This is a genomic window from Mucilaginibacter agri, assembly GCF_009928685.1.
In the GTDB taxonomy this organism is placed as follows: domain Bacteria; phylum Bacteroidota; class Bacteroidia; order Sphingobacteriales; family Sphingobacteriaceae; genus Mucilaginibacter; species Mucilaginibacter agri.
In genome coordinates this window covers 749,730-865,072 of the sequence record NZ_WWEO01000044.1, presented here as the reverse complement: position 1 = coordinate 865,072, position 115,343 = coordinate 749,730, and the positions used below count along the sequence as shown (strand labels likewise).

108 protein-coding genes (1 of these 108 only partly in view) are annotated in these 115,343 nt (G+C 42.2%); 58 read left to right on the top strand and 50 right to left on the bottom strand.

Translation table 11 applies throughout. From position 1 onward, the window contains the following. Positions 1 to 97: 97 nt before the first annotated feature. A complete protein-coding gene (locus GSY63_RS19940) occupies positions 98 to 1,303 on the top strand; it encodes a bifunctional 3,4-dihydroxy-2-butanone-4-phosphate synthase/GTP cyclohydrolase II (protein WP_166587578.1) in 1,206 nt (401 codons plus the stop codon). A gap of 5 nt (positions 1,304 to 1,308) precedes the next feature. Here GSY63_RS19940 and GSY63_RS19935 read toward each other — a convergent pair whose 3' ends face one another. Next, positions 1,309 to 5,763 (bottom strand): translocation/assembly module TamB domain-containing protein, encoded by a 4,455-nt coding sequence (locus GSY63_RS19935; protein ID WP_208094605.1) that lies wholly within the window; start codon positions 5,761 to 5,763, stop codon positions 1,309 to 1,311. A gap of 58 nt (positions 5,764 to 5,821) precedes the next feature. On the opposite strand from GSY63_RS19935, the gene tsaD reads away from it, so the two are divergent. From tsaD to GSY63_RS19920, 3 genes are all read left to right on the top strand, one after another. Next, positions 5,822 to 6,823: a tRNA (adenosine(37)-N6)-threonylcarbamoyltransferase complex transferase subunit TsaD gene (gene tsaD, locus GSY63_RS19930; protein ID WP_166587576.1), complete on the top strand. Its 1,002-nt coding sequence runs from the start codon at positions 5,822 to 5,824 to the stop codon at positions 6,821 to 6,823. Positions 6,824 to 6,949: 126 nt separating this feature from the next. Further along, positions 6,950 to 7,120, top strand: coding sequence for a hypothetical protein (locus GSY63_RS19925; protein WP_166587575.1), 171 nt, complete (start codon positions 6,950 to 6,952; stop codon positions 7,118 to 7,120). Positions 7,121 to 7,131: 11 nt separating this feature from the next. Then, positions 7,132 to 8,112 (top strand): alpha/beta hydrolase, encoded by a 981-nt coding sequence (locus GSY63_RS19920; protein ID WP_166587574.1) that lies wholly within the window; start codon positions 7,132 to 7,134, stop codon positions 8,110 to 8,112. A 39-nt stretch (positions 8,113 to 8,151) separates the two neighbouring features. Here GSY63_RS19920 and GSY63_RS19915 read toward each other — a convergent pair whose 3' ends face one another. Beyond that, positions 8,152 to 8,994 carry an oxidoreductase gene (locus GSY63_RS19915; RefSeq protein ID WP_166587573.1) on the bottom strand — a complete coding sequence of 281 codons (843 nt, stop codon included), beginning with the start codon at positions 8,992 to 8,994 and terminating at the stop codon, positions 8,152 to 8,154. Between the two features lie 227 nt (positions 8,995 to 9,221). Here GSY63_RS19915 and GSY63_RS19910 point away from each other — a divergent pair, with 227 nt between their 5' ends. Continuing rightward, on the top strand, positions 9,222 to 9,374 hold the full coding sequence (locus GSY63_RS19910) for a hypothetical protein (RefSeq protein ID WP_166587572.1): 153 nt from the start codon (positions 9,222 to 9,224) through the stop codon (positions 9,372 to 9,374). Between the two features lie 93 nt (positions 9,375 to 9,467). On the opposite strand, the gene recA is transcribed toward GSY63_RS19910, so the two are convergent. Beyond that, positions 9,468 to 10,475 carry a recombinase RecA gene (gene recA / locus GSY63_RS19905; RefSeq protein ID WP_166587571.1) on the bottom strand — a complete coding sequence of 336 codons (1,008 nt, stop codon included), beginning with the start codon at positions 10,473 to 10,475 and terminating at the stop codon, positions 9,468 to 9,470. A 352-nt stretch (positions 10,476 to 10,827) separates the two neighbouring features. Here recA and GSY63_RS19900 point away from each other — a divergent pair, with 352 nt between their 5' ends. After that, a complete protein-coding gene (locus GSY63_RS19900; RefSeq protein ID WP_166587570.1) occupies positions 10,828 to 11,904 on the top strand; it encodes a hypothetical protein in 1,077 nt (358 codons plus the stop codon). Here GSY63_RS19900 and nth read toward each other — a convergent pair. The 3 genes from nth to GSY63_RS19885 all read right to left on the bottom strand — a co-directional run bounded on the left by nth (position 11,901) and on the right by GSY63_RS19885 (position 13,573). After that, positions 11,901 to 12,662: an endonuclease III gene (gene nth / locus GSY63_RS19895; RefSeq protein WP_166587569.1), complete on the bottom strand. Its 762-nt coding sequence runs from the start codon at positions 12,660 to 12,662 to the stop codon at positions 11,901 to 11,903. The genes GSY63_RS19900 and nth overlap by 4 nt on opposite strands. A 54-nt stretch (positions 12,663 to 12,716) precedes the next feature. Then, the gene (locus GSY63_RS19890; protein WP_166587568.1) at positions 12,717 to 12,917 is read right to left on the bottom strand and encodes a hypothetical protein; all 201 of its coding nucleotides are present in this window, start codon (positions 12,915 to 12,917) and stop codon (positions 12,717 to 12,719) included. Between the two features lie 71 nt (positions 12,918 to 12,988). Further along, positions 12,989 to 13,573, bottom strand: coding sequence for an RNA polymerase sigma factor (locus tag GSY63_RS19885; RefSeq protein ID WP_166587567.1), 585 nt, complete (start codon positions 13,571 to 13,573; stop codon positions 12,989 to 12,991). 249 nt (positions 13,574 to 13,822) lie between these two features. Here GSY63_RS19885 and uvrA point away from each other — a divergent pair, with 249 nt between their 5' ends. After that, a complete protein-coding gene (gene uvrA, locus GSY63_RS19880) occupies positions 13,823 to 16,642 on the top strand; it encodes an excinuclease ABC subunit UvrA (RefSeq protein WP_166587566.1) in 2,820 nt (939 codons plus the stop codon). An 11-nt stretch (positions 16,643 to 16,653) separates the two neighbouring features. Here uvrA and GSY63_RS19875 read toward each other — a convergent pair whose 3' ends face one another. The 6 genes from GSY63_RS19875 to GSY63_RS19850 all read right to left on the bottom strand — a co-directional run bounded on the left by GSY63_RS19875 (position 16,654) and on the right by GSY63_RS19850 (position 23,167). After that, on the bottom strand, positions 16,654 to 17,232 hold the full coding sequence (locus tag GSY63_RS19875; RefSeq protein WP_166587565.1) for a hypothetical protein: 579 nt from the start codon (positions 17,230 to 17,232) through the stop codon (positions 16,654 to 16,656). A 1,155-nt stretch (positions 17,233 to 18,387) separates the two neighbouring features. Further along, positions 18,388 to 20,652 (bottom strand): aconitate hydratase, encoded by a 2,265-nt coding sequence (locus GSY63_RS19870; RefSeq protein WP_166587564.1) that lies wholly within the window; start codon positions 20,650 to 20,652, stop codon positions 18,388 to 18,390. 268 nt (positions 20,653 to 20,920) lie between these two features. Beyond that, on the bottom strand, positions 20,921 to 21,682 hold the full coding sequence (map, locus tag GSY63_RS19865) for a type I methionyl aminopeptidase (RefSeq protein ID WP_166587563.1): 762 nt from the start codon (positions 21,680 to 21,682) through the stop codon (positions 20,921 to 20,923). A gap of 117 nt (positions 21,683 to 21,799) precedes the next feature. After that, positions 21,800 to 22,033 carry a hypothetical protein gene (locus GSY63_RS19860; protein WP_166587562.1) on the bottom strand — a complete coding sequence of 78 codons (234 nt, stop codon included), beginning with the start codon at positions 22,031 to 22,033 and terminating at the stop codon, positions 21,800 to 21,802. A 148-nt stretch (positions 22,034 to 22,181) separates the two neighbouring features. After that, positions 22,182 to 22,547: a hypothetical protein gene (locus GSY63_RS19855; protein WP_166587561.1), complete on the bottom strand. Its 366-nt coding sequence runs from the start codon at positions 22,545 to 22,547 to the stop codon at positions 22,182 to 22,184. Further along, on the bottom strand, positions 22,547 to 23,167 hold the full coding sequence (locus tag GSY63_RS19850) for a polysaccharide deacetylase family protein (protein ID WP_166587560.1): 621 nt from the start codon (positions 23,165 to 23,167) through the stop codon (positions 22,547 to 22,549). The genes GSY63_RS19855 and GSY63_RS19850 overlap by 1 nt, the downstream gene beginning before the upstream one ends. A 90-nt stretch (positions 23,168 to 23,257) precedes the next feature. On the opposite strand from GSY63_RS19850, the gene GSY63_RS19845 reads away from it, so the two are divergent. The 9 genes from GSY63_RS19845 (at position 23,258) to GSY63_RS19805 (ending at position 29,589) form a co-directional block, all read left to right on the top strand. Beyond that, positions 23,258 to 24,697, top strand: coding sequence for a TolC family protein (locus GSY63_RS19845; RefSeq protein WP_166587559.1), 1,440 nt, complete (start codon positions 23,258 to 23,260; stop codon positions 24,695 to 24,697). A gap of 23 nt (positions 24,698 to 24,720) precedes the next feature. Continuing rightward, positions 24,721 to 26,076, top strand: a complete 1,356-nt coding sequence (locus tag GSY63_RS19840; RefSeq protein WP_166587558.1) for an efflux RND transporter periplasmic adaptor subunit — start codon at positions 24,721 to 24,723, stop codon at positions 26,074 to 26,076. Between the two features lie 175 nt (positions 26,077 to 26,251). Further along, a complete protein-coding gene (locus GSY63_RS19835; RefSeq protein WP_166587557.1) occupies positions 26,252 to 26,788 on the top strand; it encodes a hypothetical protein in 537 nt (178 codons plus the stop codon). Then, positions 26,785 to 27,078, top strand: a complete 294-nt coding sequence (locus GSY63_RS19830) for a T6SS effector amidase Tae4 family protein (RefSeq protein WP_166587556.1) — start codon at positions 26,785 to 26,787, stop codon at positions 27,076 to 27,078. The genes GSY63_RS19835 and GSY63_RS19830 overlap by 4 nt, the downstream gene beginning before the upstream one ends. A 40-nt stretch (positions 27,079 to 27,118) precedes the next feature. After that, positions 27,119 to 27,268 carry a hypothetical protein gene (locus GSY63_RS19825; protein WP_166587555.1) on the top strand — a complete coding sequence of 50 codons (150 nt, stop codon included), beginning with the start codon at positions 27,119 to 27,121 and terminating at the stop codon, positions 27,266 to 27,268. 37 nt (positions 27,269 to 27,305) lie between these two features. Continuing rightward, on the top strand, positions 27,306 to 27,782 hold the full coding sequence (locus GSY63_RS19820) for a hypothetical protein (RefSeq protein ID WP_166587554.1): 477 nt from the start codon (positions 27,306 to 27,308) through the stop codon (positions 27,780 to 27,782). A gap of 97 nt (positions 27,783 to 27,879) precedes the next feature. Continuing rightward, positions 27,880 to 28,884, top strand: a complete 1,005-nt coding sequence (locus GSY63_RS19815) for an NAD(P)H-dependent glycerol-3-phosphate dehydrogenase (protein WP_208094604.1) — start codon at positions 27,880 to 27,882, stop codon at positions 28,882 to 28,884. A 26-nt stretch (positions 28,885 to 28,910) separates the two neighbouring features. Continuing rightward, positions 28,911 to 29,225, top strand: a complete 315-nt coding sequence (locus GSY63_RS19810) for a hypothetical protein (RefSeq protein WP_166587553.1) — start codon at positions 28,911 to 28,913, stop codon at positions 29,223 to 29,225. A 43-nt stretch (positions 29,226 to 29,268) separates the two neighbouring features. Next, a complete protein-coding gene (locus GSY63_RS19805) occupies positions 29,269 to 29,589 on the top strand; it encodes a hypothetical protein (protein WP_166587552.1) in 321 nt (106 codons plus the stop codon). 9 nt (positions 29,590 to 29,598) lie between these two features. Here the strand turns inward: GSY63_RS19805 and GSY63_RS19800 are convergent, their stop codons facing one another. Beyond that, positions 29,599 to 30,621 (bottom strand): hypothetical protein, encoded by a 1,023-nt coding sequence (locus GSY63_RS19800; RefSeq protein WP_166587551.1) that lies wholly within the window; start codon positions 30,619 to 30,621, stop codon positions 29,599 to 29,601. Positions 30,622 to 30,764: 143 nt separating this feature from the next. Beyond that, positions 30,765 to 32,609, bottom strand: coding sequence for a DEAD/DEAH box helicase (locus tag GSY63_RS19795; RefSeq protein WP_166587550.1), 1,845 nt, complete (start codon positions 32,607 to 32,609; stop codon positions 30,765 to 30,767). 158 nt (positions 32,610 to 32,767) lie between these two features. Here GSY63_RS19795 and GSY63_RS19790 point away from each other — a divergent pair, with 158 nt between their 5' ends. Next, positions 32,768 to 33,634: an alpha/beta fold hydrolase gene (locus GSY63_RS19790; protein WP_166587549.1), complete on the top strand. Its 867-nt coding sequence runs from the start codon at positions 32,768 to 32,770 to the stop codon at positions 33,632 to 33,634. Positions 33,635 to 33,640: 6 nt separating this feature from the next. Here GSY63_RS19790 and GSY63_RS19785 read toward each other — a convergent pair whose 3' ends face one another. Continuing rightward, the gene (locus GSY63_RS19785; protein ID WP_166587548.1) at positions 33,641 to 34,111 is read right to left on the bottom strand and encodes a DUF4293 domain-containing protein; all 471 of its coding nucleotides are present in this window, start codon (positions 34,109 to 34,111) and stop codon (positions 33,641 to 33,643) included. Between the two features lie 84 nt (positions 34,112 to 34,195). Here GSY63_RS19785 and truA point away from each other — a divergent pair, with 84 nt between their 5' ends. Both truA and GSY63_RS19775 read left to right on the top strand, forming a co-directional pair. Continuing rightward, on the top strand, positions 34,196 to 34,990 hold the full coding sequence (gene truA, locus GSY63_RS19780) for a tRNA pseudouridine(38-40) synthase TruA (protein ID WP_166587547.1): 795 nt from the start codon (positions 34,196 to 34,198) through the stop codon (positions 34,988 to 34,990). Between the two features lie 94 nt (positions 34,991 to 35,084). Then, on the top strand, positions 35,085 to 36,884 hold the full coding sequence (locus GSY63_RS19775) for an ABC transporter ATP-binding protein (RefSeq protein ID WP_166587546.1): 1,800 nt from the start codon (positions 35,085 to 35,087) through the stop codon (positions 36,882 to 36,884). A gap of 102 nt (positions 36,885 to 36,986) precedes the next feature. On the opposite strand, the gene GSY63_RS19770 is transcribed toward GSY63_RS19775, so the two are convergent. Continuing rightward, positions 36,987 to 37,223 (bottom strand): hypothetical protein, encoded by a 237-nt coding sequence (locus GSY63_RS19770; RefSeq protein WP_166587545.1) that lies wholly within the window; start codon positions 37,221 to 37,223, stop codon positions 36,987 to 36,989. Between the two features lie 192 nt (positions 37,224 to 37,415). Here GSY63_RS19770 and GSY63_RS19765 point away from each other — a divergent pair, with 192 nt between their 5' ends. The 6 genes from GSY63_RS19765 to GSY63_RS19740 all read left to right on the top strand — a co-directional run bounded on the left by GSY63_RS19765 (position 37,416) and on the right by GSY63_RS19740 (position 42,435). Then, the gene (locus GSY63_RS19765) at positions 37,416 to 38,294 is read left to right on the top strand and encodes a cell division protein FtsX (RefSeq protein ID WP_166587544.1); all 879 of its coding nucleotides are present in this window, start codon (positions 37,416 to 37,418) and stop codon (positions 38,292 to 38,294) included. Positions 38,295 to 38,297: 3 nt separating this feature from the next. After that, positions 38,298 to 38,567 carry a DUF3098 domain-containing protein gene (locus GSY63_RS19760; protein WP_394367172.1) on the top strand — a complete coding sequence of 90 codons (270 nt, stop codon included), beginning with the start codon at positions 38,298 to 38,300 and terminating at the stop codon, positions 38,565 to 38,567. After that, on the top strand, positions 38,564 to 39,358 hold the full coding sequence (locus GSY63_RS19755) for an undecaprenyl-diphosphate phosphatase (protein ID WP_166587543.1): 795 nt from the start codon (positions 38,564 to 38,566) through the stop codon (positions 39,356 to 39,358). Before GSY63_RS19760 ends, GSY63_RS19755 begins: the two co-directional genes overlap by 4 nt. Positions 39,359 to 39,561: 203 nt before the next feature. After that, the gene (gene truB / locus GSY63_RS19750; RefSeq protein WP_166587542.1) at positions 39,562 to 40,281 is read left to right on the top strand and encodes a tRNA pseudouridine(55) synthase TruB; all 720 of its coding nucleotides are present in this window, start codon (positions 39,562 to 39,564) and stop codon (positions 40,279 to 40,281) included. 17 nt (positions 40,282 to 40,298) lie between these two features. Then, the gene (locus GSY63_RS19745) at positions 40,299 to 41,225 is read left to right on the top strand and encodes a bifunctional riboflavin kinase/FAD synthetase (protein ID WP_166587541.1); all 927 of its coding nucleotides are present in this window, start codon (positions 40,299 to 40,301) and stop codon (positions 41,223 to 41,225) included. Positions 41,226 to 41,379: 154 nt separating this feature from the next. Next, complete coding sequence (locus GSY63_RS19740; protein ID WP_166587540.1) at positions 41,380 to 42,435, top strand: DUF2157 domain-containing protein; 1,056 nt, start codon at positions 41,380 to 41,382, stop codon at positions 42,433 to 42,435. Here the strand turns inward: GSY63_RS19740 and GSY63_RS19735 are convergent. Continuing rightward, the gene (locus GSY63_RS19735) at positions 42,432 to 43,061 is read right to left on the bottom strand and encodes a LysE family transporter (RefSeq protein ID WP_166587539.1); all 630 of its coding nucleotides are present in this window, start codon (positions 43,059 to 43,061) and stop codon (positions 42,432 to 42,434) included. The genes GSY63_RS19740 and GSY63_RS19735 overlap by 4 nt on opposite strands. Before the next feature lie 84 nt (positions 43,062 to 43,145). Between GSY63_RS19735 and GSY63_RS19730 the strand changes: the two genes are divergently transcribed. Beyond that, the gene (locus GSY63_RS19730; RefSeq protein WP_166587538.1) at positions 43,146 to 44,081 is read left to right on the top strand and encodes a cobalamin-binding protein; all 936 of its coding nucleotides are present in this window, start codon (positions 43,146 to 43,148) and stop codon (positions 44,079 to 44,081) included. A 201-nt stretch (positions 44,082 to 44,282) separates the two neighbouring features. On the opposite strand, the gene GSY63_RS19725 is transcribed toward GSY63_RS19730, so the two are convergent. The 3 genes from GSY63_RS19725 to GSY63_RS19715 all read right to left on the bottom strand — a co-directional run bounded on the left by GSY63_RS19725 (position 44,283) and on the right by GSY63_RS19715 (position 48,390). Next, positions 44,283 to 46,367: a TonB-dependent receptor gene (locus GSY63_RS19725; RefSeq protein ID WP_166587537.1), complete on the bottom strand. Its 2,085-nt coding sequence runs from the start codon at positions 46,365 to 46,367 to the stop codon at positions 44,283 to 44,285. A 106-nt stretch (positions 46,368 to 46,473) separates the two neighbouring features. Then, a complete protein-coding gene (locus GSY63_RS19720; RefSeq protein ID WP_166587536.1) occupies positions 46,474 to 47,793 on the bottom strand; it encodes a PQQ-dependent sugar dehydrogenase in 1,320 nt (439 codons plus the stop codon). Positions 47,794 to 47,868: 75 nt separating this feature from the next. Further along, positions 47,869 to 48,390: an NADPH-dependent FMN reductase gene (locus GSY63_RS19715; RefSeq protein ID WP_166587535.1), complete on the bottom strand. Its 522-nt coding sequence runs from the start codon at positions 48,388 to 48,390 to the stop codon at positions 47,869 to 47,871. A 156-nt stretch (positions 48,391 to 48,546) separates the two neighbouring features. Here GSY63_RS19715 and GSY63_RS19710 point away from each other — a divergent pair, with 156 nt between their 5' ends. Genes GSY63_RS19710 through lepB form a run of 5 tightly spaced genes read left to right on the top strand, consistent with a single transcriptional unit; the run spans position 48,547 to position 52,861 of the window. Then, positions 48,547 to 49,350 (top strand): ParA family protein, encoded by an 804-nt coding sequence (locus tag GSY63_RS19710; RefSeq protein WP_166587534.1) that lies wholly within the window; start codon positions 48,547 to 48,549, stop codon positions 49,348 to 49,350. Positions 49,351 to 49,358: 8 nt separating this feature from the next. Beyond that, a complete protein-coding gene (locus GSY63_RS19705) occupies positions 49,359 to 50,288 on the top strand; it encodes a ParB/RepB/Spo0J family partition protein (protein WP_166587533.1) in 930 nt (309 codons plus the stop codon). A 52-nt stretch (positions 50,289 to 50,340) separates the two neighbouring features. Next, positions 50,341 to 50,946: a DUF5683 domain-containing protein gene (locus GSY63_RS19700; protein ID WP_208094603.1), complete on the top strand. Its 606-nt coding sequence runs from the start codon at positions 50,341 to 50,343 to the stop codon at positions 50,944 to 50,946. 23 nt (positions 50,947 to 50,969) lie between these two features. Then, positions 50,970 to 51,725 carry a 4-hydroxy-tetrahydrodipicolinate reductase gene (gene dapB / locus GSY63_RS19695; protein ID WP_166587531.1) on the top strand — a complete coding sequence of 252 codons (756 nt, stop codon included), beginning with the start codon at positions 50,970 to 50,972 and terminating at the stop codon, positions 51,723 to 51,725. Between the two features lie 29 nt (positions 51,726 to 51,754). After that, positions 51,755 to 52,861 carry a signal peptidase I gene (gene lepB, locus GSY63_RS19690; RefSeq protein ID WP_166587530.1) on the top strand — a complete coding sequence of 369 codons (1,107 nt, stop codon included), beginning with the start codon at positions 51,755 to 51,757 and terminating at the stop codon, positions 52,859 to 52,861. A gap of 10 nt (positions 52,862 to 52,871) precedes the next feature. Here the strand turns inward: lepB and GSY63_RS19685 are convergent, their stop codons facing one another. The 11 genes from GSY63_RS19685 to hemW all read right to left on the bottom strand — a co-directional run bounded on the left by GSY63_RS19685 (position 52,872) and on the right by hemW (position 64,127). Beyond that, positions 52,872 to 53,498, bottom strand: a complete 627-nt coding sequence (locus GSY63_RS19685; RefSeq protein WP_166587529.1) for a class I SAM-dependent methyltransferase — start codon at positions 53,496 to 53,498, stop codon at positions 52,872 to 52,874. 3 nt (positions 53,499 to 53,501) lie between these two features. Further along, a complete protein-coding gene (locus GSY63_RS19680) occupies positions 53,502 to 54,389 on the bottom strand; it encodes a UbiA prenyltransferase family protein (RefSeq protein WP_243749274.1) in 888 nt (295 codons plus the stop codon). 29 nt (positions 54,390 to 54,418) lie between these two features. Continuing rightward, the gene (locus tag GSY63_RS19675; protein ID WP_208094602.1) at positions 54,419 to 55,693 is read right to left on the bottom strand and encodes a metallophosphoesterase; all 1,275 of its coding nucleotides are present in this window, start codon (positions 55,691 to 55,693) and stop codon (positions 54,419 to 54,421) included. A gap of 9 nt (positions 55,694 to 55,702) precedes the next feature. After that, on the bottom strand, positions 55,703 to 57,205 hold the full coding sequence (locus GSY63_RS19670) for a sigma 54-interacting transcriptional regulator (RefSeq protein ID WP_166587528.1): 1,503 nt from the start codon (positions 57,203 to 57,205) through the stop codon (positions 55,703 to 55,705). Positions 57,206 to 57,295: 90 nt separating this feature from the next. Then, a complete protein-coding gene (locus GSY63_RS19665) occupies positions 57,296 to 58,393 on the bottom strand; it encodes a vWA domain-containing protein (RefSeq protein ID WP_166587527.1) in 1,098 nt (365 codons plus the stop codon). 147 nt (positions 58,394 to 58,540) lie between these two features. Further along, the gene (locus tag GSY63_RS19660; RefSeq protein ID WP_166587526.1) at positions 58,541 to 59,410 is read right to left on the bottom strand and encodes a carbohydrate kinase family protein; all 870 of its coding nucleotides are present in this window, start codon (positions 59,408 to 59,410) and stop codon (positions 58,541 to 58,543) included. 191 nt (positions 59,411 to 59,601) lie between these two features. After that, a complete protein-coding gene (locus GSY63_RS19655; protein ID WP_166587525.1) occupies positions 59,602 to 59,754 on the bottom strand; it encodes a hypothetical protein in 153 nt (50 codons plus the stop codon). A gap of 344 nt (positions 59,755 to 60,098) precedes the next feature. Further along, positions 60,099 to 60,980: a cupin-like domain-containing protein gene (locus GSY63_RS19650; RefSeq protein WP_166587524.1), complete on the bottom strand. Its 882-nt coding sequence runs from the start codon at positions 60,978 to 60,980 to the stop codon at positions 60,099 to 60,101. 109 nt (positions 60,981 to 61,089) lie between these two features. Beyond that, on the bottom strand, positions 61,090 to 61,971 hold the full coding sequence (locus GSY63_RS19645) for a cupin-like domain-containing protein (RefSeq protein ID WP_166587523.1): 882 nt from the start codon (positions 61,969 to 61,971) through the stop codon (positions 61,090 to 61,092). 144 nt (positions 61,972 to 62,115) lie between these two features. Further along, positions 62,116 to 62,658 (bottom strand): fasciclin domain-containing protein, encoded by a 543-nt coding sequence (locus GSY63_RS19640; protein WP_166587522.1) that lies wholly within the window; start codon positions 62,656 to 62,658, stop codon positions 62,116 to 62,118. Between the two features lie 347 nt (positions 62,659 to 63,005). After that, the gene (gene hemW, locus GSY63_RS19635) at positions 63,006 to 64,127 is read right to left on the bottom strand and encodes a radical SAM family heme chaperone HemW (protein ID WP_166587521.1); all 1,122 of its coding nucleotides are present in this window, start codon (positions 64,125 to 64,127) and stop codon (positions 63,006 to 63,008) included. A gap of 242 nt (positions 64,128 to 64,369) precedes the next feature. Between hemW and GSY63_RS19630 the strand changes: the two genes are divergently transcribed. Continuing rightward, positions 64,370 to 65,038: a hypothetical protein gene (locus tag GSY63_RS19630; protein ID WP_166587520.1), complete on the top strand. Its 669-nt coding sequence runs from the start codon at positions 64,370 to 64,372 to the stop codon at positions 65,036 to 65,038. A gap of 131 nt (positions 65,039 to 65,169) precedes the next feature. On the opposite strand, the gene GSY63_RS19625 is transcribed toward GSY63_RS19630, so the two are convergent. Then, positions 65,170 to 65,649, bottom strand: a complete 480-nt coding sequence (locus GSY63_RS19625; RefSeq protein ID WP_166587519.1) for an SRPBCC family protein — start codon at positions 65,647 to 65,649, stop codon at positions 65,170 to 65,172. A gap of 157 nt (positions 65,650 to 65,806) precedes the next feature. On the opposite strand from GSY63_RS19625, the gene GSY63_RS19620 reads away from it, so the two are divergent. From GSY63_RS19620 to porN, 7 genes are all read left to right on the top strand, one after another. Next, positions 65,807 to 66,790 carry a GlxA family transcriptional regulator gene (locus GSY63_RS19620; RefSeq protein WP_166587518.1) on the top strand — a complete coding sequence of 328 codons (984 nt, stop codon included), beginning with the start codon at positions 65,807 to 65,809 and terminating at the stop codon, positions 66,788 to 66,790. Positions 66,791 to 66,890: 100 nt separating this feature from the next. Next, positions 66,891 to 67,880 (top strand): DUF4271 domain-containing protein, encoded by a 990-nt coding sequence (locus GSY63_RS19615; RefSeq protein ID WP_166587517.1) that lies wholly within the window; start codon positions 66,891 to 66,893, stop codon positions 67,878 to 67,880. Between the two features lie 18 nt (positions 67,881 to 67,898). Then, positions 67,899 to 68,657: a uroporphyrinogen-III synthase gene (locus GSY63_RS19610; protein ID WP_166587516.1), complete on the top strand. Its 759-nt coding sequence runs from the start codon at positions 67,899 to 67,901 to the stop codon at positions 68,655 to 68,657. A 234-nt stretch (positions 68,658 to 68,891) separates the two neighbouring features. After that, positions 68,892 to 70,205, top strand: a complete 1,314-nt coding sequence (gene porK, locus GSY63_RS19605) for a T9SS ring complex lipoprotein PorK/GldK (protein ID WP_208094601.1) — start codon at positions 68,892 to 68,894, stop codon at positions 70,203 to 70,205. A gap of 66 nt (positions 70,206 to 70,271) precedes the next feature. Beyond that, entirely contained in the window at positions 70,272 to 71,069 is a 798-nt protein-coding gene (porL, locus tag GSY63_RS19600; RefSeq protein ID WP_166587515.1) for a type IX secretion system motor protein PorL/GldL, read from the top strand. 44 nt (positions 71,070 to 71,113) lie between these two features. Further along, on the top strand, positions 71,114 to 72,646 hold the full coding sequence (gene porM, locus GSY63_RS19595; protein ID WP_166587514.1) for a type IX secretion system motor protein PorM/GldM: 1,533 nt from the start codon (positions 71,114 to 71,116) through the stop codon (positions 72,644 to 72,646). A gap of 7 nt (positions 72,647 to 72,653) precedes the next feature. After that, positions 72,654 to 73,640, top strand: a complete 987-nt coding sequence (porN, locus tag GSY63_RS19590; RefSeq protein ID WP_166587513.1) for a type IX secretion system ring subunit PorN/GldN — start codon at positions 72,654 to 72,656, stop codon at positions 73,638 to 73,640. Between the two features lie 39 nt (positions 73,641 to 73,679). Here the strand turns inward: porN and uvrC are convergent, their stop codons facing one another. From uvrC to porW, 3 genes are all read right to left on the bottom strand, one after another. Continuing rightward, positions 73,680 to 75,488, bottom strand: coding sequence for an excinuclease ABC subunit UvrC (uvrC, locus tag GSY63_RS19585; RefSeq protein ID WP_166587512.1), 1,809 nt, complete (start codon positions 75,486 to 75,488; stop codon positions 73,680 to 73,682). Between the two features lie 171 nt (positions 75,489 to 75,659). Further along, positions 75,660 to 77,906, bottom strand: a complete 2,247-nt coding sequence (locus tag GSY63_RS19580) for a penicillin-binding protein 1A (RefSeq protein ID WP_166587511.1) — start codon at positions 77,904 to 77,906, stop codon at positions 75,660 to 75,662. Between the two features lie 6 nt (positions 77,907 to 77,912). Further along, a complete protein-coding gene (porW, locus tag GSY63_RS19575) occupies positions 77,913 to 80,666 on the bottom strand; it encodes a type IX secretion system periplasmic lipoprotein PorW/SprE (RefSeq protein WP_166587510.1) in 2,754 nt (917 codons plus the stop codon). A gap of 69 nt (positions 80,667 to 80,735) precedes the next feature. Between porW and GSY63_RS19570 the strand changes: the two genes are divergently transcribed. The 9 genes from GSY63_RS19570 to GSY63_RS19530 all read left to right on the top strand — a co-directional run bounded on the left by GSY63_RS19570 (position 80,736) and on the right by GSY63_RS19530 (position 87,808). Continuing rightward, positions 80,736 to 80,966 (top strand): AtpZ/AtpI family protein, encoded by a 231-nt coding sequence (locus GSY63_RS19570; protein ID WP_166587509.1) that lies wholly within the window; start codon positions 80,736 to 80,738, stop codon positions 80,964 to 80,966. Between the two features lie 409 nt (positions 80,967 to 81,375). Then, the gene (gene atpB / locus GSY63_RS19565) at positions 81,376 to 82,437 is read left to right on the top strand and encodes a F0F1 ATP synthase subunit A (RefSeq protein WP_317168588.1); all 1,062 of its coding nucleotides are present in this window, start codon (positions 81,376 to 81,378) and stop codon (positions 82,435 to 82,437) included. Positions 82,438 to 82,485: 48 nt separating this feature from the next. Continuing rightward, a complete protein-coding gene (gene atpE, locus GSY63_RS19560; protein WP_166587507.1) occupies positions 82,486 to 82,695 on the top strand; it encodes an ATP synthase F0 subunit C in 210 nt (69 codons plus the stop codon). An 84-nt stretch (positions 82,696 to 82,779) separates the two neighbouring features. Then, a complete protein-coding gene (gene atpF / locus GSY63_RS19555; protein WP_166587506.1) occupies positions 82,780 to 83,289 on the top strand; it encodes a F0F1 ATP synthase subunit B in 510 nt (169 codons plus the stop codon). A gap of 130 nt (positions 83,290 to 83,419) precedes the next feature. Next, positions 83,420 to 83,965 (top strand): ATP synthase F1 subunit delta, encoded by a 546-nt coding sequence (atpH, locus tag GSY63_RS19550; protein WP_166587505.1) that lies wholly within the window; start codon positions 83,420 to 83,422, stop codon positions 83,963 to 83,965. A gap of 42 nt (positions 83,966 to 84,007) precedes the next feature. Further along, positions 84,008 to 85,582 carry a F0F1 ATP synthase subunit alpha gene (gene atpA, locus GSY63_RS19545; RefSeq protein ID WP_166587504.1) on the top strand — a complete coding sequence of 525 codons (1,575 nt, stop codon included), beginning with the start codon at positions 84,008 to 84,010 and terminating at the stop codon, positions 85,580 to 85,582. Between the two features lie 89 nt (positions 85,583 to 85,671). Further along, entirely contained in the window at positions 85,672 to 86,556 is an 885-nt protein-coding gene (atpG, locus tag GSY63_RS19540) for an ATP synthase F1 subunit gamma (protein ID WP_166587503.1), read from the top strand. 137 nt (positions 86,557 to 86,693) lie between these two features. Next, positions 86,694 to 87,554: a DUF4349 domain-containing protein gene (locus GSY63_RS19535; RefSeq protein ID WP_166587502.1), complete on the top strand. Its 861-nt coding sequence runs from the start codon at positions 86,694 to 86,696 to the stop codon at positions 87,552 to 87,554. A gap of 65 nt (positions 87,555 to 87,619) precedes the next feature. Further along, positions 87,620 to 87,808: a hypothetical protein gene (locus GSY63_RS19530; RefSeq protein ID WP_166587501.1), complete on the top strand. Its 189-nt coding sequence runs from the start codon at positions 87,620 to 87,622 to the stop codon at positions 87,806 to 87,808. Positions 87,809 to 87,962: 154 nt separating this feature from the next. Here the strand turns inward: GSY63_RS19530 and gldB are convergent, their stop codons facing one another. Next, a complete protein-coding gene (gene gldB / locus GSY63_RS19525; protein WP_166587500.1) occupies positions 87,963 to 89,003 on the bottom strand; it encodes a gliding motility lipoprotein GldB in 1,041 nt (346 codons plus the stop codon). A gap of 70 nt (positions 89,004 to 89,073) precedes the next feature. Between gldB and GSY63_RS19520 the strand changes: the two genes are divergently transcribed. Both GSY63_RS19520 and GSY63_RS19515 read left to right on the top strand, forming a co-directional pair. Next, positions 89,074 to 90,723: an NAD+ synthase gene (locus GSY63_RS19520; protein WP_166587499.1), complete on the top strand. Its 1,650-nt coding sequence runs from the start codon at positions 89,074 to 89,076 to the stop codon at positions 90,721 to 90,723. A 78-nt stretch (positions 90,724 to 90,801) separates the two neighbouring features. Then, positions 90,802 to 91,473: a DUF4136 domain-containing protein gene (locus GSY63_RS19515; RefSeq protein ID WP_166587498.1), complete on the top strand. Its 672-nt coding sequence runs from the start codon at positions 90,802 to 90,804 to the stop codon at positions 91,471 to 91,473. Positions 91,474 to 91,834: 361 nt separating this feature from the next. Here GSY63_RS19515 and GSY63_RS19510 read toward each other — a convergent pair whose 3' ends face one another. The 6 genes from GSY63_RS19510 to GSY63_RS19485 form a co-directional block, all read right to left on the bottom strand. Continuing rightward, complete coding sequence (locus GSY63_RS19510; RefSeq protein ID WP_166587497.1) at positions 91,835 to 92,362, bottom strand: hypothetical protein; 528 nt, start codon at positions 92,360 to 92,362, stop codon at positions 91,835 to 91,837. Between the two features lie 47 nt (positions 92,363 to 92,409). Then, positions 92,410 to 92,925, bottom strand: coding sequence for an energy transducer TonB (locus GSY63_RS19505; protein ID WP_166587496.1), 516 nt, complete (start codon positions 92,923 to 92,925; stop codon positions 92,410 to 92,412). 163 nt (positions 92,926 to 93,088) lie between these two features. Then, positions 93,089 to 93,592, bottom strand: a complete 504-nt coding sequence (locus GSY63_RS19500) for a hypothetical protein (RefSeq protein WP_166587495.1) — start codon at positions 93,590 to 93,592, stop codon at positions 93,089 to 93,091. Between the two features lie 183 nt (positions 93,593 to 93,775). Beyond that, the gene (locus GSY63_RS19495) at positions 93,776 to 94,351 is read right to left on the bottom strand and encodes an REP-associated tyrosine transposase (RefSeq protein ID WP_243749273.1); all 576 of its coding nucleotides are present in this window, start codon (positions 94,349 to 94,351) and stop codon (positions 93,776 to 93,778) included. Between the two features lie 20 nt (positions 94,352 to 94,371). Beyond that, positions 94,372 to 94,695, bottom strand: coding sequence for a hypothetical protein (locus tag GSY63_RS19490; RefSeq protein ID WP_166587494.1), 324 nt, complete (start codon positions 94,693 to 94,695; stop codon positions 94,372 to 94,374). A gap of 389 nt (positions 94,696 to 95,084) precedes the next feature. Continuing rightward, complete coding sequence (locus GSY63_RS19485) at positions 95,085 to 95,546, bottom strand: hypothetical protein (protein ID WP_166587493.1); 462 nt, start codon at positions 95,544 to 95,546, stop codon at positions 95,085 to 95,087. 104 nt (positions 95,547 to 95,650) lie between these two features. On the opposite strand from GSY63_RS19485, the gene GSY63_RS19480 reads away from it, so the two are divergent. Continuing rightward, positions 95,651 to 99,388 (top strand): S8 family serine peptidase, encoded by a 3,738-nt coding sequence (locus GSY63_RS19480; RefSeq protein WP_166587492.1) that lies wholly within the window; start codon positions 95,651 to 95,653, stop codon positions 99,386 to 99,388. Positions 99,389 to 99,391: 3 nt separating this feature from the next. Here the strand turns inward: GSY63_RS19480 and GSY63_RS19475 are convergent, their stop codons facing one another. Next, positions 99,392 to 99,880 carry a hypothetical protein gene (locus GSY63_RS19475; RefSeq protein WP_166587491.1) on the bottom strand — a complete coding sequence of 163 codons (489 nt, stop codon included), beginning with the start codon at positions 99,878 to 99,880 and terminating at the stop codon, positions 99,392 to 99,394. Positions 99,881 to 100,070: 190 nt separating this feature from the next. Here GSY63_RS19475 and ggt point away from each other — a divergent pair, with 190 nt between their 5' ends. The 4 genes from ggt (at position 100,071) to GSY63_RS19455 (ending at position 103,850) form a co-directional block, all read left to right on the top strand. Further along, positions 100,071 to 101,771, top strand: a complete 1,701-nt coding sequence (gene ggt, locus GSY63_RS19470; protein ID WP_166587490.1) for a gamma-glutamyltransferase — start codon at positions 100,071 to 100,073, stop codon at positions 101,769 to 101,771. A 49-nt stretch (positions 101,772 to 101,820) separates the two neighbouring features. Beyond that, positions 101,821 to 102,264: a MarR family winged helix-turn-helix transcriptional regulator gene (locus GSY63_RS19465; RefSeq protein ID WP_166587489.1), complete on the top strand. Its 444-nt coding sequence runs from the start codon at positions 101,821 to 101,823 to the stop codon at positions 102,262 to 102,264. A 134-nt stretch (positions 102,265 to 102,398) separates the two neighbouring features. Then, positions 102,399 to 102,914 (top strand): FKBP-type peptidyl-prolyl cis-trans isomerase, encoded by a 516-nt coding sequence (locus GSY63_RS19460; RefSeq protein ID WP_166587488.1) that lies wholly within the window; start codon positions 102,399 to 102,401, stop codon positions 102,912 to 102,914. A 3-nt stretch (positions 102,915 to 102,917) separates the two neighbouring features. Further along, positions 102,918 to 103,850 (top strand): FKBP-type peptidyl-prolyl cis-trans isomerase, encoded by a 933-nt coding sequence (locus tag GSY63_RS19455; RefSeq protein ID WP_166587487.1) that lies wholly within the window; start codon positions 102,918 to 102,920, stop codon positions 103,848 to 103,850. 2 nt (positions 103,851 to 103,852) lie between these two features. Here GSY63_RS19455 and GSY63_RS19450 read toward each other — a convergent pair whose 3' ends face one another. The 6 genes from GSY63_RS19450 to GSY63_RS19425 all read right to left on the bottom strand — a co-directional run bounded on the left by GSY63_RS19450 (position 103,853) and on the right by GSY63_RS19425 (position 109,948). After that, the gene (locus GSY63_RS19450; protein ID WP_166587486.1) at positions 103,853 to 105,160 is read right to left on the bottom strand and encodes a cryptochrome/photolyase family protein; all 1,308 of its coding nucleotides are present in this window, start codon (positions 105,158 to 105,160) and stop codon (positions 103,853 to 103,855) included. Beyond that, a complete protein-coding gene (locus GSY63_RS19445; RefSeq protein WP_166587485.1) occupies positions 105,153 to 106,061 on the bottom strand; it encodes a TIGR01777 family oxidoreductase in 909 nt (302 codons plus the stop codon). Before GSY63_RS19445 ends, GSY63_RS19450 begins: the two co-directional genes overlap by 8 nt. A gap of 19 nt (positions 106,062 to 106,080) precedes the next feature. Continuing rightward, complete coding sequence (locus tag GSY63_RS19440; RefSeq protein ID WP_166587484.1) at positions 106,081 to 106,959, bottom strand: NAD(P)H-binding protein; 879 nt, start codon at positions 106,957 to 106,959, stop codon at positions 106,081 to 106,083. Between the two features lie 207 nt (positions 106,960 to 107,166). Beyond that, entirely contained in the window at positions 107,167 to 108,489 is a 1,323-nt protein-coding gene (locus GSY63_RS19435) for an ABC1 kinase family protein (protein ID WP_166587483.1), read from the bottom strand. After that, on the bottom strand, positions 108,482 to 109,153 hold the full coding sequence (locus GSY63_RS19430) for an HAD family hydrolase (protein ID WP_166587482.1): 672 nt from the start codon (positions 109,151 to 109,153) through the stop codon (positions 108,482 to 108,484). The genes GSY63_RS19435 and GSY63_RS19430 overlap by 8 nt, the downstream gene beginning before the upstream one ends. A 141-nt stretch (positions 109,154 to 109,294) precedes the next feature. Next, a complete protein-coding gene (locus GSY63_RS19425) occupies positions 109,295 to 109,948 on the bottom strand; it encodes a TetR family transcriptional regulator C-terminal domain-containing protein (protein WP_166587481.1) in 654 nt (217 codons plus the stop codon). 300 nt (positions 109,949 to 110,248) lie between these two features. Between GSY63_RS19425 and GSY63_RS19420 the strand changes: the two genes are divergently transcribed. Beyond that, entirely contained in the window at positions 110,249 to 111,541 is a 1,293-nt protein-coding gene (locus tag GSY63_RS19420; RefSeq protein ID WP_166587480.1) for a DASH family cryptochrome, read from the top strand. 142 nt (positions 111,542 to 111,683) lie between these two features. Here the strand turns inward: GSY63_RS19420 and GSY63_RS19415 are convergent, their stop codons facing one another. Further along, positions 111,684 to 111,884, bottom strand: coding sequence for a hypothetical protein (locus GSY63_RS19415; RefSeq protein ID WP_166587479.1), 201 nt, complete (start codon positions 111,882 to 111,884; stop codon positions 111,684 to 111,686). A gap of 109 nt (positions 111,885 to 111,993) precedes the next feature. Between GSY63_RS19415 and GSY63_RS19410 the strand changes: the two genes are divergently transcribed. Continuing rightward, a complete protein-coding gene (locus GSY63_RS19410; protein ID WP_166587478.1) occupies positions 111,994 to 113,529 on the top strand; it encodes a cryptochrome/photolyase family protein in 1,536 nt (511 codons plus the stop codon). Positions 113,530 to 113,736: 207 nt separating this feature from the next. Continuing rightward, positions 113,737 to 115,343: the 5' portion of a 2-oxoglutarate dehydrogenase E1 component gene (locus GSY63_RS19405; RefSeq protein ID WP_166587477.1), read on the top strand. The gene runs 1,198 nt beyond the window's last position; the window shows 1,607 of its 2,805 coding nt (coding positions 1-1,607); its start codon is at positions 113,737 to 113,739; its stop codon lies beyond the right edge, outside the window.

Below are 115,343 nucleotides of genomic sequence, written 5' to 3'. Positions count from 1 at the left end.
ATTGTTTTTACACAGTGCAGACGCGGTGTATTGCATTTTGAAGTAAGTTTGTATAACAACAGGTATCTTTTAACCTATACCTGTAAATATTTAGAGTATGCTTAATACCATTCAAGAAGCTATTGATGCCATTAAAGCTGGCAAAACCATTATAGTAGTTGATGACGAAGATCGTGAAAATGAAGGCGACTTTTTAACAGCTGCACGCAACGCAACTCCCGAAACCATTAACTTTATGGTTACCCACGGACGTGGTTTAGTTTGCGCCCCTATTACAGTTCAACGTGCTAAAGAGCTGGAACTGGCACCAATGGTCGGCAAAAACACTACTTCGCACGAAACAAATTTTACTGTTTCTGTTGATTTACTGGGTTACGGTTGTACAACTGGTATCTCGGCTACAGACCGTTCTAAAACTACCCTGGCTTTAATTAACCCAGCTATACAGCCTGATGAATTAGGTAGACCCGGACATATTTTTCCGCTGATTGCTAAAGATGGCGGCGTGCTTCGTCGTGCAGGCCACACGGAAGCGGCTGTTGACTTGGCTGTACTTGCCGGTTTTGAACCTGCTGGAGTGATCTGCGAAATTATGGATGAAGCTGGTGAAATGGCTCGTTTGCCAGAGCTTTTAGAGATTGCCAAAAGGTTTGATATGAAGATCGTTTCTATCAAAGATCTGATCGAATATCGTTTAAATACCGATTCGTCTATCCATAGAGAAGTAGCGGTAAAAATGCCTACTCAATGGGGCGATTTTGATATGATTGCCTACACCCAATTAGATACTAACGAAAACCATCTTGCCTTAGTTAAGGGTACTTGGGAACCAGGCGAACCTATATTAGTGCGTGTACATAGCTCGTGCGTTACCGGCGATATTTTCGGATCATGCCGTTGCGACTGTGGCCCACAATTACATAAGGCAATGGAAATTATCCAGAAAGAGGGTAAGGGCGTAATTGTATACATGAATCAGGAAGGCCGTGGTATTGGGTTGGTTAACAAATTAAAGGCTTATCACTTGCAGGAAAATGGTTTCGATACCGTTGATGCCAATTTGCAACTGGGCTTTAAAATGGACCAGCGCGATTACGGCATCGGCGCGCAAATATTACGCGACCTTGGCGTATCTAAAATGAGGTTAATGAGCAATAATCCTAAAAAACGTGCAGGCCTTGTTGGTTACGGTTTAGAGGTTGTTGAAACGGTGCCTATTGAGATTACCCCAAACCCACATAACGAATCGTACCTGCGTACAAAACGCGACAGGATGGATCATACCATTTTACTCAATCATTAAAAAAATTATTCGCGTTCGTCTTCGGGCTTATCCGCGTCGTTACCTGTAGTTGGGGCTGCGGTACTGTTGTTCGGGGTGTTGGTGGTACGTTTTCTTCTGGAAAATATGCTGCGCCAAAACTCGCCAAAAGTATCGAAGTCCCTTTGGTATATTAAACCCAATCCATTTACGTATTGTACGTCGATGTTATTGATACTGTTTAACGTGGTTGCGTTGAGTACCCGGTAAGAGTAGCGTGCACGCAAACGGCCATCAGGACGGATCAGATAATCGGCCTCGAAATCTTTAGTGTAATTATTGATGTTGCCGTTAAATAAACTCTGACTGCCACCGGCAGCAAATAAATTATTATTAGGGTTGGTGTTGTAAAGGCTTCCATTTAAAAGCAAGCGATCATTAAATATGTGTACCGAAGCACTTGCATCTGTAAAAGACCGGAAGTTAATATCGATATTCTTGCTAATATTGGCCTGCGATATCAGGTTATTCAGTTTATTAAATGCAAACTCCGTTGTTGCATCCTGAAGGGTTTGTGCAACTTGGTTGGTTAAATTGTTACCATAGCCAGTGGCGAATTGTCGGCGTACAATTAAGCTCAAAGCCTGCTGACTACGATTGTTATAATCTGTTAAATAGGGGCCGAGATCGTCTTTAATGGCAGGGTCATTAGGGAAATTAAAGTCGAAATCCATGTTGGGATGCAACAGGGTTTTGGTTAATATTAACTGAGCCTGCACCAACTCCTGTTTTTGGGTAGTTGGGGCCTGCATCCCTGCGGCACGGTACAAGTTGGCTACATCTGTGCGCACTTCGTATATGGCCTGCATATCAATATTAGCATTGCTCGGGTCGCCCGTCCATCTGATAGTTCCGCCCTGGTTTACCTGAAATATCTTACTGATAAAGTTTTTCGCAGTAAATTCAAACTTACCTGAGGATATCAGAAAGTCTCCAAACATCTGGAAATCGCCCAGGCTGTTGATGTTTAGTTTAAGGTTGCTGGTAGTACCACGGCCCTGCAACTGGCCATAGTCCGTGCCAATAACCACCAGGGTTTTTTCATCAGCCGTTAAGTCGAAATTAAGAGTAACCCCGTTAAAGGCATTAACTGCGGGAGGTGCAACCTTTGCCGAATCTTTATGGCTAACAAAGCGGATAAAATCGTAATCGCCCGCAACCATTGATGTATTTAAAGGGATATTGAATACCGTACTGTCTTCGGTTTTTGCCTTAATATCGATCTTCATGTTATCAATAGGGCCGCTAAAGTTGAAACTGCCGGTTGCAAAGGCTGTGCCGTAGTACAAGTTGTTGTCTTTAAATTTGGTATTAAGCGCCAGCATTTTACGCGCATCCAGTTTTACCTCAATATCTGGGTTTGATAGATTGGTGAGGTCAACTTTACCATTGGCAGTTCCTTTTCCGCCGTGGCCGTCTGCCAGGCTCATATCGGTTATTTCAATAACGCTGTTTTTAACATCTAGCTTATCATTAACAATGTATGATGTCTTCAGATAGTCTACCGTAACACCTGTGTTAGCCAAAGTAACATCCCCATTTAACAGCGGCTTGCCTGGTGTGCCCGTTAGCTTAAGGTTAGTTGAAATAGTACCTTTTAAGCCCGACACCAACCCTTTAACAAAAGGTTCAAAAATGATGGCCTCGGTTTGATTCATGGTTACATCAAAATCCAGATTGTCGGTTTCGCTCTTTAAACGATATACGCCGGCAATCTTCATGGTCTGTAATCCGCGATTAAGTATATTAAGGTTCACATTGGCTTCATTTCGGCTATTATCCAGCGACGACACAAGTTTTACGTTACCTACCTGAGTGCCATTCATATTTAAGGAATCAATACCCAAATTGGCAGCTATCCCGGGGTTTTTGGTAATAGATGTAAATTGCACATCGCCATTGAGCGAACCTTTTAATAACACCCCACCAGCTTTGGTTAGCTGATTTAAGGTACTCATGCTAAACTGATCAAATTCTAGCTTAAGCACATCGGCCGGATCATCTGATATAAATCCATTGATCTTTACCCGTTGATTGCCATTAGCCAGGGAGAAACCTGATACCTGTGTACGGCTGCCCAGTAAGCGAATACGTACCTCTTCGCTCAATCGCCAGGTCTCGTGCTCCAATATAACGTCGGACGGTAAAAGTTTAAGCTTGGCCGAAGTATCGCGTCCAAACTGCACCAGGCCATAAAGGTCTAACTGGTTGGTAGCATCTTTGTCAGATAACTTAACGTTGAAATTAAGACTGTCTTTTTTAAGGAAGTTGGTTACCGTAATGTTTTTGATAAATAAGCTGTCGGTAAGGTCAACCTTGCTTAAGGATACGTTAAGGCCCAGAAACTGATCGGTAGTGTTTTCATCGATAATAAAATCGTGGAAAACGGTGCTGCCATATTTAAAAGTTTTAATATATCCGTTCAGCGTTGCCGTGTGGGTTTCGGAGTTAAACTTGCCGTTAAAAGTAGCCTGGTCCGGAATTTTTAGGTCGGGTAAAAACATAGCCGTAAGCGGGTCTATATTTTTAATTTGCAAGTTAAACTCAAAATCCTGCGGTCCTGGTTTTACGATGCTCGTTTTTAGCGAAGGTATATATTGCTTAACTATAGTTTTGAAATAAGAGGGAAGCGTAGCTAAATCGGATGATCCTTTAAGTGTTCCTTCAACCAGATCTGATCGCAATGCAATTACCCTCGATTTACCAATTCCCGTCGAGGTTAAATTAAGCGAATCGAGCAGATAATCATGTCTCGGATCTACAACACGGATAGGAGAAAGCACAATTGAGCCCTCGAGGTTTTTAAGATCATTACCCTTAAAGTGCGTTTTTAAGGAGGTGCTTAGCGTAATGGTATCGCTCAATAGTTTTAGCGAGTGTAGCTTTGCATTAGCTATCTGTGCATCAAACTGATAAACCGGTAACGTGGGTTTAAAATCTACACTGCCGTTTAAATTAAGCTTAACGTTGCGATCGTTAATATTAACTTTTCCGTTGATGAGATCATTAATATAAGAGCCATTAACTGTTAAGTTGCTGTAGCGGTATTTGTTAAAATCGATATAGCTAATGCGTGCATCGGTTTTAATTTTGAGGTTCTTCAGCTCATCGCCGCTACCATCAACATTGGCTGCTAAAGATGTTCGGCCAAGCGATGCGTTATCCAGCATACTTCCCAGGTCGAAATCGTACAAGTTTATCTTGCCTACATAGCCCGGTAACTTTTTGAAGGTAAGCCGCAGATCCGGATCAAAACGGCCGAGCTTGGTTTTAAAAGTGCCTTTGGTAACAAAGTTGTCCTGCAAGCCATTTAGTGTACCAGTAAAGTTGATATTGCCGAACTTTGTAAGGAAATCGGGCAGGCTTAGTTTAGGATCGCCCGCAAAGCGACGCAACAGGAAATCAAGATCCTTTTTGTTGGTTGCTAACTGGTCGAACTTTAGATTTAGTTGGGTGGTCTCCCATTCGGGTAAACCCCTCAAGCTAAAATCACCTTTGAGGTAGGTAGCCTGGCCGCCAGTAACCGTTAGATTTTTTGCCGACAAGTAATTTACCTTGCCTTTAATACGTCCGTCTAAGCCTAAATCAAATTGGGTTTTATCAAGTGTGCTTGTGAAATAAGCTACGTCTTTTGATGAGATAAACGAATTCTTAAAGTCGCCATCCATGTAAACCTTATTTTCAAAATTGTCGAAGTCATCAAAAGACTTAAACCTCATTCTGAAATAGTCGCGAAGCCGGGAGTGTGGGGTAACGATGTACAGGTTTTGTATCAGGATTTGATTGGTATCAATGGTGGCATTACCGCTCAGCTCTTTCACATAAAAACCACTTTTTTCTTTTAAGGTTAGTTTTTGGAGCCTTGCCTTAAATAGATGGTTCTTAAGATCCATGTTGCGGATATTAACGCTGAAATTGCTTACATCAACATCTTCAAAGTTAACCTGAGCTTTGGTTTTTGTCGTGTCGAGGTAATTTTTATAACGGAACCGCAGATCATTTAAGGCTATTTGACCGAAATTAAGCGTCCACGGTTTGCTTACTTTTTTGGTTGTGTCCGGCGGACCTGAATTAAAATAATCGATAATAAACTTCAGGTTTGTGGTGCTGTCCTTATACTTTTTCAGATAAAAAGAGCCACGATCTAGCGCTATAGAATCGAAATTAATGGTCCGCGCCGGAATGCTGTTAAATATCGAAAACTTCTCCAGATCTATCGTTAAGCGCGGTGTGCGCAATAAAGTGTCATGTTGTTTGTCTAAAACATACAGGTCTTCGAGTACAATAGAGGAGAAGGGCTTAATGTATAAGCTCTTAATGTCTACCTTAGTGTTCAGCTCCTTAGATAAGTAAGCGGTAGCCTTGCGTGCAGCCCAGGTTTGCACCGGCTTGTATTGAGATATGAGTAACAATATGCTTAACATCAGGAAGATGATCAGCACTATGCATATCGCTATTTTGAGTACTTTTTTAATAACTTTGCCTTTTTAAAACACTGCTGTGCCTGTAATATTAGGAATCGAATCTTCTTGCGATGAAACCTCTGCCGCTATATGCGCAGACGGTGTAATGCTGAGCAATATTATTGCCAATCAAACTATACACGAGGCTTATGGGGGCGTTGTGCCCGAACTAGCTTCGCGTGTTCACCAGCAAAATATAATTCCGGCTGTACAACAAGCTATACTAAAGGCAAAAGTAAGCAAAAATGATATTGATGCAGTAGCTTTTACGCGCGGACCTGGTCTTTTAGGTTCGCTTTTAGTTGGCGTATCTTTTGCAAAGGCATTTGCCCTCGCACAGGATATACCGCTTATTGATATTAACCATATGCAGGCCCATATTTTGGCGCATTTCATCGGTGATAATAAACCTCAATTTCCCTTTTTATGTTTGACCGTTTCTGGTGGACATACGCAAATTGTATTGGTGAAGGATTATTTTGATATGGAAATTGTTGGCCATACCCAGGATGATGCTGCCGGTGAAGCGTTGGATAAAACCAGCAAAGTGCTCGGCTTGCCTTATCCCGGTGGCCCACTGATAGATAAATATGCACGTTTGGGTAATCCGGATGCTTTTAAATTCCCGGAACCGCAGATTCCTGGATTCAATTTTAGCTTTAGCGGGTTGAAGACATCGATCTTATATTTCATCCGTGATAATGAAGCCAAGAACCCCAACTTTGTACAGGAAAATATGCCTGACATTTGCGCTTCGGTTGAAAAACGAATAGTAACTATCTTATTAAACAAGCTCGAAAAAGCTGCTATGGCCTACGGTGTAAAAGATATTGCACTGGCAGGTGGCGTATCCGCCAATACGGGCTTACGCTTAGGAATAAAAGAACTTGCCGATAAGCACGGTTGGAGAAGCTTTATCCCCGCGTTTGAGTACTGTACAGATAATGCCGCCATGATTGCCATTGCTGGGCATTATAAATTTTTGCAGGGCGAGTTTGTCGGCCAACAGGTAGCGCCATTAGCAAGAATGCCATTTTAAAATTGGTTATTTGTTAATTAGGTTTATTAAGTTGATTGAGTTGGAATTAGTAATATTGCAAATCTTTTGATGGGAAAGTAAGAAAATTTATCAACCCAATCGACAGAGCAACATAATAACTAAACAATGAGCGGACCTTCATTAATATTCTGGGTAGTTTTTGCAATACCTCTTTTTGCTTTTTTAATATGGCTGATGCGTCAGGATAAGAAAAAAGGTGTAACCGGCCTTGTGGTGGTAATTATTACCATTGTTGTGGCTGTAGTGTACATGTACGTTAGGACCGGAGGCAAATAATTATTCAATCGATGCGTTGCCCAATCATCATTTTATTGTTGATTCTGCTGGTTGGGCAAACCTATGCCCAACGAATTGAAGGACTTATAAACCAGCCTGATACTTCTTTTACCAACTACAGCGCCTATAAAAGCGCTAAAAAGAAGTATTCGGATATTATATTGGTAAAGGATAGTTTACCGCCCCCGGTTAAGGTGGAGAGAAACTTAAGCTATCCGAATCTAGATAAGCAACCCTTGCCCATCGATGCTTTTTATCCCAAGAAACATTCAAAGAAGAAACTGCCTGCCATTATAATTATCCATGGCGGTGGTTGGCGCTCGGGCAACCGTACGCAGCATTACCCATTAGCCGAACGTTTGGCCGAAAATGGATTTGTTTGTTTTACACCAGCGTATCGTTTATCAACAGAAGCACTATTTCCTGCCGCGGTTCAGGATTTAAAAAGTGCTATTAGCTGGGTACGTACAAATGCAAATCGGTTTAACATCGATACCAATAAAATAGCTGTCCTTGGATTCTCGGCAGGTGGACAACTTGCTGCATTACTGGGGACTACTGCCAATAACAGCATATTTACAAATGGCGATAAAGACTTCAACAAATATGCCGTGCAAGCTATTGTAGATATAGATGGTATATTGGCCTTTATTCATCCGGAGTCGGGCGAGGGTGATGATAGCAAAACAATTTCTGCAGCTACCAATTGGTTTGGCTATAATAAAAAAGATGAGCCTAATTTATATGAGATGGCATCGGCGCTGAGTTATGTTGGGTCTCATACTCCACCAACTTTATTTGTTAACAGTTCGGTCGACCGCATGCATGCGGGCCGTAATGATTTCGTGGCCGAACTAAATAAGTTCGGTATTTATAACGAGGTTCATACTTTTCCGGATACGCCGCATACTTTTTGCCTTTTCGAGCCTTGGTTTACACCCACAGTAAACTATGTAACTGTATTTCTGAACAAAGTATTTGTGTCAAAATAAAAAGGTGTAAGCAAAACTTACTCCTTTTTATTTTACTCATTATTGCTCGTCTTTAGGGAAATCGGCACCTATGCTGGTTTCGGCCCAGGTATCAAAATCTTTCTTCAACAATTCCAGTTTGTTGCGGGCGCCTTTTAAGGCAGCTTCGCCTAATAATAATCTTAGTGGCGGATTTTCTGATTCCACAACGGCTATCATCGCCTTAGCTGCACGCAGCGGGTCGCCGGGTTGTTTGCCACTGTACCCACGGATGTTATTTTTATTTGTGCCCGCAGTTTCCTTGTAGTCGTCAATCACAATTTTGCTGTTGTTTGCAGATCGGCCTGCCCAGTCTGTGCGGAAGCCACTTGGGGCAATTACGGTTACTTTAATGCCCAGTGGTGCAGTTTCTTTTGCCAAAGATTCGGAAAAACCATCAACAGCAAATTTGGTGGCATTGTAGAAACCTACAGCAGGGAACCCGACCAGGCCACCTATCGAAGCGATGTTTAAGATGTGCCCGCTGCGCTGTTTACGCATAATAGGCAACACAGCCTTGGTAACATTAGCCAAGCCGAAAAAGTTAATCTCGAACATACGACGGATTTCTTCTTCTTCGCTCTCTTCAATAGCGCCGAAGTAACCTATGCCCGCATTGTTAACCAGCACGTCAATAGTACCGAACTTTTGTTTGATTTGCTCTACTGCCGCTGCAATTTCGTCGGATTTAGTAACATCTAATTTTACAGGGATAGCTGTTTCCGGGTACGCCTCTACTATATCTTTAACATCGTCTGTATTACGCGAAGCAACTGCTGCGCGGTAGCCGTTTGCCAGCACTTCTTTGGCCAGGTCTCGGCCGAAACCGGTAGAGCAACCTGTTATAAACCATACTTTACTCATTGTTTTTCATTTTGATTATGTACTAACGAAGTAACAATACAGGTATGATTTGTTTGTCAGGGGAGAGTTGAATTATTGATGGGGGTTTATTAAGTTGAGAGGTCGACTTCTTCACCCGTCCTGCCAAACTTGTTTGTCAGGACCGCGGTAACTGCCGCCCCGATGCTCGATACCTAATATTAAACCTTCCAATTTTAAGTAAGTCATAACTAAAAATGAAAACATCTATGAAAACGATAAAATATTTTCTGGTGCTGTTGATTGCCGTAGCAAGTTTAAGTTCGTGTGTTGTGCAAGAGCGTAGAGGTGGGTATGTTGAAGGCCATTATAACTATGGGCCTTATGGTGGCAGGCATTGGGTTCCCGGGCATTATAGATAGAGTGCATATAAAAAAAAGAAGGCCTTCAAATTTTGAAGGCCTTCTTTTTTTACTATCAGGCACGATATTTTGTGTCTCGTGTATGATAAGCTACTATGCTTCTTCCAATTTATCAGCAGTAAGCGAACCTTTGATTTTTTCTTCCAGTTCTTCGGCTAATTCCGGGTTATCCAATATTAATTGTTTAACCGCGTCGCGGCCCTGGCCTAAGCGGGTATCGCCGTAGCTAAACCATGAACCTGCTTTTTTAATGATGTTGTAATCAACACCCAAGTCGATGATCTCACCTGCTTTAGAAATACCTTCGCCAAACATAATGTCGAACTCGGCAATACGGAAAGGGGGGGCGATTTTATTTTTAACGATCTTCACTTTTACGCGGTTACCAGAAACCTCGTCGGTATCCTTAATTTGTGATATACGGCGTACATCCAAACGTACCGAAGCGTAGAACTTAAGGGCATTACCACCGGTAGTGGTTTCCGGGTTACCGAACATTACACCAATCTTATCGCGCAACTGGTTAATGAAAATACAGCAACATCCGGTTTTGCTGATGGTACCGGTTAGCTTACGTAAGGCTTGCGACATTAAACGGGCATGTAAACCCATTTTAGAATCACCCATTTCGCCTTCAATTTCACTTTTAGGAACCAAGGCAGCCACAGAGTCAATTACGATAATGTCGATAGCACCAGAGCGGATCAGGTTGTCAGCAATCTCCAATGCTTGCTCACCGTTATCTGGCTGAGAGATCAAAAGGTTCTCTACGTCTACACCTAATTTCTTAGCGTAAAAACGATCGAAAGCGTGCTCCGCATCAATAAATGCTGCGATGCCACCTTTTTTCTGGCATTCTGCAATAGCATGAATAGCTAGGGTTGTTTTACCAGATGACTCTGGTCCGTATATTTCAATGATACGGCCTTTAGGCAAACCGCCTATGCCGAGTGCAATATCTAAACTAATTGAACCGGTTGAAATGGCCTCCATAGGTTCTATGGTATTTTCGCCCAATTTCATAATGGTTCCTTTGCCATACGACTTTTCCAACTTATCTAACGTAAGTTGCAATGCTTTCAATTTATCCGGGTTGCTCATTTTCGTTGTTTCTTGAACAAATGTAATATTATTTTTATTAAATGCTAAAAAAATTAGTAATTATTTTTTTAGGCGAATTGGTTTGCTTTTTTGTCATTCAGAGCGATAGTGAAGAATCTTCTGCTATTAGAATATATGCGATATTTGTTGTGGGTGTTGCCTCCGGCCGGGCTATCCGTTACAAGTCCTCATTCCGCTGCGCTTCATTCCGGGCTTTTCACTACTATTCCTAACGCGAACTGACTGATAACTCTCTTAAATATTTGGTAAACTTACCTAACCTATAAGGTAGAATCAAATATCTTTATCCACAGTATTTCTTATCACTATATTAGTGTAAGATTTAAACCTTATGCTTAGACGGATATTATTCTTTTGCATGTTCGGATGCAGCTTATTTCTTTCAAACTGTAGAGCGAAACCGGTTAAAAAATCAAATTATATAGATTTTGTAATAAAGGATAGTCTTATTGTGTTGCTTACAGATAGTGGCAAAATAAACATGTTTTATATTAAAAGCGGAAAATCAATTGACTCAGATATTAATAATAGTGCAATTGTAAATGCTATAACATTAACGAAAAGCCACGACATATTTGTTGCTACAACAGGTAGGAAAATAGAAAGATTCGACCCTGAAACGCGACAATTCACTGCGATTAACAAAGCAAGATCTGATATTTGGAATGTTATTTATAATAGTAGTGATAAAGGGTTTGCCTTAACAATCAATGGCATTGAAGATTTGTCGAGCAAAAAGACTTACAAGCCCGATATCAGTTTAAGATTGAATAAGCAAATAGGCGGCTGGGGTAAACCGTCTGCTATATTTATGGATAAGGATGATAAACTTTGGATAGGTTTTGGACATGGTGAATGGGGAGGAAACCTATTTGTTTTTGATACTAAAACAAATAAGTTTATTAAGCCTGTCTTGAATGGGTTTAAGATTGATTTGGAACCTGTAAAGTCAATATTTAGCGATGGAAACTCTATCTATTTATCGTGTGGCTTGGAACACATGCTAACATTTGGCTGTATAGTGAAGATTGCAAACGGAAGGTTTATCAATGTCTTTAATAGTGAGTCGACTTGGAAAACATATAGTGAAAAAGGAAAAATATTACAAAAGAGGCAGCCTGGCGAGTACATTGGTCCAGCTACATATAATAATTTAGATAGTTGTTTTTACTTTTATAGCCAAACGGGTTTATATAGAGGAAAAATTAATGGCGACCTTTCGCAAATAGCAAATTGGACCAAAATCGCTTCACCTGCGTTACACTGGAGAAATGGACAACCTGACGCAGTTGGCTCCCCCATGAATGTATTGAAGATGCAGTTTGACGATGAAGGAAATTTATATCTGCTTACTCAAAATGATGGCATTGGCAGATATGATGGCAAAGATTTTAAGCTGTTGAACTAGCTATTCTTATCCACACTAATCTTCTTCAATGCCTTATGTGTAGCCGCATTTTGCTTTTTCTTTTTGGCGGCTACCAGTTTCTTTTGTTTGGCGGCTTCGGCTTTCAACAAGGCACTTTCTGTATTATTCTTTTCATAATATTTACAAAAGTAGGTAAGCGGGCAGATCTCACATTTTGGTTTGCGGGCTATGCATATATAGCGGCCATGTAATATTAACCAGTGATGAGCTATGCTCAGGGTTGATTTGGGTAAGTGCTCAATCAACTGTTTTTCTACAGCAAGCGGCGTGCGCGCATTAGTAGTTAAACCAATCCGGTTGGATACGCGGAACACGTGGGTGTCTACCGCAATGGCCGGAACATCAAAAATTACAGATACAATAACGTTTGCTGTTTTGCGGCCCACACCGGGAAGCTTCTGCAGGTCGGCCATATTGTCGGGCACTTCGCTGTTAAATTTCTCAACCAGCATTTGGCCCATACCTACAAGGTGTTTGGCTTTGTTGTTAGGATAGCTTACGCTGCGAATGTAGGAGAAAACTTCTTCCACGGTGGATTCCGCCAATGATTGCGGCGTGGGGTAGCGTTCAAAAAGGGCAGGGGTAACTTGGTTAATACGCTTATCTGTGCATTGCGCCGAAAGTATAACCGCTATCAGCAGCTCGAACGGGTTTGAATAATGCAGTTCGGTAACTGCGTTGGGCTGGTTCTTCGAAAAATAATCTACAAAGAGACGGTAACGTTCTTGTTTAAGCATTGCACAAATATAACAAGAGCCCCGATGAAAATCAGGGCTCTTGTTAAAGATCATCTAACGCACTTGCTTTGAGTAATTCAAGATGTTATGTATTGTTTGCAGATTTGGTTTCAATTGAAGTTTATCCAAATCTGTACGTATGGCGTGATAAAACAACATTTCATCACCATCCATGTTCTCTATAACTGTTGACTTATCCATAGCGTCCTGGTTATTGATTACATTTAAAAAAGTAGTTGTAAAAATTTCACCCATAAGCTTGTAAAGTTTGTATAAGATAACAAACGCAAGCTTAAATGGATTATTTTAATTAATTAAAAAATTAATTAGTTTTTTAAACTTAACTCTTTAGTCTGCATCATTTTACGCAGGTTGTTTAGGGCGTAACGCATACGGCCAAGGGCTGTATTTATGCTTACTTCGGTTATATCGGCAATTTCTTTAAAGCTTAAGTCGCCGTAGTGGCGCATAATTAATACCTCTTTTTGCTCAGCAGGCAACAAGTGGATCAGTGTTTTAAGATCTTTATGGGTTTGCTCACGCACCATTTTGTCCTCTGTGCTTTCGTCATAATGGCCTAATACTTCAAAAATATCAAAGTCTTCGCCATTACTAACTAACGGGGTGCGTTTTTCGCGACGGAAATGGTCTATTACCAGGTTATGGCCAATACGGGTAACCCATGGTAAAAACTTACCTTCTTCATTGTACTTGCCTGCTTTGAGGGTATTAATAACTTTTATAAAGGTATCCTGAAAGATATCTTCGGCCAGATATTGGTCTTTTACCAGTAAATATATAGAAGTGTATATTTTAGATTGGTATCGGCGAATCAATTCCACTAAGCCCCCCTCATCGCCAGCAACATAAAGATGGATTAATTCCTGATCACTTTTCAATTGAAAATCCATAGAACTACTACTTTAAACGTAATTAATTATAAAAATACTTGTTTAAGTAAAGTTCTAATCTATAGGGGTTCCTCTTTCTTTTAGATTTGTTATACCAAATAAAACAATTAATTCGTTAAAAAACAAATTAATTTGAAAAACTGTTATACCGGGTTTCTGTGTTATATGTAGTTTTTTATGTGTCTATTTGGAATATGCTAAATCTTTTAGGATTTTTGCAACCTCTTAAAAGACAGGATATCCACACCGATGAGTAAAGCAGCAGAAGCAGATCCACAACAACATATTATTATAAAAGGCGCGAGGGTTCATAACCTCAAAAATATCGACGTTGCCATACCTAAAAATAAGCTGGTGGTTATTACCGGCATGTCGGGGTCTGGCAAATCGTCTTTAGCTTTTGATACCCTATATGCCGAGGGGCAGCGCCGGTATGTAGAAAGTCTTTCCAGCTACGCACGCCAGTTTTTAGGCCGCATGAATAAACCCGATGTAGATTACATTCGTGGTATTGCTCCGGCTATTGCTATAGAACAAAAAGTAATTACTTCTAACCCGCGTTCAACTGTGGGCACGTCTACCGAGATCTATGATTACCTGAAGCTGCTCTTCTCGCGCATTGGGCATACGCTTTCGCCAATCTCGGGCAAGCGTGTAAAGAAAGATAGCACTACAGATGTAATTAACTTTTTAACAAGCTTGCCTGCCGAAACACAGGTTACTATATTATGTCCCCTGCATCCGCACAACAACCGCTCGTTAAAAGAAGAGCTGGCTGTGCTGATGCAAAAGGGTTTTGTACGTATTGAGTATAACGGGCAGCTGAACCGTATAGAAAGTGTTTTGGAGGATGAGTCTGTTGTAAATGATTCACTTGGCGAAAACCAGGTTAAAATTGTAGTCGACCGCCTTTCTGTAAATACCGATGATGAAACCCTGAGCCGGATGGGTGACTCGGTGCAAACAGCTTTTTTTGAAGGCCGTGGAGATTGCTACGTTCGTTATCCGCACCCGGATACAGAGCACGAAACTGAAGCATTCTTTTGCGATCGCTTCGAATTGGACGGCATGCGTTTCGAAGAACCATCACCAAACTTCTTCAGCTTCAATAATCCTTATGGGGCATGCAAGCGCTGCGAAGGCTATGGTAAGATTATCGGCATTGATGAAGACCTGGTAGTGCCGGATAAAAGCAAAACCATTTACGAAGGTGCAATTGCCCCATGGCGTAGCGAAAAAATGCGCGAATGGAACGATGCCTTGGTGAAGCATGCTCTTAAGTTTGATTTTCCGATCCATCGCCCATATAACCAATTAACAGATGAGCAGAAAGCTGTTCTATGGAAGGGTAATCAATACTTCCGTGGTTTAGATCAGTTTTTTAAGGAGCTGGAAGAGCAAACTTATAAAATTCAATACAGGGTTATCTTGTCGCGCTATCGTGGTAAAACTACTTGTCCGGAGTGTAAGGGCAGCCGCCTGCGTCAGGATGCATCATATGTGAAGATAGCAGGAAAGTCGATCACAGATATTGTGTTGATGCCCTTAGATAAGGCCCTCGAGTTTTTTAAGGGACTGGAACTAAATGCGCACGATGAAAAGATAGCCCGTCGTTTGTTAACGGAAATCACTAATCGCATAACGTTTTTAAATGATGTAGGCTTAAGCTATTTAACGCTTAACCGTTTGTCGAATACTTTATCAGGCGGCGAGTCGCAGCGTATAAACCTGGCTACTTCTTTAGGTAGTAGTTTGGTAGGGTCGGTATACGTATTAGACGAGCCTAGCATCGGTTTGCACCCGCGTGATACGCAACGATTAATTTCGGTGTTAAAAATGTTGCGCGATGCCGGAAACACTGTTTTAGTGGTAGAACACGAGGAAGAGATTATGCAGGCCGCCGATTATCTGATTGATATTGGCCCCGAGGCTGGTACCCATGGTGGCGAAATGATCTTTGCCGGAACGTATGACGAGATCATTGCCGACGAAGATAGTTTAACTGGCCGTTATCTAAGCCGTAAAGAAGAAATTGCCATACCGGCGCATCGCCGCAAATGGAGCAACTCGATTGTAATTAAAGGCGCAAGGGAAAATAACCTGCAGAATATTACGGCCAAGTTCCCGTTGGGTGTATTAACGGTGGTAACTGGTGTATCAGGCTCGGGTAAAACCAGTTTGGTTAAACGCATATTAGCTCCTGCTTTACAGAAGGCTTTGGGTAATTATAACGGAGAGCAAACGGGTTCTTACGATACCATCGAGGGCGATTACGCCCAGATAGAACAAGTAGAATTGGTAGATCAAAATCCGATCGGCCGTTCATCGCGCTCGAACCCGGTTACTTATGTTAAGGCATGGGACGAGATCCGAAATCTTTACGCTTCGCAACCTGCCGCTAAAGCCGCTGGACTAAAGCCTTCGGCGTTCTCCTTTAACGTAGAGGGAGGCCGTTGTGATGTTTGCCAGGGCGAGGGCGAGGTAAAGATAGAAATGCAGTTCATGGCTGATATCTATCTACCTTGCGAAAACTGTAACGGCAAGCGCTTTAAGCAAAATGTACTCGATATAACGTACCAGGATAAAAACGTATCCGAAGTATTGGAGATGACCATTGATAATGCTCTGGAGTTCTTTAAAAAAGAAGCCAAGATTATCAGTAAGCTAAAACCGCTTGTAGATGTGGGTTTGGGTTATGTACAGTTAGGTCAATCGTCGAATACATTATCTGGTGGTGAAGCTCAGCGTATCAAGCTGGCATCATTCCTTATTAAAGGAAACAACACAAGTAAAACGCTATTTATATTTGATGAGCCTACTACAGGCCTGCACTTTGCGGATATTAAAAAGCTGTTGAAATCGTTTGATGCACTATTAGATCAGGGTAATACCATTATTGTTATCGAGCACAATATGGACGTGATTAAGAGCGCTGACTGGGTGATAGATATCGGCCCCGAGGGTGGCGATAAGGGCGGTAAACTTGTATTTGAAGGTTTGCCCGAAGATTTAGTGAATCATCCCGATTCTTATACCGGGAAGTTTTTGAAGGAGCGTTTGGCTGAGTAATAGAACAGATACTATAAAAAGAGTTTGTTTTTAGAAATATATAACACGTTCCTTTTCTTTTCAATAGTTGTTAAATATTCTAATATCGAATTTTTATTGTCGAGTTTTTTAGGTGTTGTACATGTATAAAAATTGGTGATCAATTTTTGATTATACTTAATAATTAAAATATGTGTTACTTCACCTACACCACCTGTAAGATAAGTTAACAAATAGTACTTGTCGCTTTTACCGCCATAAATTAATAGCCTTTCCGGTAAGCTTTCGTCAATAACTGCGTCGCAACATTGCCAGTCCTCTCCTGAATTGGCTATAGTAAACTTGCTACCTGATAGTTGTTCTATGAAACTTTTGATAAAGTCTGGAATTTGATTCGCTTTATAAAAAGGTATTAATTTGGTTTGAACTAGATTGTCTTTTAAAGCTCCTAAGTTTTTATTAGCGGCAATAGTTTCCAGATTAACACTCATTTCACCATTTGAATATTTTATACTCGTTGGCTCATTAAGAAATACAGGCTTGATGTTATTTGGGAAAAGAGATATGAGAGAAATGGCAAAAAATAGAAAAGATTTATTCAGAAAATACATATACCATGAATTTGATACAAGGTATTAAATATTTAGCGAACGAAATTTGAAGATTTGCCCGAAGATTTAGTGAATCACCCGGATTCGTATACCGGGAAGTTTTTGAAGGAGCGTTTGGCTGAATAATTAGCCGCGGGGTTGATGTTATTGTTTCAGGATGATCTTTCCTGATTCGGCAGGGAATATATAGTAGAGAATTGATAAGTGATCTGAGTAGAGGAGCTTATCAATTCTCCATTCTCTGCTTTTGTTTCATATTATTTATTGTTGATAGTTACTGCAATGCTCTTTATAACGAAGTATAGTGGAGCTGCTATGCTGGCGATGATGATTGGGTTAGTCACGGTTGTAGGTTTATAGTTGTGAATTATAATCTGATTAGTTGTTAACTCTTGAAGCGATGATTTTAGCTATTAAAACTAAGGGAGCTGCTTGAGCAATGATTCCGGCGATAACGATTGTGGTGTTCATGATTTTAGATTTTATAGGTTGAAAAATTTGTTGATCTGATTAGTTATTAACTCTTGAAGCAATGATTTTAGCAATTAAAACTAAAGGTGCTGCTTGAGCAATGATTCCGGCGATAACGATTGTAGTATTCATGATTTCTGTTGTTTTATGATATATAGAGTGGTTGAAAATTGAAAAGGTTTAATGCTTAGCTATTGAATTTGTTAGCGATAGTTTTTACTACTAAGAATAAAGGAGCTGCCTGAGCGATGATACCTGCGATGATGATTGAGTTGTTCATGATTTTATGTTTTAAAGTTTTAATTAACGATTGATGTATAGGTTAAGGCAAAACGTGTACCGATGTGAGAAAAACTGTGAAAAGCGCCTTGAAGTGAGTTTTAAGGCTTTTTTTAGGAGTATGGAATAATTCCCCAATTAAAAATTGGGGAATTAGCTGTGGAAATGGGGAATTTGTTGCGTTTCCCAAAGATGTTTAAACCTTTGAAACCGGGGGCTGATTCATAACACGTCATCCCGAACTTGTTTCGGGAACCCACGTGTTAAGCCTGCATCATGAAAGTCGCCAACTTGTCCTGTGGGATGCTGAAACAAGTTCAGCATGACGAGGCGGAGAGGGAAGTTATTAAACCAAAAAAGGGACGCTCATTGCGTCCCTTTTTCATATTCACTAACCTAAGTTAATTATTGCATTTGTTTGCGGATGATATTTAATGCACCACCGGCTTTAAACCACTCAATTTGCTGAGCGTTGTAAGTATGGTTAACAGGGAATGATTCTGTTGAGCCATCTTTGTGATGTAATACTACAGTTAACTGTTTGCCCGGAGCAAATTCAGTTAAGCCAACGATATCGATTGTATCGTCCTCAAGGATTTTATCATAATCTGCAGTATCTGCAAAGGTGATACCCAACATACCTTGTTTTTTAAGGTTGGTTTCGTGAATACGGGCAAATGATTTTACCAGGATAGCACGAACCCCTAAGTGACGTGGTTCCATAGCTGCGTGCTCACGTGATGAACCTTCGCCATAGTTTTCGTCGCCTACTACGATTGAACCGATACCGTGTGCTTTGTAATCGCGTTGGGTAGCCGGTACCGGACCGTATTCGCCGGTTAATTCGTTTTTAACCGAATCAGGGCTGTTATTAAAGTAGTTGATCGCACCGATCAACATGTTGTTTGAAATGTTATCTAAGTGACCACGGAATTTCAACCATGGGCCAGCCATAGAGATATGGTCAGTAGTACATTTACCTTTAGCTTTAATCAAAAGTTTTAAGCCGGTAATGTCTGTACCTTCCCATGCTGCAAACGGCTCAAGCAATTGTAAACGAGAAGATTTTGGATCAACCTTAACTTCTACAGCGCTGCCATCTTCTGCCGGTGCCTGGTAACCTGCATCTTCAACCGCATAACCTTTAATCGGCATTTCAATACCAACCGGTTCGTCAAATTTTACTTGCTCACCAGCTTCGTTGGTAACAGAGTCAGTCAACGGGTTAAAGCTTAAGTCGCCCACAATAGCAAACACAGTAACAATCTCCGGAGATGCTACGAAAGCATGCGTGTTAGGGTTACCATCCTGGCGTTTAGCGAAGTTACGGTTAAACGAAGTGATGATGGAGTTTTTGCGGGTTGGATCATCAGTATGACGTGACCACTGACCGATACATGGACCGCAGGCATTGGCTAATACAACACCACCAATTTGCTCGAAAGTATTTAAGTAACCGTCGCGCTCTACAGTGTAACGTACCAATTCAGAACCAGGGGTTACGGTGTACTCTGCTTTAGCTTTTAAGTTTTTATCGATAGCCTGTTGAGCGATAGATGCTGCACGGGTAATATCCTCGTAAGATGAGTTGGTACAAGAACCAATCAAGCCAACTTCTAATTTTACAGGCCAGCCGTTTTCTTTAACAGCGGTAGCAAATTTAGAGATAGGCCAAGCCAAATCCGGAGTGAACGGACCGTTTACGTGTGGCTCTAATTCGCTCAGGTTAATTTCAATTACCTGGTCAAAGTATTGCTCTGGATTAGCGTAAACATCGGCATCACCTGTTAAGTGTTCTTTAATAGCATTAGCTGCATCAGCAATTTCGCCACGTTTAGTACCACGCAGGTAATCTTCTGCTTTTTCGTCGTAACCGAAGATAGAGGTAGTAGCACCAATCTCGGCGCCCATGTTACAGATTGTACCTTTACCAGTTGCAGATAATGAACGGGCACCTTCGCCGAAGTATTCAACAATTGCACCTGTACCACCTTTTACGGTAAGGATACCAGCAACTTTAAGGATTACGTCTTTTGCAGAAGTCCAGCCAGAAAGTTTACCTGTTAAGTGTACACCAATAAGTTTAGGGAATTTTAGCTCCCAAGGTAAGCCGGCCATAACGTCGCAGGCATCAGCACCACCAACACCAATGGCAACCATACCCAAACCACCTGCGTTAGGTGTGTGTGAGTCGGTACCAATCATCATACCACCCGGGAAAGCGTAGTTCTCTAACACTACCTGGTGAATGATACCAGCGCCTGGTTTCCAGAAACCGATACCATATTTATCAGAAACAGACGATAAGAAATCGTAAACTTCTTTGTTTATATCTTTTGCAGTAGAAAGATCCTGATCTGCGCCAATTTTAGCCTGAATCAGGTGATCGCAATGTACGGTAGAAGGTACTGCCACTTGCGGACGGCCAGCTTGCATAAATTGCAACAAGGCCATTTGTGCAGTAGCATCTTGCATAGCCACACGGTCTGGTGCAAAGTCAACGTAGTCAACACCACGTGCAAATGCAGCCTTAGCATCACCTTCTGATAAGTGAGCGTATAAAATTTTCTCTGTAAGGGTCAATGATTTACCGGTCGCTTTACGGGCAGCGTCAATACGCGTGCTGTAACGATCGTAAACCTTTTTGATCATGTCTAAATCAAAAGCCATTTGTATTTGATTTTTTAAGTGAAATGTAAAATCCGATGTGTAAACCCTTTAACAGGCCTAACGCGGCGAATGTACAAAATTTAACACCCAAATAGTAACCTAGCTTTAGGCAAATGTTATTTGGATAAATTCTAAATAATGGAGTCAAGAATCGAGAGTCAGGAATCAAGACAAAATATAATCCTGAGTTCTGACAGAACTGGAAACCAACAAGCAAGAATCAGGACAGAAATTCTCGACTCCTGATTCTCGATTCTTGACTCTTTCTTTAATAAATCCCGTTGCTCTTGGTCAGTATCACAGGCGCGCCATCGGTAACCAATATGGTATGCTCATGCTGTGCCACAAAGCCCCCTTTGTTGCCAGTTAATGTCCATTTGTCTGCGCCTTCGTTGGCGAAGGTAGAGTGAGTGGCAATAAAGGTTTCGATAGCAACAACCGAGTTTTTGCGGAAACGGGTTTTATTGTCCCGATCGCAATAGTTTAATATTTCGTGTGGTTCTTCGTGAAGGCTGCGGCCTACGCCGTGGCCCGCCAGATTCTTGATTACTTTAAAACCGCGTTTAGCCGCTTGCTTTTCTATCAGTAAGCCGATGTCGGATATTTTAACACCACCTTTAATCTGGCTTAGCGCTGCTTGCAATATCTCGCGCGATGCCTCAACCAGTGGCTGATGATTGTTTATGTCTTCACCTAAAACAAACGAGCCACCGTTGTCGGCCCAGAAGCCGTTAAGTTCGGCGGATACATCTATATTAATAAGGTCGCCTTCCTGAAATATTTTATCTGCAGAAGGGATACCATGGGCCACTTCGTTGTTTACGCAAATACAAGTATAGCCAGGGAAATCGTAAGTAAGTTTAGGAGCCGATTTGGCGCCCATTTCTTCCATCATGGCACCTCCAAAATCATCGAGCTCTTTGGCGCTCATACCAGGCTTACAATGCTCGCGCATAGCCTTAAGTACTTTAGCAACAACTTCGCTTATATTTTGCATGCCTAAAAGCTCTGCCTCTGAATTAATTGACATAGTAGTATTTAAATGTTATTTGCAAATATACCTAATAATGTGCGGGGAAGCCAGTTAACAGTAACCCTGTGGCATTGCGATGGCAGTAAAATTACTTTAGAGGGAATTAATTAAGTTTTAGGAAAATGAACTGATCTCTAATGAATCCCATTCGTTGCGCAGGTCGCGCAAACGCTGTTCAATCTCTTCGTGTGATCGGGCGACAAAAGTTTTGCCTTTGGCCGATTTAATCTCAGTAGATGCCTCTTCTTTCGGGTCAACATCGAGCAGGCGGATTACCTTCAAGGCTTCCAGGTCCCTTAATAAGTTAAGGGCTTCTTCTTGCAAGATATCTACTTTAATTGTTTTCATTTAGGAGGCTATCAGTAAAGTTACAAAAACCATATACAATATATAGTACAGAGACTTAATTAATTATATGTTTTTTTGAGGTAGTTCCGGATCAGATTTATCTCCGGCTGTTAAAGGCAACCAAAGTGCAGAAATTGTATGACTATAATCAAAGTCCTTCAAATGGTAGCCCAGCAGCCATTGAAGCCTGTCTTACATCATAAGTATATAGATCCCATTTATTGTCGTAATTTTCGTATTTGTCAAACATAAGATGAATGTTGTTTTGTATAAACCATTTAGCATAAGCTTCGCTAATTACCTTACATCCACAATTTTTGAAAGAATGACTACTACCATCAGTGGTTTCAAAACTGTCATTTAGAAAGTTGCTATATGCTTCGCTATCTAAGGAATTAAGGTATTCCTGATCATAATCATTTGGATTACGTGTCTCAAAATGACTGAACTGCAAAGGAGTCATAACGCAGGTAAAAATCCAATCTCCTTTTTTTACAATGTCTATATTCTTCATTAAAATAGTGATTTAAACGTATACCCCTCCTTGGCCCAATGCTCTAAAGCTTTAGGCAATGTATATTTCAACCTGTCAAAAGCTTTCAAACTATCATGAAATACCACAATAGAGCCACTCTCCGTGTGCTTAATTACGTTCTTCAGGCAATTTTCGGGAGATAGGTTTATGTCAAAATCGCCGCTTAAAACGTCCCACATTATAATATTAAGATTGGGGTAAAGTGATTTAAGCCTTTTTGTCTGCGATTTTTTAATACGCCCGTAAGGTGGTCGAAATAATTGAGATCGGGTTAACTCCTGGCAATCCTGCATATCTTTAACATAGGTTTTATCATCAGTTTTCCATCCTTTAAGGTGGTGAAAAGTGTGATTGCCGATAGCGTGCCCATCTTGTTTTACCTGTTCAAATACATCCGGATGTTTGCGTATATTATCGCCAATACAAAAGAAGGTGGCCTTGGCTTGGTACTGTTTTAAAATTTTTAGTACAAAGGGTGTAACAACAGGTATGGGACCGTCGTCAAACGTCAAATAAATGATTCGCTTATCACGATCAGCATTCCACAGCAAGTCGGAATAAAATTGCTTAAGCAGCCAGGGTGTTTTTACCAGGTACATTTACAAATTAAATTAAATTAGTTCCACCTTTAATAAATTAAATTCGGGGATACAATGTAAGCACTTGTGCAAAATTGTAAATACAACATTATGAGACACCTGTTTACTTTAAAAAATTTAAAACCAGCTGCTTTTGTGCTGCTATTGCTTTCGAGCACGGCTGTAAAGGCACAAGAGAAAATAACGCTCGAGAAAGCAGTTCAATACGCGCTCGACCGCAACCTGCAAATCAAGCAATCGCAATTTACCGAAGCACTTGCTACCGAAGATTATAAACAGGCAAAGAATAATTTATTGCCCAGCTTAAGTGCCAATGGACAGGGCTCATATAACTTTGGTCGTAGTGTTAACCAGGCATCTTATGCATATTCTAATCAAACTTTTTACTATGTAAACGGGCAGGCGCAGGCTTCGCTTACGTTATTCCAGGGTGGACAATTGCATAACCAGATAGTTGCCAATAAACTTACACTGGATGCTGATAAAAACAACACCGCCAAAATAAAGAACGATTTGGTGTTGAATGTGATAACAACTTATTTATCTGTGTTAAACAACCAGGATCTGGTAACCGCAGCCAAGCAACAAATAGCAATTGCTCAATTGACTGCAGATCGTGCAGATAAAAGCCTTAAAGTAGGAAACTCTACCCTTGCTGATGTATCGCAAGCTAAGGCACAGGTATCAACTGCCGAACTAAATATAACAACCGCTCAAAACCAATTAGACCTCGCTGTACTTACTTTGAAGCAGTATATGGAAATGGATCCAACTACAGCTATAGAAATCGATAGGCCTGATATCAGCAAAATAACCGATGTTAAATCTGCATATGACGCTAACTATGTAATCGGTACTGCGCTTAAAATAAATCCGGATATCAAATTGGCCGAAAGCCAGCAAAGTATTTACCTGCAACAGATTAAAGTAGCTAAGGGTAATTATTATCCAACCATTTCATTATTTGGTGGTATCGGATCCAACTATTCAAGTATATCGCAGAACGTAATAGGCGGGCAAAGCATAACTCAGCAAATAGGGGTGGTGCAGGGAACAAATACGCCGGTTTTTACGACCATAACATCGCCGATTATTGCAACTTCATATCCTTTTGCAAGCCAATTTGGCGATCACTACAACGGATCAGTCGGGCTTAATCTGCAAATCCCGATCTTTAACAGGTTTCAGAGCCGTACTACTGTACGTAAGGCTAAGTTAAGTTATCAAAATGCAGAGCTTGCAACGCAACTGGCTAAGAATACACTTACAAAAACCATAAGCCAGGCTGTATTAGATGTACAGGCGGCAGATAAGAAATACCAATCGGCATTACAAACTTACCAGGCAAATAAAGATGCTTATAACGTTACTCAACAGCGTTACAATGTAGGTTTAGTAAACTCTTTGGACTACAATACATCGTTAACTAACCTTAACAAATCGCAGTTTGACATGATTGCGGCGCGTTACGAACTAATATTCAGAAGTAAGGTAATTGATTATTATCTTGGAAATCCGATCACTCTTTAAAAAATAAATAGCCTTAATTAATAATGGGAAAGACTACAAAATACATTTTAATTGCTCTGGGAGTACTTATTGTATTATTTATCATCGGTAAAGCGACGGGTATTGTTGGCAAGCCGCAAAAAACTCAGGTTGCCACCGAAAAGGCCGCCACTCGCGATATTAACGAAGTAGTATCTGCAAGCGGTAAAATTAAACCCGAAGTTGAGGTAAAGATCAGCTCTGAGGTTTCGGGCGAGATTGTGGAATTGCCGATTAAAGAAGGGGATATCGTTAAAAAAGGCCAGTTATTATGTCGCGTTCGCCCGGATATCTTAAAATCGGGATATGAGCGTGCTGTAGCATCTTACAATAGCCAAAAAGCCAGTGTAGGTAATGCTAACCAAATGCTGGCACAGGCTCAAGCTAATTACGCTAACTCTGAAGCGAAGTATAAAAGAACCAAACAGCTTTACGACGATAAAGTAGTTACCGCTGCAGAATATGATGCCGCACGTGCCGAGTATACAGCCGCCAAAGCCAATATCGAAGGCTTAAAACAAAGCGTAGTAGGCTCGCAATATGGTTTGGCACAATCACAGGCTTCGGTAAAAGAAGCGCAGGATAACCTGGCTAAAACAACTATTTACTCACCGGTTGACGGCGTGGTATCGAAGCTATCTGTAGAAAAAGGCGAACGCGTGGTAGGTACAGCCCAAATGACAGGTACCGACATTATGACTATATCTGACCTGAGTAAAATGGACGTTAACGTTGATGTGAACGAGAACGACATTAACCGTGTTGGCTTAGGTGATTCTTCGAAAATTGAGATTGATGCTTTTAACGGCAAATTGTTTACCGGCGTGGTTTATGAGATTGGTAGTTCGGCAAACGTGGTGGGTACCAACGCAGATCAGGTTACTAACTTTACGGTTAAAGTGCGTATAAATCCAGATTCGTACAAAGATCTGATCAACAAAAGCGTGAATGGTCACTCTCCATTCCGCCCGGGGTTAACTGCTACGGTTGATATTCAAACCAACCATACTAATGCACTTTCTGTACCGATTCAGGCAGTTACAACTCGCGATGATAAGAAAGATAAAGATGCCACCAAGAAGAAGGATGACGGTAGTGATGATGATAGCAGTAAGCAAAAAATAGGAACTGTAACCAAAGAGTACGTATTTGTTTACAATGCTGGCAAAGTATCACAAGTGCTGGTTACCACAGGCATACAGGACGATACTAACATACAGATATTAAGCGGCCTTAAAGCTGGCGACGAGGTGGTTTCTGCACCGTATTCTGCTATCTCCAAAACATTGAACGACAAGATGGAGGTAGAGAAGGTTGATAAATCGAAGTTGTTTGCAGCAGATAATAAATCGAAGAATTAAGACATCCTAATATTTAATAGGGAGCCTGCATGTACTACATGCAGGCTTTTTTGTTATTCAAGTTTTCGATGAAGTGAAACTTTGGTGAAATATTTTTAGTATAAAAGCTAAACCTTATCAAAATTTATATGAAAAAAATTATGCCGCCAGGCAAATTAAATTTGTGGTGCTTTTAATGAGCGCTTTAATCTCTTCTACTTATCTTTCATGTAGAAAAGAATTTAATCAACCAAGTAATACTGCTAAGTCCTCTAATACAGCTTTTGACTTTAATGGTTTACGGCCGGAAATGCGTGTCGATAGCAAAGACGTACTTGCTTGGGTGGAGCAAAACATATCGGCGGAAGACCAAAAGGATCTTCAATTATCTAATATTCAACAACGATTTATAGATAATCACCACGTAATTAAAATTCCGTTTAAGAATAAAGACCACGTAGCTTTATTTTTTACAAAAGACCAGGCGCAGTTGAAAGCCTTTTTGTACAACTGGCAAGATAAAGCACTCGGCGAGAAGTATTTTAATGGTAATATTATGTCTTATTCTTTTCAGGACAAAAACATCCGTGGTATGAAGTATGCCCAGGGTAAAAGAACTAAATTGGCGGGGTTGGATACTAAAAAGATCGTTGCTGATACAAAAGCTACTCAATCTGTTACCGGGAGTAATGGAGGCCCAAAGAAGGTAGATGGATTATTAGGTGATATTTGAGTAATGGAGGAGAGATGCCGGGTTCCGATGTTGCGGCTTTAGTTGGCGGTGAAGTTCAGCAGCTTTATATAAATAACGGATATGTAAATGCTTGTGCCTTAAGAGTATCGATTGCTTTAAATAAATCAGGTATTGCAATACCCCATATTCAAGATCATACATTTCAAGGAGCGGACGGAAAATATTATTTTCTATCTGCAGCAAAGCTATTTCATTATTTAAAGAAAGTTTTTCCTACGCCAGATATCGATATGAATACGAGTCAGGGAGGAACTATGGGTATTTATTAACTATCAAAAGGCGTTTGCAGGTCATAAAGGTTTGTTTTTGATGCAAGCAAATGATCCAAGTTCAAACGGCTACAATGCAACTGGGCATGCAAGTATTTTTGATGGTCAATATTGTGTTGGCGGGATATATCACACGCCTTTTAATATCCCAGGAAAAGTAAAGGAAATTGTTTTATGGATATTGCAATAATAGAATCACTATGGTAAATTGGCATTTTATTAGATTTATGTTAACTTTCTTGATTAGCGTAAATTGTTTAACTATACCTAAAGCTCAACCCTTAACCGGTAAATTGTTATTTATCGACGAAGCGCCGATAAAAATTGACGGAGGGTGCAGTTTTTTTGTTGACAATACGGTGCCGTTGTCCGAAAATAGACACCAGTTAATCATAGATGCGACGCACATTGCATTTATCGAGTTTGCTAAGGGTCGGTTTGCATTTTTTAAACGTATTCAACGTAAAGCGACAAACGATGGTTATGTTGAGTATTATAAAGGCACCGAAGCCAATACAAAGTGGTATGGTGGGAAAGTTGGATCATTTATTTTAAAGATAAATTCGGTTACGAGAAGCGAAGATGGTGGAACAGTAAGGAGCGGTTTACTACAATTAAACTATCCTGGCTTAAGCCAAACGCTAAGGGTTCATGGTAAATCAGATGAGCGGGATAGCTATTATAGACCTCCTGACATGCGCTAACCCAAACTTAGTTTGCCATGAATAGCAATTAACTGAACAATATTCTTTTATTTTGTCCTGCAAGAACAAATTGGTTCTTGCAGGACTTTTTATTTTAATGGACATCCAAAACAAAGTAGCAATTATTGGCGGAGGCAGCTGGGCTACAGCAAATATTAAAATGCTCGCCGATAACACAACCGAAAAGGAAATTTTTTGGTGGATGCGCAATGCAGACGCCGTTGAACACATACGCCAGTTTAAACACAACCCTAATTACCTGAGTTCGGTTGAAATTAAACTTCCGAAAGAGAATATATCAACCGATCTTAAATATATTATCAGCCAGGCGCAGTTTATATTGCTAAACGTACCTGCTGCTTTTTTGAAAGAAGCGTTAACCGGTATCACAGCCGAGGATCTGAAAGGTAAATTTATTGTATCGGCCATTAAAGGTATTGTACCGGATGAGAACCAGATTATCGGTGAATTTTTAAACCAACATTATAACATCCCCTTCGAACACTTCCTGGTGCTGAGCGGCCCCTGCCACGCAGAAGAAGTTGCACTCGAAAAATTATCTTACCTCACCATTGCCTCCGGCGATCCGGAGTTGGCGCATTGGTTTGCCGGGCTTATTAATACCCGTTATATCCAAACCATTGTATCTGATGATATTTATGGAACAGAATGGGCTGCAGTGCTTAAAAATATCTACGCGGTTGCTAGCGGCATTTGCCACGGGATTGGTTATGGCGATAACTTTCAAGCGGTATTAATATCTAATGCCATCCGTGAGCTTAAACGTTTTGTAGATGCTGCACACCCCATTGATCGCGATATCAAGGAATCTGCCTATCTGGGCGATTTATTAGTAACGGCTTATTCGCAGTTTAGTCGTAACCGCACCTTCGGTAATATGATAGGGAAGGGTTACACCGTAACTTCGGCCCAGTTAGAGATGAATATGATAGCCGAAGGTTATTATGCAGTAAATTGCCTACACCAGGTTAATAAACAGTACAAGGTTAATATGCCTATTTGCGAGGCTGTATATGCTATTTTGTACAAGAAAAAGGCTCCTACACCACAAATGCAGTATTTGGCCTCACAATTGAGTTAGTATCTGAAATACAAATTCAGACACTTATGAAAAATACAGTTAAATCACTTTTATTAGCCGGCGTTATGTTTTGCGCTGCGCAGTCGTACGCACAGAGTGATGTTAAGAAAGCAGAAAAAGATGTTGGTCATGCGGCTACCGATGTAGGTCACAAAACTTCCGAAGTAGCCTCAAAAGGTGCATCGAAAATTACTGATAAAACTTACAAAGGTAAATGCGGCCCTAACGGGCAAACCATTTATATCGATAAATATTCTCACTACTATTACGTAGATAAGAAAGGCCATCACCAGTATTTGAAAAAATCGGAGTTGATGGACAAACACGATATGAAAATGTAATACGAAACAGGGTCTGTTAAGGCCCTGTTTTACTTTTTTGCCTATGAAAAACTTAGCCTTACTTATTGTTCATTTCTTTTTTGCTGCCGTGCTGTTTGCTGCTGCCTGTTCGGGTAACCCCCAAAGCAAACTGAAGGGTAACTGGCAAGCTAAAGATGGCACCACACATTTAACCGTAACCGATGACGAGTTTATTGTCGACAATGATTCGTCAGCCTCAGAAGATTATATTTTAAAAGGCGATACTATTTATACCTCTTATAAAGGTAATCAGCCGTATACCAAGTATGTGATAGAGCACCTGGACGATCATGAGCTTAAATTGCTTTATCCGGATTCTGTGAGTGTTGAATTTTCCCGATAACATAATATATCAGTGCGCAGTTCTGCTTTTGATCAAATTGAGATATTTAAGAGTGGTTTCTCTGCGTTCTTTATCTATTAATGTGTTTTTTAATAGCTTATAATGTGTGTTAATAAACAAAAGATCCTGGCAGCAGGAGTAATAACAAAACTTTTGAGCCTGGCTTAATTTAGATGATCGATACTGGCCTTTAAGTGTCTGCGTATTTTGGTCCCATATATATTGTATAGTGGTAGAATCTTTGATAAGCAATGGCCCAAAATCAACTTTTGTAGTATCAGGTAATTGATCACTAAAAACCATTTTGATAGTTAGCGGGCTGGTAGTTTGTATAGTAGCGTCTAACGATAATACCCGATCGCCCAAGCCGCCGTTAGCCATGTTGCCATCTTCTATTTCATTCAAAATTGGTCTCAGTTCATTATTCATATATTTATAGAAAAAGAGCTGGTGCCACCAATTACCAGAACCACGAACTAATTCAGCTGAATAAAAAATTACCATTTTGCCATCAGCATCTGTATAATGTCTTAGATCCAAGCCGTTTCTGTTAACATAATCATGTACAGCGATCAAAGTTTTCCCTTTAAAAAAAGCTAAGCGGGCATTACATTCAGGATTTCCGATGCAAAAAGCATACTCATCAAAATTCTTTTCGCTAAAACGGAAATAGGTAGCTTTAATCTTTTTTATAGTTTTATCGTTGTAGCAGTTGGTATCTATTGTAAAGTCAGTTAGCTGTTGTGCTGTTTGTACGTCAATGGTACCAGATTTTGCTGCCTGCTTTATTTGCTCAAATAATACAGAAGATAGCAGGAGGTTATTATGGGGGGGATTTTTGAATATGGAATCTATTTCAAAGGAAGCGGCATCCGCGAGTGGTTTTGTCGGTAAGTGTCCAATACTGTCCAAAAAATGCTCAAGTTTCTCCTCGACCTCTTGCGTAACAATATGTGGTTCTTTTATAGATGTGTTGGTACAGTTTGAAAAGAACCAAAATAGTACAAAGATGACTAAGGGGTGAGGTTTCATTGGGAAATGTGGCAAGATTCTATTTAAAGATAACTATATATTCAATGGAATTTTCCCGATAAAAGAAAAACCCCTCGGTTATTACCGAAGGGCTTTCTAACTAACTAAACTAAAACTAAGATTTTATTTCGAACGTAAACGTATTAGCTACGGTTACGGCGTTCTGAACGTTCTTCGCGACGTTTGCCAGAGAAGTCTCTGAAACCGCCACCGTTGTTTCTGTCGCCACCGTCACGACGTGGGTAACCACCGCCGTTTCCGCCTTCACGACGGTTGCCTCTGAAGCCACCACCGCTTCCGCCTTCGCGACGGTTATAACCACCGCCACCAGAACGGCCACGGCCACCTTCGCTACGCTCGTCGCCCGAAACTTCGATACGAACCTGACGGCCTTTGTATTCGATAGTTTTAAACGCGTTCATAACTGTTTCACTGTCTGCATTGGCAACTTCGAAGAAAGAGTAAACACCCTTAACATCAATTTTACCAACCGTGCGGCCAACAATACCGGTATTGTTACATATATATCCTAAAAGCTCGCCACGGCCAAAACCGTCAACAGAACCCAGGTTAATAAACAATCTGGTATAATCGCCATTATTGCCACGGCTAAAACGTTCGCCGCTTGCGCCATCTCTTTCTCTGAAACGGGCGTCTTCTGGCGCGTTCAAATCTGGTGCGTTTTTGTAATATTCTAAAAAGCGGTTAAACTCTAAAGATGCAAAACGTTTGATCAGGTCTTCTTTAGTCAGATCTGCAAACTCATCCATAATGCGAGGGATGTATTGTTCGATCTGGGCCTCATTCACAGTTACATTATGTACTTTGTGAATCAGTGAGAATAATTGTTTTTCGCAAACGTCGAAGCCGTTAGGTATTTCAGCTTTAATAAACTGTTTACCGATAACTCTTTCAATCTGGCGAATTTTACCTAACTCTTTTGAGTTAATGATTGCGATAGATACACCTGTTTTACCGGCACGTGCGGTACGGCCGCTACGGTGGGTGTAGTTTTCTATCTCATCTGGTAACGAGTAGTTAATAACGTGTGTTACGTCGTTAACGTCGATACCACGTGCGGCAACGTCTGTAGCAATTAACAATTGCAGGCTGCGTTCGCGGTAACGTTTCATTACCTTATCACGTTGTTGCTGTGATAAATCGCCGTGTAAAGCATCAGCATTGTAGCCATCTTTAATCAGCGCTTCAGCAATTTCCTGAGTCTCTATTTTGGTACGGCAAAATACAATACCGAAGATGTCAGGGTTAAAATCAACAATACGTTTAAAAGCAGCGTATTTGTCGCGGGCACGTACTACATAGTACTCGTGCTCGATATTAGCATTACCCGTATTTTGCTTACCCATAGTAAGTTCGTGCGGGTCGGTCATGTACTTTTTAGCTATGCGTCTAACCTCCGACGGCATAGTGGCCGAGAATAGCCATGTTTTTTTCTCTTCTGGAGTAGTAGATAATATCTCGTCGATATCATCCTGGAACCCCATGTTAAGCATCTCGTCTGCTTCATCTAATACAACATAACGTATATCAGAGAAATCAATCGCTTTGCGGCCAATAATATCCAGCATACGTCCAGGCGTAGCTACAACAATTTGCACACCGCGTTTAATACTACGCAGCTGGTCCATAATACTGGCACCACCATAAACAGCCACAACTTTAGCGTTGGGGATATTTTTGGCAAATTTTGAAAGGTCACTTGTAATTTGCAAACACAACTCGCGTGTAGGGCAAAGCACTAATGCCTGAGGATGATTTTCTTCGAAATCGATTAATTCTAATAAAGGCAGTCCGAATGCAGCCGTTTTTCCGGTTCCCGTTTGGGCTAATCCGACAAAATCGTTGCTGCCAGACAATAGTACAGGTATAGAAGCTTCCTGTATTGGAGTTGGTTTTTCAAAACCTAACTCGCTAATGGCATTAACAATGTCATGACGGATTCCCAGTTCAATAAATGGGTTGTTCATGAATTTAAATAACGAATTTGACAACATCGCCAAATCGGCTGCAAAGGTACGTTTAAATAAAATAGAAAGCAAGTCTTACTTAGAAAAGAATTTTTAATGACCTCGGATAATTGATATTGCATGTAAATACTTAATTTTAAATAACATACACTTTACGCATGAAACCTATTTTACTCCTACTCTTATTAGGCATAGTACTTTCCTCTGCTTCGGCACAAGCGGTTAAGTCGCCGTTTGACACTACCATGTATGGCAGAAATGCTAAAGTTGGTAAGTATTTATCAACCCGCAACTTTAAAATGTATTATGAGGTTTATGGAAAGGGCGAGCCTCTGCTTATCATTCATGGTAATGGCGGGTCCATCAGTAATTTTATGTATCAGATTCCGTATTTCGCTAAAAAATATAAAGTGATTTTAGCCGACAGCCGTGCTCAGGGAAAATCTGTTGATACCCGCGATTCGTTAAGCTATGAAATGATGACCGACGATCTGAATGCCCTGTTGGATAGCCTGCACCTGAAACAGTGTTATGTAATAGGGTGGAGCGATGGCGGTATCAATGGTTTACTGATGGCTATACGGCACCCTGATAAGGTGAAGAAGCTCGCAGTGACCGGCGCTAACTTATGGCCAGATACCTCGGCGGTTGATCCTGCTGTCTATAAAATGGCTATGCACGAAAACCAGGTAGTTGATGATAGTTTGAAGAAGGTAAAAACACCGTCGGACAAGTTAAGGAATGCGCATAAGCTATTGCATCTACTATCTTACGAGCCTCATATTACTACGGCGCAACTACATACTATACAATGCCCTACGCTGGTTATAGGAGGAGATCACGATGTGTTATTGCCTAAACATACCATGTTGATTGCAGAGAGCATTCCGCAATCTTACCTGTGGATACTGCCCAATTCGGGACACTCCACACCTATATATTATAAAGATGAGTTTAATAAAACCATCGGCGATTTCTTTGAAAAGCCTTATCGTAAAATAGAAGGAGAGGGGCGGTTCCAATAAAAAAGCTTAGCGCAACCTATCGGCCGAGCGCACCAGCTTTTCGTCTTTTTGTATGGATTTAGCAGCCAGTATCAGCATAAAAATACTGATGCAGGTTAAGAAGATGCCTATGCCCATATTATTGGTACCCAGTACAACACCGCCGGTAACAGATTTTACGGTTTGTGCCATCCAGAAACTATAGCCAATAAGTACCAATATAGCGCTGTAGCACAAGGTGATTTGCTGTTTACGGTTTTTGTATAAGAAGATAATCACCAACGGAATTAATCCGATAAGGGCAGTTACTGCAGTTAATGCAACAAACACTTCGGTGTGTACTTCCTGGCCGTTGCTTGCCATTTGGTAAATACCGGTAACCTTAATAGTTGATGGCGAACCGTTAATAAAAACATTATGCGCCAGCGGGAAAAGGTAAAGTGCGAAAATTAAAAGGCCGGCAATAAACAGGTATATGGATTGTATTCTTTGTATCATAGTTTGTGTTGCGAGCAGCAAAGATAATATTTGTTTCACTAAAACATAAGCACGCATCGCCCACGGTTTATTAACTTTGCGCTTGTGACCGAACAACGTTACTTTCTCGAACTGGCTTATGATGGCACCAATTACCATGGCTGGCAAGTACAGCCCAACGCGGTAAGTGTACAGGAAAAGTTAAACCAGGCTTTGAGTACCTTACTGAGGCAGCCGATTGATACCTTAGGCTGCGGCCGAACAGATACCGGGGTGCATGCCAAACAGTTTTACGCGCATTTTGATATTCCCCCCCAACCCCTTAAAGGGGGAGAGGAAGTTTCAAATCAAAACTCTGCCTTTAGGGGATTGGGGGGCAGGAGCTTGGCAGGTCTTAATGCCTTATTACCTTACGATATTGCAGCGATTAGGTTCATCGCGGTAAAAGAAGACGCGCACGCCCGTTTCGATGCCACGCGGCGATCGTATGAATACCATGTACATTTTCAAAAAGATCCATTTAAAACCAAATACTCCTGGCTATTGCGCGATAAGCCCGATGTGGCTTTAATGAATGAGGGGGCGCGGATTATAATGGAATATACCGACTTTAGCTGTTTCAGTAAGTCGAATACACAGGTGTTTACCAATAATTGTAAGGTAACCCGTGCAGAATGGGTTGAAAATGCCGACGGCAGCCTGGTGTTCCATATCTCGGCCGACCGTTTTTTGCGTAACATGGTAAGGGCTATTGTGGGCACACTGATGCTGGTAGGCAAAAAAGAAATTGAGCCTGAACAAATCAGGCAAATAATAGAAAGTAAAAATCGCAGCAATGCTGGTACATCAGTACCTGCCTGTGGGCTATATTTAACAGAAGTAGTTTATCCATATATATGATTTCGGATTTCGAATGTTCGATTTCGGATTTGAAAATATTGAATCCGGAGCCAAATAAATTCGAAATTGAAAATCCGAAATCCGAAATGAAAACATGAGTAACGTAACCGGAAATGCCATCGACTGGCGCTTAATGGGGCGGGTAATGCACTATGTAAAGCCATACAGACTAACGTTTGCACTGGCTGCATTCCTAACCATATTTTTAGCAGTAATTGCCTTAGTGCAACCGATATTAATTCAGCGTACGCTGGATAAGTATATTGTTGTGGGCGATTATAATGGGCTGGTTTTTATGGTATCGCTCATGATCGGTCAGTTGGTTATACAAACTATTGCGCAGTACTATCAAACTTACCTGACTAATGCGCTTGGCCAGTCGGTGATTAAAGATTTGAGGATGGATGTGTTTAATCACATCATTAGTCTGCGCTTAAAATATTTTGACCGCACGCCTATCGGTATGCTCATTACCCGCACGGTTTCGGATCTGGAAACCATTGCCGATATCTTCTCCGAGGGGCTGATCTCTATAGCCGGCGACTTATTACTGGTTGTTGCCATTGTAGTTTACATGCTCATAGAGGATTGGAAACTTACGCTGATTACGCTTATCCCAATGCCATTCCTGTTTCTGGCAACATATATTTTTAAGGAAGCCATCAAAACCTCTTTTCAGGAAGTGCGTACGCAGGTATCGCAACTCAATACCTTTTTGCAAGAGCATATTTCGGGTGTAAGCATCATCCAGTACTTCGCGCGCGAAGATCAGGAAATGCGCAAGTTTGTGGCCGTAAACAAAAAATACCGCGACGCTAATATCCGCTCTAACTGGTACTATTCTATCTTTTTCCCTGTGGTAGAAATTTTGTTTGCCATGTGTTTGGGCTTATTGGTATGGTATGGTTGTAAACGAATATTGTCCGATGGCGAGCTACGCTCATTCTCTGCCGCCAAAAATGGTGTTACGCCGGGGCTAATTGTGGCGTTTATCTCCTTATTGAACTTGCTTTTTCGCCCTATCCGTCAACTAGCAGATAAATTTAACACCCTGCAAATGGGTATGGTTGGCGCCGATCGTATTTTTAAGGTGTTGGATACTGATGAAGTTGCTGCAAATACCGGCCATATTAAATCGGGCGAAATTGTGGGTGATATTAAATTTGAAGATGTTTGGTTTGCCTATAACGATGAAAACTGGGTACTTAAAGACATTAGCTTCCATGTGAAACCGGGCGAAACATTGGCCTTGGTTGGTGCCACCGGCGCGGGTAAATCGTCTACCATTAATATCCTTAACCGTTTTTACGAAATAGGGAAGGGCGTTGTAAAGGTAGACGGCGTAAATCTGCACGATTATGATACCACCTTTTTGCGCTCAAAGATTGCGACCGTTATTCAGGATGTTTTCTTGTTTTCGGATACCATAGCCAACAACATCAGTCTCAATAATCCCAAAATTACTTTAGATCAGATTATTAAAGCGGCCAAAGACGTAGGCGCGCACGAATTTATAGAACGTTTACCCGGTGGATACCAATACAACGTAATGGAACGCGGCGCAACGCTATCGGCAGGACAAGCCCAATTGATCTCTTTTATTCGGGCGCTGGTTTATGATCCCGCTATTTTGGTTTTGGATGAAGCAACGTCGTCGGTAGATACAGAAACTGAATTATTGATCCAAAACGCCATTAATAAGCTAATGGAAGGCCGTACAGCTATTGTAATCGCCCACCGCTTGTCTACCATCCAAAGTGCCGACAAAATCATCGTGCTCGATCATGGTGAGATCAAAGAAATGGGAACCCATCAGGAGTTGCTTCGCATCCCCGGCGGCTATTACCGTAAACTTTACGATCTGCAGTTTAATTCGGCAGGGATTTCACGTTGATTGGTGAATGGTTGATGAAGTGAGTGGTTTCGCTTGTATAATTGGCAAGTTCTGAAACTATTTCAAACCAATCAACTACTCACGTAATCAACCTTTCACTACTCATGGCTGCACTTTCCCCTCTTTCATGCCCTCGTCTTCGGTAGGTGGGTTTTTTATGGGGTTTACAGGAGCTTCGTCATTGCGGCGCTTCTTGTCTACGTTGCCGAAGTTGGCGTTCTTTTCATGGTATTCTTTATCCTCTTTCTCTACAACGCTTTTGTGCCCGTTATCATTAGGCCTATCGGTCGGTGTATCCGATGGGGATGGTTTATGCGGGTCGTTTGCTGGCTTTGTCATGATGGTAAATGTTATATAATACCTAAACTCAATCCGGGAGGTTTTGTTTATGCAACATCAGGTATAAACAAGGCGTTAAATTTTGTTAAATCGTGTTAAATAGATTTACTTCACTGCCGTTGAAAGCAATAAATAGCTATAAAATTTTACCTTTATAGCCGGAATTGTAATTTTGCACCACAAAGCGCATTTATGGAAGAATTTGAAACAAGCTCATCAGCAAAAAAAACAAAAGCCATATACATATCTACTGTATTTGGTATAGCCATGGTATTATTAATGGTAGGCTTGCTGGGTTTGATACTTGTTCATGCCAATAACCTATCGCGTTATGTAAAAGAAAATATCGTGGTAAACGTGTATGTTGACGAAACTACCCGCGAAACCGACGTACTGCAATTACAAAAGCAACTGGATAGCAATCCCTTTGTAAAGCAAACCCAATACGTAAGTAAGGAGCTTGCAGCGCGTAAATTGCAAAAAGATCTGGGCGAAGACTTTATCAAATTCCTGGGGGTTAATCCACTGTCAGAGTCTATAGATGTTTACCTGAAAGCGGAGTACGCCAACAATGCCGATATTGAGAAATTTAAAGCGCAATTGCTCAAAAATCCACTGGTGAAAGAAGTGAAATATCAGGCTTCGCTTATTGATAAAATGAACCAGAACCTGGCTTCTATCACTTTAGTTATCCTCATTTTTGCGGGTATCTTTGTAGTGTTGTCTGTAGCGCTGATCAATAATACTATTCGTTTGGCAATTTACTCGCAGCGTTTCTTGATAAAATCAATGCAATTGGTAGGTGCTACTAAGGGCTTCATCCGTAAACCATTTTTGCTTTACGGTATATGGCATGGTTTATTGGGGGCATTAATAGCCATTATTATTTTGGTGGGCACACTATATGTAGCCATCCGCGAAATCCCCGACCTGGTTATCCTGCAAAATTACACCGAATTTGGTATTGTATTTTTAGGGGTAATTGGCCTGGGCGTACTGATAGCCGGATTAAGTACTACGTTTGCAGTTAACAGATTTTTACGTTTAAAAATATACGATCTATACAGATAAGTTATGGCACAAAAGTATACAGGTGCGGCTAAAACAGCCGGCACATCAACAAAGTCTGCTGAAAATATGCAGCCGGTACATTTCATTTTCGAAAAAAGCAACTATATGCTGCTGGCAGCAAGCGTAGTTATTGTAGCGCTTGGTTTTGTGCTGATGAGCGGTACTACCGACATTTATAGCTCTACCAAAATTGTTGTTGCGCCACTGGTAGTGTTAGCGGGTTTTGGACTAGGTTTTTACGCCATCCTAAAAAAGCCCACGACTAAAGCATGAATTTAATACATGTTATTATTCTGGCAATTATTGAAGGATTGACAGAATTTTTACCGGTATCCTCAACCGGCCACATGATCATTGCCTCATCCGTAATGGGTATTGCTTCTGATGATTTTGTGAAACTATTCACCGTAGCAATCCAATTAGGTGCTATTTTATCGGTAGTGGTTTTGTATTGGAAAAGATTTTTTAAATCGATTGATTTCTATATCAAGTTGATAGTTGCCTTTATTCCGGCAGCCGTTTTCGGCTTATTATTCGCCAAAAAGATCGACACTTTATTGGAGAGCGCACTCACCGTAGGCATCACTCTTTTTGTAGGTGGTATTATTTTGCTTTTTGTTGATAAATGGTTTAATAATCCTACCGTTACCGAAGAAGCACAGATCAGCAAACCTACGGCATTCAAAATAGGTCTGTTTCAGTGTTTAGCCATGATACCAGGTGTATCGCGTTCGGCCGCAAGTATCATTGGCGGTATGTCGCAAAAGCTAAGCCGTACTGCAGCTGCCGAGTTTTCTTTCTTTTTAGCGGTGCCCACCATGTTTGCTGCTACAGCCAAAAAGCTATGGGATTTCCATAAAGAAGGTCACATTTTCACCGGCGAAGAAGTTAAGTTACTGGCAATCGGTAACGTAATCGCATTTATTGTAGCCATGTTGGCTATCAAAACTTTCATCACCTTTCTGGAGAAAAGAGGGTTTAAGTTATTCGGTTACTACCGCATTATTGTAGGTGGTTTGATTATCGCCGTTTATTTGTCGGGCCATAGCTTGCAGGTAATTTAATTTAAAAGAATCAAGAATCGGGAGTCAAGAACCTAGATAAATGATACGTAGAGGCACAATATTTTGTGCCTCTTTTTTTGTTTATAGCGTTCGCATCATTGCGAAGGGACGACGAAGTAATGATGCGCATAAGAATCCAGTCTCGATTCCTGATTCTCGACTCTTGATTCTAATAACTACCTTTGCATTTTTAGAATCAAGGATTGGAGAATTTTAATATAACCCTCGAAGAGTTTGCCCAGGGACAGTTGTTGCTTATTAATAAGCCCTACAGCTGGACCAGTTTTGATGTGGTGGGTAAGATCCGCAACTCGTTTAAGCCGCTTAAATTAAAGGTGGGGCACGCCGGTACACTCGATCCGTTGGCTACCGGGTTGCTTATTGTTTGTACCGGTAAAATGACCAAGCAGATAGACACCTTTCAGGCAGAGGAGAAAGAATATACGGGCACTTTGGTGCTGGGTGCTACCACACCATCTTATGATATGGAAACTGAGGTCGACGAAACTTTTGACATCAGCCATATTACTGAGACAGATATTTATAACGCCACAAGGCAATTTACCGGCGAAATACAACAATATCCACCTGCTCATTCGGCCATTAAAGTAGATGGCGAGCGCCTGTACGAAAAGGCGCGCAGAGGCGAAGATGTGGAATTAAAAGCCCGCACGGTTACCATTACCGAATTTGAGATTACTGCCATTAATTTACCTGAAGTTGAGTTTAGGGTGGTATGCAGTAAGGGTACATATATCCGCTCGCTGGTATATGATTTCGGCCGCTCGCTTAATAACGGGGCCTACATGTCGAAACTTCGCCGTACACGTAGCGGTAACTTCAAGATAGAAGATGCATTTGAAGTGATGGAGCTGGTAAATAATATCCGCAGTTTAAAAGTTCAACCGGAAGCTGTTAAATAATATATTTGCTGCTATCTATGAAAGTATATCATCACATTGATGAGTTTGAGCCGGTAAAGAATGCAGTGGTAACCATCGGGACATTTGATGGCGTACATCTCGGTCACCGTAAAATTATCAACAGAATTAAAGAATTGGCCGGAGAAACTGGCGGAGAAACGGTTATTTTAACCTTCTTCCCACATCCGCGTATGATCCTCCACCCCGAAGATCAGAACCTGAAGCTGATTACTACCATAAGTGAAAAGGCCGATTTGTTGGAAGAACTTGGTGTTGATCATCTGATCATTACGCCTTTCTCCCGCGATTTCTCTAACCAAACTGCAGAAGAATATATTCGCGATGTGCTGGTGAAACAGATAGGCACCAAACGAATTGTAATTGGCTACGACCACCGCTTTGGCAAAGACAGACAAGGTGGTCTTGTTGATTTGCAGCGTTTGGCGCCCGACTACGATTTCGAAGTATTTGAGATCCCCGAGCAAGATATTAACGATGTTGCCGTAAGCTCAACCCGCATTCGCGAAGCCCTGTTAAATGAAAAGATCGAACTGGCTAATGAGTTTTTGGGTTACGAGTTTTACATCACCGGTAAGGTTATTAAAGGCGATCAATTAGGGCGCCAGTTAGGTTACCCCACCGCCAATTTATTGGTTGAAGAAAAATATAAGCTGATACCCGGCGACGGCATTTTCGCTGTTAAAGTGTGCATAGAAGATAAAATATATAAGGGAATGGCTTACATCGGTCAACGCCCAACCATCAACGGTATGACACGCAATATCGAGGTAAATATCTTCGACTTTGATCAGGATATCTATAACCAAACCATCCGCATGGATTTCTACTATTTTGTTCGTGGCGATATCAAGTTCAACAGCCTCGACGAATTGGTAGTGCAATTAGGTAAGGATAAAGAAGATGTTTTGAAATTATTGAGTTAATTAAGTGAACCATTGATTGAGTTAGGTAATTGATTTAGCTAATAACGCTCAAACTGAACAACGTCTTAAGTTTGCTGTTAATAAGTTTGGATAGTATATTTGGGTTGAACACAATCAACCTAATCCAACACGGTTAACAACTTAACTAACGCCTATGCCCAAACTTAACCTCGATAAACAGGAAAGTGAATTTCTGAACCGGGCCATCGGAGTTTGGGAAAAGGACAATCTCATAAACGGCGAAACAGCCGAAAAACTACGACACTCTTACGACGTAAAAGGTTTCGACTGGATGCGGCTGGCTAAATATTCGTTTTGGATAGCTTTGGTTTGCGGCGGCGCATCGTTCTGCTACTTGATAGTTAACGATGCAGTGATCAACATGCTCAAAAACCTGTATTATACGCCGGATATTATCATCAGTATACTGTCGGGAGTGGCGGCAGCACTATTGTTCATTTGGGGGCGTAGGCTGGAGAAACGCAGCCCTGAAAGAGTTTTCAGTAATGAAGCCGTAGTTTTCACGGGCATACTATTTACTGCAAGCTGTATAGCTTATTTGGGCAAAACTTTTGACAATGGTTCTGGTCATTATTCACTTTTATTCCTGATCTCCATTTTCGTGTACGGCTTTTTAGGATGGCGTATGAATTCGCGTTTGATCTGGCTATTCGCACTGATATCTTTGGGCAGCTGGTTCGGTACGGAAACCGGTTACCAAACTAAATGGAGTGATTACTTTTTAGGGATGAATTATCCGCTACGCTTTGTAGCGTTTGGCGCTTTATTGGTATTCGCTTGTAATATACTGAAGCGACAAAAATGGTTCTATCGTTTTAACGAGCTTACTTATGTTGCGGGCTTATTATACCTGTTTTTGTCGCTGTGGATGCTGAGTATCTTTGGTAATTATGGCAATATTGATAGCTGGTGGCGTGTAAAGCAAATTAGTTTGTTTTACTGGGGCATCATATCGGCGGCGGTAGCCGGAGGCTTTTTATTCTACGGGTTAAAGACCAAGGATGTTATAGCCCGCGAATTTGGCATTACCTTTTTGCTGATCTTCATCTACACCAAATACTTCGAATACTTCTGGGACCATACCAACAAAACGCTGTTCTTCGCCATACTGGCGGCATCATTCTGGCTTATAGGCCGCAAAGCAGAAAAGATTTGGAATCTGAAAAGTAAAGAAGCTGTCGCCAATTAATACTTGTGCTTGAAAAATATCAGGTAAATCTGTTTAACGATGTGGTATATCGAAAAAGAAAAGAATAGTAGCGCTATACCAGTATTAATAAGCTTGGTGCTTAACGCAAACTTGCTCTGTATATAAGTGGCAAACTTTGCATACAAAAACAGGCATAAAAAAGCCCCTGCGGCAGAACCCATACTAAACACAAATAAGCCTAAGCGACCATCCACGATCCATTCGTGGGTAATTACGTAGGTACCCGCAATAAGCCAGAACGGAACTTGCATAGGGTTTAAAAAGCCCAGCACAATACCGTATTTTATACTCTCTTTATCAGAATAAGTGGTTTTAGGTGGCGCATTTCGATGCATCCAGGTAATAATACCCAGGGTGGTAAACAATACAATCATCACAAAATCGATAATCGTATCGAGGTGCATTTGCTGGTGCAGCCAGTCGGCAGCGTGCATAATAAAGTAGGTGAAAAAGAACTCCACGCACGAAAAAGCGGTGATAAATTGCAATGCCTGCTTAATACCACGGTTAATAGTAAGCTGTACCAGTGTAAGGTTTATGTTGCCCGGGGGGATGTAACCGATGAAGTTTGCAATCAGCCCGATAAAGAAGGTTAGAAAAATCATTCGGTCAAAGTTATAACACGTTTTTGAACTTTATGTAAACAATATTTTATATGAATTGATTTTGCCCTTTCTTTGCAAAAGTTTATGAGTACGATATCCGATAGAAGAATTATATCGCTGCTGCCAGCTGCTACAGAAATTGTATGTGCACTTGGTTTGCAGCAAAACCTGGTTGGCCGCTCGCACGAATGCGATTATCCCGAAGGTGTAAAAGAGTTGCCCGTTTGTTCGGACGCCAACATGGATCATAATTTAAGTAGCGCGGATATTGATAAACGGGTGAAAGAGATTTTAAGAGATGCGCTGTCGGTATATACTGTAAACCGTGAACAAATTAAGACGCTGCAACCCGATGTAGTAATTACCCAGGCACAATGCGATGTTTGCGCGGTTTCACTAACCGAGGTAGAGCAAGCTCTCGAAAACTATTTAGATAAGCCTGCACAGATCATCTCACTCGAACCTCAAACTTTAAACGACATCTTCCGCGATATAGAAAACGTGGCCGCCTCATTGAACGTAACTGCCAGCAGCGAAGCATTGATCGAAGAGTTGCAGGAACGTGTGGACATCATTAAACATAAGCTAAAGTTTATTGAAAACAAACCTACTGTGGCCTGTATCGAATGGCTGGAGCCACTGATGGTATCCGGTAACTGGATTCCCGAATTGGTAGATATTGCGGGAGGAACTTCTATCCTGGCCGAGAACGGCAAACATTCGCCTTATGTAGAGTGGGTGGACATCAGGTTGGCCGACCCGGACATTATTGTACTAATGCCTTGCGGATTCGGTATAGAGCGCACTATGAAGGAAATCAATATCCTATTGGAGCAGCCGGGTTTTGCCGACCTGAAAGCTGTTAAAAACAACCGGATTTATATAGCGGATGGCAACCAGTACTTCAATCGCCCAGGTCCCCGCATTGTAGATTCTATCGAGATCCTTGCCGAGATCATCAACCCTAAACAGTTTATTTTCGGGTATGAAGGTAGTGGGTGGATTAAGTTTGATATGTAAGGTTGTGCTTTGTTGATTGATCAGTGCTATGATCGAATGTTACTCCGCTCATAGCCGCGGGGGCTTAGTTACTTTTTCTTGATAAAAAGTAACCAAAAATCAAGACAGAAAAAAGCTTCCCCGCTCAAGACCAACGCATGGCCCGCTTTTCTGTCAGGCCACCGCGTGTCTAATTCATGACCATTTTCTTAACTGGATTTTTTACATCGCCAAATTCACGCCTGCATAATAATTCCGCAAAGGCGCTGCGTTGTAATATCTATTACCAACGGCATTCAAATCATTCCCTAAACTGTATTTCTGATTCAGGATATTATCAGCCCCTCCGTAAATCTCAAGATTTGTTTTTGTGGCGATATGCCACGTATACGATGCTTTTGCCTGCATTAAGTTGTAATGGCCTGCATAAACTGTATTGGCATCATTAAGCGGTAAACGCGAAGTATAGTTATGTTGTATAAACAGTTTAAAGCTTTTTGGGAATAAAACCTGCACACTGGTTACGCTTACCTGCGCAGGTACACCGGTAAGCTTGTTATTACTGTAGTCTGCGCCCGCCACATGATAATCGGTGAATTTAAATTTGCTGAGCGTATATGACTCGTTCAGTTGTAACCCGCGGATGAACCCCGACGGTTTTTGCTGTATTAACCAAGCCGAGCCTAATACCTCTAAGCCCGGTTGTTTGGTGCCACCTGCATTAATATAATATTCGGTTTCGTCGGGGTGTAACTGGCGTACTATGGCATTGCGCAATTTGTAGTAAAATACAGAAGCATCTAAGGTAAAACGCTCCGTCTTATCGCGGATGCGAAAGCCTGTTTCATAATTAATCCCGTCTTGTGCGTTTAACGCCGTATTGATCACGTTGTCCGTTGGCCTAACTTCGGCCGTGGTAGGGGTAGAGTACCCGCGACTAACCGATGCCCGCCAAATGAAGTTGTTTGTAATCTGGTATGATAAGGCCAGTCTTGGCATCCACTCCGGTGTAAAATCGCGATCGGTAAAGCCAGTTTGGTGCAGTGGATAATTATTTTTAAAGCTGTATTTGTAATAGTTAATACTCATGGCCGCCTCGGCGTGCAGGCGTTTAAAAATATCCGCCATGTAGCGAGCGAAGAAAAAATGCTGATTGGTATTTATCCTATCGGCAGTTTGCATAGTATCCTTGTTGCCCTTATTATTGCCGTAGTTGTTAATATCGCTATTGGTTTGCTGCCACTCCATACCTAGGTTCAGTTTCCAGTCGAAGTTGGGTTTAGGTTTGCCGCTAAGCTCAAAATAAGTGCGAAAGCCAAATGTATTTTCGTTACGCTGCTCGTAATTGGTGATAAAGGGATTGCTAAAATCTACGTGATTACCAAATACCGCTAGCACGTTGCGAATGTTGTCGCTTAACCGGGCATCATTAACAACGCCCCCAAGCAATACCTTAGTAGTAATTCCAATATTTTGCGTAATGGCACTTGGTAAGATAGGGGTAGCCTGCCGCGATAGGCGAGGATTGGCGTTAAATTGTGCCAGCGTTAAACCACCCGGGGTTTGATAAGCCAGGTCGCTATACATGGCAATTGCTCGTAATTCGCTGTGAGGGGCATATTTCCATTGATCGGTGCCTTGCAGGTAATGGCGCTGCATATAGCTATGATCGCGGTAACCATCATAACTCTGGTAAGCCTGGCTTAGCGAAAATCGGTTCTTATCATTGCCTTGATCGGTGTTGAGGTGCTCATGAATTAATCCGTATGATCCGCCGTTGATGCCAATCTCCGTACTATTATCTTCAGCATAACGATTAATTGGATTGATAATTACCACGCCGCCGCTGTTTGCGCCAAATAAGCTACCATCGGGCCCCTTAAGTACTTCTACACTTTTTACACTGTTAAAATCAATGGCATTGAGGTACGTATTTCCGCCTGCATCGGTAAGCGGGATCTCATCAAAATAAACCTTAACATCGCGCACTCCAAACGGCGACCGCAATAAACTCCCTCTGATAGATAAACGATAACTACCTGGTGTCCGCTCTTCCATCCGCACCCCCGGTATGGTATTCATACTGCTCACCAAAGAGTTCTCGGGCTGTAACTTTAATTGCACTGGCGTAAGCACTGCTACCGATGCTGGTACACTTAAAACAGGCTGCTGCGTTAAATAACCGCGCACAATAACAGGTTTTAAAATATGCGTAGTGTCGGGCTTGCTTACCGGCTTTTTAGTTTGGGCATGCAGGTTTAAAGTAATGGCACTTAACAGGGAAAGGGTAGCGTAAAATTTCTTCATAGATATAAACAAAAATAGCCCTTTATTTTGAAGGGCTATGGTTTGTGTTGGGTAAAGTACATCCAGCACGACGGGAGTAGAAAGATTGGAATAGAAGGAGAAGCTTTTACTTCTCCACACTCACCCTCCAAATTTTATTTCCCGAATCATCAGCTACCAGGAGCGAACCATCCTTAGCTACAGCTATGCCTACCGGTCGGCCATAAACCTCCTTCTTAGTGGTATCAGCCATAAAACCTGTTAAAAAATCTTGGGGTTTGCCTGGCTTATTGTTGCTGAATGGTACAAACATCATTTTGTAGCCAACCAACTTAGAGCTATTCCACGAGCCGTGCTGGCCGATGAATGCACCGTTAATGTATTGCTGAGGGAATGCCTTGCCATCGTAAAACTTCAAACCTAATGACGCCGTGTGAGATCCTAAAGAAACATCTGGAATTATAGATTTTTGCACCAAATCAGGGTGTTCTCCTTTGTGGCGCGGGTCTTCGTGCTGGCCCCAGTAGGCATAAGGCCAGCCGTAAAAGCCGCCTTCTTTAACGCTGGTTAAATAATCGGGCACTAGTTCGTCGCCCAGTTCATCGCGTTCGTTAACTGCGGCATAAAGTACGCCTGTGCCGGGTTGGAAGTCGATACCCGCCGGATTTCGTAAGCCCGAAGCATAAACCTTTTCGCCCGTCCCGTCGAGGTTAACCACCAGTACATCGGCGCGGCGTTTCTCAACCTCGGGGCCTTGTTCGCCCACGTTAGTGCCAGAACCTACGCCGATAAAGATCTTCGAGCTGTCTTTATTAGTGCGGATATTACGGGTCCAGTGATTGTTATAACCACCTGCAGGTAAGGAAACAATCATTTTACCCGGTTCAGTTATTTTCGTCTGGCCTGTGGTGTAAGGGTATTTCCATACACCGTCGGTATTGGCTACAAAAAAAAACTTACCGATAATGAGCATGCCGAAAGGCTGGTGTAGGTTGCTTAAAAATACGCCTTTGGTATCCGGGATACCGTCGCCGTTGGTATCGCGAAAAATGCTGATACGGTTAGCACTTCTACCAAGGTTTTGCGATTTATTTTTACCAGATACTGCGTTTTCTACTTTGGCTTTAACGCTATTGGGTTCGGTGTTAGCCTCAGCCACAAAAACATCGCCGTTGGGCGCTACTAAGATATTGCGTGGGTTGTTTAAATTTTCGGCATACGCACTAACCTTAAAACCCGCTGGCGCAATTGGCGTTTTGCCCGCAGGCCAACCAATAACCTTGCAAAAATTATAAGCAGATTTTGTTTCGTATGGTGCAGCCAGCTTAACTTCTTGTCCGCCAGTAGATACAGTATCAGCTTTGCTTTGGTCGGGTTTCTTTTGCGAACAAGCTGCAAATAGGCTTAAAGCAGCGAGGCTGCTTATGTAGGAGGTAATATTTTTCATATCGGTAGTTATCCTTTTGGTAGAATAAATTAACCGACAGCGTGGGTTATTGTTTAAACAACAGTTTATAGCCGGCTAAAACGCGATAAACTTGTCTATTTGCTCATTGGTAAACTTCAGCGTGTCGGCCATGTGTAAATTACCTTCTGCGTTAAGTTCCTGACGAATGTTGGTGATGTGGATGCGCAGCGGATGTATGTGCAGGTTCATGTAATTACAAACGCCAACAAAATGATCTATACCCCGGATGTTGCCATACTTGCCCGACGAGATGCCTACCAAAGCAGCTTTTTTATCGTAAAAACTATCCGGGAAAGTGCAGGCATCCATGAAAACTTTTAACACGCCGGGGAAACTGCCGTTGTATTCGGGGATGATAAATAGAAACTTATCCGTTTGCGTAACTATTTGTTGAATAGCCTCAAACTCTGCGCTCCGTTTGCCGTATAAGTCGCTTACAATAATGTCGTCAGGCAGGTCCATTAATGACAGTATGCTTGCATCAACACCCTTTTCGGCCAGTGCACGCTGATAATAGTTCGCTATTTTAAGCGTTGAACTTCCGGGCCGGTTAGTAGATGCAACTATAGTTATCATTTTTGGATTTTGTTTGTAAGTTGTGGGAAACGGGATTGCCGGCCAATTGTTTAAATTTGTATCTTTAACCCCGGTTAAAACAGTGCGAAATTATAAATTATTAATTTGATCTGTTGATGGCCCGGATGCTTTTATTTATAAACTTTAGTATTGATAATGAGTAAAATTATTGCGTTAGCCAATCAAAAGGGTGGGGTAGGTAAAACCACATCATCTATCAATCTGGCAGCAAGTTTGGCTGTGCTGGAATATAAAACTTTGCTTGTTGATGCAGATCCGCAGGCAAACTCAACATCCGGTATCGGATTTGATCCGCGTACAATTAAAAATAGTATTTATGAGTGCATTATCAATGATATTGATCCGCACGATGCCATACAGAAAACAGATACCCCTAACCTGGATTTGCTTCCGGCACATATTGACCTGGTGGGTGCCGAGATTGAGATGATCAACCTCGACGGCCGCGAGTACAAAATGAAGGAAGTATTGGGTAAAGTAACCGACGAGTACGACTTTATTATTATCGACTGCTCTCCATCCTTGGGTTTAATTACCATTAATGCTTTAACCGCTGCCAACTCGGTAATTATACCTGTACAATGCGAGTATTTTGCATTGGAAGGCTTGGGTAAACTGCTAAACACTATTAAAATTGTTCAGAACCGTTTAAATACCCAATTGGATATAGAAGGTATCTTATTAACCATGTACGATGTGCGCTTACGCCTTTCTAACCAGGTGGTTGAAGAGGTGCGTACACATTTCGAAAATCTGGTATTCGACACTATTATACAGCGTAATACCCGCTTAAGCGAAGCTCCAAGCTTCGGTGTATCGGTAATTATGCACGATGCCGGTTGTAAAGGTGCCATCAACTATTTAAACCTGGCACGTGAGATTATTAAAAAGAACGGAATTGCCGAAAGGACCACTACAGTAGTTACAGAAACTGTATAACTTAAAAAATGAGCGCAGACAAAAAAAGAGCTTTAGGAAGAGGATTAAGCGCCCTGTTGGACGATACAGCTGATAACTCGACTGCTACTGCCGTTGCAGGCAGGCAGCCGCAACATAATGTGGTTTCTGATAGCGACCTGGCCGGTGCCGGTTCGATAAATGAGATCAATATCAACGAAATTGAAGTAAATCCGTTTCAGCCCCGCACCGAGTTTGACGCCGAGGCTTTACAGGAACTTTCGGACTCGATAAAACTACAAGGACTTATACAGCCTATTACCGTCAGGCGCGTTAGTGCACATCACTATCAGCTGATATCGGGCGAGCGCCGTTTGCGTGCTTCTAAATTGGCTGGGTTAAAGCATATCCCGGCTTATGTGCGTTCGGCCAACGATCAGCAGATGCTGGAAATGGCACTGATCGAAAACATACAACGTGAAAACCTGAATGCCATTGAGGTAGCGCTAAGCTTTCAGCGGATGATTGACGAATGTAACCTTAAGCAAGATGAGCTTGGCGACAGGGTGAGCAAAAACCGCTCTACTGTTACTAACTATCTACGTTTACTGAAATTGCCGCCTGCTATACAGGCTGCAATCAGAGATGGGCAAGTTACAATGGGCCATGCCAAAGCGCTTATAACAATAAATGACCCAACAAGGCAGTTATATATCAATCAGCAAATTATTGAGCAAGGATTATCTGTGCGCAAGGTAGAGGAGTTGGTTCGCAGTATGCAAAAAGCACCTGAAAAAAAAGAAGCCAAACCGGCAAACGGTGCGCTTTCTTTCCAGATGCAGAAGATACAAGACGATCTCGCTTCTAAATTCAGCACCCGCGTACAGGTAAAAGTTGATCAGAAAGGTAAAGGTGCAATTGAGATCCCTTTTCTATCTGCCGACGACCTGCACCGTATACTCGAAATGCTGGACTGGTAATATGCGTATCTGGTTTATCTTTCTGGCGTTAGCCGCTTTCAGTTTTAAGGCCATGGCTCAGCGGCCAGATTTTGGAAATAGAAACAATCCTAAAGACAGTTTAAACCGCGTACGCGATTCTATTTCGTCAAAACCCTTTGTACCGAATGCTAACATAACTAAGGTTTATCATCCGGATAGCCTTCATAGTCCTCACAAAGCATTTGTGCGTTCTGCTATTATCCCGGGCTGGGGCCAGTTATATAACCATCGTTGGTGGAAAGTGCCTATTATTTATGGAGGGTTTGCATTATTAGGAGCAGCCATTGTTTACAATAACCATTACTACCACGAATATGTTAACGAGGGAAACCGTAGGTTTAGAGGCGAAACAGCCGCTCCCGATAACCCTTATGTAAATATTCCGGGTGGTTATCAGCAGTTTTACGATGCTGCTTCGGCCAATCAGCGAAACCTGCAGCTGAGTATATTAGGCGGAGTGTTGTTGTGGGGTATTAACTGCGTAGATGCTTATATCGATGGTAAGTTTATTCACTCCTACTCGGTAGATAATAACCTAAGCATAAGGGTAGCCCCAAGTTTGCTTAACCAGCCTATGTACGCCTCAACAAATATTAATGGGTATATTCCGGGCGTAAAGATTACCTTAGGGTTCTAAAAAAGTATTCAATAATATTTATAATGAAAATTGCATTATCAGGGTACGGCAAAATGGGTAAGATCATTGAGAAGATTGCCCTCGACCGTAAACACGAGATTGTTTTAATCATCGATCACGAAAACCTGCACGACATGACAGCCGAAAACCTGCAAAAGGTTGAAGCCGACGTAGTAATAGAATTTAGCACACCGCACTCGGTATTAGATAATATACAGGTTTGTTTCGAAGCCGGAGTGCCCGTTATTGTAGGCACCACAGGTTGGTACGAACATCTTGGGGAATTAAAGTCTATTTGCGAAGACACCGACAATGCTATGCTATATGGTTCAAACTTTAGCGTTGGTGTAAATATCTTTTTCCACGTGAACAGGGTATTGGCTAAAATAATGAATAACTATCCGTACTACGAGGTACAGGTAGAAGAGATCCATCATACCCAAAAGCTGGATGCGCCAAGCGGCACGGCTATCACCATTGCCGAAGGTATTATCGATAACCTGGAGGGTAAACATGAGTGGAAAAATGTGCTTACAGATGGTCATGATGTAGCTGGCGAAGTGGTAAAGAATAATCAATTACTGATAGAGTCACTACGTGTTGAAAATGTACCTGGTACGCATACCGTTATGTATGACTCTGAAGTAGACAGTATTGAATTTAAACATACTGCCCACAATCGAAATGGATTTGCGCTGGGTGCTGTTTTAGCGGCAGAATGGTTGCAAAATAAAAAGGGTTTTTATTCGGCGCAGGATATGTTCCGTTTTGATGTATAAATAATTAACTTGTTGGCCAATAATTAAACATGAACTGGAAATTCTGGACTAAGAAAGATAAAGCAAACGCAAAGAAAAAAAGTGCCGCCCGCGAGTGGACCGATGCCATTATTTTTGCGGTAATTGCTGCCACATTGATCCGTACGCTTTTTATTGAAGCTTATACTATACCAACCCCCTCTATGGAAAGTTCGCTGCTTGTAGGCGACTTTTTATTTGTAAGCAAGGTTAACTATGGTGCCCGTACCCCGATGACACCCATTGCGTTCCCGTTTGCACACCATACTATGCCAATTATTGGTACCAAAGCTTATTGGGATGGTATTAAATTACCCTACTACCGTTTGCCCGGTTTAAGCGATGTTAAAAAGGGCGACGTTGTGGTATTCAACTATCCTATGGAGGCCGATTCGCCATTTTTGCGCCCCGTTGATAAACGCGAAAACTATATTAAGCGTTGCCAAGGCACACCAGGTGATACGCTAAGCTTAACGGATGCACAGGTTTATGTAAATGGTAAAGCCGCTATTACTCCTGTAAATGGCGAAACTTCTTACATGGTACAAACTGACGGTGCAGAGCTTAACCCGCAAATTATTGAAGAGCTGCATCTGTCAGACATTCAGCAGGTAACCAATACCGACTATATGATGAATATGACAGCACAGTCGGCTGCTACTTTGCGTACCTACTCAAACATTAAGGCTGTAAGAGCCAATAACTCATTGAAAGGTGTTTACGATCCGGAGGTTTATCCGCACGATCCGCACTACAAATGGAATGTAGACAACTTTGGCCCGATCATCATCCCTAAAAAAGGCTGGACTGTAAAATTGGATAGCCTTACCCTGCCAATTTACAAACGTGCCATTACAGTTTACGAAAACAACAAGTTGGAGTTAAAGGGCAATGAGATTTATATCAACGGACAAAAAACCGACCAGTATACCTTCAAAATGAACTACTACTGGATGATGGGCGATAACCGCCATAACTCTTTAGACTCGCGTTTCTGGGGTTTTGTGCCAGAGGATCATATTGTAGGTAAGGCGTTGTTTGTTTGGATGAGTTGGGATGATAATGCATCGTTCTTACACAAAATTCGTTGGAGCAGGATTTTTAGAGGGATACATTAATCAAAAAGCACTATGCAGGTTGTTTTTGCATAGCTTGCGATATAACGAAACTACCGTAATAAGTCTGCTGACTTAAAATACGGTAGTTTTTTTGTTTAAACAGGGTTTGTATCTCCGGCATGGTGCTGGTTTCTACAGCTCCAAATACTTTAAAAAAGGTATACATGGTTTGCAGTATCAGTTTATGCCACCATTTGCCTGCTACTTGGAAATCAGTGTTAAGCCATATGCCATCCGGTTTCAATAAATTGTGGATATGATTAAATATCCGGTGCAGGTTTTCTGCGGTGAAGTTGTCGAACAGAAAAGGGGTGAAGATGACATCAAATTGCCGAAGAAATTTAACATCTTCTATAGCCCTGTTGATAAAGGTAACGTTATTATTGCCGAGGTTCCTGTTCTTAGATAATGCCATCATTTTGGCTGATATTTCAACGTAGGTAACGTCAAGCCCGTCGGGATGCACTTTGGTAATCTCATCCAATAGCCACCCAGTGCCGCCGCCTACGATTAATATGTTGGCCTTCGCCGGAATATATTTTAATAAAGAAGTTTGCGATTTAATAAGGCTTCGTCCGAAAACCATCCTCGAGAGGGGATCATAAAACCACGCGGTATTGTCGTAGTTTGATGCCATGGCTTAAATGTATTTGGCTGCAAAACCGAAAATTACCAATATTACATACTGCAAAATAAGCACACCATCCATGTAAAAGAAATAATAGTATTCGTTCTTTTCCCATTTAGATTTGAAGATGAGCCAGCCGGTTAAAAATACAGTGAGCGACAACGCAAAAAAATCCATGTTGAAGCCGTTGTTCCTGAATATGAACAATAACACGATGTAGCCTGCCAGTAACACCTGGCAAAACAGGTAGGCGTTTTTCTCGCCCCAGGCTACGGGGATAGTTTTCAGGTTAGTCACCTTGTCTTGAAACAGGTCGCGGATATCAAATGGGATGGTAAGGGCGCCAATAAATAAAAAGCGCTTGGCAATCAAAATCGTAGTGTCGCGCATGGTTATGTTAGTCATGTGCAGATCAAGCGATTCGAGCACCGGTAGCAACACACAGCTTAACGTCCAAACCAGTGTGATTAAGAAGGGTTTTAAGCCCGGTATATGCCTTAGGCCATATTTCTTATCACCAATGGTAAATAAAGGCAGTCCATAGCCCACAGAAAGGATTGCCATAAACACCAGTAAGATCTTCGACTCGAACGACACATAGAAGAACAAGGGGATCAGCATCAGGATAGATATAATGGTAAACGTTACCATTAACCTATAATGTCCAAAAAACCATCGAACCCTTATATACGACGACCGCATTGGATCTTTAGGCCGGGTAATGAGGATGCTGAAATTATATAAACCCAGCGTAGAGGCAAATAATAGTACCAATACCGGGTAAACAGGTTTTGAGCCAATGAGATGAAACGTAACCAAGGCCTGCGCCACTGCGCACAATGACATGAAAATGTTGCTGAACAGCAGACAGTCAAAAACAGACTTTAAAAGTTTTTTCATCTATAGGTGTAAAATGCGGAACAGCCGGATTAGGTTGTAACCGGTGCCGGTGATGCTTTTAATTCAAATATCGTAATCTCCGGCAATATTCCAACGCGGCCGGGGTAGCCTAAAAATCCGTAACCCACGTTTACATAAAGCTGCTGTGCGCCCTGGTGGTACAAGCCTGCCCATTCTTTGTAGATGTATTCAACAGGGCTCCATTGAAATTCTTTTGTCCGTACGCCAAATTGCATCCCATGCGTATGGCCTGCAAATGTTGCATCTATTTGTGGATAATGCGGTACAACTTCTGCCTGCCAATGGGATGGATCGTGTGAGAGGAGCAGTTTTACAGGCAGATCATCGGTGTTTTTTACAGCCAGATCCATGCGGCCATATTTTGGGAAACGACTATATAAACCCCAGTTCTCGATACCTAAAATGCCGATTTCTTCACCATCTACTTTTAAGCGGCGGTTCTCGTTACGGAGCAAATCCCAGCCCATGCGTTTATGGGTATCTACCAGGTCCTGATGGCTTTTCTTTTTGGTTGCATCATCCGGCCACCAGGCATAATCGCCATAATCATGATTACCCAAACTTGAATATACACCCAAAGGAGCCTTAACCTTGCTGAAGATATCCTGATAATCTTTCATTTCTGAGGGGAGATCATTAACTAAATCGCCGGTAAAGAAAATTAGATCAGGTTTCTCCCGCATCAGCATTTCAACACCGCCAGTTACCGCTTTTTTATTATAAAAGCTCCCTGAATGGATATCTGAGATTTGTCCCAGTTTAATACCATCGAATTTCTTAGGCAAATTGGGTAAATACAAGGTTGTTCTTTGTATACGATAATCATATACACCGGTGGCAATGCCATACCCCAAACCTGCCAGAGGTATCGAGGTTGCCAGCAAGCCAGCCTTAACCAAAAATTCAGAACGCGGGATGTTAATGGTGGATAGTTCGGCTTGAATTGATGTTATAGGCTCGGGCTTTGTATTACCTCGTTTTAGTTTGATGATGAGCCTTCTAATATCATCAACAAAGAGGAATGGCAATAAACAAAGGCGTACAGCCAACAGTAAAAAAAACACCATCAGTACTGCTGCTCTTTGCCCGGTACCTATTTTCAGAAATACACTTAAAAACAGACCGGTTAAAAGAAAGCTATCGGCAACCCAAAATACGCGGTTAAACCATTTATTATGTAAAAAGCGCCATTTTAAGGCGCTTTTTAAGCTTTTTAGTATGTAGGCATCAGCCAGTACAAGGCCAACAGCAATTAAAATAACAATACTTGTTTGGCCCGTCATTAGTTAAAGTTAGTAGCGGTCATCATCCAGATCTTCATCGTCGGCCTGGATATTAAACAGGCTGTCGAACATATCGGCAAAGGTAAAACCTTTATCAAGGAAACCTTTATTGAGTTGCGAAAATTCGGCCAGTCCATGTAAAATGAACTCCATTAACAACAACTGCTGATTTTCTGTCAAGCGTGGGTGAAACTGTTTAACTACTTCTTTTAATCCTGTTACCGAATTTAAAGCCTTTTTATAATCTTGTAACGAAAGATCATCTATCAGATCGACAGTGTTGCCTTCGCTAAACCAACTAACAACTTCGGCGTACGGGTTGCCTTTTTTAGATTTCTTAGCTTTTTCAGGATCCGGGAAAAAGCGGAGCATCAGCGTTTTGATAGCTTTGCCTACCAGGATATTAGCCACTTTGGCTGGGCCTTCCAACTCGCCTTCATAAACCAATTCTATTTTACCGGTGATGGCCGGAATAACACCCAGAAAATCGGAGATACGTACAAAGGTATTTTTCTCGCCGTTGATCAGCATTCGGCGCTCGGCATTACTGATCAGGTTTTCATAAGCCGAAATAGTTAAACGCGCAGATACGCCCGATTTTTTATCGATATATTCCGAGTCACGGGCTTCAAAAGCAATCTGCTCTACAAGGTCTTTAACTAAGCCGTCAGCTTCAATAGCCGTTAATTGCTCGGGTGTTAAGTTGGCTTCCTGCTGTGTAATGCGGCGCGAAATATCCAGCGTACGTGGGTAGTGGGTTAATATCTGGCTTTCTATACGGTCTTTCAACGGCGTAACGATAGAACCACGATTGGTATAATCCTCTGGGTTGGCAGTAAATACAAACTGAATATCCAATGGCAAACGCAGTTTAAAACCGCGGATCTGAATGTCTTTCTCTTGCAAAATATTAAACAACGATACCTGGATACGTGCCTGCAAATCGGGTAGTTCGTTAATTACAAAAATACCACGGTGAGCGCGGGGGATCAATCCGAAGTGGATTACGCGTTCATCTGCATAAGTTAATTTCAGGGTAGCTGCTTTAATCGGGTCAACATCACCAATTAAATCGGCAACGGTAACATCAGGGGTAGCCAACTTTTCGGTGTAACGTTCGGAGCGGTGTACCCAGGCAATCGGAGTGTCATCTCCTTTGGTTGCAATCTCATTACGGCCAAACCATGAGATAGGTGCCAATGGGTCATCGTATAATTCCGATCCTTCAATATAAGGGATGTATTCGTCAAGCAGGTTAACCAACAAGCGTGCAATACGTGTTTTAGCCTGCCCGCGTAAGCCCAAAAGTAAGGTGTTATGCCTCGATAGGATAGAAGTTTGCAGATCGGGTATAACGGTATCTTCATAGCCAATAATACCCTCAAAACCGCCTTCTTTTTGCTGTAGTTGGGTAATAAGGTTGGCTCTTAATTCTTCTTTAACAGACCGGCTGCGGTAATCCGTTTTTTTTAGCTGGCCCAGTGTTGTGATACTTTTATGGTCGTATGTCATTAGTCAATGGTCATTAATTTATTAATAGTAGCAGCTGCAAGCGGTAGTAGTAGTTTCATTTGCACATCTGCATATTCTTGTATCTGCACATTATCTAACTGTCTTCCGCCTGTTGCGGATGTAGTCTTCAAAAATATATTCACCGAGCCCGTTAAGCGAGCTGTAAAAAGCTTTGCCGCCGTTGGTTTCGGTAAACTTGCGTACAAATTGCTGAAGATATGGGTCTTTAGCAATCATAAAAGTGGTGATCGGTATTTTGAGGCGCTTACACTGCGCGGCCATATTAAGGGTTTTGTTAACTACCTTACGATCTAGCCCGATGCTGTTTTTATAATACTTGGTGCCTTCCTTTAGGCAGGTTGGCTTGCCATCGGTTATCATAAAAATCTGCTTGTTATGTGTTTTACGTCGGCGAAGCAGATCTGTTGCCAGTTCTAAGCCCGCATAGGTATTGGTGTGATAAGGGCCAACCTGTAAATAAGGCAGATCTTGCAGACTGATAGGCCATGCATCGTTACCGAATACCACAATATCTAAAGTGTCTTTCGGATACTTGGTGCGGATCAGCTCGGCCAGTGCCATAGCTACCTTTTTTGCGGGGGTAATGCGGTCTTCGCCATACAAGATCATCGAGTGCGATATATCGATCATCAGCACGGTAGAGGTAAGGGTTTTATAGTCCATTTCCTCTACTTCCAGGTCGCGCTCGGTCATCTTAAAATCGCCTATACCGTGGTTGATCTGTGCGTTATGGATTGATTGTGTTATATCGATCTGATCCAGGCTGTCGCCGAATTCAAACTCGCGCCTTTCGGCATTTTTTTCGTCACCCTGGCCAGATTGTGGCGTACGGTGGTTACCAGCTCCCGATTTTTTGAGTTTGCCGAAGATTTCTTCCAACGCCGACTGCCTGATGCTTTGCTCTGTTTTGGCGGTGATATTAAACTCACCGTTCTGATTATCCTCAGTCAGATAGCCTTTTTGCTTCAGCTCGTCGATGAAATCGCCCATGCCATAATCGTCATTGGTGATGTTGTACTGCTTATCCAGCTCATTGAGCCATTGTAAAGCTTCGCCCGCATCACCAGACGTATAGTTCAGTAATTCCAGAAATAATTTCAGTAACTCGTCAAACCCACCTTTCGGAATTTCACTGGGTGTATATTTGGAGAATCCAAATCCTCGCATGATGTTGCCTTTCTTAAAGTAAATTAACGGATAATTTGCCGTAAAAGTTTAGCCCATCAATACCTCAACCTTACAGTTAGGGCAATAATGACGATTGAATGATGATGCAGCACCCTATTTGACGGAGCCTTTAGCTGCGGGCAATGTTTAAAAAGGTACTATCTCGCTGATATTATATTCGGGAGTTGCGCCGCGCTGGCTAGTTACAAAAGCGCCTACACAACAGGCCTTGGCAACTATTTGGTCCATAGAAAGATCATTTAATAAACCCGAAATAAGGGTGGCTAAGAAAGCGTCGCCCGCGCCCACGGTGTCAACTACCTCCACTTTAAAGCCAGGGTGCTCGTAAAAAGCATCGTCGTGCCATAAGATTGCACCTTTGTCGCCCCGGGTTACGCAAATGGTTTGCGGGTGATATGTTTTCTGAAACTCAATGATCTTATCTTTTAACGACCGGCTGCTACCGCCAATAAGCAGATCAGCCTCTTCTTCGTTCATTTTAACCACTTTAGATTTGGCCGCCAGTGTTTGGATCGTATCTAACTGATAGTGCGGGGCACGCAGGTTAACATCAAAAACTGTTAACGCTGATGTTGAATCCAGTACCTCATATAATGTATCGCGGCTCACCTCATCGCGGCAAACCAGGGTGCCGAACACAATAGCCGATGAGGTTTGCGCCTGCTTTATGAGTTCGTTAGTTACGATGATATTATCCCACGAAACCGGCTCAGGGATGATGTAAGTGGCTTGTTGTTGCTCGTCTAACTGCACGGTAACCACACAGGTAGGCAGATCTTCATCCTGCTGAACAAGTGGTGAGTGCAAGCCATGTTTCTTAAGAAAATTGATCAGTTCGTCGCCAAGCACGTCGCGGCCAACGCTGCTAGCAAATGCCACGTCGATATTCTGTTGTTTCAGGTTCCAGGCTACGTTCATTGGAGCGCCGCCCGCTTTCCTTGTTTTGCCGAAGGTGTCCCACAATACTTCGCCATAGCATAGCACCTGTTTGTTCATGTTAGTAGTGTTTTATGTAAAGCTAATAGATTTTTGTGTTTAATTTGAGTTGAAATTTGCGAGTCTAGAATAGTAATGCTTTAAACCACGTCCTTGACGAACGAAGTAATCTCCAGTGTATTGCGGTTTGTGCGAGGTTTAACGATTGTGCTGCTATTTTCGTTGGTCTGCTCATGGCCGCAGGGGCCTAGTTACTTTTGGCTTGATCCAAAAGTAACCAAAAGATCAAGACGCAAAAAAGCTCCACCGCACGAGGCTTGCGCTCGGCCACGCTTTTGCGTCTGGGCCACCACTCTTTTTGATTGCCTAATACTTTTTATTTCATATTCTCTTAGTGTTTCCATGTCGGCAAAAAGCTTCGGCTAAAAGTAGGCAGAAGAATGTTAGCCTGTGTGTGGGGAAAGGCATTGGAGATTTTGCAGAGGGAGGGGGCAAGTGCGTGGCGCAAGCAGGGCAAAAGATCCCGGCCTGTGGTTCTGACTGCTTGTGCGGTATGGCCATGTGTGCGAAGAAGCCTTTTGCCAACAAGCTTTTTGGTTACTTTGTAGCTACAAAGTAACTGCCCACTCGCGGCAATTGAGCGAGACCGACATTGATCATAGCACAATCTATGTAAGTCGGGAGTTGTTTTTTCCAAAAACTATGGGCAAACTACTTCGCAATGAAGCGTTTTGAAGCAAGTCTTAAATTACCTCGGTTTCCCTGCAGCCAATGCCTTATCAGCCCATTTAACCGCCACTTTTTCGCGATATTTGGCGTAGTTTTCTTTAAACGTCATTTTCAGAAGACTGTCTAAACCACCTTTCATGGCCAGGTTATAAACGCTGGCAGCTTTGCGGCTTAGGGATGCATCCCAGGCACGGAGGCTTAGTGAGTACGAACCTTCGAGGTATTTCATCCAGTGCCAGTAGCCGGTCGGCATAAATAGGGTGTCGCCATGCTCGAGGATCACTTGCTGGCCTTCTACACCTTCCAATGCAGGGAAAGCTTTGGTATCCGGGTTTAATACATCATAATCTTCTAAGGCATAAGTGGCATTTGGCAGGCAATACAGCCTGCGTTTCCATTTATTTTCGAAGAGGATTACGTGCTTGGTGCCGCCAAAGTGTGTATGGAATATATGCGGAAGATCGATATCGTAATGTAAGAACGTAACCGAGTTTGAGCCACCGAAGAACATAGCAGGCATGCTTTCGATAAAGCCACCCATTAGGTCTTTAGGCAAAACAATATCATTTAAAAGCTCGGGAGCTTGCTTAAATATATTGAAAAAGAAAATGCGTAATTCGGTAGGCTGAGAGCGAATCAGATCAATATAATCGCTGAATGGCATCTCGGCGGCCGATGAGTTGATTGGTTTCGAAGGATCGGCTTTGGAGTTGTCGTACAACGGCACAACTTTATTACCAACCGTTTGCTTCATAAACTCGGGCGTCCACTTATCGCGGGCAGGCCAGCTTTTGGTAAGGCCTTTGATTACGAGGGGGCGGCGTGGCTTCAGGTACTTTTCAGTAAATTCTGCCTGATCGATAGTTTCGACCGTATCAACGGGACTTAATATAAAACTCATAGCTTAAAACAGGTCCGTTAATAGGGGGTTAACCAACATCGCGGATTTCAGTCCTAAGGTAACGCTTTATGTTAATTAATAGTGCGCTATAAGTTTTATTTACAAAAGGCTACTTCGGCTCGTTTTCGGCTAAAGCTTTGTTAGCCCTTTTTACAGCAAGTTCTTCTTTCCAATCCATGTATTTCTTCTTGAAATTTTTCTTCATGAAGTTGTCGAAATTGCGTTGTATTGTTAAGTTATACAGGCTTTTAGCTTTTACTCCCCATGATTTATCCCAGGCGCGCAGTGAAATAGAGAATGACCCATCCAAATATTTCATCCAGTGCCAGTAGCCGGTGGGCATAAACAGGGTGTCGCCATGTTCTAAAATGGTTTCCTGCCCCTCGATACCATTCAATGCGGGGAACTTGCTGAAATCGGGGTTCTCAATGTCATAGTCTTCCAATGCATAAGTAGCAAACGGGATGCAATACAAGCGCTCGCGCCATTTGTAGTCAAACAGCATAACGTGTTTACGACCGTGAAAATGGGTATGGAAAATATGCGCCAGGTCTATATCGTAATGCAGAAACGTTACGGATCCTGCTCCGCCGAAAAACATATTAGGATATTTATCTAAAAAGCCGCCCATCAAGTCGGTAGGCGAGCGGTAGTCGTCGAGCAAGCCCGGGGCGTGTTTAATTGGGTCGAACAGGAAAATACGCAGGTCTGTAGGTTCGCGCTGAATGAGGTCGATATAATCGGCAAACTTCATCTCTGCAGCAGAAGCGTTAATGGGTTTGGTTGGGTCGGCTTTAGAACTATCGTATAGCGGCACCATTTGCTCGCCAACGGTTTCTTTTAAATACTCGAATGTCCATTTTTGCAGAGCAGGCCAGGTTTCTGTGGCCTTGCGTATCACCAGCGGCTTACGAGGTATTAAGTAATTGTTAACAAAATCTTCCTTGCTGATATGCTCAACGCGGTCGATCTGCGATAAAATAAGACCCATGTTCACAATAATTTAACGTGCAAATGTATGCATCAAAGCATTTAACGTCAACATTGTTTTATTTTCTTACCGTCTACTTACAAAAAAGCCCGGATGTTTTTTGCACCCGGGCTTTGTGAGAGTTATATGTTTGATCACAGGTTTTTAGTTGGGCATCAAAACGGTATTCACTACATGAATAACACCGTTTTTCTGAAATACGTCGGCAATAGTGATCCATGATTTACCGCCTTTTTCGTCAACCAGGTAAAGTTTTTTACCATCTTGTTTTACCCATAATTTACCACCGCTAACGGTTGCCAATTCGGTTTTACCCTCTTTAACTTTGGCCATCAGGTCTGCTGCGCTTAATCTGCCTGCCACTACATGGTAAGTTAAAATTTTAGTCAGCATAGCTTTGTTTTCCGGTTTCAGCAGAGACTCAACAGTGCCTTTAGGCAATTTATCGAAAGCCTCGTTGGTGGGTGCAAACACGGTAAATGGTCCATCGCCTTCTAAAGTTTCAACCAATCCGGCGGCTTTAACAGCGGCAACAAGTGTAGTGTGGTCTTTAGAATTTACAGCGTTTTCCACAATATTTTTGGTTGGGTACATAGCTGCACCGCCTACCATTTTAGTTTGTGCAAATGTTTTGGGCGCAAATGCGATAGCTGCTAAAGCAAAGGCCGCAATAAATAATTTTCTCATCGATTTATGTTGTTGTGTTTGATAGAAATTACGGCGGTGGAGTGCCTACGGATTGTTTAGCCGACCGTATATCGTAGTAAGTTTTGGAGTATAAAAGGTGGAAACCGCGAAGGGATTTTTGGAGTATGTACGCGTGAATTTCGGGGTAAATAATGGGCGTGGAGAAGAGTTGTAAACGCAAGGAAGTGTTAAGCACGCGATGCAATCGCGCGCAAGTGAGAGTTAACTCGAATATTTGTTATTGCGAGGTACGAAGCAATTTCGTAGCCATACGTCGATAATACATGCGACGAGATTGCCGCGCTATCGCTCGCAATGACAAATTGGGATTTTGGTGTAATAGGTTCTTAAAAAAACAATTCTGCTGCAATAGTATCAGCATACAACTGCCCCTCGCGGGTAAGGACGAGTTTACTGTCCTTTTGCGTAATCCATTCTTTTTCCAGAAACTCGGTTGCAGGTTTTAGACGTTCAGTTTTAGCTCCGACGGCTATGGTTTCCAGATGATTGAGATCCAGCCCCCACATGGTGCGCAGGGAAGTCATTACATATTCATTCAAGCGATCCTTTTCACTTAAAACTTCAGTTTCTGCAGGGATCTCGTTGTTATTAATTGCCGAAATGTATTTGGCATTATTGGCGATGTTCCACTGTCGGGCTTCGCCGTTAAAGGAGTGGGCAGAAGGGCCGAGGCCAAGGTATTTTACACCCCGCCAATAATTGGTGTTGTGTTTAGAGTAATGCCCTGGTTTGGCGTAATTGGATATTTCGTAATGCTCGAAGCCCTTTACCTGCATGGCATCTGCCAGTTTTAAAAACTGTTCGGCGCTTTGCTGCTCGTTAAGCGGGGCGTATACTTTTTTCTTGATGAAACTAGCCAGCGCGGTTTGAGGTTCAACCGTCATAGAATAGGCAGATACGTGTGGCACCTGCAAGGCAAAAACGGTGTCCATATTGTGCTTCCATTTGGTGTCGGTAAGCAGGGGATAACCAAAAATCAGGTCGACGGTGATGTTCTCAAACCCCGCATCCTGCGCCCGTTTTACAGAAGCCTCTGCTTCGGCGCTGCGGTGGGCACGGTTCATCCAAAACAAATCTTCGTCGTAAAATGACTGGATGCCAATGCTGAACCTATTGACAGCCGTGCTACGCAAGGCTTGTACTTTTTGCTGATCCAGATCGTCGGGGTTGGCTTCCAGAGTGATTTCTGAATCCGAGCTAATGCTGTGATGCTGGCCAAGGGTGTCAATAATGCGGTTAATATCGCCAGCGTCGAGTAGAGAAGGTGTGCCCCCGCCAAAGTAAATGGTTTCGATACTATCACCCAGTAAATAGTTCTTTTGCAACGTTATTTCTCGGATGATGGCGTCCAGCATATCGTCTTTGTACTTTAACGAAGTGCTGAAATGGAAATCGCAATAATAACAAGCCTGCTTGCAAAAGGGGATGTGGATATAGATACCGGCCATTGGACATTACAAAGATGCAAAGGTACGTTTTCGTTTTTCGTTATGAATTGTTTAATCGAAAATGCTATTTTTGATTAGCCTGATCCATTAGTCAATTGAGAAAAATAAATAGTTTTATTTCGTCGATTATCCTCATTTTCTTTGGGCAGATACTGTTTGCACAAAACACACCGATAACGTATAGTAACTTACAAAACGCTTTTTATAATAAAGACACCTCGAATGCCCTAAAAGAGAGCCCCTTGAAAAAGCTTGGCTTTTTTGAACCCAAAGTGAATGAAATCACATTAAATACTAACTCTACTTTTGATTTTTGGTGCAGGCCTAATGTTAGCTGTTTTACTTGGCAGGAATACAAAGGAATCTGGAAAAAGTGTAAGGACACAATTCTCTTTTACGACAATTATGAAGTTGTTGAAAATGATTTGAGGGTAACTTATGAGAAAAATAGCGAACGTAAATATCATATTCACCTTTTCACCGACAAAAAATCAGAATTAAAGAATAAGGAAATAAAAATTCAATATATTTATGACTATAATTCTCATTTAGAGAATGTTGAAAATATACTTCACTTAGATGAAAATAACGATCTTGAAATTTCATTTCAAGATATTTCAAGCATTGATAAACTTGCTGCCATTAGAATAGAATATTTATTAAATAAAGAACAGAAAAGATTTGGCTATTTAACACAGAACAAGATAGTCAATATAAAAAATGGCGACTTACCTAATATTATCAGAGTTGAGTTGGTTGAAAATCCGAAGAAAGAAATTGTATACAGAACCATCAAAGGTTTAGTACAAAACGATTCCCTGGTAATTGTATCCACAGCAAAAAGTAAAATAACACTGCCCGATTACCATTCAGAAATAATGTTTGAAAAGAGTTATACCTTAGACAAATAAGAAAGAGTTGAACTCGAGACCTGATGTTAAATCGGGAGATATAATTTATGCCGAAGTCGGTTAGGCTTATTATCTTATTAAAGGTTGTATACAGGCAAATATTGCCTGCATACAACAGCCGTTAATTTCCCTTAATCTTCCGCTGCTTTTTGCTCCATTTGCTCAGCAAGTACATTGGGATTTCCTTTGCCTGTAGTTATTAAGGGCAGTAGACTATGCTGCAGAAACTGGGTCCATCCATTAGCGCAATCTTTATAACATTCAACTTCGGGTGTTAAACCAGTATGTGTGAAATGCAGCAGCGTTTTATCGCCTTGTTTGGAGATCTCGAAACTGATTTTTGTGCCTGTCCATTCCGTTTTATCGTCAAGAAACGTCAACAAGCTGTCGGTTACCAGCCAAACAACTTTCTGATCGGGTATTACTTCGACTAACTTTTGTTTCGAATAATGCAGGTCTACAAAGAAGCGTACTTCAAATTCGTCATTCAGTTTTGTTGATTCGCCGCTAAAGTCTTGCGCCCACCATCCGGTAACATTGTTAACTGCATTAAATACTACGGCTGGGGATTGGTCTACCAGAAAATCGGCAGTGAAATTATGGTCTTGCATGGTTTGGTGTTTTTAAAGGTTAATATAATTTTTAATTGGCGGTCAGTTTATAAAGATAAAGTTAGTGTCTGATAATCACTTACTAAGGGTGTGAAATAGACTTTGTAGTGGGTTGATTTGGACATGCTAAATTTTTAACTTGCTTAAAAAGAACGCCATGAAACATCTTACCATCATTGTACCCGACGGACAAACCAACCTAAGTACGCTGGCGAGCATAGTAGGAGCCTACGAGATATTCGCCGTTGCTAACAAATATTGGAAGGAGAATGGCAAAAACGAAGTATTCAGAGTTGAACTGGCAGGAATTTTGCCACAGGCCGAGTTTTATAATGGGATGTTTAGCGTAAGGCCGCAAACTAATATTGCCAACATCACCAAAACGGATCTCATTATTGTTCCCTCACTGGTCCGCGATTTTCAGGAAGCGATAGGAGGTAATAAACAACTGATAGATTGGGTAGGGAAGCAATATAAAAGTGGGGCCGAAATTGCCAGTATCTGTACCGGCGCATTTATGCTTGCGTCGGCCGGGCTGCTGGATGGTAAAAGTTGTTCAACGCATTGGTCGGCCGAAGAGACATTCAGAAATATGTTCCCGAAAGTGAATTTGCAGGCAGATAAGCTAATCACCGATGAGAACGGCATCTATACCAATGGCGGCGCTTATTCTTTTCTTAACCTGATCATTTACCTGGTAGAGAAATACTACGATAGGGAGGTTGCCATTTATTGTTCGAAGATCTTCCAGATAGAGATGGACAGGCAAAGCCAGTCGGCCTTTAGCATATTTAAAGGACAGAAACAGCATGGCGACGAAATGGTAAAAGAAGCGCAATGCTATATTGAAAGTAAGATGAATGAGAAAATTTCTATCGAAAATATGTCGGCCAGGTTTGCCATCGGTCGCAGGAATTTCGACCGACGATTTATCAAAGCAACGGGCAATACCCCGCTTGAGTATCTGCAAAGGGTAAAGATCGAATCGGCAAAAAGAGCATTTGAAACCAGCCGTAAAACTATTAACGAGGTGATGTACGAGGTAGGCTATGCAGATGTAAAGGCCTTTCGGGAGGTGTTCAGGAAAATTACAGGCATGTCGCCGGTTGATTACCGGGAAAGATATAATAATAGTATATAGGTGGTTATGGGCAATAATTGTTTTCAGATAAAACATTTCATCGTGCAAATTTTTAGCCTTTATTCAGTTAGATTTGTGCCGTTTAAATTTTAGGTGCTGTATGCGGAATGCTCTGTTTTTGTTGTTACTGCTTTGTTTATGCAAACTGGGGTTTGCACAACAAGATAGTACGGCTACTTTTACCCAAACAGATAGTCCGGTAGTGCGGCGCTACATGCCCAGCGCAGCACAACGCCTGCTCGATTCAGTTGCTACGGCCGAGCGATCACGCGCGGCTTTTGTGGCCGATTCTATCGCCATGCAGTATGTAAAAATGCCCGACAGTGCCCGCCATAACCAGTTTGTTGACCTGATGCTTAAAACCGAAACCTACAAAGGCTATGGTTTCATGCAAATGCCTACCGCTTCAAAACAAAGTATCGTACGCGAAGGCCATTACCGCCATACGCGCGACAGGGGTATCATCTTAATTATTGTTGCTCTTATAACTTACGCAGCCTTACTTAATCGCGCGGTGAGCAAGGATATTATTAATGTGGCGCAGTCTTTTTACAGTAAACGGGTGCTTTCGCAGGTAAGTAAAGAAGATGGGTTGCTCAGCTCGTGGGCTTTTATAGGTTTATTTCTGCTTTTTGGCTTAACTTTTGGTTTATTTCTTTACCAAATTTCTTCCTATTACGAAATATTTTATCGCATTAGCGGCATTCAATTGTTTGTCTCCCTGTCGCTGTTAATCATCGCTATTTTTGCGGTAAAATTGCTTTTATTACGGTTTATTGGCTTTATATTCAACATCAGTAAAATAGTAAGCGAATACATCACCACGCTGTATTTAACCTATTTTAACATCACTTTTGTTTTTTTACCGGTGGCTTTGTGTTTTAGCTTGCTTACGGCCAAATATATCCCCTACATGCTCGCATTGGCACTAATTATAGTGGTAATCATCTTCATATGGCAGTACTTGCGCAGCAGTGTTAATATTATTTCTACGTTTCAATTTCCGAAATTTTATTTATTTATCTATCTTTGTGCCCTCGAAATTTGCCCGATTTTAATACTTATAAAGGCACTGAATATTAGGACTTAGCTAGTTAGACTACGAAAATTGGAAGACAGAAAAAAAAAGGTAAAAAGTATATTGGTTACTTTGCCGAAGCCTGAAAACGACAAGAACCCCTATGCCGAACTGGCTAAGAAACACGGACTTAAGATCGATTTCCGCTCTTTTATCCATGTTGAAGGTGTACCTGCCAAAGACTTTCGTAAGGAGAAAATTAACCTTGCTGATTTTACAGCGGTTATTTTCACCAGTAGAAATTCGGCCGATCATTTTTTCCGCATTTGCGAAGAGATGCGTTTTGAGGTGCCTGTAGAAATGAAATATTTCTGCTTGTCTGAAACCATCGCTCTCTATCTTCAAAAATATATTCAGTACCGTAAACGTAAGATATTTTTCGGCAAACAAACCGCGGCCGACCTGGCCGAGGTGCTAAAAAAACACTCTGGCGAGAAATTCCTGTACCCATGCTCGGACGTAGCAGCAGAAGAAACCCAAAAGTTTTTGCTTGATAATGGCTATAACTTTACTCCTGCAGTGTTGTTCCGCACCGTGTGCAGCGACCTTTCTGACCTGGCAGAGGTGTTTTATGACGTGATTGCATTCTTCAGCCCATCTAGTATTCAGTCACTTTACAAAAACTTTCCTGACTTTAAGCAAAATAATACGCGTATTGCAGCGTTTGGAGCTACAACGCATAAAGCATTGCTTGATGCCGGCCTGATATTGGACATACCTGCTCCAACGCCTAGCGCACCGTCTATGACGATGGCTATTGAGCAATATGTAAAACAGGTTAACAAATAATTTATCTTTTTTAGATAACCTTTAAACCGGAATACCGTATAAGCGAGTAGTTTTAATTAGTACGTGTGGTTTGTACACTTTAAAGATAATTACATCTTAAAAGTTACAATAGGCGTTGCTGAATTATTACTAAAACATGGCTTTTAATAGTGGTATTAAAAAGTTTTTGTATTTTAGTTACCGAAATTACCCTAATTAAGGTAAAGTTAATTTTGTACGTTACATTGATTAATAATGAAAAAAGTATACTATTTATTTGTCTTGCTGATCGTTGGAATATTAAGCAGTTGCGGCCGTGGCAATGATAGGGGGGAAGTGAAGGGCGTGCCACAAAAATCGTTCAGAGCGGAAATCCCTTATGGCATGGTTTATATACCAGGCGGCTCGTTTTTAATGGGCCAAACAGATCAGGATGTAACTTTTGCGCAGATTGCACAGAACAAACAGGTTACCATTGCTCCATTTTTTATGGATCAAACCGAGTTAAGCAACAGCCAGTACAAGCAATTTGTGAACTGGGTGCGCGACTCCATCGCCATTACCAGTTACATGGGCGATGACAAATATTACCTTAAGCCGGCTAAAGGCGCTACCAATACCGGTGGTAAAAAAATCATTAACTGGACGTATGTACAACAACACCCGGTTTGGGCTACAGGTAAAGGTGCAAAAGCCGGCAATGCTCAAAAATTACAGGGCATGTACTACCAGGGCGACGACCGTGTGTTTGACCGTAACGAGGTTGACGTACGCCTTTTAAAATACAACTACTCTTTAATGGTATTGCGCGACGCTGCAAACTACCATAACGATAAAACCAAAAAACGTTCTGACTTCATTTTCCGCGATACTGTACCTGTTTATCCAGATACATTGGTATGGTTGTCAGACTTTTCTTATGCCGCCAACGAGCCTATGGTTGAAGGTTATTTCTCTCACCCGGCTTACAGAAACTATCCTGTTGTTGGCGTTAACTGGCGCCAGGCACGTGCGTTTACGGTATGGCGCACCCGTTACAACGATTCATACAAAGATTCTCATAAATTACCTCACCGCTTACCTTACAGCTTACCAAGCGAAGGCGAGTTTGAATATGCTGCGCGTGGTGGCAGGATAGGTACGGATTACCCATGGGGCGGTCCTTACATCAAAAATGCTAAGGGTTGTTTATTAGCTAACTTTAAACCAGGTCGTGGTAACTATACCGATGATGGCGGCGCTTACACAGTAAACGTACGTTCATACTTCCCTAACGATTATGGTTTGTACAACATGGCTGGTAACGTAGCCGAGTGGACTTCATCTGCTTATGACGAATCTGCTCCAACATTTGTACACGATATGGCACCTACATATACTTACGAGGCTAAGGCAAGTGATCCTGAATCTATGAAACGTAAAGTAGTAAAAGGTGGCTCATGGAAAGATATCGGTTATTTCCTGCAAAACTCAACCCGTGCTTATGAATATCAAGATACTGCTAAATCGTATATCGGTTTCAGATGTGTAAGCCGTTACCAGGGTCGCGACATCCGCGACAAACGCTAAATACTCTAATTAATACCCAAAACAAATAATCACTTAAAACAATCATCTTCACTACAAAACTTTCTTATGGCTGGTAAAAAGAAACCTTACGGAATTGGTAACATCGTATCTTGGGGTGCAACAGTTGTAATTATTGGACTAATGTTCAAAATCTTACACTTACCTGGAAGTACCTATTTTATTGCAATCGGTCTGTCAATGGAGGCATTCCTATTCTTCCTTTTAGGATTTCAACGCGAAGACGTTGAGGTAGACTGGACTAAAGCTTACCCTGAAATTGCCCCTGACTATACTGGCGCTCCTGTTGTACGTGCACAAGCGCAGCCGCTGCCAACCGGTAGCACTGCTGCATTAGATAAAATGTTAACAGACGCTAAAATTGGTCCTGAATTAATTGGTAGCCTGGGCGATGGTTTAAGAACCTTCGGCGATAAAGTTGCTACTATTTCAAGCGTTGCCGATGCAGGTGCGGCTACTAACGAGTTTGCTGCTAAAGTAAAAACTGCAACTGCAAGCTACGATGGCCTTAGCGCCGCGTTTTCAAAAGCATCAGCTAACTTAAACGAGCTGGCTAATACCGATGTGTCTTCAAAAGCATATCACGAGCAGGTTAACAATCTTGCTAAAAATTTATCATCATTAAATGCCGTTTACGAATTGGAATTACAGGATTCGAGCGCGCACTTAAAAGCTATGAACAAATTCTACGGAAGCTTAGCATCAACTATGCAAAACTTCAATGAGTCGTTAGATGATAGCAAACAGTTTAAAGAAGAAGTAGGCCGTTTATCGAAGAATCTTGCTTCGTTAAATGCAATCTATGGTAACATGCTTTCGGCAATGAACCAGCCACGTGCTAACTAATTTATTTAAACTTACTACTCACTCAATACTCACAATAGAAAACAATGGCTGGAGGTAAAGAAACCCCAAGGCAGCGAATGATGGGTATCCTGTACCTGGTACTGTTAGGCTTAGTTGCCTTACAAATACCAGATAGTTTACTGGATGCCTTTAAAAACATCACGGAAAGCCTTTCGCAATCTCAAACAAACGTACAAACAGGTATAAACAATACGTTTGATGCATTTGAGAAAACAAAATTAAAGGATCAACCTGAAAGGGCTAAACCGATATATGATAAAGCAAAGCAGGTTAGTAAAGTAGCTACAGATTTTACAACTTATGTTGAAGGCCTTAAAAAAGAGCTGATAGACGTAGGCGGTGGTTACGACGAAACTATCCACGATTATAAAGGCCGCTCGGATATGGATATCTCGGCTCACTTTATGATCACCCAAAAACATGGCGAAGAGCTGCGTAAACAAGTTGACGAAACCCGTGAGAAATTACTGAGTTTCTTAGATGAAAAAGACCGCCAGGGTGTAAACATTAGCTTAAACGTGGTTGATCCACCAAGAAATGGTGAAGTAACCCGTAAAACATGGCAAGAGGCAACCTTCGGCGAAGGTATTCCGATGGGGGCTTCTATCACGGCATTAACTAAATTACAGGTTGATGCTAAGAATGCTGAAAACGAAATTGTTAAAAAGATTTTAGGTAAAGTAGATCAGGCAGTTGTTAACTTAGATAAGTTTAGCGCTGTAGCAGTGGCACCAAGCAGCTATGTAATAGCAGGCCAGCCATATACAGCACAGGTTTTCTTAACTGCCTCTGATTCAAAATCTAACCCTAACATCACTGTAAACGGTGCTTCGATCCCTGTAAAAGAAGGCCAGGGAACTTATACCGTGAATACTAGCAAGGAAGGGGTATTTACCTGGATAGGTAAAATTAGCGTGAAGCAGAATGATGGCCATACTAAAGACTATCAAGTTACGCAAACTTATCAGGTTGCTAAGCCATCGGCTGTAGTATCGCCAGATAAAATGAACGTTCTTTACATAGGTGTGCCTAACCCATTATCTGTTTCGGCACCTGGTTTACCTAAGGATAAACTGAGATTAAGCATTACTGAAGGTTCTATCAGTGGTTCGGACGGTGCATTTGTTGCTAACGTTAAAAATCCGGGTACCGTAAAAGTAACTGTATCTGGCGAAGCAGCTCCGGGTAAAACACAAACTTTAGGCACCAGCGAATTCCGTGTTAAACGTATCCCTGATCCTAAAGCAGTATTTGCAGGTAAAAGCAGCGGCGCTGTTGCAGCAGGTAACATTAAGGCTCAAGACAAAGTTTTTGCTAAATTGGAGAACTTTGAGTTTGATGCCAAGTTTAACGTAACCCGCTTTACTTTATGGATAGTTAAACCTCGTCAGGATCCTATTCAACTTACAGGTCAGGGTTCGGATCTTAGCGGAGCAATGAAATCTGCTATGGCAACCGTTACGCCTGGTACACGTGTTATTTTTGCCAACATTGTTGCAGTTGGCCCTGATGGCACACAACGCGGACTTGATGATATATCATTGTTAGCAAATTAAAAAGCATATGAAGAAGAAGATTATAGTTGTTGTATTGTGCCTTTTATCGGTAGGTGTTATGGCGCAAAAGCGTAGCACTAAGAAAAAAGCCCCTGCTAAAAAGCAAACTACAGCTAAAAAGACTACGGCTCCGCCTGCGGCTGCGCCAAGCACAACTATGGCTACACAGCCTGTTGCTGATACGTCTAAAAAAGCATCGGTTAAACCCTTTGATCGTCCGCTGGATGGTTATTATAAAAAGAATAACCTTAGCAACGCCAAAGTAACCCCACTGCCAAACCTGCGCGAGTCTGACGTAATGTTTGCAAAACGCGTATGGCGCGAGGTTGATACCAGGGACAAGATGAACAAGTATATGTCTTCTCCTAAAGCCAGATTAATAGACATCCTGATGGAGGCTATTGCTAACGGCGAGCTTACTGCTTACGATCCAACACCAAGCAAAGAAGACCCAAGCGGCGATACTTTTGCTACACCATTAACCCCTGGAGCTGCTAAAAGCCGTGTGGCTGATAGCGTAATGGTTGATAAGTTTGATAAAAACACAGGCGATAAAATCGGCTCTACCATGCAAGCGGGTGAATTTAACCCAGACAGTGTTGTTAGGTTCCGTATTAAAGAAGACTGGATTTTCGACAAACAACGTTCGGTATTTGAGCCACGCATTATTGGTATTGCACCTTTAATGAAACCAAAAATCAGTGGTGCCCTTGCAGGTGGCGATGTTGATTATACCCCTATTTTCTGGGTGTATTTTCCGGAAGCGCGCCAAATCTTAGCTACCAAAGAGGTTGTTAACCGTAACAACGATGCAACCGGCTTAAGCTATGACGACGTGTTTATGAAAAGGCTTTTCAATAGCTACATTGTAAAAGTATCTAACGAGAAAGACGAGCGTATTAAAGATTATGCACAAGGCATAGATCGTTTATACGAATCAGAGAAAGTGAAAAAGTCTTTAATGGACTGGGAGCTTAACCTGTGGTCGTACTAAGTACAGAGATCTTTTAACGAAATAAATAACCCCGGAAGCTTAGCTTACCGGGGTATTTTTTTGGCCGAAATATTCGGTTATGGCTTTGGCCTGTTTTAGGTTGACTACTTCCTGTAGTTCGGTAACAGTAGCTTCTCGGATTTTTTTAACCGATTTAAAGTATTTAAGCAGCTTCTCGGCTGATGTTTTGCCGATGCCATCTATAAGTTCCAGTTCGGTTGCAAGCGTGCTCTTATCGCGTTTTTTGCGGTGAGCAGTAATACCGAAACGGTGCGCCTCATCGCGTAGTTGTTGGATCACCTTTAAGGTCTCCGATTTTTTATCCAGATACAGCGGGTATTGGTCGCCGGGGTAGTAGAGCTCTTCGAGCCTTTTGGCAATGCCGATAACCGTCATCTGCTTATCAATGCCCAATAGTTTCAAGCTCTTTAATGCCGACGAAAGCTGCCCTTTACCACCATCAATAATGATGAGCTGAGGTAAGTCACCACCTTCATCTAACATGCGCCTGTAGCGGCGGTGAACGGCTTCTTCCATAGTGGCAAAATCGTTAGGACCCTCTACTGTTTTAACATTGAAGAATCGGTAGTCCTTTTTTGATGGCTTGCCATCCCTGAAAACCACGATAGCCGATACCGGATATTTACCCTGAAAGTTAGAGTTATCAAAACACTCAATGTGTTTTGGCAGCTGGTTCATGCGCAAATCCTTCATCATTTGGGTGAGCAAACGTTCGGTGCGCACATCGGGGTTTAGCCTTTCGTATTGGTCTATTTTTTCGGTTTTAAAGAACGTTACGTTCTTGGCCGATAGGTCGAGCAGTTTTTTCTTCTCTCCCAGCTTGGGCACCGTGAACTTCAGCTTATCGTCGTCCAGATCAATATCAAAAGGGACAATGATCTCCTTAGACGTACTGTTATAACGGGTTCTGAATTCGGATATAGCTAGTGTTAGCAGCTCCTCGTCACTTTCATCCAGTCGTTTTTTAAGTTCGATGGTTTGCGTTTGGATAATGGTGCCGTTCATTACCTTAAGGTAGTTTACAAAGGCATATTTCTCTTCTGAAGCGATGCTGAAAACGTCAACCTCTGTAATGGACGAATTTACAACGGTTGATTTATGCTGATATTTATCCAGCAGGTCAAACTTATACTTCAGCTTGTGCGCCAGCTCAAAATCGAGGTTCATGGCGGCGTTATCCATATCTGCTTTCAGGTTGCGAATTACAGCACCCGTTTTACCGTTCAAAATGTCGGTGATTTCGCCAATGTTATGTTCGTAGTCCTCAAGCGTCTGGTAATTCTGGCAAGGGCCTTTGCAATTACCTAACTGGTACTCTAAACAAACCTTAAACTTGCCCGCGTCGATATTCTCTTTAGTAAGGTTAAGGTTGCAGGTACGAAGCGGATAGGTCTCTTTAATAAGCCCGAGTATGGTATGCATCATACTCACCGAGGCATAGGGCCCTAGATATTTAGAGCCATCCTTCACAATTCTGCGTGTCCAGTAGATGCGGGGGAAGGGCTCGTTTTTGATGATGATCCAGGGATAAGTTTTATCATCCTTCAGCATTACGTTGTATCGCGGCTGATGCTTTTTGATCATGCTGTTTTCCAGCAGCCAGGCATCTACCTCGGTATCAACTATGGTAAAGGTTATCTTGCGGATTTTAGATACCAGCACTCGCGTCTTGGCATTTACATTAAGATCTTTAACAAAATAAGACGTTACGCGATTGCGCAGATCTTTAGCCTTGCCAATATAGATCAGCTCGTTCTCGCTGTCCCAGTATTGATATACACCGGGCTTATGTGGTATCTTCTTTAACTCTTCTCGGTAATCAAACATAAGTCACGCCCCCCGACCCCCTGAAGGGGGAGGAAAAGTACAAATCCTCTTTGCCTTATAAGCAAAAGAGGAATTGCATAGTTTTTATAATAAATAATTTGCCCGGCTTTTGATTAGTATAGTTAAACTATTATGCTAATCAAAAGCTCCCCCTTTAGGGGGCTAGGGGGGTTAAAACCCTAATTTCTTATCAACCTCGTCTGTACCTTGTTGCTGCTGGTTGTATTGGCCGCAGTCAAGTACAGTGGTCAACCCATTTTTAGGTGGAGCGAAATCTACATTCTTTTTAATACCTAAGGTCGGGTTGGCATATACCTGTTTCATATATAAGGCAAATATCGGCAATGCAGTGTTAGCTCCCTCACCTAAACGTGTACTGCGGAAGTGAATATCCCGGTCTTCGCAACCTGTCCAAACACCCGTAACCAGTTGTGGTGTTATACCGATGAACCAGCCATCGGAGTTTGCCTGGGTAGTACCTGTTTTACCACCTATGGGATTAGTTAAGCCATATTTCCATTGCAAACGTTGGCCAGTACCTTCTTGTATAACGCCCTTTAACATGTAAGTCATTACGTAGGCATACTGATCTTCCATTGCTTGTACAACACGTGGTTTATTATCGTAAAGTACGTTGCCGTTTTTATCTTCTATACGCACCAGGTAAGTGGGCTCCGTCCAGATACCGTGGTTAGCAAATACCGAGTAAGCGCCTGTCATGTCAAAAACAGAAGCATCGAAAACACCCAGACAGATAGAAGGGTAGGCCGGCACTTCAGTAGTGATCCCCATCTTTTTTATCAGAGTGGCAACAGGTTGTGCCGTAACTTCTTTCATAACGTGAGCAGTAACCCAGTTTTGTGAATTTGCTAATGCCTTACGCAAGGTAATCATACCCGGTATTGTTGAGCTTGGTTCAGAATTTGGGCACCACGGCGGGCTCCCCGGAATACGGATCGTATCCGGCACGTTATTAACCTGCATACATGGTGAGAATCCGTTTGCAATGGCTACTGCATAGGTAAAGGGTTTGGCTGTAGAACCCACCTGCCTTGCGCCGGTTTTCACCTGATCGTATTTGTAATGTTTAAAATCGATACCGCCAACCCAGGCCTTAATATAGCCGGTTGTTGGGTCCATACTCATCATGGCATTACGCAAGGTAAGCTTGCTGTATACGATAGAGTCTATCGGTTTCATGGTAGTGTCTCTATCGCCTCGCCAGGTAAATATGTTCATAGGGGCAGGAGTGTTAAAATCCTCCATGATCTCTTCATCCGTTTTACCCTCCTGTTTCAGCATGCGGTAACGGTCCGAGCGCTGCATGCCTTGCTTAATCAACAAGTCGTAATTCTGGATAGATTTACGCAGATTGTAGCCATGCCAGTGATCGTTAAACTGAGCCTGCAGTTCGCGCATGTACTTATGCTGTGCTTCTTCGGCATACTGTTGCATGTCGTAGTTAAGCGTGGTGTATATTTTTAAGCCGTCGCGATCCAGGTCATATTGGCTGCCATCGGTTTTAACAATAGATTTTTCTTCCAGAATGCGCTGCACGTCTTTCTTTAATACCGAGCGGAAATAAGTCGCCAGGCCTTCGGTATGATCTGTAGGGTGGAATTTGATACCTAACGGACGTTGTTTAAACTCCTCGTACTGGCCGTCTGTAATATAGTTTTCCTGCGACATACGGTATAACACGAAGTTACGGCCCGTAGTGGCATTATCCGGGTGACGGATCGGGTTATACAACGTAGGTGCATTTACCATACGCACCAGCAACGCAGCCTGGTCGGGTGTTAAGTTTGCCGGGGTAGTATTAAAGTAGGTAGCCGCAGCCGAACTGATGCCGAAAGTATTATATGCACCAAAATCTACCGTATTAAGGTACATGGTGATGATCTCTTCTTTGGTGTAGTTGCGCTCTATACGTACAGCGATAATCCACTCCTGTAGTTTCTGGATAATACGCTTGATAGGGTTGTGGGCGCCCTGTGCTCCGTTGAACAGGTTTTTGGCCAATTGCTGGGTGATAGTACTACCACCTTGTTTATGGCCCACCATGTTATAAAGCACAATGCTGAACGTACGGCCAAAATCGATCCCCGAGTGGCTGTAAAAACGGTTATCCTCCGTAGCAACTAGGGCGTTGATTACGTTGGGTGATATTTGTTTAAAGCTAACGTTAGAGCGGTTTTGTACAAAATATTTACCCAGCACACGTTTATCTTCCGACATGATTTCTGATGCCAGGTTGCTTTTGGGATTTTCTAAGTCGCGGAAAGATGGTAGTGCACCGAATAAGCCGAAATTAACACAAAGCAGCAACAGCACAATAAAGCTGAAACCACCTATTACAATACCCCATAATCTCCGGTTGTAACGTTTAATTTCCTGGTCGGTAAGTTTTATAATCATTTGTTTTTAATAGTTCTTTTGATAAAAGTCGATGTAGCTGTCTAACATCTTTTTGTCTTCCAGCTTGTCGAGGTTTTCTTGTGTAGCTATAAAGAAGCTGTATTTATCCGCAGGCACCTTCATAATTTGTGGCATTAGCGGGATAATGGCCCGTGCATAATCTTTTGCACTAGCCAGACTCGGGAAAACGCCCACAAAGATAAGCTGATTATCCGTACCTGCATATTTTAACTGATGTTTGATGCCGGCCTCTGGTGGATAGTTAGCCCGGTTAAACTGCCCGATACCAAAACGCGAAGACGATAAATTAGTTGTAGCTGCATTTACATTAATCACAAAATAATAACGGCTGCTATCGCGCATAGAGAATATCATGTTGGCAGGTTTAGTTACAGCTGTAACCTTTGCAGGCTGATTTGCTGCAGGTTGCTTGGCAGCCGCAGGAGGAGCTTGCACCACAACCGGCGTTTTGGTAATCACTAACGACTGTGCAAATGGTGAATCGTATAGATCGTTATCAACCAATACAACCGGGCGCGAGGCCAGTTCGGCCTGATTGGCATCGATATAGGTGAGGTGCTCGTTAATTAACGGTACAATCAGCGGATCGTTAGGGTAATCGTTGAGGATGTTATACAAGTCCATACGGAAAGGCAGCAACTTTTCCTGGTGACCAGCTGCCATAGCCTTTAAGTAAGCTAGCTGTGCGGCCAGTTTATTGCCTGGAAATTGCTGCAGTAATTGATTGGTGCGGTCAATTACGTCGGTATATTGTTTATGCGCGTACAGATCATATACCTGATTATACAGGGCATTAAACTCGGCATCCTTATCATTCATTTTACGGCCATAATCCGGATCGAGGATAACCTTGGCGAAAGGTGTTTCAGCATAGTTTTTCAGCAACAGATCTTTATAGTAGTCGGATTTGGCCTGATCGATGTCGCTGTACAAACGGTACAGGTTGTAATAAATAGCGGGCTTCTCGGTACCATCGGGAAAGCGTTTTAACAACGTCTCATATGTAGTAATAGCTTCTTTGTGGTCTTGCAGCACATCACGATAAAAGTTGGCTATGTTAAAATAGGCCGTATAAACACGTGCATTAGAGGCTGCGATGTTTTGAGGGGTAAGGGGCAGATCCTGCACTATCATTTGCTTATAGGTGGCCGCGATAATATCGTCGTTAGATTTTTGATCTTTCTTAGGCAATACACTTGGATCAACCTGGTTGGTAATATTCTGCGTGTTGTTAGTAATGTCGCTGTTTGCGCGGGCACTGCGGCGCCAGTTATCCTCCAGTTTACGGTTACCCCAGCGGCGTTTAAAATCATTAAAACCCTGGCTCAGCGAGTTTACGTTATAAAAGTAAAATGTATTGGCGCCGGGTGTAGTCGCGGTTGCTACGCTGCTTGTTGGTGCATTGGCATCGGTAAATGCCGAGGTAGTTGCAGCGGCGGCCGCAGCTTTAACTTCAGTAACATGTATTTTCGCCAGCTCATCCAAACGGGCAGCGCGGTCTTTTTCGTTTAGTTGGGCCAGTTGCTGCAGGGTATCTTCACGGGCAATAATGCGCAACTGTTCTCCCAATATTTGCAGATTGTTGGCCTTTAGCTGAATAGTACGATAGCCTGGATAGGTAGGCGAAAGATTTAAGAGCGTACTATCGTAAAGATTTTTTGCTGCGGTGTAATCGCCTTTCTTGGTAAAACTAATATCGGCGAGACGAAGGTAGTCGAGGCCTTTTTGGTTTTGATTTTTGGTGCTGTGGTTTATAGACAGGCGATAGTTCTTAATGGCATCTTCTATTTTACCGTCGGCGGCATACAGTTCTGCTATCTGATAATAGATCTGATCAATAAACTCTTTATTATTCTCGTTTCGTAATAAGCGTCTCAACCTTTCCTGGCGGGTAATATGGACGTTGTTCTGCGTATCCTCAATCCTAATGCGGTTAAGCTCTGCATTAAAAGCCATCTCAAAAACCGCGTTGCTTTTTACAATTTTACTATAGCTGGCGTAAGCATCAGCAGATTTATGGTTTTGCTCTTGCAATTGTGCCAGTATAAATATCAGCCTGCGTTTAAGCTTGCTGTCGCTAACGGCTTTAATGGCATTTTTGGCCATTTCTTCGCCCTCTTTATAATCTCCGGCATCAATATCATATTGCAGGCGCGCAGCATATGTATTGGCCGCGTCCACTTTCTTCTTAGCATAAAATAAAACACTTAGGCCGGTATCTGATACTGCTTTCGCCAGGGGGAGTTGGTGCAAATTAAGTAAGGTGCGCACCCGCCAGTTGCGCGCTTCGGCAGATAACAATGGCCTGTCAGAATAATTCCGGACTACATAACTGCCAAACTCATCGGCCACAAAATAGCTTCCGTACAAATAGTTGGCTTTGGTTAAAAGCAGATAAGCATCGCCTATATAGTGGCTTTGCTCTTTAAGATTAATAATATTGTTGGCTTTGCCGATTACGGCATCGAGGTCTTTATCAACCCCGCTGTGGGCTATGGTGTCCTGGTAAACGCGTAGTATCTGGCTGTAGTTATCTATATACGACGCGGCGTAGATCTCCTGTTTTTGCCGCAGCAAATCATTGGCATTAAACAGGATGTTGTAATGTGCAGTTAGGTTTTGCAGGCCACGGTTAACCGCGCTCTTTTTTTCGAGCGAGCAGCCGGCCAGCAAACCAATCAACAACAAAAACCTTAAAAGATGTTTTATATATGTATTAATAGCCCAATAGTACTTCAAGTTATATGTGTTTATAAATAGCCACGCTAATTTACTAAATACTATTAAACAGGATCAATAAATTTGTACATGGCCAATAATGAACAAAAGCCCGGCGATAATAGCGGAAAACCGGTTAATAATTATATTAAATACAGTAGTATCGCTTTCCAGATGTTTGCGATAATAGGCGTTTTCACATTTGTTGGGTATGAGATTGATAAGCACGCACAACATGCTACACCCTGGGTAACGGCCATGCTGTCACTCATCGGGGTTTTTATATCTTTGTACCTCGTTATTAAATCGCTTAAAGATTGAGCCGCTTAATTATTTATTTTCTCGTGTTTTCTTTGGTTATTGCTATACCACCGCTGGTTGTGGGTTATACTTATGGCCCAACATGGCTTTCACCAAATTTTTGGTATATATACCTGTTTTATTTTATCGTTACATTTTCAGTGTGTGCAATTGTGGTAGTTGGACAGCAGATCAGCGATAAATCGGGCGTGCAATTGTTTTTAATAGGTACCACTGTGAAGCTATTGGCATGTATGAGTTTTGCTATAATATATGTACGATATATCCCAATAAATACCTCGCGATTTATACTTAGCTTTTTTTATCTATATTTCTTGAATACGGCCTTTGAAATATATTTGCTATTAAGTAACTTGCGCGTCCAAAATAAAAAGTAAAAATCTCCGCATAAATGGATTTTAGCCACATTTTGAACTCAAAAAAACTTACTTTAAGCGTTGTTTTAAGCGTTTTTCTGAGTTTGTTCGCATGTAAAAGTTTCGCTATACAGAGCGAAAATGAAACTGTAAAGGAAAAAAATGCCAAAGAAGAGGTATTTAATCCCACAACTGCCATATTAGAACATATTGGCGATTCGCACTACTGGCATGTAGGTGGCGAGCTGTCTTTCCCGTTGCCGGTAATTATTTTTACTGATGGTGGTTTAGAAACATTTTCCGCTGCTGAATTTCACCATGGCGAAGCGGCTTACCAGGGTAAATATCATACCTATAAACTGGTAGAAGATAAGATCCGTGTTGTTGATGCCAACGGTGCGGTAGATAAAGAAGCTTCGCACCATATCTATGATTTTTCGATCACCAAAAACGTGGTTGCCTTGTGGATAGCGGGTATCCTGTTATTGGTTATATTCTTTGCGGTTGCCGGCGGTTATAAAAAACGTACGGGTAAAGCACCAAAAGGCTTACAGTCTTTCATAGAGCCAATTATTTTGTTTGTGCGCGATGAGATTGCCCGCCCTAACATTGGCTACCGCTACCAAAAGTATATGCCTATACTGTTAACCATCTTCTTCTTTATCTGGATGAATAACCTGTTGGGCCTTATTCCTATTTTCCCGGGTGGCGCTAACGTTACAGGTAATATCATGTTAACATTTATGCTATCATTTGTGGTAATGCTTATTGTTAACTTCAGCGCTAATAAATATTACTGGAAACACATTTTTATGCCAGATGTACCACTTTGGTTATACCCGATCATGATTCCGGTTGAGTTGATCGGTGTTATTTCAAAGCCTTTCGCTTTAATGATCCGTTTGTATGCTAACATCTCTGCTGGCCACATCATCGTGTTGAGTTTAATATCACTGATATTCATCTTCAAATCACTTTGGACATCGGTTGTATCGGTTCCGTTCGTAGTATTTATGGATGTGCTGGAGTTACTGGTTGCGTTTCTGCAAGCGTTTATTTTCACGATGCTTACTGCACTGTTTATCGGTACTGCAGTAGAGGAGCATCATCATTAATATCGTAAATAATTATACACTATATTTAACTTTTAAAATTTAACAAACATGACTGGAAGTATTGCTGCATTAGGTGCAGGTTTAGCGGTTATCGGTGCAGGTATCGGTATCGGTCAGATTGGTGGTAAAGCAATGGAAGGTATTGCTCGTCAGCCTGAAGCTTCTTCAAAAATCCAAACTGCCATGATCATCGCTGCAGCCCTTGTAGAAGGTGTTGCTTTATTCGGTGTGGTAGTAGCATTATTAGGCAACAAATAATTGCCGCTTACAAGGCAAGGCCGGATAGCGTTTGGCGACCGGCTTTGCTTTATTAAAAGTTAATACAAAGATTTTATATAAGTAATGGAAGAGTTATTTGACGGTTTATTGAATGATCATTTGGGTTTTGTAGTTTGGTCTGCAGTTGCCTTTTTGATTTTGGTGATATTACTGGGCAAATTTGCCTGGAAACCAATTATGAGTGCTATTAACGAAAGAGAACGTTCTATCGAAGATGCACTTTTAAAAGCCGAAGCAGCTAAAGAAGAGATGGCCCGCTTAACAAACGAAAACGAAAGTTTGTTAAAACAAGCCCGTGCAGAGCGCGACCTTATTTTAAAGGAAGCACGCCACATGAAAGATCAGATTATTGCTGAAGCTAAAGAAGCTGCACATGCCGAAGGCGCCCGCATGATAGAGAAAGCAACTATTGAAATTAACAGCCAGAAAGCGATTGCTATTGCCGATGTTAAAAATCAGGTAGCTAACCTTTCTATCGATATTGCCGAGAAATTGTTGCGTAAGCAATTTGAAAACCAAAGAGAGCAGGACCAACTTGTTGCCGACCTGTTAAAAGAAGTTAAAGTGAATTAGATATCGGATTTCGGATGTTCGATTTCAGATTTTGAAATTGGGCGGAAGATTCCATTAGGGCGTAGGTGATAAGATTAAGTGATTTAAGTAAATCAGCAATCCAAAATCCGAAATCCGAAATAAAAAAAATATGTCTGAAATAACAGTTGCAAACAGGTACGCCAAATCACTGATCGACTTAGCCAAAGAGCAAAACTTGCTGGATGCTGTAAGGGCAGATATGAGTTTGTTTGAGCAAGCCGTTAAAGCTAATTCACAGCTGGGAGCCGTATTGCGTAACCCAATTATTCCGCAGGATAAAAAGACCAGTGTATTGGAAGGTATTTTTGGCGGTAAGGTTAACAAGATTACACTTGCATTTTTTAAACTGGTAGTAAGCAAAGGCCGTGCGGAACTTTTATATCCAACAGCACAAGAGTTTGTGAACCAGTATGATGTATTTGAACATATCGTAAGGGCTACGGTGGTATCAGCAGCCCCACTATCGGCAGATAACCGCAAACAGGTTATTGCAGAAGTGAATAAAATAGCCGCTGGCGAAGTTGTGTTGACCGAAAAGGTTAATGCGGCATTAATTGGCGGGTTTATATTAACCGTAGGCGACAAGCAAGTTGACACAAGTGTAGCAAGCAGCTTAACGAAATTGAAGAAAGATTTCGGCCAACCGGTAGTTTAATTAAGTAAATAGAAAAGCAAACGCTAAAACAGATAAAATACAATGGCAGAGGTTAGACCAGACGAAGTATCAGCCATATTGCGCCAGCAATTGTCGGGCTTCAAGTCAGAAACTGAATTAGAAGAAGTGGGTACTGTACTCCAGGTGGGTGACGGTATTGCACGCGTTTATGGATTAACGCAAGTACAATCAGGCGAGCTGGTTGAGTTTGACAACGGCCTGCAAGGCATCGTACTGAACCTTGAAGAGGATAACGTGGGTGTGGTATTGTTAGGTCAGTCTGAAGGTGTAAAAGAAGGCGATACCATTAAACGTACCAATAAAATTGCTTCCCTGCGTGCAGGTGAAGGCATGTTGGGCCGTGTGGTAAATACCTTAGGTGAGCCTATCGACGGTAAAGGACCAATTAAAGGCGAAACTTACGAGATGCCTTTGGAGCGTAAAGCACCAGGTGTAATCTATCGTCAGCCGGTAACTGAGCCTCTGCAAACCGGTATCAAAGCTATCGACGCGATGATCCCTATCGGCCGTGGCCAGCGTGAGTTGGTAATCGGCGACCGCCAGATTGGTAAAACTGCGGTTTGTATCGATACCATCATCAACCAAAAAGAATTTTATGATGCCGGTCAGCCGGTAATTTGTATATATGTTGCCTGTGGCCAAAAAGCTTCAACCGTTGCGAACATCGTTCGTACGTTAGAAGAAAAAGGTGCTATGGCATACACTATCGTAGTAGCTTCAAACGCGTCAGACCCTGCAGCAATGCAGTTCTTTGCTCCGTTTGCCGGTGCTGCTGTAGGTGAGTACTTCCGTGATACAGGCCGCCCTGCATTGATCGTTTATGATGATCTTTCTAAACAGGCAGTTGCTTACCGCGAGGTATCGTTATTACTACGTCGTCCACCGGGCCGTGAGGCTTACCCGGGTGACGTGTTTTACCTGCACAGCCGTTTATTAGAGCGTGCTGCAAAAATCAACGCCAACGACGATATCGCTAAAGCGATGAACGATTTGCCGGAGTCAATCCGTCACTTGGTTAAAGGCGGTGGTTCATTAACTGCATTACCAATTATCGAAACCCAGGCTGGTGACGTATCTGCATACATCCCAACCAACGTAATTTCGATTACTGACGGTCAGATCTTCCTGGAGTCTAACTTGTTTAACGCAGGTGTTCGTCCGGCTATCAACGTAGGTATCTCGGTATCACGTGTGGGTGGTAACGCGCAGATCAAATCAATGAAAAAAGTTGCCGGTACTTTAAAACTGGATCAGGCTCAATACCGTGAGTTAGAGGCATTCTCTAAATTCGGTTCTGACCTTGATGCTTCAACAAAACTGGTACTTGATAAAGGTGCCCGTAACGTTGAAATGTTAAAACAAGCTCAATTCTCACCGGTATCTGTTGAAAAACAGGTTGCTATTATTTACTTAGGTACTAAAAACTTAATGCGTGCTGTGCCGGTAAACAAGGTTAGAGAGTTTGAAATTGAGTTTACCAGCCAGTTGCAACTGCGCCATCCAGAAACTTTAGCTGCCCTTAAAGCAGGTAAGTTTGATGACCAGATTACAGGTGTACTGGAAGCTGTAGCTAAAGAGCTGACAGGTAAATATTAATTAAGTAGCAAGTAATTAGTATCAAGTATCAAGTAGCCGGATTGCAAAATCTCGATACTTGATACTCGATACTTGATACTCAAAAATAGATGGCTAATTTAAAGGAAGTAAGAAATCGTATTGCATCTGTAAACTCAACGCAGCAGATTACCAAGGCCATGAAAATGGTTTCGGCTGCTAAGTTAAAGCGTGCAACCAATGCTATATTGCAGTTACGCCCGTACGCTACCGAGCTGCAGGAAATGCTGTCTAACCTTTCGGCAAGCCTGGAGGATGGATCATCTCCATTTTTGCAGGAGCGCGAACCGGTTCGTGTACTGGTAGTGGTTGTTACCTCTAACCGCGGGTTGGCAGGCGCTTTTAACGCTAACGCGATAAAAACAGCTAATAACCTTATTGCTGAGAAATACCCGGAGCAGTTAAAAGCCGGTAAGGTATCTATTGTGGCAATCGGTAAAAAAGGACAAGAGTTTTACCAGCGCCGTGGCTATAATGTAATTGGTAACAACAACGAAATTTTCAGCAACCTTAACTTTGTTGAAGTTTCTAAAATTACTGATAGCATTATGCAAGGTTTCCTTGATGGCAAATATGACCGTGTTGAGTTGGTTTATAACCACTTTAAAAACGCAGCCCTGCAGTTTTTAGTTGCCGAGCAGTTGTTGCCGGTGCCTAAAACAGAAACTAAGGCTGAGGTTAAAGCAGCACAGGTTGATTATATCCTGGAGCCTTCGCAAGAAGAGATCGTAGCGCAGCTGATCCCTAAAAATATTAAGATACAGTTATACCGTGCAGTGCTTGATTCTAACGCATCTGAACACGGCGCCCGTATGACAGCAATGGACAAAGCAACCGACAACGCCGGTGAGCTTTTACGCAGCCTGAAGCTATCATACAACCAGGCACGCCAGGCCGCTATCACTACCGAGCTTACCGAGATCGTAAGTGGTGCTGCAGCATTGTCTAACGGATAACAGCCTTAAACAATTTTATTAACGAAGCCGTCCCGATTTTTCGGGACGGCTTTGTTGCTTTACGGGCATTTGTAACGAAGATATAGCAGTGGGTTACTTTATGATTGCAGGCCGTATTAAATACAAAACCTACAATCATGAAAACTAAAACTTTACACACTATGCTGCTTGCCGGTATAGTTTTCTTAGCCGCCTGCAAAGGAACATCAGAGTATAAAGCCCTAAATAATGCCGACACAGTTTCGCTGAGAGCCGATTCTTCTTCGGGAGTTAAACTGGTTAAAACGGGATCTATAAATTTTAAAGTAAAAAATGTTGATCGAGCTAGTGAAACTATAAGTGCGCTTACAACAAAGTACGGGGGCATGGTAATGCATCATAATGTCCGCTCGGATGTTGAGCAAACCAAAGATTTTCATTTAAGCAACGATTCTATGATGCGCGTATCGTCAATACGCACTGCGGCCGATCTGACGGTTAAAATACCATCGGTGAAGCTTGAGGAATTTATGAATGAGGTAAGCCACTTAAGCCTATATGTAACCGAGCGAAAAATGGATATTGAAGATAAAAGCTTCGATTACCTTGCTGACCAGCTAAAGCTGCAAAACCGTAACCAGTTTATTGCACAGCAAAAGAAAGGAAAAGTAGTTGTTAAAAGCCCGTCCGCAGTGTTAGACCTAAAGGATGATATGGTGGATCAGCAGGTGAATAACCTCCGGATAAATGATGCTGTAAAATATAGTATCATTGATCTGCACTGTTTTCAGAGCAACTATATTAACAAAGAAATCATAGCAAACGACGATCCTGCTGCTTATCAGATTTCGTACCTAAACCGTATTGGTACCGCCTTGCAAAATGGTGTTTTGATATTTGGGGATCTGATGGTAACGCTCGCCAATCTATGGGTATTGCTATTAATTGCGGCATTAGGTTGGTTCGGCTTCCGCTATTACAAACGCAAACATGCCAAACCGATTCTAAATAACATTTAAACGCAAATAGTATTACCATTTTCGGTAAACATTTTTATTTTTGTGCCATAAAAATAATAGGTATCATGAATTCAACAGAAAACGCAAACGATCCACGTCACTATATGGTTTTAACAGCTGCTGTAGCCGTAGGCTTTGCAGGTATCTTTCTGCGTTTTGCAGGCGAAGCACCTTATTGGTCTTGGATATCTAACGTGCTTTTGGTTATTGGCGTAATCGTTGCGCTTAAAGGCGTATTTGCAATTTTGAAATAACCGGAGTCAAATCCGATTAAAATATAAAAGCCCTGATGTTATGCATCGGGGCTTTTTTGTGGCTTTTAGCCTCACCCAATCCTCTCCACAGTAGAGAATTGGGTGAGGCCTTAACCCGAAAAACATCTTGATTCCTGATTCTCGATTCTTGCTTCTAATTCTTCGGCCTATACTTCGAATCATTTAAGATTTTCTGTGCATCGTCCATAACCATTAGCTGTTGCAGGGTAACATCGGGATGCTTATCCATGTACTGGCGGACTATCTGCCAGCCCACCCAAACACCAAGCTTAGGGGCCGACTCGTTCTTTTCGCCCAGGCCAACGGTAAACGGGGCATCGTTAAAGTATTGCTGGTCTTTTAACACGTCGGTATCGTAGAGGAGGTTTTCTTCCAGGAAGTAACCCCATATCTGCGGCTGAAAATCTGCCGCCCATTTTAGCTGAGCGGTAGTGTATCTGATTTTTGTGGTATCCCCAACGGCAGGTAAAATCAAATCCATAGCATACATAATTTTGCCGTTGTATATCATCTTTTGCAAAACCGACTTGTCGCCGGCCTTTTCGGGGAACATATCTTCGCGTAAGATCCCTTCAACAACACGAGGCGCAATGTTGGCCGGGGTAAAGTATCGGGAAATGTAATGCGGAAAATTATCAATCAGCGCGGGGTAGAATTTGGAGTTAGCCCCCAGGAAAAGATCTAACCCAATAGCGAAGTACCCATTACCCAATGAAGTTTGCGCCTGAAAGCCGGAGAAGTAGGCGTATATCTTAGGCAGCTCTTTCTTCGGGAAATAAAATTTTATGCGGCGAAAAGCATCGGTCAGCTCTTCGTTTTGTTTATCTAGGTTGGGGTAAATAGAATCTACCTCGTGTTTAAGATCGTTATATGCTTTGGTGGTAAAAACTTTTTTCAGGGTGCCCAGGTAAGCGGTGTCTTTAATACTACCGGCCTGTAAAATGCGTTCCATATAGTCTTGATAAAACAAACCATACTTTTTTTGCAGTGCTATGGCTTGTGGCTCCATCGGCGGGTTACGCATCTTGTCCAAATCGTGGTCGAAACGGTGAATCGTTACATTAACCGGTATGTTACTTACATCCACATTTCCGTGCCTTCCGCAGGCACTGAATAGGATTAACGTGATAAAAATTAAGTAAATTTGTGTTGTTTTGACAGGGGTAGAAATCATATTTTAGCCTTTCAACAAAATTAATGCTTTTTGCGTCGAATTATAGCGCAATGTCACTCAATCTGCAAACATGAAGATCGCACTTGCCCAGCTTAATTATCATATCGGAAACTTTGAAGCCAATACTGCTAAAATTATCGATGCTGTAAATGAGGCAAAAACTCAGGCCGCCGACCTGATCGTATTTACCGAACTTTGCATCTGTGGATATCCGTCGCGCGACTTTCTGGAGTTTAGAGAATTTATAGGCCTGTGCGAAGATGCGGCTCAGAAAGTGGCTGCCGCCTGCACAGATATCGCCTGCATAATCGGCATCCCTACGTACAATAATAAACCTCAAGGAAAAGAACTAAGCAATTCGGCTTACTTTATTGAGAACGGCAAGGTTAGGGCAGTGGTAAATAAGGCGCTTTTGCCTAATTACGACGTGTTTGACGAGTACCGTTACTTTGAACCCGAAACCGAGTTTAGCTGCATTGACTTTAAAGGGCACCGTATAGCATTAACCATTTGCGAAGACCTTTGGAATACCTTCGAAAATCCTTTGTACGTAGTGCGCCCAATGGATAAACTGATTGAAGAAAAGCCGGACGTGATGATCAACATTGCCGCTTCGCCGTTTTCTTACATGCACGATGAAGAACGTATCCAGATCTTAAAAGATAATGCAATCCGATACGATTTGCCGCTTTTCTATGTAAACACTATTGGCGCCCATACCGAATTGCTTTTCGATGGAGGCTCGTTGGTGTTTGATAAGGCCGGTAATGTGGTAGATGAGATGCCTTACTTTGAAGAGAAGATAGCCTATTATACCCTTAACGATGATTCTTCTATTACGCCCAACCAACCGGTTACACTGATGGAAAAACGGCAAAGTAATATCGAGCAGATTTATCAGGGTATTAAACTGGGCATAAAAGACTATTTCACTAAATCTGGTTTCAGTAAGGCAATATTGGGTTTATCAGGTGGCATTGATTCTGCCGTGGTATGTGCTTTGGCTGCCGAAGCATTAGGCCCCGAGAATGTAATGGCGGTATTGCTGCCATCGCGCTTCTCTACAGATCACTCTGTTAAAGACGCGCAGGACCTTGTAGATAACCTGGGCTGTAAATCAGAACTGATTGCTATAAAAGATATCACACAGGCTTTTGAAACGGCTTTGTCGCCGCAATTTAGCGGCTTGCCATTTAACATTGCCGAAGAAAACATCCAGGCGCGCAGCCGTGCGGTATTGCTGATGGCTATGAGTAATAAGTTTGGCTACATCCTGTTGAATACATCGAATAAAAGCGAAGCTGCTGTGGGTTACGGTACCTTGTATGGCGATATGTGCGGTGGTATTTCGATACTGGGCGATGTTTATAAATCGCAGGTGTTTGAGCTGGCGCGATACATTAACCGCGAGCGCGAGATCATCCCGGAAAATACAATCGTTAAACCGCCTTCGGCAGAGTTAAGGCCAGATCAAAAAGACAGTGATTCGCTGCCTGATTATGATGTGCTGGATAAAATATTGAAGGAATATATAGAGCACCGCTGCTCATCAACCGAAATTATTAAAATGGGATACGACGAAACGCTGGTACGTAAAGTGCTTCGTTTGGTTAATATCTCCGAGCATAAAAGATACCAGACCCCGCCAATACTAAGGGTATCGCCAAAAGCGTTTGGTATGGGTCGCAGGATGCCGCTTGTGGGTAAATATCTTTCTTAAAAAAACTCACAAAATATTCATGTTGCAATTAAACCTTTGTAAACGTATTAGTCTAATAAAGTACATTCAAATAAACTTATGAAAAGGGTAGTCAATGCAACGCTGATACTGCTCAGCGTGGTGCTTATTTCAGCATGCTCGAGTTATAATTATTACAAAGCCGGTACAACCAAGCTAAACACAACGCAGTACAAGTCGTTTGCCTGGGTACAAGATCCTGCCCAAAGCAACCCGAAACCGTCTAGAAACGGTAAGGCGTATGCTGGTAACGCTTATTACAATAACCAAAGCGCTTCGCAGGCTATTAAGCAGGCTACCATATTTAATTTACAAGGCAAAGGCTTAAAAGTGCAGGAAGAGGAGCCCGATCTACTGGTGCATTACACATCGTCAGTTGGCCGTGGTACCCGTTTGGATTTTTATAACGCTTATCCGTTTTATTACGGTGGCGGCTTTTACCGCCCTTACTGGGGTTGGGGAGGCGGCTGGGGCTGGGGCCTTGGTTTTGGATACGGCTGGGGTGGTTATGGTCCCTGGGGCTACGGAGGCTGGGGCTATGGCCCAACTTACGCAGTACCTGAAAATTATAAAGAAGGAACGATCATCATCGACCTTATTGATCGTAAAACCAGGCAAATTGTGTGGCGCGGTTTCGGCGTAGGCGAATTGCACCGTAAGCCTCAAAAAACAATAGACGAATTACCAAAAGTGGTTGAAGGTATATTTAAACAACTGCCGGTAAGTATGTAATAAAGAACTTTGCGGTTCGTAAGCAAAGCCCGTGATGATTATTCGTCACGGGCTTTGTTGTTTATAATTATCGCTGTGCCTTAAATCGCGCTTCATGGTGGGTTATGAAGCTTTGTCAGGCTGAGGAACTCGAAGCCCCACCTACAGAGTTGTGACTCATAGTAACGCCTAATTCGTTTTTCATTAGGAATGGGTGTAGATACTATGAATCGTCAGTCCGAGCGCTCGTGAATTCGCTGTGCGATCAAATCTGTATTTGAGCCATTTCACACGCGGCACGCGTACGCCAGCACTGGAATTTTCTAAAAAAAATGTGGTTGGTGACAACACCAACCACAGGCTGAAATTACCCTATAGATACTTAATCTACTGATGAAGTCATATAATAGGGAGCTAACAATACGCAATCAATTTGGGCTTTTACTCCTTTTTGAGAAAAAAGATTGATAAATGCTTGATTCGATTGATTAAAAGGGTGTCGACTACCAACCGGGCATCCTGCTTCCATTTCAAAAATCAATGGCAAAATGAATTTCTTACTTTCTACGGATAATCCATTTTCCTTTGCAGGAACCCACAATCCTTTCGTTGCAGTTATTAATTCCGAAAGTATTTCTTTAAATACAGGATAACGTTTATCATACTCTATAAATTCAACATTTGTAATATCTCCTTTAGCATTAATTATAAATTGGGCGAAGACTGTAGATGAAACGCAAAGATCAGTCGACTTTTGTTTTGTTACACGGGTAAATGTTTTTGAAATGTATTTTGCTAACGTATCATTTTCCACTAAATGTGCTTCAACCCGTTGCCCGGATTGGGCTATTGTGAGTTGAACTGAAAAAGTTAGAATAATGAAAACCAGGATTAGGAAAAGCTTATTCATGTGTGATTAATTACAATGTGTGCCGGCCGGCCAGGTTAGGCACCAGGTTATTGTGCTGCAAACATACGATATGGTGGAAGTAACACGCAATCTATTGGTGCTACGGTTTTCCCGTTGGTAAAAAGCTCCATAAAAGCTTCGTTAGATTCATTATTGGGACTAATTTTGCATCCGGCCCCCATTTCGAAAATAAGTGGAAAAACAAACATCTTACTTTCTACCGGTTTTCCATTTTCGGTAGTTGGAATCCATAGTCCCTGTGTCGACGCAATCAGCTCAGCTAAAATCTCTTTAAAAACCGGGTAACGTTTGTCGTACTCCACGTAATTAACCTCGACAATTTTGCCATCTGCACTAATTTTAAATTGGGCAAAAACTGTTGATGATATACAGAAATTGGTGTTCTTACCTTGTCTTATCCGACTAAACGTTTTTGCAAGATACCGACCAATCGTATCATTTTGAACAAGGTGAGCTTCTATCCTCGAACATGATTGCGCACTAACAAATTGTAGAGAAAAGCTTAATACAAAAGCTAATATTGCTGTAAATAGTATTTTCATAATCATTATTGGCCTATGAATGATGTTTTAACCATAAGTGTTCCCTGAGAGCTGGCGCACGCGTGCCGCGTGTGCCAGCTCTCAAGTAACAATGTTTAATTTTATACAGTTTTGCGGCCATTTCACACGCGGCACGCGTGCGCTAGCCCAGGGGACATATCACCTACTTCAAAAACGAAATTGCCTCTACAACCTTGCTGTCTACTCTTTTTTCCTTTAAGTAAGATTCAAGTTTATAAAAAAATTCTTTTTTGCATCCATAATATATTGAGTAATGTTTACCATTAACATTTAAACTATAACTGTCGGCGCTTGGGTCATTATTTTTATGTGCCGAATTTGTGTAAAACTGAGAATTATCATCAATGAACTTGTATAGGTAGGAAAAAGTTATCGTATCCGTTACCGCTCTATCAAATTTTGCGTTAATGTACTTCTCTTCCAGTTGATCTATGGCGGTTTTGCTATTGCGACGTATATCCGTTAACTCCTTTATTTGGTCATTACTCAAATGGATCTTTACCGGAGCAGTACTAATATAAAGCGGGTTATAGATATGAAGCCTTATACCTATATGTTCGAATATTATGACGCCGGTCCTGATTTTTGGCTTATCATTGCAGCCCATTAGTAAAAATGCAAGACAAAGAATTAGTTTGTTGATCATATATATAAATTAGGGATTTTTTTTAGTTTCCGCAGGGTCTCTCGACAGAGGACCCTGCGATTTAGGACAGTCATGTGCGATAGCCAACCCTGGTGTTAGCGCACGCGTGTCTCCAACCTGGCGCAAGTATGCAGCGAAGGTCTGTGTGGTAGTGTACTTGTGCCTATATAGCATTAACCGCCTTTATCGAATTAGCTCGCAACAATGGGGATTAATCTTTATTACTCCCGGTAAAAGTGATGGTAAATTATAATAATCACGGGCGCTGCTAAATAAATAATGTTCTGCATTTTCTACAAAACCAGCTGTCACGGGATTATTATGAATGTAATCTAATTTCTGATGCATCATATCGGCGGTATACAATTCAATAGGATGATTATCCTGTCGCCAAAGTTGAAACCCTACATTATTGCTATTAAGCTGTCCTGCTTCCTGCATCATTTTTAATATCCATTCGCGCCTGCTTTCTTGTGGATGAGTACTGATCGCATTCCTCAAGGCCATCGATGTATGCCTTTTCATATCTCTTACAATATTTTGCATATCATCTTTTTCTGTACCGATAATCATGTGCACATGGCTGGTCATGATAACCCAGCCATAAATCTGTAAGCCCTTCTGCTTTTGGCAATATTGCCAGCTATCCAGTAATATTTGTTTATACTCATTTCGTATAAATAGATCTATCCAGCCAACAACTGCAAAACTTATAAAGTACAGACCGTCTTGTTTATGAAATTTATATTTGGTACTCATTATTAGATATACAGTTTAGGTCAGTTTATCGTAAAGGCACAAGTACTCAGCCCGCTTCCTAACGCTGCATACTTGCGCCAGGTTGGGGGGTTTAATATTATGTACACAAAAGCTGCAGGAATATCTTTATAACTCCTTCCGATAGCTCCATTGCCCATCTCAAACTGAAATTCTTTAATTTCGTCGATTTTAAAAACGCGTTTCTTTTTCCCTTCAGAAGTAAAGCAAATTTCGGTATCGGTTAACGTTATTTGCCAACGTCTGGTATTGTAAGGGCTGCCATAACTGCATCTGATCAAATCATCTTCTATTGTAATCCGGCATCCGTTATAACCTAAAAACATGTTACGGGGTGATATTTTTGGTTGAACAGGTAAAGGTGGCTAGTGCTTTTTTACAATAATATACAATTTCTTCAAATTTAACTTATAGTTGGTGGCAAGTATCCAACGGCAGGATGGGGGTTGAGTACTAATGCTTATGAAGAAGAGCTTGCAAAATGCCCCTCTAGTAAACTATCCCACATAGCCGCTGGCAACATTTTGTCACCAAAAAAGACTTAAAAGTAATTAAAGGTGGAACACAATCACTTTTTTAGACAAATGATTGTTTTTGTAAAATATTAGTTCTTAGACAGATGTATTGGTTAAAATCCAAAAAATGACTTTTAAGTAGGAACACAGTGGTGCATGTGGTGCAATGCACCATGCACCAAATGGCCGCGTAAAATCGCCTAATAAGCGGCGCCTTTTCTGTACACCCAATTTCGTTCGGTAACTTTCCCTTCCAAAACTTCGATGGGGTTTAAAATACCTTCTCCATCGCTTTCATCGGCAAAAAACTCGTGTTTATCGGTACTTATAAACACCGAATATCTTCCGGTTGGTAAGTTAGCTTTATAATGGCCTGTACTATCGGTATGCACTACTAAAACCAGTTTAGAGCTAACCGTCGTAAATATTGTGGTGCTTCCGGTGGCCCGGTTAAGTTTTGTAGGTTGATAGATGTACAAATCGCATTTTAAACCTTGTGGTTTTTGCGGCGCGCGGTTAGGGCCAGGCATTTGATTGCCGCTCTGCCGGTAAACATAACCCGATATACCCTGCTGCATTTGAGTTGGTTTTAAACTATGGCAGGCCATTAAAACGACCGTACATATGGAGAGAAAAATTTTCATGGCTTGTGCTAAATTCATTTTATTTTTCGTGTAATAATATACCTTTAACAAAATAAATTTAATCATCGTATATAAACCTGGTTTGCAGGCCCGATACGATACCTTGCTGCCTAATACTGACCATGAATAAAAGCCGTTTCGCAATAGCCCTTTCTTTTGTTTCGTGCCTGCTGTTTAGCCGCGCACAAGCCCAGCAACCTTTGGTGAGCGAGGCAAAAAAGGCAGAACTCAATGCGTCGGCGCAGCAACTTAATCAAATCTACGAAGCGCAGCGCAAGCAATTTCCTACGTTGGCCCTAAAATATAACTGGAATCTTAGTAGCATTCGCAAAGATGGCGGCATAATGCGATTGCATAGGATCACCGATGCAGGCTTCCCTGTGTTTGTTAAAACAGATAATAATACTACATCTGCGGCAACTACCCGTACCAATCTGGTACAACCGGGCGGCAGCCTCAACTTAGGTCTTAGCGGATCGAGCACTTTTTTAAATGGTAAGCTTGCGATATTTGATGGCGGAGCGGTACTAACCTCCCACCAGGAATTTGCCGGTAAAACTATTACCATTAAGACTACGGGTGCCTCTGTATTGGAGCATAGCACCCACGTTGCAGGCACTATGATAGCTAAAGGCGTATACGCGCCCGCAAAAGGCATGTCTTTTGGAGCTAACACGCTTAACTCTTACACTTTTGATAATGACGTGGCCGATATGACTGCAGCAGCATCGAGCCTGTTGCTTTCCAATCATTCCTATGGCACAGTTGCCGGTTGGGACTACGATGGCACCCGTTGGAACTGGTATGGCAAGCCAGGTGATACCGAAGATTACCAATTCGGGTTTTATGGTACGCAGGCACATGACTGGGATAATATAGCTTACAATGCACCCTACTACCTAATTGTGGAGTCGGCGGGTAATAATAGAATTTATAATGGCCCTGCAGTTGGCGACGATTACTGGGGAGAGCGCAGCAGGACTGATCCTACTTTTGTAGATAAAGGAGCGAGGCCCGCCGGTATTAGCAGCAATGATAGCTATGACATTATTCCGGATTATGCCAACTCTAAAAATATCATGACCGTAGGTGCCGTAAATGCGTTGCCGTTTGGCCCAAGTACCCGTAGTGATGTGTCAATAGCAACCTTCAGTTCGTGGGGGCCTACCGATGATGGCCGCGTTAAGCCGGATATCTGCGGCATGGGAGTTAACGTATTGTCGACCGGCAGCAGCAGTAATAATAGCTATGTTATTTTGTCGGGCACATCTATGGCTGCGCCCAATGTTACAGGTTCGCTTCTCTTGTTGCAAGAATATTATGCCAAGCAAAATGGAGGCAAGTTTATGCATTCGGCTACTTTAAAAGGCCTGGCTTGTCACACGGCTTTTGATAGTGGAAATATCGGCCCAGACTATATTTACGGTTGGGGCCTGTTAGATATGGCAAAAGCAGCGCAAGCGATTACCGACAACGGCACCAAAAGTTTGGTTATTGAAGATGTGTTGACGCAAGGGCAAACCAAAACCATCCCGGTAGTTGCCTCGGGCGATGGTGTGCTGATGGCTTCTATCTCCTGGACTGATCCTGCCGCTGCGGCCACCGCCGATGGCACCCTGAATAGCCGTACCCCTAAACTGGTGAACGATTTAGATATTCGCATAAGCGATGGCACTACGACCTTTATGCCTTGGGTACTAAACCCCGATCAACCTGCTGTAGCGGCAACAACTGGAGATAATATTCGTGATAATATAGAGCAGGTTTATATTGCTAACGTTGTACCGGGTAAACAATATACTATTACCATCAGTCATAAAAATACGCTACAATCGGGCAGCCAGGCTTATTCGTTAATTGTGACTGGTGTGGGGGGCGCGGCTTATTGTACTTCTGCCCCCGCTTCCAGTGCCGATTCGAGAATTAATAAGTTTACGTTATCTAATGTGACGAATACTCCGGTTGCGGGTTGCACTACTTATGCCGATTATAGCGGGACATACACCGTGCAATTAGAACCGGGTAAAACTTATCCGTTAAGCCTAACGCTGGGCACATGCGGCAGTAACTTTAATAAAATAGCTAAGGTTTTTATTGACTGGAACGCCGACGGCGATTTTGACGACAGTGGTGAAGTGGTTGCTACTTCCGGCGTGATCAATGCAACCGGGGTATTTAATGCCAGCGTTACGGTACCAACAGGAGTTACCATTGGTAATTATACTCGTTTGCGTGTAGTACTAACCGAAACATCTGATCCTGCTGCTGTTACCGCTTGCGGAACTTATGCTAAAGGCGAGACCGAAGATTACCGGGTACAATTTGTGCAGCCAGCGCTTGATGCAGGTGTTGTGGCGGTAAATAGCAGCACAGCTTCGGGCGCATGCGCAGGGCCAACTAAATTGGTGATAACTATCAGAAACTTCGGCACGCAAACGCTAAGCACCATACCTGTAACGTTAACCGTTACCGCGCCGGATAATACCGTAACTACTTTTAACGAAACTTTTACCGGTTCTATCACCCCGGGCTCGCAAGCAGACTATACCTTTACCAATACATATACCACTTTAGCGGGTGTAACTTATACCATCACTGGTGCCACCAAATTACCAAACGATCTGGTTGTTGCTAATGATCAAACAACAACATCGCTGGTTATTGGCTCTGTGCCGGTGGCGTCAAATTTGTCGGCCTATTATTGTAACAATACCAATAGCTATCAGCTTTCGGGCACAGCGTCGGATGGCACGCTTTTGTGGTACTCACACCTTAATGATGTTATCCCCATTGCCGCGGGTTCACCTGCATCAACCAACACGGCGCCAATTGACAATACGTATTATGCGGGCATTAATGACTTTAGCGGCACGGTTGGCCCAACAACAAAAGCTGCATTTACAGGTGGCGGATACAACCAATATACGCCGGCCATTAACGTAACTACGCAGGCGCCTATGGTGCTGGAAAGCGCCCGTTTGTATATAGGCAATGCCGGTAAAATAACATTTACGGTGGCCGATGCATCGGGGCAAATAGTTTCTACCACTACCATTAACGCAGCACTTACGCGTAGCGTGGCCGTACCGCCAACTGCTGGCAACGCTGCTGATGATGCCGCAGACCAAGGCGCAGTTTATCCACTTAATTTGATCTTTCCATCGGCAGGAGCATATACCATCAATATAAGTTATGATGACGATGCTACCATCTTCAGAAGTAACGCAGGGGTTACCGGTTATCCATTTACCATTGGTGGTATCTTCAGCATAACAGGTAACACAGCTACGCCAAATTCAACAAGTTATTATTATTATTTGTACGATATGCATATCCGTAGTTACGGCTGTTCATCTGCCAGCCGTATGGCGGTTACTTTAACCAAACCACTCATTACCCAAAATGTAAATGTGTTGAGCTCGAATTATGCTACAGGTAATCAATGGTATTATAATGGCACATTAATTACTGGTGCCACCGAACAAACCTTTAAAGCAACAGAAAGTGGCAACTACCAGGTGAGTGTTGCCGTTAGCGGTACTTGCACGGCATTGTCTGATAATTTTGCATTTGCCCAAACTGCACTTCACCCGGATAATAGTACCGACATCGGACTTACCATTTTCCCGGTGCCGGCGTCAAGCACGCTTAATGTGTTGTTCGTGGCCAAAACAGGTGGCGACCTCAGCATGTCTTTCATCAATAGCCTTGGCCAGGTAATGTATACCGATAAGCGCACCGTAACGGAAGGCAATTTCAGTACGGCACTCAATGTCAACGGGCTGCCACCGGGCACTTATGTGCTACGCATTATCCTTGCCGATAAACTTTATGCCAAGAAAGTAATTATAGTGCGCTAACGCCTAGAAAGAATATTTAATGCCAAGGGCCGGTGCCAGGTCGAAGGTAGATCCGGTTGCAAATTCGATACGCGGATCGAGGTCTACGCTGAGGCTTATGGGAGTTTGCGGTATGGTATATTCTACACCGATAACACCATCTAGGCCAATTAGGATGCGCCTGTTATCGTAGTAATCGCGGCCGTCGTTATAAGTGCCTTTATCTATGCCACCAATGTGGAAGCCGCCGCCATAGTAGAAGTTTAGCTTATCAACATTAAAAATAGGTACATGCTTTTCGTATAGTCCCGTTACCACTGCACCACCTTTGCGAAAGCCTAAAATCCCTTCAATCGCCTGGTCGTTATCGAAGAAATATTTAATGGACGGACCGATCTCATATCCCCCAAATTTTAGTCCCACGGCCGATCGGTAGCTTACTTGTGCCTGTGCTTGTTTACCCGTTATTACAAATGCTGTTATTACAATAATAAAGTAGATGGTCTTTTTCATAGTGTACGATTTATTACAACTAAACGCCGTTTATTGATTTTTATGACCCGGCTTGTCTCAAAAATGTTACCAAAGAGGGCTATGCTTTTGATTCTCTGACAATAAAAGTGAAGAAAATTTTATTTCGATGGCTGTGTGTCAGATATTAAAAATAAAGTATTTATTTAGTGATCTTAATTTTTGCATGTACATGAATTCCCTAATTAAAACTTCAACCCAGGTACTTTTTAGTGCTCTGCTGTTATCATCTGCAATAAGCTATAGTCAACCTGCCGACAATGTAAAATTGTATAAAAATGGCATGGTGGTATGCGCTTATCCGGATGCTTCTCAGGTTGGGGTTGACATACTCAAGAAGGGTGGGAATGCGGTAGATGCTGCGGTTGCTGTACAATTTGCGCTGGCAGTAACATTGCCCGAGGCAGGTAATATAGGTGGCGGTGGGTTTATGGTTTTTCGTCCGGTTAAAGGGATGCCAGCTACTTTAGATTTTAGAGAAAAGGCGCCTGCATCGGCCAACACAAATATGTTTTTGGATGCCGCCGGAAACGTGGTGCCCGATATGAGTATCTCAACCCACCAGGCGTCGGGAGTACCAGGATCGGTTGATGGGATGGTACAGGCCCATGCAAAATATGGTAAATTAAAATGGGCTGATCTGGTTCAACCTGCTATTGATCTGGCCCGTAAAGGATTCAAGATCACGACTCATCTGGCCAATGATTTGAATCGTAGCGCCGAAAGTTTTAAAACGCTGAACCCGGGTAAAAATTATTTTCTGAAAGATACGCCATGGCAAGCCGGTGATTTGTTGGTGCAGGAAGACCTGGCTAACACTTTGGAGCAAATTCGTGATAAAGGTCGCGCAGGTTTCTATGAAGGCAAGGTGGCCAATCAATTGGCCGAAGAAATGAAAAGCGGCAACGGCAAGATCACCTTGCAAGATTTAAAAGATTACCATGCAGTTTGGCGCAAACCAATTATTGGCAAATACAAAGACTACAAGATAATCACCATGCCGCCGCCATCGAGCGGGGGGATAGCATTGTTGCAATTACTTAAATCGGTAGAGAAATATCCGCTGCATCGTTGGGGGTACAATCAAGATTCGACTGTGCAACTTATTGTTGAGGCCGAACGACGTGTATATGCAGATCGTTCTAAATACCTTGGCGACCCTGACTTTTTTAAAGTTCCGGTTGATAGTTTGTTAAACCCCGAATACATTACCTCCCGGATGAAAAGCTTCAATTGGGATAAAGCCACTCCAAGCAGTGAGATAAACCCGGGAACATTTGCAGGTTATGAAAGCGACCAAACCACGCACTATTCAATTGTAGACCGTGATGGTAATTCGGTATCTATCACCACCACGCTTAACGGTGGCTTCGGGTCTAAGATAGTTGTTAAAGGCGCTGGCTTTTTGTTGAATAACGAGATGGATGACTTTAGCGCCAAGGCAGGTGTGCCCAATATGTTCGGCCTTACCGGTGGCAAGGCTAACAGCATCCAGCCGGGTAAACGCATGCTATCCTCTATGACACCTACTATTGTCGAAAAAGATGGTAAGCTGTTTATGGTGGTTGGTACCCCGGGTGGATCTACCATTATCACATCTGTTTTTCAAACCATTTTAAATGTAATAGAGTTCGACCAACAAATGCAGCAAGCCGTTGAGTCCAAAAGGTTTCACCACCAATGGCTGCCCGATCAGGTTAATATAGAAACCGACGCAACGTTAAGTACCGAGGTGAAAGAGAAGTTAAAGCAAAAAGGGTACAAGTTAGTAGTGACAGGAGCAAGCGGCAGGGTTGATGCCATATTGGTTACCAAGGGGATGTTACAAGGCGGAGCCGATCCGCGTGGCGACGATACCGCTATTGGCTGGTAAATTAAAATACACTTGATTAGTAGATAATATCGGCTTACATTTGATATGCATGCATACTAAGGCGAAAAACCACGAAACCATCGACTATTTGCTCAAGATTGTATGGCAAACTATGGCCAACCGATACAATCAGATCGTAGCCGAATTTGACATTACGCAATCTATCGGATACCTGTTGATCAATATTGACGAAGAGGAGGGAACTACTGTTTCGCAGGTGGCGGCGCTTATCGGTGCCAAATCAACCAGCCTATCGCGCATGCTTAATCAGGTCGAAAAAATGGGCCTTATTTACCGCGAATTGAATAAAGGTGATAAGCGCTCTGTTAAAATATATCTTACAGATTTGGGTAAAGAGAAACGCCGCATGGCACGCATTGTTGTAAAAGAGTTTAACAATTATCTTAATGCCCATATCACGGAAAAAGAGAAAGACTACCTCAACGATATCCTCAAAAAAATAAATAAGCTTACGGTTAACTATAAGCCTTAAATGCTATTTATCTCTTTCTGCAACTCCGACTATAATTTCTGTAAAGCCCTTACCGTTAATTATAAATGTTAAAAAATGTTAACCTGCCGTTTTTGAAATTTAAAACAATAAATTTGCCGTTTGAAAAAACGTGTATGAATAGGTGGTTTATAGCGATTGCATGCCTGATTGTTTTTGCAGGGTGTACAAAATCAAATGACATTGCCACCAATGTACAGAAGCAAGCTGCTATTGATGATCAGAAACTGGCGGACTTTATAAAGGCTAACAACCTGAATGCCGTACACGTAGGGGCACCAAAAACGGATACGATTGGTGTTTACTATGTTATAGAAGATCCCGGTACGGATGCTGCTTTGTATACTACGTCAACATCGGTTACAGTTTCATTTACGGCTAAGTACATAAATGACAACGGTACCGAAACACAGTTTACAAGTACTAATGATTTTAACCCCTCGTACGTATTGGGGGCAACTATAAAGGGCTGGCAGCTAGGTATACAGGCTGCAAAAATTAATAAAGGGGGCAGAGTACGATTGCTAATGTCTTCGCGTTATGCATACGGCCCATATCCGCAAAGTCAGTATAATTTGCCTGCAAATTCAATACTCGATTTTGACATAAAAATATTTGATGTAACAAATTAATAAATGAAACAAACGCTTACTACGCTTCTACTACTTTGTACAATAGGGTTAATGACTGTGGGGCTTATCTCGTGTAATAAAGACCCCAATAAAAATATTGGAATTAAAGAATACGATCAGCAACAGATCCAGAACTACATAACTGCAAATGGCCTAACCAGCATGACCCGCGATTTGAGCGGTGGCGATACAACCGGCATGTACTATCAGATATATCGTAAAGGTACCGGTAAGGTGCTCGATTATCCGGATGATATTTCTTTTACATACACTATTAAAACCCTCGATGGTTCTTATACCGTAACTGATACGGTTGTTAACCATGCTTATAATTACGTCGGTCATTTAACTCCCAACGGGTTAATGCTTGCTGTGAAAAATATTTTAATAAACAATGGAACGCAGGCTAGGGTGCTAATTCCATCTCACTTGGCGTACGGTACCTCAGGATCGGGCACGGGCAGCACCAGATTGCCGGGTAACGAAAGTTTAGATTATTATATCAATATTATTGATAACCAGCCTGCTTATGACGATATCTGTATTCAAAACTACATGAAAACCAATGGCCTTACAGGTTATACAAAAACATCTACCGGTTTATATTATAAAATTACCCAGGTAGGTACCGGCACCGTGCCAATTGGCGAAAACTCTATTGTTGGTTTGCAGTATACCAGTAAATTATTTAATGCTACTATTTTTGATGAGTACAATGCGGTAGACTCTAGTGCTACTTCTGTAAGTTATGATAACATGATTGCAGGATGGCAGGAGGGGTTAAAAAAAGTAACTAAGGGGGCCAAATTATCGTTGATTATTCCATCGGGTTTAGCTTACGGTAAGTATCCATCAAGCTACTCATTTACTACAAGTACGCCGCCAGTAAACAGTGCCATACAAACCGACTTTAACGTACAATCGGTTACTAACTAATATTATCGCCCCAACGCCTGCTTGTATGCTTTAAGGCAACGTGCGCGCGCTTCGGTGTTATCAACTATGGGTTCTGGATATTGGCTTGTGCCATACTCCGGAACCCATTTTTTTATGTATTCCAATTTCGGATCGAATTTCTTTAATTGTGATTCAGGGTTAAAAATTCGGAAATAAGGCATAGTATCCGTACCAGATCCTGCTACCCATTGCCAGTTACCTACATTGGCCGATGCATCGTAATCAAGCAGTTTTCGTGCGAAGTAATGTTCACCCCAGCGCCAGTCGATCAATAAATGTTTAACCAATAAGCTCGCAGTTACCATCCGTACGCGATTATGCATAAACCCAGTGGCGTTTAATTCGCGCATGCCGGCGTCAACTAAAGGATAGCCGGTTTTACCCTCGCACCATAATGCAAATTCCTTTTCGTTATTGCGCCATTTGATACGGTCGAATTCTGGACGGTAGGCTTCATTTATCGTTTTAGGGAAGAAATCGAGCGACATCATGTAAAACTCCCGCCATATCAATTCATTTAACCAGGTGCGCTCATGATATTGTGTTGCCTCGCGAGCCAGATCACGGATGCTTACCGTGCCGAACCGTAAATGCAAGGCGATGTGCGAAGTACCTTTAATAGCCGGGAAATCGCGCTTTTTAGCGTAATCCTCTATCACGCTTTTGTACTCAATCGGAGGGAATTCAGCTTTACTTTCTGTAAAGCCCATTTGCTTTAGGCTGATGTCTTTTAGTGGTTTTGTTTTATATAGATTTTTAAGGTATTTCTCAGTGGGGTATGATTTTAGGTGAAAAGGCTTTAGGTTGTTCAACCATTTCTTTTTGTATGGAGTAAAAACGGTATAAGGCGTTTTATCATCCTTTACAACCTCTTGCCCTTCAAAAATCACCTGATCTTTGTAGGTTTTAAATTCGATCTTATGTTTGGATAGAAGTTCCCGGATAGTCTCATCGCGATGTTTTGCGTAAGGTTCATAATCGTGGTTGGTGTATACTTTTGCCACTTCATAATCTCTGATTATCTCTTTCCATGCGTGCTCAGGTCTATCGTATTTAAGTAGTATGCTGCTGCTGTGTTTGTGCAGTTGTTTGTCAAGTTCTTGAATTTCGTTGTAAATAAAAGTTACCCGGGCATCATCTTTATCTTCAAGATCACCCAGTATTTCTTTGTCGAAGATAAATAAACAGAGTACCGGATTATCACCTTTAAGGGCATGATACAAACCTGCGTTATCATGTAAACGCAAGTCGCGGCGAAACCAGAATATATTGATGGGAGATTTATGCATAAAGATCTTTGAGTGCAGCGGTTATTTCTGGGAATTGGAAAATGAATCCATTCTCCTCTATTTTCTCTGGCGAAACTCTGGTGCTTCCTAACACAACTAAACTCATCTCGCCTAAAAGTAGTTTCAGTGCAAATGACGGAACGTTAGGCATCCAGTATGGCCTGCGCAATTGCTTAGCCACAGCCTTAGTGAGCTGTTTATTGGTCACCGGATTGGGGGCAACCATATTATATACGCCCTGTATATTTTGATTTTTGATTACATGGAGATACATGTCGATAGCGTCCTGAATGTGTACCCACGGTATCCATTGTTTACCGGTACCCAAGGCAGTCCCAATCCCTAATTTTATCGGGAAGGCTAGTGGGGGCAATGCGCCGCCCTGTGTGCTTAATACAACACCTGTACGTAATTTTATTACACGCAAGCCCAGTTGTTTGCCCTGGTCTACAGCTTGTTCCCACATCAGGCAGCAATAACCTAAAAAGTCTTTGGCAACAGGGCTTTCTTCCGTCAAAAGTTCATCGCCGCGGTCGCTGTAATAGCCGGTGGCCGATGCTGAGATAATATTTTTAACCTGATGGGTTCTCCGTTTCATTAACTCGTAAATCAATCCGATGGATTGCGTACGACTATCTATTAATAACTTTTTGCGTTTTTTAGTCCAGCGTTTGTCGGCAATGCCTGCCCCAGCCAAATGAACTATAGTATCTACACCATCCAGGCAATGCTCATCTATTTTGCCTTGCTCTACATTCCATTGGTAGGTTTTAACCTTGCTGTCTTTGCCCTTACCGCGGCTTAGGTGACTTACCGTATAGCCTTCGGCTAATAATTGTTTGGTTAAGTTTTTACCAATAAGGCCGCTGCCGCCTGTAATTAAAATGTGTTGTTGCTGCATGGTAAAGTATCTGCTAATATCATGCCTGTAGTAGAGCCTCTTTAAAAGTTGTTCTTTTCATAGGCACAATATCAAGAATAGCATCATCACGAGAGATGAGATCGTATTTTAAATTTTCGACCAGTGTTTTAGCATGCGAATAACTAATGGGGGTTAAAAAGTTAAGCCAGTAGGACGACAGCGCGGCCGACACTTGCGGCACAGTGACTATTTTGGTGCTTACATTACGGCAAATATCGCCATAGATCATCAGCATTTGCTTAAAGGTAATTACATCCGGGCCACTGATATGAAACTCACTGTTGTAGGATGCCTTATTAAGCAAACAGCCGGTTAGATAATTAATTACATCGCATACAGCAATTGGCTGCTCTTGTGCTTTTGCCCAGTTTTTGGCTATGATGACAGGCATTTTGCGGGTAAGCCCATCCAAAAGTTCGGTAGCTATACTGCCCGAGCCAACCATCATAGTGGTTTTTAATATGGTAATAGCGGCATCGGCTTTGGCCAGAATATCTTCTACATGCTGCCGCGAAAGCCCAACCGTGCTTAAATGGTCGTCAATGTCGCTGAGCGAAATAATCTGTTTGCAGTGCGTTTTATCAACAGCATCCACAAAATTTTGAGCGACTATCGCCTCCAGCCCCGCAAAGCCAGAGGTTTGTACCATGGCATTAACCAGGTAATAAGCAACGTCAATATCTGCAGGCAATTCCTCCATACTATGACTGCGCAGCAGATCGCCTTTAATAAGGGTAACCTTATCGGCGTAAGCACTTTGTTTTGAGAATAAATTTTTATCGCGAACGAGACATACAACCTCATGGCCTTTATCCAGTAAAGCTGGTATCAGCCTGGTTCCAATGTACCCGTTCGCTCCGGTAAGCAACACCTTCATATCAGAAGTGCAACAATAAAAACAGCGCGGGGTTTTTACAATAAGTGTTTAAAAGTTTTATGGGCTTTAATTGGTGCTTTTGGAAGGCTCGAGCACGTAAAAAGATTGTCATTCTGAACGTAGTGAAGAATCTTCGGTAATAAGCACAGTCGCCTGTTAGGTGTAGAAGATTCTTCGCTGTCGCTCTGAATGACAAGTTGGGAGGACTTATGCCATCACCAAATGCGGTTTAAATGTATCGGTTTTAACCTCAGCTTTTAACTCGTGCAAAATATTGTACAAACCAAAATTGGTGCGGTTTACATAAATAAAATGCTTCACACCGCGAGCTTGTTTAAACTCGGGCATTTTAGATACCTGCTCGCCAAAATTAAAGAGGTCATCAAAAAATGCGGTTTCACCGAAGTCGAAATGATCGCTCATGTAAGGTTTGGCAAAAAGGCTGATCATTTGCTTGTACATAGTGTAGTAAAACTCTATCTGCTGCGGCGAATCTTTGGTATGGATCATCTCCAATTGGCGGAAGGCTTTGATCGTCTCTTCTTTATCTTCCAATAAATTGGTGGAGGTGAGGGAGAAGAAGGGGTAATAAAAATCTTCGGGCATTTCTTTAATGCAGCCAAAATCAATGATACCCAGCTTACCTTCGGGTGTAATCATAAAATTGCCGGGATGCGGATCCGCATGCACGGCGCGTAGCTCGTGCTGTTGAAAGTTGTAAAAATCCCAAAGCGCCTGGCCAATCTGGTTGCGTAACTCTTGCGACGGGTTAGTGGCCAAAAACTCTTTTAAATGCTGACCATCTATCCAGCTCATAGTGATAATACGTTTGCTGGATAGCGAAGGAAAGTATTCGGGAAAAACAATGTTCTGCAGATTGGCGCATGCTGTAGAAAACTCTACCGAACGACGCACTTCCAATTCATAATCTGTTTCTTCAAGTAAGCGTTCCTCAACCTCTCGCATATACACATCCAGTTCCTTTTCGCTCATACCCAACAGACGAAATGCGAATGGTTTTACCAATTTCAGATCCGATGATATTGAATCACCCACGCCAGGATACTGGATTTTTACAGCCAATTTGCGGCCATCTAGTTCTGCCTGATGAACCTGGCCTATCGAAGCCGCGTTAGTAGAGCGCAGGTTAAATCTATCATAGATCTGCTCGGGTGATTTGCCAAAGTATTTCTTAAAAGTTTGAACAATAAGCGGCCCCGAAAGGGGAGGTGCATTGTACTGCGATTGCGAAAACTTATCGACATAAGCCGTTGGCAGCAGGTTTTTATCCATGCTGAGCATCTGGGCTACTTTGAGTGCGCTGCCTTTAAGCTCGCTTAACGAGGCATAAATATCAGTGGCGTTATCCTCGTTTAGTTGGCTTTTATCCAGGTCGGGGTTGAATAGTTTTTTAGAGTAATGCTTAATATAGTTGCCCCCAACCTGAAATCCTGTTTTTACAAACCGGGCAGATCGTTCTACCTTAGAGGTAGGCATGCTGCTTTGTTCTTTATTCCTTTGGTCACTCATCTTTATCATCAAATAGTGCAGTCAGTTTATTAATGTCGATGTCTGCATAATCGTTAATTAGCAGATTAACAGGTTTCAGTTCACCGGCTTTGTGGGTAGTTGTAATGGCTACCACTTTCATCCCGGCGCTGTTGGCTGCTTTAACGCCGGATATCGAATCTTCAAAAACCACACAATTTGCGGGCTCCATATTTAACTGGGCGGCCGCCTTTAAAAATATTTCGGGATCGGGCTTGCCGTGGGTAAGCCCTGTGTTGTCTACAATAGCATCAAAATACTGCCGTATGTTTAAATGCCCGAACACAAAATCAACATTGCCATGTGACGCCGATGTGGCAACGGCCATCTTAACTCCCGCATCTTTTAGTTCAGCCAAAAATCGCTCCAAACCATTAATGGGTTTAATATAGGGCGCATATACCTTTTTATAATTCTCGTTCTTTTCCTCAAACATGGCTTTCACTTCGTCTTCTTTAAAACGGCCATCGAGTAAATGGTGTAAACCTGTTAAGCCAGGCACGCCACTTAATTGCTCGTTAAAGGTTTGTTGTGAAAGCTCTGGTAAGCGATGGGTTTTAAATAACTGCTGATAGGCCAGAAAATGGTAAGCGTTATTATCAATTAAAGTTCCGTCCATATCAAATATGGCAGCAAGTTTTTTCATAGAAGCGTTGCGTGTCTCGAAATGTCCATGTCAGGATTAGCCTCACCCAACCCTCTCCGGGGGAGAGGGCTATCCTTGCAAATGGATATATAATATTTTATCAGCTCCCTCTCCTTTGGAGAGGGCTGGGGTGAGGCTTTTTTACACCCACATTTTCTCCCTAAACTTTCCGTTCTTGGCCAAAAACTTGCCGTACTCCAGCAAATTATCAATCGGCGAGCGTTGGAAAAGATCGAACGTTACGTTTACGCCCTTTTCGATGGCCTCATCTGTTTTTTCGAAGCCGGCCGAATTGTCATTAATCCAGAAGTTGAGCACGAACCCGAACTGCATCCACAGGCCGTCTTTATATCTTTTAGCTAAGAAACGGCGATCTGCCAATTCGCCCGATTCAAGGCCCTGTTTAATTACATCGTCGGCAAAGTTCTCTACTATAACTTTCAGCGTATCCAGCACACGCGGGTGCGATAAACCCTTAGGCTGCCTGTTAAAACTGTATACTGCAAAGCTGCGGCTGCCTTTTAACAGTTCGAAAAAGCTATAGAAAAACGATAGTGCCTTTTCGCGCGATGAATATTGTGGCCAGATCTCCTGCGTTTTAATTTCAGCAATGGTTTTAGTAGCTGTTTCGGCCCATATGTTTTGTTCTAATGCTTCGAAGGAACCGAAGTAACGATAAAATTCTTCTTCGGTAATTTTATTCTTCTTAGCAAATACGTATACCGACTTAGGCTGCTCGCCTTGGGTAAGTACATAATCTATATAAGCCGATTGTATGCTTTCGATAGTGGCCATAGTGATGCTTTTTTAGTTAACCTGAAGTTACGATTTTATACATGTGCAAATGTCATGCTTGTATAAATAACGCTCGGATTTTGTAAATGGTGTTGATAGTGAACAGATTATCGTTCATTATTGTGCTGAAAATGAATAACGATAAATTATATTCTCCTAAACAATATCATTAACTTTATTGAAGATTTTGGCTAAGTGCGGTTATGTGAAATGTTGGAAAGATGTCAAAAATTGCGTCATTGTGCTGAAATGACACAAATAATTGCAATTTTTACAAATCCGCTGGATTAATTGGGCAGAATGAGCAATAAAACGATATTGGTTTGGTTCAGAAATGATTTGCGTGTAAACGATAACGAGATTTTGTTAGAAGCTACACGGAAAGCCGACAACGTTTTGCCTGTATACATTTTCGATCCCTATTATTTTAAGGCAACCGAAGCCGGTGTACCTAAAACTGGTAACATCAGGGCTAAGTTTCTGCTGGAATCTGTAGCAAATCTGCGTCAGAATCTACAGGCATTAGGCGGCGATCTGATTGTTAGGGTAGGCAACCCCGCCGAACTAATCCCTCAGTTGGCGCAGGAATACCAAGTTAGCGAAGTTTACCATCATCGTGAAGTGTCTTTTGAAGAGACCGCTATTTCCGAAGAATTGGAGGCAGCGCTGTGGAAGATGAAACTTAATCTGAAACATTTCATAGGCCATACCCTTTACCATAAAGAAGATCTTCCATTCCCGATAAAGGATATACCGGATAGTTTTGCCGTATTTAAAAAGAAGGTAGAGCGAGACAGTGATGTGCGCCCATGTGTGCAGACACCCGAACACATCCAATTGCCGGAAAATGCCGAGCCCGGTGAAATGCCGACCCTTGAAGAGTTAGGCCTCGAAGAACTACATGCAGATACCCGCGCGCGATTCTTATTTGCAGGAGGGGAAACTGCCGGCACCGAACAACTGCAGCGATACATTGATAATGCCCTTGCCCTTATAGGTTCAAAACCTGCGCGTAATGGTATGCAAACGTATGTTTCTGGCATATCGCCGTGGTTGGCTATGGGATGCTTGTCGCCAAGGCAAGTGTACTGGTCGGTAATGCAACATTTTCATCATAACAACAACCCGCTGGTACTCGAGCTTTTATGGCGCGATTACTTTAGGTTTATGTTTAAGAAACATGGCAGTACCAAATTCTTCAATCCGGAAGGGTTTAAGGCCGAAGCTCCGGAAGTTTCTTCTAAGCAAGACCAACTTTTCGAAAACTGGAAAAACGGTACAACCGGTAATGCTGCTATCGATGCGGCAATGTCCGAATTGAACCATACCGGTTTCATCAACAATTATACCCGTCAAACGCTGGCGGCGTACCTCATTAAAGATCTTAAAGTAGACTGGACCCTCGGTGCGCTATACTTTGAAAATGTGCTGATAGACTATTCGCCGGCAAGCAATTGGGGCAACTGGGCTTTTGTAGCAGGTGTAGGCAATGACCCGCGCGAGAACAAATACTTCGACACCAGTAAACTAGGTACTGAGACAAAGGACGAATACCTGGCTCTTTGGTTATCGCACACTAAAGACGTAGCGTAATTTCATAAAACCACATACGTCATCCTGAACTTGTTTCAGGACCCCAAGAGACAGGTATTAAACTTTGCAATCGTTTAATAAGCATATAAGATGCGGATCCCAACAATAGTGGGGACGGCAATACGCTAAAATTTCTTATAATTTACACAGCGCTGATGCTTACCCTGTAACTTTTTACCACAGAAAGCGTTGTATATGATATAAATAAACACGTACTTAGTAGTACCAATAAACATAACCCAAAATGAACTCCTTCGAGCAATTTACCGTTATTATCGGCCTTCTTGCTGTAGCTTTCGAAGGCTTCGATTATATCAAGGGCTTCGTGAAAAGACTCTTCCATTAATTTTTATTGACATTTTTTATCTCTCGCAGATTAAAATAAAGCGGCACTGTTAGAACTATAAATTAAAAGCCGCTAAACCATCTTTTGTAATTGCCGTTTTAACTACATGGCAAAAAAGCTCCGGCTCATTCTCGGCGATCAACTAAATAGCAGGCATCACTGGTTTCAGAAAAAAGAGCGTGATGTAATTTACGTGTTGATGGAGGTAATGCAGGAGCAGCAATACGTGATGCACCATGTGCAAAAGATACTGGCCTTTTTTGCTACCATGCGCAACTTTGCACATCAGTTGAAGAAATTGGGCCACGAAGTGGTTTATCTTAGTTTAGACGATGCTGATAATCAACAGTCCTTTGATGAAAATCTGAATAATCTCATTGAAAAATATCACATTGGGCGATTTGAATATCAGCTTCCCGACGAGTACCGCCTGGATGAGCAGCTTAAAACCTTCTGCCATAAGCTTGAGATAGATTATGGTATTGCCGATACCGAACATTTTCTGACAACCCGTTATGAAGTACGCGATTTCTTTGGCGATAAGAAGAGTTACCTTATGGAAAGCTTTTACCGCAGCATGCGTACTCGCCTTGGCATACTAATGCAGGGTAAAGATCCGGTTGGCGATAAATGGAACTTCGACCACGACAATCGCAAAAAGTATGATGGCAAAGTGCCGCTTAAGAAACCGGTTATTTATAATCACGATGTGTCTGCACTGAAGACGATGATCGACAAAATGGGGGTGAAGTATTTTGGTAATGTTGATGCGGAACATTTTGGTTGGCCTTTGTCGCGAAAGGAAGCTTTACAGTCGCTTAACTATTTCTGCGAAAACCTGTTGCCACATTTTGGTACTTATGAAGATGCAATGCTCAACGAGCATATCAGTTTGTTCCATTCCCGCTTGTCGTTTGCGCAAAATATTAAGATGATTTCGCCTCAAGAAATCGTTGCCGCTGTACTGGGTGAATGGGATAAGCGCAAAGATGAGATCAGCCTGGCGCAGGTAGAAGGTTACATTCGCCAAATAATTGGCTGGCGCGAATTTATGCGTGGAGTGTACTGGGCCAAGATGCCCGAATTTGCAACGCTGAACTTCTTTCGGCATAAAAATAAGTTGCCCAAATGGTTTTGGGATGGCAATACCAAAATGAATTGCCTGAACAAGTGCATTGGTCAATCGCTCGATTATGCCTGGGCGCATCATATTCAGCGACTGATGGTGATCGGAAATTTTGCCCTGCTTTCGGGCTGCCATCCCGATGATGTAGACGAGTGGTATCTTGGCGTTTACATTGATGCCCTTCAGTGGGTAGAGATTACCAACACCCGCGGCATGAGCCAATTTGCCGACGGAGGTATCATAGCATCCAAGCCTTATGTGGCATCTGCGGCCTATATTAATAAAATGAGCGATTACTGCAAAACCTGCCACTACGACTATAAAAAGAAGCACGGCGACCGCGCGTGCCCCTTCAATAGCCTTTACTGGAACTTTTTCGACCGCAACGCCGACAAACTGGAGCATAATCCGCGCATTGGTATGATGTATAAAACACTGCAAAAGTTTGATAAAGCTGAGTTGCAGAAAATATTGGAACAGGCTGAGGTTTATTTGGGGATGGTGGATGAGTTATAGCTAGAAATTAAAAAACGCAATCGGAAGGCGAAGCCTGTTTAAACAGCAAGTCGCCCAGTCTCATACCAAAGACCATTCTGAGTTCCGGACTAAAAATTAAAATTGTTACTCTTTTCTGCCATATATTACCTGAATATGAATTTATTTTAAAAGGAAATCTGAGGTAATTGTCTTAGTTTTGTACCGTTTTACAGATTGTATTCCAAGATGGATCGTTTCACTTATCTAAATAACGAAAACACTGCCTATATCGACTCTTTATATGAAGCTTACCAGCAGGACCCTGCTTCGGTAGACTACGGCTGGCAGAAGTTTTTTGAAGGTTTTGACTTTGGTAAAAATTCGGATGGTGCGCCCGCTATGGCTGGTGCCGGCACCCCGGACCATGTGTTAAAAGAAATTAATGTTTTAAATATGATAAACGGGTACCGCTCACGTGGCCACCTGTTTACCAAAACCAATCCTGTGCGCGAGCGTCGCCAATACTTTCCGGGTAAAGAGCTGGAAACTTTTGGCCTCAGCCAAGCCGACCTTGATACCGTATTCAACGCCGGTATTGAAGTAGGATTGGGTAAAGCTACCCTGCGCGATATCCGCCAGTTGCTGGAGGATACTTATTGCCAAACAATCGGCGCCGAGTATAAGTACATCCGCAACCCGATAAAGATTAAGTGGTTTGAAGACCGGATGGAGAAAACCCGCAATCAGCCTTCATTCTCGCTGGATGAAAAAAAACGCATCCTGAACAAGTTGAACCAGGCGGTAGTTTTCGAAAGCTTTTTAGGTACCAAATTCTTAGGCCAGAAACGTTTCTCGCTTGAAGGTGCCGAGGCACTGATCCCTGCGCTTGATTCGGTTATAGAAAAAGGTGCTAAATTGGGTATCGAAGAGTTTACCATTGGTATGGCTCATCGCGGTCGTTTAAACGTGCTGGCTAACATCATGGGCAAATCATACAAAGAGATTTTCTCTGAGTTTGAAGGTAAAAACTACGATGTTGATACCGTATACGGTGGTGACGTAAAATACCACTTAGGGTTTTCTACCGACGTGCAAACCTCTAACGGTAAAAGCGTTCACTTAAGCTTGTGCCCTAACCCTTCGCACCTGGAAACTGTTGACCCGGTGGTAGAAGGTCAGACCCGTTCAAAAATCGATTTTAAATACGGCGGCGATCATAACCGCATTGCACCGATATTAATACATGGTGATGCTTCCGTAGCAGCACAAGGTATTATTTATGAGGTGCTGCAGATGGAAAAACTGGAAGGTTACCGCACTGGTGGTACCGTTCACCTGGTAATTAATAACCAGATAGGTTTTACCACTAACTATAAAGACGCCCGTTCAAGTACTTACTGTACCGATATCGCTAAAACGGTATTATCTCCGGTTTTCCACGTTAATGGCGACGATGCAGAAGCATTGGCTTACACCATTAACCTGGCTATGGAGTATCGCCAAACATTTAATGAAGATGTTTTCATCGACATTTTATGTTACAGAAGATTTGGCCATAACGAAAGTGATGAGCCTAAATTTACGCAACCGGTATTGTATAAAGCCATTGAGGCCCATGCAAATCCACGCGAAATTTATCTGCAAAAATTGATTGCGCAAGGTAGTATAGATGCTGCCGCAGCTAAAGAAATGGAAAAAACTTTCCGCGACGAACTGCAAAAGCAATTAAATGAAAGCAAATCTGAAGACCGTTTTACCGAAAGCAAACCAATGTTTGCAGGTGCATGGCAAGGTTTACATATTGGTAGCGAGAAGGAAGCCGTTGCCCCAACAGCTACCGCGGTTGGCGAAGC

What these genes read in the sequence shown, in the direction of transcription:
- GSY63_RS19835 (WP_166587557.1), top strand. Translation starts at nt 26,252, where the DNA reads ATGAGCGCTTTAATCTCTTCTACTTATCTTTCATGTAGAAAAGAATTT.
- GSY63_RS19715 (WP_166587535.1), bottom strand. Translation starts at nt 48,390, where the DNA reads ATGATAACTATAGTTGCATCTACTAACCGGCCCGGAAGTTCAACGCTT.
- GSY63_RS19435 (WP_166587483.1), bottom strand. Translation starts at nt 108,489, where the DNA reads ATGAGTGACCAAAGGAATAAAGAACAAAGCAGCATGCCTACCTCTAAG.
- atpA (WP_166587504.1), top strand. Translation starts at nt 84,008, where the DNA reads ATGGCAGAGGTTAGACCAGACGAAGTATCAGCCATATTGCGCCAGCAA.
- map (WP_166587563.1), bottom strand. Translation starts at nt 21,682, where the DNA reads ATGTCAATTAATTCAGAGGCAGAGCTTTTAGGCATGCAAAATATAAGC.
- GSY63_RS19570 (WP_166587509.1), top strand. Translation starts at nt 80,736, where the DNA reads ATGGCCAATAATGAACAAAAGCCCGGCGATAATAGCGGAAAACCGGTT.
- GSY63_RS19915 (WP_166587573.1), bottom strand. Translation starts at nt 8,994, where the DNA reads ATGAGTAAAGTATGGTTTATAACAGGTTGCTCTACCGGTTTCGGCCGA.
- GSY63_RS19875 (WP_166587565.1), bottom strand. Translation starts at nt 17,232, where the DNA reads ATGTATTTTCTGAATAAATCTTTTCTATTTTTTGCCATTTCTCTCATA.
- GSY63_RS19870 (WP_166587564.1), bottom strand. Translation starts at nt 20,652, where the DNA reads ATGGCTTTTGATTTAGACATGATCAAAAAGGTTTACGATCGTTACAGC.
- GSY63_RS19430 (WP_166587482.1), bottom strand. Translation starts at nt 109,153, where the DNA reads ATGAAAAAACTTGCTGCCATATTTGATATGGACGGAACTTTAATTGAT.
- GSY63_RS19840 (WP_166587558.1), top strand. Translation starts at nt 24,721, where the DNA reads ATGGGAAAGACTACAAAATACATTTTAATTGCTCTGGGAGTACTTATT.
- GSY63_RS19650 (WP_166587524.1), bottom strand. Translation starts at nt 60,980, where the DNA reads ATGAGTTTTATATTAAGTCCCGTTGATACGGTCGAAACTATCGATCAG.
- GSY63_RS19510 (WP_166587497.1), bottom strand. Translation starts at nt 92,362, where the DNA reads ATGAATAAGCTTTTCCTAATCCTGGTTTTCATTATTCTAACTTTTTCA.
- GSY63_RS19705 (WP_166587533.1), top strand. Translation starts at nt 49,359, where the DNA reads ATGAGCGCAGACAAAAAAAGAGCTTTAGGAAGAGGATTAAGCGCCCTG.
- GSY63_RS19890 (WP_166587568.1), bottom strand. Translation starts at nt 12,917, where the DNA reads ATGGGTGAAATTTTTACAACTACTTTTTTAAATGTAATCAATAACCAG.
- GSY63_RS19455 (WP_166587487.1), top strand. Translation starts at nt 102,918, where the DNA reads ATGAAACAAACGCTTACTACGCTTCTACTACTTTGTACAATAGGGTTA.
- uvrA (WP_166587566.1), top strand. Translation starts at nt 13,823, where the DNA reads ATGAGTAAAGCAGCAGAAGCAGATCCACAACAACATATTATTATAAAA.
- GSY63_RS19465 (WP_166587489.1), top strand. Translation starts at nt 101,821, where the DNA reads ATGCATACTAAGGCGAAAAACCACGAAACCATCGACTATTTGCTCAAG.
- GSY63_RS19680 (WP_243749274.1), bottom strand. Translation starts at nt 54,389, where the DNA reads ATGAAAAAACTTTTAAAGTCTGTTTTTGACTGTCTGCTGTTCAGCAAC.
- GSY63_RS19805 (WP_166587552.1), top strand. Translation starts at nt 29,269, where the DNA reads ATGAAAAACTTAGCCTTACTTATTGTTCATTTCTTTTTTGCTGCCGTG.
- GSY63_RS19725 (WP_166587537.1), bottom strand. Translation starts at nt 46,367, where the DNA reads ATGAAGAAATTTTACGCTACCCTTTCCCTGTTAAGTGCCATTACTTTA.
- GSY63_RS19660 (WP_166587526.1), bottom strand. Translation starts at nt 59,410, where the DNA reads ATGAACAAACAGGTGCTATGCTATGGCGAAGTATTGTGGGACACCTTC.
- GSY63_RS19490 (WP_166587494.1), bottom strand. Translation starts at nt 94,695, where the DNA reads ATGTTTTTAGGTTATAACGGATGCCGGATTACAATAGAAGATGATTTG.
- porN (WP_166587513.1), top strand. Translation starts at nt 72,654, where the DNA reads ATGAAGAAGAAGATTATAGTTGTTGTATTGTGCCTTTTATCGGTAGGT.
- atpE (WP_166587507.1), top strand. Translation starts at nt 82,486, where the DNA reads ATGACTGGAAGTATTGCTGCATTAGGTGCAGGTTTAGCGGTTATCGGT.
- nth (WP_166587569.1), bottom strand. Translation starts at nt 12,662, where the DNA reads ATGCTTAAACAAGAACGTTACCGTCTCTTTGTAGATTATTTTTCGAAG.
- ggt (WP_166587490.1), top strand. Translation starts at nt 100,071, where the DNA reads ATGAATTCCCTAATTAAAACTTCAACCCAGGTACTTTTTAGTGCTCTG.
- GSY63_RS19655 (WP_166587525.1), bottom strand. Translation starts at nt 59,754, where the DNA reads ATGGAAACACTAAGAGAATATGAAATAAAAAGTATTAGGCAATCAAAA.
- GSY63_RS19795 (WP_166587550.1), bottom strand. Translation starts at nt 32,609, where the DNA reads ATGAACAACCCATTTATTGAACTGGGAATCCGTCATGACATTGTTAAT.
- GSY63_RS19665 (WP_166587527.1), bottom strand. Translation starts at nt 58,393, where the DNA reads ATGCGAGGATTTGGATTCTCCAAATATACACCCAGTGAAATTCCGAAA.
- GSY63_RS19615 (WP_166587517.1), top strand. Translation starts at nt 66,891, where the DNA reads ATGCGGAATGCTCTGTTTTTGTTGTTACTGCTTTGTTTATGCAAACTG.
- GSY63_RS19850 (WP_166587560.1), bottom strand. Translation starts at nt 23,167, where the DNA reads ATGTACCTGGTAAAAACACCCTGGCTGCTTAAGCAATTTTATTCCGAC.
- GSY63_RS19920 (WP_166587574.1), top strand. Translation starts at nt 7,132, where the DNA reads ATGCGTTGCCCAATCATCATTTTATTGTTGATTCTGCTGGTTGGGCAA.
- GSY63_RS19860 (WP_166587562.1), bottom strand. Translation starts at nt 22,033, where the DNA reads ATGAAAACAATTAAAGTAGATATCTTGCAAGAAGAAGCCCTTAACTTA.
- GSY63_RS19720 (WP_166587536.1), bottom strand. Translation starts at nt 47,793, where the DNA reads ATGAAAAATATTACCTCCTACATAAGCAGCCTCGCTGCTTTAAGCCTA.
- GSY63_RS19475 (WP_166587491.1), bottom strand. Translation starts at nt 99,880, where the DNA reads ATGAAAAAGACCATCTACTTTATTATTGTAATAACAGCATTTGTAATA.
- GSY63_RS19495 (WP_243749273.1), bottom strand. Translation starts at nt 94,351, where the DNA reads ATGAGTACCAAATATAAATTTCATAAACAAGACGGTCTGTACTTTATA.
- GSY63_RS19735 (WP_166587539.1), bottom strand. Translation starts at nt 43,061, where the DNA reads ATGATTTTTCTAACCTTCTTTATCGGGCTGATTGCAAACTTCATCGGT.
- atpH (WP_166587505.1), top strand. Translation starts at nt 83,420, where the DNA reads ATGTCTGAAATAACAGTTGCAAACAGGTACGCCAAATCACTGATCGAC.
- atpF (WP_166587506.1), top strand. Translation starts at nt 82,780, where the DNA reads ATGGAAGAGTTATTTGACGGTTTATTGAATGATCATTTGGGTTTTGTA.
- GSY63_RS19675 (WP_208094602.1), bottom strand. Translation starts at nt 55,693, where the DNA reads ATGACGGGCCAAACAAGTATTGTTATTTTAATTGCTGTTGGCCTTGTA.
- GSY63_RS19745 (WP_166587541.1), top strand. Translation starts at nt 40,299, where the DNA reads ATGAAAGTATATCATCACATTGATGAGTTTGAGCCGGTAAAGAATGCA.
- GSY63_RS19445 (WP_166587485.1), bottom strand. Translation starts at nt 106,061, where the DNA reads ATGCAGCAACAACACATTTTAATTACAGGCGGCAGCGGCCTTATTGGT.
- GSY63_RS19640 (WP_166587522.1), bottom strand. Translation starts at nt 62,658, where the DNA reads ATGAGAAAATTATTTATTGCGGCCTTTGCTTTAGCAGCTATCGCATTT.
- atpG (WP_166587503.1), top strand. Translation starts at nt 85,672, where the DNA reads ATGGCTAATTTAAAGGAAGTAAGAAATCGTATTGCATCTGTAAACTCA.
- GSY63_RS19885 (WP_166587567.1), bottom strand. Translation starts at nt 13,573, where the DNA reads ATGGATTTTCAATTGAAAAGTGATCAGGAATTAATCCATCTTTATGTT.
- GSY63_RS19480 (WP_166587492.1), top strand. Translation starts at nt 95,651, where the DNA reads ATGAATAAAAGCCGTTTCGCAATAGCCCTTTCTTTTGTTTCGTGCCTG.
- GSY63_RS19500 (WP_166587495.1), bottom strand. Translation starts at nt 93,592, where the DNA reads ATGATCAACAAACTAATTCTTTGTCTTGCATTTTTACTAATGGGCTGC.
- GSY63_RS19820 (WP_166587554.1), top strand. Translation starts at nt 27,306, where the DNA reads ATGTTAACTTTCTTGATTAGCGTAAATTGTTTAACTATACCTAAAGCT.
- GSY63_RS19790 (WP_166587549.1), top strand. Translation starts at nt 32,768, where the DNA reads ATGAAACCTATTTTACTCCTACTCTTATTAGGCATAGTACTTTCCTCT.
- dapB (WP_166587531.1), top strand. Translation starts at nt 50,970, where the DNA reads ATGAAAATTGCATTATCAGGGTACGGCAAAATGGGTAAGATCATTGAG.
- GSY63_RS19530 (WP_166587501.1), top strand. Translation starts at nt 87,620, where the DNA reads ATGAATTCAACAGAAAACGCAAACGATCCACGTCACTATATGGTTTTA.
- GSY63_RS19580 (WP_166587511.1), bottom strand. Translation starts at nt 77,906, where the DNA reads ATGATTATAAAACTTACCGACCAGGAAATTAAACGTTACAACCGGAGA.
- GSY63_RS19485 (WP_166587493.1), bottom strand. Translation starts at nt 95,546, where the DNA reads ATGAATTTAGCACAAGCCATGAAAATTTTTCTCTCCATATGTACGGTC.
- GSY63_RS19515 (WP_166587498.1), top strand. Translation starts at nt 90,802, where the DNA reads ATGAAAAGGGTAGTCAATGCAACGCTGATACTGCTCAGCGTGGTGCTT.
- GSY63_RS19760 (WP_394367172.1), top strand. Translation starts at nt 38,298, where the DNA reads ATGGCACAAAAGTATACAGGTGCGGCTAAAACAGCCGGCACATCAACA.
- GSY63_RS19670 (WP_166587528.1), bottom strand. Translation starts at nt 57,205, where the DNA reads ATGACATACGACCATAAAAGTATCACAACACTGGGCCAGCTAAAAAAA.
- GSY63_RS19685 (WP_166587529.1), bottom strand. Translation starts at nt 53,498, where the DNA reads ATGGCATCAAACTACGACAATACCGCGTGGTTTTATGATCCCCTCTCG.
- GSY63_RS19845 (WP_166587559.1), top strand. Translation starts at nt 23,258, where the DNA reads ATGAGACACCTGTTTACTTTAAAAAATTTAAAACCAGCTGCTTTTGTG.
- GSY63_RS19415 (WP_166587479.1), bottom strand. Translation starts at nt 111,884, where the DNA reads ATGGAAGAGTCTTTTCACGAAGCCCTTGATATAATCGAAGCCTTCGAA.
- GSY63_RS19765 (WP_166587544.1), top strand. Translation starts at nt 37,416, where the DNA reads ATGGAAGAATTTGAAACAAGCTCATCAGCAAAAAAAACAAAAGCCATA.
- GSY63_RS19645 (WP_166587523.1), bottom strand. Translation starts at nt 61,971, where the DNA reads ATGGGTCTTATTTTATCGCAGATCGACCGCGTTGAGCATATCAGCAAG.
- GSY63_RS19825 (WP_166587555.1), top strand. Translation starts at nt 27,119, where the DNA reads ATGCAAGCAAATGATCCAAGTTCAAACGGCTACAATGCAACTGGGCAT.
- GSY63_RS19710 (WP_166587534.1), top strand. Translation starts at nt 48,547, where the DNA reads ATGAGTAAAATTATTGCGTTAGCCAATCAAAAGGGTGGGGTAGGTAAA.
- porK (WP_208094601.1), top strand. Translation starts at nt 68,892, where the DNA reads ATGAAAAAAGTATACTATTTATTTGTCTTGCTGATCGTTGGAATATTA.
- GSY63_RS19810 (WP_166587553.1), top strand. Translation starts at nt 28,911, where the DNA reads ATGAAAAATACAGTTAAATCACTTTTATTAGCCGGCGTTATGTTTTGC.
- GSY63_RS19535 (WP_166587502.1), top strand. Translation starts at nt 86,694, where the DNA reads ATGAAAACTAAAACTTTACACACTATGCTGCTTGCCGGTATAGTTTTC.
- GSY63_RS19815 (WP_208094604.1), top strand. Translation starts at nt 27,880, where the DNA reads ATGGACATCCAAAACAAAGTAGCAATTATTGGCGGAGGCAGCTGGGCT.
- GSY63_RS19855 (WP_166587561.1), bottom strand. Translation starts at nt 22,547, where the DNA reads ATGAAGAATATAGACATTGTAAAAAAAGGAGATTGGATTTTTACCTGC.
- recA (WP_166587571.1), bottom strand. Translation starts at nt 10,475, where the DNA reads ATGAGCAACCCGGATAAATTGAAAGCATTGCAACTTACGTTAGATAAG.
- porL (WP_166587515.1), top strand. Translation starts at nt 70,272, where the DNA reads ATGGCTGGTAAAAAGAAACCTTACGGAATTGGTAACATCGTATCTTGG.
- GSY63_RS19625 (WP_166587519.1), bottom strand. Translation starts at nt 65,649, where the DNA reads ATGCAAGACCATAATTTCACTGCCGATTTTCTGGTAGACCAATCCCCA.
- GSY63_RS19425 (WP_166587481.1), bottom strand. Translation starts at nt 109,948, where the DNA reads ATGGCCACTATCGAAAGCATACAATCGGCTTATATAGATTATGTACTT.
- GSY63_RS19620 (WP_166587518.1), top strand. Translation starts at nt 65,807, where the DNA reads ATGAAACATCTTACCATCATTGTACCCGACGGACAAACCAACCTAAGT.
- porM (WP_166587514.1), top strand. Translation starts at nt 71,114, where the DNA reads ATGGCTGGAGGTAAAGAAACCCCAAGGCAGCGAATGATGGGTATCCTG.
- GSY63_RS19770 (WP_166587545.1), bottom strand. Translation starts at nt 37,223, where the DNA reads ATGACAAAGCCAGCAAACGACCCGCATAAACCATCCCCATCGGATACA.
- GSY63_RS19460 (WP_166587488.1), top strand. Translation starts at nt 102,399, where the DNA reads ATGAATAGGTGGTTTATAGCGATTGCATGCCTGATTGTTTTTGCAGGG.
- GSY63_RS19450 (WP_166587486.1), bottom strand. Translation starts at nt 105,160, where the DNA reads ATGCATAAATCTCCCATCAATATATTCTGGTTTCGCCGCGACTTGCGT.
- GSY63_RS19900 (WP_166587570.1), top strand. Translation starts at nt 10,828, where the DNA reads ATGCTTAGACGGATATTATTCTTTTGCATGTTCGGATGCAGCTTATTT.
- GSY63_RS19910 (WP_166587572.1), top strand. Translation starts at nt 9,222, where the DNA reads ATGAAAACGATAAAATATTTTCTGGTGCTGTTGATTGCCGTAGCAAGT.
- GSY63_RS19700 (WP_208094603.1), top strand. Translation starts at nt 50,341, where the DNA reads ATGGCTCAGCGGCCAGATTTTGGAAATAGAAACAATCCTAAAGACAGT.
- GSY63_RS19505 (WP_166587496.1), bottom strand. Translation starts at nt 92,925, where the DNA reads ATGAAAATACTATTTACAGCAATATTAGCTTTTGTATTAAGCTTTTCT.
- GSY63_RS19755 (WP_166587543.1), top strand. Translation starts at nt 38,564, where the DNA reads ATGAATTTAATACATGTTATTATTCTGGCAATTATTGAAGGATTGACA.
- GSY63_RS19740 (WP_166587540.1), top strand. Translation starts at nt 41,380, where the DNA reads ATGCCCAAACTTAACCTCGATAAACAGGAAAGTGAATTTCTGAACCGG.
- GSY63_RS19925 (WP_166587575.1), top strand. Translation starts at nt 6,950, where the DNA reads ATGAGCGGACCTTCATTAATATTCTGGGTAGTTTTTGCAATACCTCTT.
- GSY63_RS19940 (WP_166587578.1), top strand. Translation starts at nt 98, where the DNA reads ATGCTTAATACCATTCAAGAAGCTATTGATGCCATTAAAGCTGGCAAA.
- GSY63_RS19410 (WP_166587478.1), top strand. Translation starts at nt 111,994, where the DNA reads ATGGCAAAAAAGCTCCGGCTCATTCTCGGCGATCAACTAAATAGCAGG.
- GSY63_RS19420 (WP_166587480.1), top strand. Translation starts at nt 110,249, where the DNA reads ATGAGCAATAAAACGATATTGGTTTGGTTCAGAAATGATTTGCGTGTA.
- uvrC (WP_166587512.1), bottom strand. Translation starts at nt 75,488, where the DNA reads ATGTTTGATTACCGAGAAGAGTTAAAGAAGATACCACATAAGCCCGGT.
- GSY63_RS19800 (WP_166587551.1), bottom strand. Translation starts at nt 30,621, where the DNA reads ATGAAACCTCACCCCTTAGTCATCTTTGTACTATTTTGGTTCTTTTCA.
- GSY63_RS19775 (WP_166587546.1), top strand. Translation starts at nt 35,085, where the DNA reads ATGAGTAACGTAACCGGAAATGCCATCGACTGGCGCTTAATGGGGCGG.
- GSY63_RS19785 (WP_166587548.1), bottom strand. Translation starts at nt 34,111, where the DNA reads ATGATACAAAGAATACAATCCATATACCTGTTTATTGCCGGCCTTTTA.
- GSY63_RS19440 (WP_166587484.1), bottom strand. Translation starts at nt 106,959, where the DNA reads ATGAAGGTGTTGCTTACCGGAGCGAACGGGTACATTGGAACCAGGCTG.
- hemW (WP_166587521.1), bottom strand. Translation starts at nt 64,127, where the DNA reads ATGGCCGGTATCTATATCCACATCCCCTTTTGCAAGCAGGCTTGTTAT.
- lepB (WP_166587530.1), top strand. Translation starts at nt 51,755, where the DNA reads ATGAACTGGAAATTCTGGACTAAGAAAGATAAAGCAAACGCAAAGAAA.
- gldB (WP_166587500.1), bottom strand. Translation starts at nt 89,003, where the DNA reads ATGATTTCTACCCCTGTCAAAACAACACAAATTTACTTAATTTTTATC.
- GSY63_RS19730 (WP_166587538.1), top strand. Translation starts at nt 43,146, where the DNA reads ATGAGTACGATATCCGATAGAAGAATTATATCGCTGCTGCCAGCTGCT.
- GSY63_RS19520 (WP_166587499.1), top strand. Translation starts at nt 89,074, where the DNA reads ATGAAGATCGCACTTGCCCAGCTTAATTATCATATCGGAAACTTTGAA.